We start from the raw sequence: 104,261 nt of genomic DNA, 5'->3' as shown, positions 1-104,261 counted from the left end.
TCGCAATCACGACACCTCATCGCCCGCGCAGTGATCCCGTGCGCGTAACTCGTCGCACCGGTGGCCCCGCCAGTGCTCGGGGACGACCAAGAACGAACATCCGCCCAGCGGCCGGGTTCCTACCGCAGCGGGAGCCACTAATTTCGCGCAATCGGTCATGATTGGCGCCATGACAGTCATCATCGCGGGCGCCATCGTCCTGGCCGCGGTCCTCGCCGCGGTTTTCCTGGTCCCGGTGGGGGCCGCCACGTCGTGCTACGAGGCCCCGACCGCGTCGACGGCCGACCGCGCCTGCGAGACCACGTGGCAACCCTTGGCGGGTATCGCCCTGGGCTACGGGTACTGACTGAGCCAGCCCGCGCATCGGCCCTGCTGACGCCGGGACCAATGACCCGCGAATCCCGCCTGGTGCGCACCTAGCCTGGCCCAAGACTGTCCATACCGGACACCCCGGACCCAGGAGCGCCCATGCACGCATCCTTCACGCGTACCCAACGCGTGCTCGCTGGCCTGTGTGGGGCCGTCCTGGCTCTGCTGCTGCTCCTGGCGAGCGGCGGCAATGCGATCAGCGCCATCGTGGCTGCCGACTCCGGCGACAACGCCGTAGGCGCATCCGCTGCCGGAGCCCTGGCTTCAGGAGCCCTGGCAGCGCCGGCTGACACCACCTCCGACACGGACGCGGCCACGACCGCGGCGACCACCGCATCGGCCCTCGACGAGGACGCCGACCTGGTGCTGTTCTGGGGCGACGGCTGCCCCAACTGCGCCAAGGAGAAGGAGTGGCTGGAAACCGTCCAGGAGCAGTACCCCGACCTCACCATCGTGCAGTACGAGGTGTGGAACGACGAGGCCAACGCGGCGTTGTTCGAGCAAGAGGCCGAGCGACTGGGCTTTGAGGCAGGCGCCGTACCCACGACCATCGTCGACGAGCGCGTGTGGGTGGGCTGGACGGACCAGATCCGCCAGGACATGGCCGGCGCGATCGCGACGGTCGACGCGGGCGGTGCGCCCATCCCCGGCATCTTCGGCACCGCCGGTGCCGGTACCTGCTCCGTCGACGAGGGCGCGTGCTCTGCCGAGCCACCCCAGACGGTCGTGGACGTCCCCCTCTTTGGCGAGGTGACCCTGTCCGCAGACTCGTTGCTGGTCTCGACGATCGTCATTGGCTTTGTCGACGGCATCAACCCGTGCTCGCTATGGGTGCTGTCGGTGCTGCTCGCAATCGTCCTGCGCGCCAACTCCCGCCGACGCGTGATCGCGATCGGCACCACCTTCCTCTTCATTACTGCGGTGATGTACGGCCTGTACATGGCGGCGTTCTACTCGGCGCTCGCCGTGGTGGGATTCATGGGCTGGATCCAACTGGCGGTCGCCGCCATCGCTGGCATCTTCGGCATCGTGTCCGTCAAGGACTACTTCGCGTTCGGCAAGGGCGTGTCCTTCACCATCCGCAAGGAAGACAAGCCCGGCATCTACCGCCGCATGCGGGAGGCGGCGGGCAAGGAGCGGCTGCTTCCCGCCCTCGGAGCGACCATCGCGTTGGCGGTGGGCGTGTCCCTGCTCGAGACGCCGTGCACGGCGGGCTTCCCCGTGCTGTGGACCGGAATGCTGCACGCCAACGGCGTCGGCCCCGCCGAAACCGCAGGGCTCTTCATCGCCTACATGGTGCCGTTCCTGCTCGACGAACTCATCATCTTTGGCATCGCCGTGGCCACCATGAAGGCCACCAAGATGCAGGACAAGCACGGCGAACTCCTCAAGCTGTTCGCGGGTGTCACCATGCTCGTCCTCGCCGCGGTCATGCTGATCGACCCCACGCTCATGGAAAGCCCCGCGCTCGCGCTCGGCTTGTTCGCGGGGGCGTTCGCGCTCGCGGCGGTCATCCACCTGGTGACGACGCGGATTCGTCGTTCGCGGGACGAGTCGGGCGGCTCGGGTGGTAGCGGCGGGTCGGGCGGCTCGGGCGGCTCGGGCGGCTCGGGTGGCTCGGGCGGCTCGGGTGGCTCGGGCGGCTCGGGCGGGTCTGGGCCTTCCGACCCCGCCAGTGCGGCCGATGCGCTGGCACCCTTGGGCGGCGACTCACCTTCCTAAGGCTTCCGGGCTGCCATCGGTTTTTGCGCTCTGAACGGGCAGGCATACTGGCGGCGTTCTCAGCGTTGCGCTGAAGCACCCTGATCCCCGCCTGCGCTTGGAGTTCCATGTCTGTCCCGTTGTCCGTCCTCGATCTCGCCCCGATCGCCCTCGGCGAGCGCCCCCGGGACGCCTTCCGGCACTCCGTCGCGCTCGCACAGGCCGCGGAGCAGGCGGGGTACGAGCGCGTCTGGTACGCCGAACATCACAACATCGACCGCATCGCCTCGTCAGCGACGAGCGTGCTGATCGCGCACGTCGCAGCGCACACCGAGCGCATCCGGTTGGGCGCTGGCGGCGTCATGCTGCCCAACCACTCGCCGCTCGCGATCGCGGAGCAGTTTGGCACCCTCGCCGAGCTCCACCCGGGGCGGATCGACCTGGGGCTCGGACGCGCACCAGGAGGCGACCGCGCGGTGTTTGCCGCGCTGCGACGTACCCCGCAGGACGCCGATGCCTTCCCCCGCGACGTCGTCGAACTTCAGGGCTACCTGGGCGACGAGACTCGCGTCCACGGCGTCGAGGCCACTCCGGGCAAGGGCACCCAGGTGCCGCTGTACATCCTGGGCTCCTCGCTATTCGGAGCGCAGCTGGCGGCGCAGCTGGGACTGCCCTATGCGTTCGCCTCGCACTTCGCCCCCGCGGCGCTGCACCAGGCAGCGGCGACCTACCTCGACACCTTCCAGCCCAGCGAGCAGCTCGCCGAGCCGTACTTCATCGTCGCCGCGAACGTGGCCGCCGCCTCCGATGCCGATGAGGCCCGGGAGCAGTTCCTCGCCGCGAGGCGCTGGCGGGTGCGGGGCATGCTCAAGCGCGGCCCGGCCACACCCGAGCACTCCGACGCTGAGATCGACGCCTTCCTCGCCTCCGCTCAGGGCGCCGCGATGGCCGACATGATGCGCTGCACCGCGGTGGGCACGGGGGCCGATGCGCGGGCATGGCTCGACGACTTTGCCGCCTCGGTGGGGGCGCACGAGGTCATCACGGCTCACGTGGCGATCGAGGCCGACGCCCGCGTCGAGTCCGTGCGGCTGACCGCTGCCGGCTAGCCCCCTGGAGTCCTCCGGTGCGCGCCGGTGGGACATGAGTGCTCATTTGACCCCCGTGGGTGACACTCATGTCCCACGTTCGGCGGCGGGGCGTGCATGGGGGCAAGGTGGCGCTGGGGCCGCTATCAGGCCGCGCGGTCCGCGAGGATCTTGATCCCCAGCCGCATCTCGTCTGGCGGCAAATAAAACGGCAGCCGGAAGTACTCGGTGCCGCCGCCGGGAATGACCTCGAAGGCCGTCCCCGGCGCGACGGGCACCCCGGCGTCGCTCGCGCGCGCAGCGAAGCGCTCCGCGTTGCCACCGGGAATGCGCACCCACAGGCTCGGGCCGCCGTCGGGCGTGCGGAACTCCCAATCCAGCCCGTGCTCGACGATCGCGTCCACCGTCGCGGCGAGGGACTCGCGCAACGCCTCGAGCCGCCACGCGACGGTCGCGTCGTAGTCCTCGGTGAGGAACTTGGTCGCCAAGACCTGGAAGAAGGCGGGGCTGCCCAGGTCCATGGCCGCCTTGCGGTTGCGAAGTTGGGTGGCGAGGGTCGCGTTGGCATGCAACCAGCCAATGCGCAGGCCACCCCAGAAGACCTTCGACAGTCCCCCGACGGTCACCACGGACGCGCCCGTGCCGAGTGCCGCGAACGGGGTGCGGGGACGCCCGGTGAGAGCGAGGTCGGCCGTGATGCGGTCGTCGATGATGGTCGTCCCGGCGTCCTTGGCCGCTGCAAGGAGCCGATGCGCATCCTCCTCGGCGAGCACCGTGCCGGTGGGGTTCTGGAAGCTGGTGAGGTAGGCGACGTCCGGTTGCGCGGCGCGCATCAGTTTGATGGAGGCGGCCACGTCCAGCCCGTCGGGCCGCATGGGCAAGGCCAGCGGTCGCGAACCGGCCGAGCCGATCGCGTCGAACACGCCTGGGTAGGCGACGGCCTCCATCGCCACGGGGCATGACGGGCCCGCGAGCGCGGTCACGGCCAGCCACAGAGCCTGCTGCCCGCCGGCGGTGACCACAATCTCGTCCGGTTGCGCGGGGATTCCGCGAGCACGCAGGTGAGCCACGATCGCCCGGACCAGGTCAGGGTCCCCGAGCGCCGCATACCCCGTGCCCTGCGCCAGGGCCCCGTCGAGGAGCGCGCCCGGGTCGCGCAATGCACGGGTGACCACGGGCGCCGGGGGCGGGCACGCCGAGCTGAGCCCCACCAACGGTGCCTGGGTGCCCGGCAGGATCTTGGCGAATCGGTCCTGGTACGACATGCCGTCGAGGCCACGGGCACGGGCACCGAGCGTGGGCGCCGCGCCGGGCCGGACCTCAAGCCATTCGTCGTCGCGCAGTCGCTGGTACGCGGCCGTGACCGTGTTGCGCGACAGGTGCAACGCCTCGGCGAGCGCACGCTCCGACGGCAGGCGCGTGCCGTGGTCGAGCGAGCCTGCCTCCGCGAGCGAGACGATCGCATCGGCGAGCTGGGAGTACAGCGGTCCCGTGCCCGACTGCCAGTGGTCGAGGACGTCGCGGAGTTGGTCGGCGGTGGTGCGCATGGGGCCATCACACCAAAACTGGCACCGAACGACAAGGGCCACCCGCTCGCCGTCTGGCCCTTTTCCTGGGGTGCCAGTGGCCGTCAGGCTGTCGCCATGGACACCACCGCGCTCGACCGGACCCGCACCAACCCCACCTCGATCTCGCACACCCGAGAGCGCATCGGCCTGATCACGGAAGCCGCTCGCCGGGCCGGCTCGTACGTGGCGAACGCCCCGCATCGGCCCGTCTACCCGCCACGCGACGCGGTGGAGGCCCTCGCCGCGTTCGACACCCCCCTGCCCACGCGCGGACGCCACGCCCGCGAGGTACTCGCCGAACTCGACGCGTTCGGCTCCGCCGCGACGACCGTCGTCAATGCGGGCCGCTACTTTGGGTTCGTCACGGGCGGCACCGATCCGGCCGCGCAGGCCGCCGCGATCCTCGCGGGCGCCTGGGACCAGAACGCCGGTGCAGGATCCCCCGTCGCGGAGGCCATCGACGCGGTCGCGTGCCGTTGGGTTATCCAGGCACTGGGGCTGCCCTCCACCGCCGCGGCGGCCTTCAACGGCGGGGCGACGGTCGCCAACCTCACCGGGATCATCGCGGGGCGCGACGCCCTGCTCGCACGCGCGGGCTGGTCGGTTGCCCGCGATGGACTCCAGGGCGCGCCGCGACTGCGGGTCGTCGTGGGCGACGAGGTCCACGCCTCGGCGCTCAAGGCACTGCGCCTGGCGGGCCTGGGCGAGTCGCAGATCGAGCGCGTGCCCACGGACGCCAAGGGAGCGGTCGACGCGGACCACTTCCCGCAGGACACCGATGCCCTCACCCTCGTGCTGCTGCAGGCCGGCAACGTCAATACCGGCGCCTCGGACCCGTTCGCGCAGATCATCCCCGGCGTCCGCGAGCGCGGTGGATGGGTGCACGTCGACGGCGCCTTTGGCCTGTGGGCGGCCGCGAGCCCGGCGATGGCGGCTCAGGTGCGCGGTGTCGACCTCGCCGACTCCTGGGCGACGGACGGCCACAAGTGGTTGTCACTTCCCTACGACAGCGGCATCGTGATCGTGCGCGAGGCAGAGGACCTCCACCGCGCCTGCGCCGCGCACGCTCCCTACATCCCCTTCGCGGGCAACTCGCCGATGAACAAGGGAATCCAGATCTCGCAGCGCGCCCGCGCCGTGGAGGCCTGGGCGATGCTCGCCAGCCACGGCGCCGAGGGACTCGCGGCGCTCATCGAGCGCACGTGCACCCATGCACGACGCCTGGCCGATGCGCTGGCGGCCGGGGGCGCACAGGTGCTCGCCCCCGTGCAGCTCAACCAGGTCCTGGTCGCCTTCGACGACGACGTCACGACCGATGCGGTGCTGGCCGCGGTCGAGGAGGACGGCACGTGCTGGGCGGGCGGCACCACCTGGCACGGGCGCAGGGCCATGCGGCTGTCCGTGTCGGACGCGGCGACCACTGCCGACGACGTTGATGCCTCCGCTCACGCGATTCTCGAGTGCTGGCGACGCGTGCGAGGGTGAACCGCGCGGCACCGCTGGAGCGCGCGGCTGCGCCGTTAGGCTGAGCGCATGAGCCAGCCCGTGGAGCGCGTCTACGTCGCACGCCTCGCCGGCACCACCGTCTTCGACCCCATCGGCGACGCCGTGGGCCGGGTGCGTGACGTCGTGATTCTGATGCGCCGCGGCTCCGCCCCCGTCGCGGTGGGCCTGGTCGTCGAGGTTCCTGGCAGGAGACGCGTGTTCCTGCCGCTGACCCGCGTCACCTCGATCGCCCCGGGCCAGGTGATTTGCACCGGCGTGCTGAACCTGCGCCGCTTCAAGGCCCGCGCCTCCGAAACCCTTGCGATCGCGGAACTGCTCGAACGCTCGGTGACCATCAAGGCGGGCCGCGAGCGGGCGTACATCGAGGACATCGCCATTGAGCCGATGCGCGGCGGCACTTGGGCGGTTTCCAAGTTGTACGTGCGCAAGGCCGAGCGCCGCAAGGGCGTGCTGGGCTTCTCGCGCCGCGGCGAGGCCGTCGTGGTGGGCCTCGACGACGTCACGGGGCTGATGAAGCGCGACGAGGTGCAGGGTGCGCAGCTCGTGATCCAACGCTTCGCCGACCACAAGCCTGCTGACCTCGCGGCGGCGCTCATGGAGATGTCCCCTGCGCGCTCGGCTGAGATCGCGGCGGCGCTGGACGACGAGCGCCTGGCGGACGTCCTCGAGGAGCTTCCTGAAGAGGACCAGATCTCCCTGCTTGGCACGTTGCGCTCGGACCGCGCGGCCGACGTGCTCGAAGCCATGGAGCCGGACGACGCGGCCGACTTGCTGGGTGACCTGCCGGCGGACGAGGCGGCGGCGCTGCTCGAACTGATGGAGCCAGAGGACGCCGAGCAGGTGCGCCAGCTGATGAGCTACGAGGACGACACCGCTGGCGGACTGATGACTACCGAGCCGGTGATCGTCAGCCCTGAGGCTTCCGTCGCCAGTTGCTTGGCGCTGGTGCGCAAGCAAGAACTGCCCCCCGCCCTCGCGTCGATGGTGTTCGTGGTACGCCCGCCGCTGGAGGCACCGACGGGCCGATTCATCGGTTTGGTTCACCTGCAGCGCCTGTTGCGCGAGGCGCCCCACGAGTCGATCGGCAACTTCTGCGATGCGGCGATCGAGCCGCTCGCGCCGCACGACTCTCTCGCGGAGGTGTCACGCCGCATGGCCGCGTACGACATCCTCGCGCTGCCAGTGACCGACGACGACCACCGCCTGCTGGGCGCCATCTCGATCGATGACGTGCTCGACCACCTGCTTCCCCGTGACTGGCGCGACCACCTCGATGACGATCAGCCGGAGGTCACCCGGTGAGCGGGCGGCTCGATCGCCCCAAGGCCGAGCAGGGGCGGTTCTGGCAGCGGCGGCGCAAAGGCTCCGACCGCTTTGGTGCGGTGTCGGAGGGCATTGCTCGGTTCCTGGGCACCCCCCGCTTTCTGGTCTACCTCACCGTGTTTTGTGCCGCGTGGCTCGCGTGGAACACCTGGGCTCCGGCGAGCCTGCGCTTTGACGATGCCGCGCTGGGCTTCACGGCCCTGACGCTCGTGCTGTCGCTCCAGGCCTCCTACGCCGCGCCGCTGATCCTGCTCGCGCAGAACCGGCAAGATGACCGCGACCGCGTGGCTGCGGAGCAGGACCGCCAGCGTGCGGAGCGCTCGCTCGCGGACACCGAGTACCTTGCCCGCGAGGTGGCCTCGTTGCGTCAGGCCGTCAACGAGACGGCGACGCGTGACTTTGTACGCTCGGAACTGCGGGCGCTGCTTGAGGAGCTTCAGCGTCAGGACGACGAAGACGACAGGGCTTCGCGCACGCACGACGAACGCGAGCGCGGATAGCGTTCACCACACGCCGGGCTCGCGTCGCCTGCCGCGCGTGAAGGTGGCCGTCGACACGATCGCGCCACAGATCACGAGGCCCACCGCGATCACGACCAGAAGCGGTTCCTGCAGTTGACGCTCGATCGCTGCCAGAGGCGACTGCGCATCGGTCAGCAGGGCCTCTTGCAAGGTCAGTTGCGCCCCCACCGTGTCCAGGAGCGCCGTGCCGAGCACGGCTGCCACGCACCAGGCCGCGGAGCCGATCGCCCCTGCGACGAAGGCGATCGACCAACGGTCCTGCGCGCCTCCCAGCCTGATCCCTGCCCCTGCGAGCAATCCGATCATGATGGCCGCAGCCAAAATCTCCTGGCCGACGAGCACGTAGAGCGAGGCATAGAACACCACGCCCACTCCCGCGAGCGCGCCCGACAGCAGCGGCGCCAAGGCCCAGCGCCGTAGGTGGCGGGGTTGCGCGACGGGGCCGGCAGCGGCGGGACGAGCCGGGTGAATGCGGGAGGCCGGGTCGTGCGGACGCCTGGCCGATGCACGGGCGGGCTGGGCAGCGAGCGAGACACCGGGGCTGCCTGCACCGGGAGCAACCCCCACGGGCAGTTCGAGCGATACCGGTGCGCTCGGATCGTCGGAGGCAGCCTCGTCAGGCTCGGGCTCCGGAGGCCACGGATCACGCTCAGGGTAGAACGTATGGGACGACGACACCCGCCACCTCCTCCCCCGACTCGGCGTGCGTTCGCCTGAATCGTGCCACGCAAAGTCCCTGGCAGCAATGGAATCCGGCGCGTCGTGTGGCGCATTTCACATCATGAGCCAAGCGAGGACGGCCGCGTGGCAAGGGGCCAGTCGGCACGAGGTCGGCACCCCGCGAGCGGCCCAACTCGACGAGCCCAGCGCCTACGATTGAGCACATGCCTACCGTCGATCAGCTCCGCGGCGCCCTCAGTACCGTCATTGACCCCGAGATCCGCCGCCCCATCACCGATATCGGCATGGTGCGCTCCATCGAGGTCGACGGCGCGCTGGCCACCATCGGTATCGATCTGACGACCGCGGGCTGTCCCATGAGGGACCGCATTACGGACGACGTCAAGGCTGCGGCGCTGAAAGTCTCCGGTGTCGAGGAGGTCCGCATCGAGTTGGGCGCGATGGACGAGGAGCAGCGGCTCGCGCTGCGCTCCAAGCTTCGTGGCGGCAAGCCCGAGCCCATCATCCAGTTCACTCAGCCCGGCAACATGACCCGTGTCTATGCGATCGCGTCCGGCAAGGGCGGCGTGGGCAAGTCCACCGTGACGGCCAACCTCGCGGCCGCGATGGCCGCCGACGGCCTCAAGGTGGGCGTGCTCGACGCCGACATCTTTGGGTTCTCCATCCCCGGCATGCTCGGCGTGAAGGGCCAGCCCACGCGCCTGGACGACATGCTCCTGCCGCCCATCGCCCACGAGGTCAAGGCCGTCAGCATCGGCATGTTTGTGCCCGAGGGCCAGCCCGTGGTGTGGCGTGGCCCCATGCTGCACCGCGCCATCGAGCAGTTCCTCGCCGACGTCTATTGGGGCGACCTCGACGTGCTGCTTCTTGACCTTCCGCCCGGCACCGGCGACATCGCCATCTCCGTGGCTCAGTTGCTTCCCCACGCGGAACTCGTGGTGGTGACCACACCGCAGTCGGCCGCCGCAGGGGTCGCCGAGCGCGCGGGCTCCATCGCCACCCAGACGTCACAGAACGTCGTCGGCGTGGTCGAGAACATGGCATGGCTGGAGCAGGCCGACGGCTCGCGCCTCCATGTGTTCGGCGAGGGCGGTGGCCAGGTCGTGGCAGACCGGCTGTCGAAGACGCTCGGCACCCCCGTGCCCGTCTTGGGTCAGATTCCCCTCGACATCCGCGCACGCCAGGCGGGCGACGACGGCACCCCCGTGGTGGTCAGCGACCCTGACACCGCCGCCGCCCAAGCGCTACAGGCCATCGCCAGGTCGCTCACGTCACGCCAGCGCGGCCTCGCCGGTCGCTCCTTGGGAGTGACTCCCGTCAAGCGCTGAGGACCGCTTGCGGTCGACCGTCAGTGACCGTGGTGCGCGGCATGATCGCGGCTGCGCTCGCCCCAGCCCACGACGATCGCGGCCGCAAGCCCCGCGAGGAGCACGCCTGACGACACGGGCGGTGCCGTCAAGGCCGCGAGCAATGAGTCACCAAAGCCGGGTCCCTCCGCGCCAATGAGGTCAAGGAGCGCGTTGCCGCCCCCCACCGAGCCGGTCACGGCCATGAGGTGAACGCCCAATGCTGCGGCAATGAAGGCGTCGATCTGACGGCGTAGCCCCTTGCACACGGACACCGCACGCACCGTGGCGCCGACAGCCGCGACCACGAGCGCCGCGAGGATCGTCAGCGGCAGCACCGTCGGGTCCTCGGGCACGAGCACCGACAGCAGCAGCCCCACCGTGATGGCAACCACCAGACCGGCGGTCAGCGGACCCATCCGGTTGCGGCGGATGGATTCCAGCACCGAGCGTCGTTCCTGCACGGCCGATGCGGGTGCTGGCTCGGGCGCTGGCGTCACCTCAGCAGTGGACTCGGGCTCGGTGAGGGCAGGCTCGGCGATGGCAGGCTCGGCGACAAGCGGTTCTTCGACAAGGGGTTCTTCGACAAGGGGTTCCGCGGCGGACGTCTGGGCCGCGGCCTTCTTCGCGGCTGGCTTCCTCGCGGCCGGCTTCTTGGGAGCCGAGCGCCTGGCTATTGGCTTCTTGGGAGCGGCCCCCTCAGCCACGGGTTCGGCGTTGACGGGATCGGTGTTCACGGGCTCGGGCGTGCCGTCGGACATCGAAAGACCTCCTCGTAGAAGCAATGGCACCATCGTACGCCCGCCCTTCTCACGCATCGGCCCTGCTGGCACAATGGCGCCCATGGGGAGTGAACCGGATCGCACACATCCGGAATGGCTCGACGCGTGGACTCGCGGTCAAGGCGAGATGCGGGCGCGGGCCCTGTTCAAAGCGACCTGGGAGGGCGATCCCGAGGGCGCGTGGTCAGCGCCAGGGCGCGTGACCGTCATCGGCGAGCACACGGACTACAACGGCGGGCTCACCTTGCCCACCGTCACCGCGCATCGGACCTACGTCGCGGCGCGCGTCCGGGACGACGACCTGCTGCGGGTGGTGTCCGAGGGCGCCCAAGCCTTCGCGGGTCCCGGCGATCGTTGGCAGGCACGGCTTTCAGAGATCTCCCCCGACACCGCACGGGGCTGGCCCGCCTACGTGGCGTCAGTCGTGTGGGCGCTCATGGAGCGCGGCTACGAGGGACCGGGCCTCGACCTCGCCGTCGCCTCATGCATCCCAGCCGATGCGGGCCTGGCATCGTCGGGCGCGCTCGAGTGCGCGACCGCACTTGCGGTAAACGCGCTGTGGCGCCTGGCGCTGGACTCGGACGAATCACACGCCGAACTCGCCGAAGCCTGCGTCCATGGGGAAGAGGCCATTGCGCTGTCGCCGACGGGCGGGCTGGACCAGCACACGCAACTGCGCTGCCGCGAGGGTGAGGCGCTCGAGATGGACTTCGCCTCGCGACCTCCTGCGTCCCGCCACTGCCCGCTGTATTTTCCCGACTACGGACTGGGCCTGCTCGTGGTCGATGTGCGCTCCAGCGCGCGCCAACGCACCCCCGGTTTTCGCGAGCGACAACGTCAGTGCGAGGCCGCCGCGCACGCCTTGGGCGTCGCGAAGCTGGGGCACCTTGCGGGCACCCCCGACGCGCTCGAGCGTGTGGCCGCACTGCCCGATCCACTCTTGCGCTCGCGCGCCCGCCATGTGGTCACCGAGAGCGAGCGCGTCGCCGACGTCGCAGCGTTGCTCGCCGACACGGGCCCCGCACAGGAGAGGTTCGTGGAGATCGGCAGGCAGCTGTTCCGCTCGCATGCCTCGCTCGAGGTGGATTACGGGGTGTCCTCGCCGGAACTCAACCTTGCCGTGGACGCCGCCTATCGCGCGGGAGTGCTCGGCGCGCGGCTCGTGGGCGCAGGCTTTGGTGGCTCCGTCATCGCCCTGGTACGCCGCTCGGCCGCCGACGAGGTGGCCCTGCGCATCGACCAGGCGTTTATCGACGCCGGCGCCCCGCGGCCCCGCTTCCTGATGGTGTGAGGCGGCCTACAGCGCGTAGTCGACGATCAGCGGGGCGTGGTCCGACCAGCGAGTGTCGTACGACGGCGCACGGCCCACACTGACCTCGGTCACGGCACCCGCGAGTGCGGGGCTTGCGAGCTGGTAGTCGATACGCCAGCCCGCGTCGTTGTCGAACGCCTTGCCGCGCTGCGACCACCACGTGTACGGGCCGGGCACATCGCCCGAGTGAATGCGGTGGACGTCAACCCAGCCCGCCTCAATCCAGCGGTCGATGTAGGCGCGCTCCTCGGGCAGGAACCCCGCTGACTTGAGGTTGCCCTTCCAGTTCTTGATGTCGTTGTTGGTGTGGGCGATGTTGATGTCGCCCATCACCACCACGCGCTCATACTGCTCGTCCAGCTGAGCGAGGCGGGCCGTCATGAGCTCCAGGAAGGCGTACTTGTCATCCATCTTGGGGGTGCCGGCCTCGCCGGAGTGCACGTACACCGACACCACGCGGACGGGCCCAGCGGGAGAGCCGACGGTGCCTTCCACCCACCGACCCGTGTGGGTGGCGGCCGAGGCGCTGTCACCCAGCACCTCGGCGCCAGCGCGCACGTCGGTCAGGTCGCCCCGGGACAGAATCGCCACCCCGCTGCGTCCCTTCTGCTCGCTGATGTGGTCGGCCACCTGCCACGTGTCGCCCAACTGGGCGGCGAGCAGGTCCTGGGGTGCGCGCACCTCTTGGAGGCACACCACGTCCGCGCCGACTTCCTCAAGCCACTCGAGCATGCCCTTGCGCAGCGCGGCACGCACGCCATTGACGTTGACCGACACAATCCTCATCAGCGAATCCCTGCCTTCCTCTCACTTGCCTCAACCACGTTCGCCAGCAGCATCGCGCGGGTCATCGGGCCCACTCCCCCAGGATTGGGCGAGTACCACGCGGAGGTCGCGACCGCATCGGCCGAAATGTCCCCGGCCACCTTGGACTTGCCCGTTGCCGGGTCGGTCACGCGAGACACGCCCACGTCGATGAGCACGGCGCCCGCCTTGACCATGTCAGCGGTGATGATGCCGGGCACTCCCGCGGCGGCAACAATGACGTCGGCCACGCGGGTATGCGAGGCGAGGTCCACCGTGCCGGTGTGGCACGCGGTCACCGTCGCATTGACGTCCTTGCGGGTCAGCAGCAGGCCAATCGACCGGCCCACCGTGGTGCCACGTCCCACGACCACCACGTGCTTGCCGCGCAGCGACACCCCGTGACGCTCGATGAGTTCGATGATGCCCTTGGGAGTGCACGGCAGGCTCGACTCGACGGGCTCCGAGGTGCGCAGCACCAGGCGACCCAGGTTGGTCGGGTGCAGGCCGTCGGCGTCCTTGTCGGGGTCGATCAGCTCGAGCACCCGGTTGGTGTCGATGCCAGCAGGCAGCGGCAACTGAACGATGAAGCCCGTGCACTGAGGGTCCTCGTTGAGGCGGCGCACCGCAGCCTCAATCTCGTCCTGCGTCGCACTGGCAGGCAGGTCCTCACGGATCGAGGCGATACCCACCTCCGCGCAGTCACGGTGCTTGCCAGCGACGTACCAGGTCGAGCCCGGGTCCTCGCCCACCAAGAGGGTGCCGAGCCCGGGAGTGACGCCGTGCTCAGCGAGCACGGCGACCCTCTCGGTCAGCTCCGCCTTGATGGCCGCGGCCGTGGCCGTGCCATCCAGCTTCTGCGGTGCCATCGAAGCCACCACTACTGCTGCAGGCCCTCGTACAGCGGGAAGTTGTCCGCGAGCTTCTTGATGCGAGCGCGCAGTCCTTCGATGTCAGCGCCCTTGCCGCCGATGAGCGCGCCTGCGATCACGTCAGCAACCTCGGTGAACTCTTCGGCACCAAAGCCGCGGCTCGCCAGGGCAGGCGTGCCGATACGCAGGCCGGAGGTGACCATCGGCGGGCGGGGGTCGAACGGCACCGCGTTGCGGTTCACCGTGATGCCCACCTCGTGCAGCAGGTCCTCGGCGTCCTGGCCGGTCAGCGGCGAGTGACGCAGGTCCGCGAGCACCAGGTGCACGTCCGTGCCACCGGTGACGACATTGACGCCAGCCTCCACCGCATCGGCGGCCGTGAGGCGCTCGGCAATGATGCGCGCGCCCTCGAGCACGCGCTCCTGACGTTCCTTGAACTCCGGAGCCGCGGCGGCCTTGAGGGCCACGGCCTTGGCGGCGATCACGTGCATGAGCGGGCCACCCTGCTGGCCCGGGAACACTGCGGAGTTGAGCTTCTTGGCCAGCGCGGTGTCGCGCGAGACGATCATGCCCGAGCGGGGGCCACCGATGGTCTTGTGGATGGTCGTGGAGACCACGTCCGAGTGCGGAACGGGGCTCGGGTGCAGACCCGCAGCGACCAGGCCAGCGAAGTGGGCCATGTCGGTCCACAGCTTGGCGCCCACCTCGTCGGCGATCTCGCGGAAGGCCGCAAAGTCGAGGTGACGGGGGTACGCCGACCAGCCGGCGATGATGACGTCGGGGCGCTCGGCGAGCGCGAGCTCGCGCACCTTGTCCATCTCGATACGGTGCGTGGTCTCGTCGAGGCCGTACGCAGCCACGTCGTAGAGCTTGCCCGAGAAGTTGAGCTTCATGCCGTGGGTGAGGTGTCCACCGTGAGCCAGCGACAGACCCATGATCTTGTCGCCCGCGTTGATGAGGGCGTGCAGCACGGCGGCGTTGGCCGTGGCGCCCGAGTGGGGCTGGACGTTGGCGTACTCGGCGCCAAACAGGCTCTTGGCGCGCTCGATCGCGATCGACTCGGCGACGTCAACCTCTTCACAACCGCCGTAGTAGCGACGGCCGGGGTAGCCCTCGGCGTACTTGTTGGTCAGCACCGAGCCCTGCGCCTGGAGCACCGCGCGGGGAACAAAGTTCTCCGAGGCGATCATCTCGAGGTAGGTGCGCTGGCGGCCGAGCTCGCGCTCGAGAACCTGGGCGATCTCGGGGTCGAAGTCCTGCAGCGAGGCGTTCATCACCTCGTGCGTGGCGCTGGAGTCAGTGGTCATGCCATTCCTTTGGTGTAGCGGCAGCGAGTGGGCCGCCGGGTGTCCGGTGACCTTGGCCCAGGCGTACGACCAACAGTCTTTGAATGAGTGCCGCTCCCTCGTGGTAACCCACTGCGCCAGTCGCGACGCGCGCCAGTCTAGCAACGGCCGATGCGCGGGTCACCCTCGCGTTCGCCGTCGCCTCATGCCGTCGCCTAGCCGCGCAGCGGGAGCGCCCTTCCGGCCGCGCGACGGCCGGTCACGAGCGCCTGGAGGGCAAGGTCGCGGCCGGTCTCGACGCCGCGCGCGCTGGTCTCTTCCGCCACCGCAGCGGTGTAGGCGTTGACCACGTCGTTCAACGGAGTCGCGTAGGGCATCTCCCCGTCCCAGGTGCGCGAGTAACGGGCCGTCTTCTCTGCCGGGTCGGGCCGATCGATCGCCTTGGACAGCGACACGCGCGGCACGCCTGCGGAGGCAGCGATAATGCGGCCGTGCAGCGACGTGCCGATCCAGATGCGCGAGCCGGCCACCTCCTTGGCGAGGTCCATGGGGTCGCGTGACCCGCTGATGCGCACGCCCACCCGCGGGTGCTTGGCGGCGAGGTAGCGCACCACTTCCTGGTAGCGCTCGACGGAATCGTGGCCGAACGCGGTGCCGGCGACAAACAGCAGCACGTCCGTGTCCGCTGCGGCCGCGAGCGCCGCGAGCGCCTCGCCTACGCGCTCGGTGCCGGCACGCTGCATGCAGGTGGCGGCGGCGTGGAAGCAGATCGAGTCGTGGCGGTCCTCGAGAACGTGGGGGAACAGCAGTGGCAGCGCGTGCACCACGTCAGGCGACACATCCGCTGTGATGCCGCGCTCCGCGAGCACCGCGCCGCTCTCGTTGTCGCGCACCGTGATGCTCGCCGCGCGGCTCAGGCGGGCGACGATCCGTTCCTGCTGCTCGGGGCGCAGGGTGGAGATTCCGGACAACCCCGCCGAGTGGATCACCTGGCGCGCACCGCTGTTGAGGGAGAACTGGGTCAGATCCGGCACGTACACCAGGTCCTGGTGCGGCATGCCGGTCAGCTGCTCCACCAACGGTCGACGGGCCGTCTCATCGAGACTCGTCAGGCTGGCGAACGCCGCAGGCGGGAGTGAGTACTTGAGCGCAGCGGACGTATTGACCCTGCCGAGTTCACCGCCGACACTCCACACCACGTCAAACGTGTGCGCACGGAGTTCGTGGGCGTATGTCGTAATGGCGCGGCCGAACTCACGCGTCATGTCAGCGGCGATGACAGAACTGGCGGTGACGGAGGCGCCCGCACACAGCGCCTCGGTGACCTCGAGGAAGAGCAAGTCCCCAAAGTTGTCGCGTTCATAGGCACCGACGGCGAGCACCCGGTGGCCCGGGATCGCAGCCCGCTCGCGGTGGGCACGGTTCCGAGGCGTCGCGTCGGCGGAGCCCCTTCGCTCAAGCCAGCGCATCACACACCACCTCTCCCGTGACGAGGGTGCGGCTGCGGCGACCGCCGCACCGCGCCCGAAGCACGTCCGTCGCCATTGTCTCGGTGCGTCAGCGGTTTGTGACCGTCAATTGTCGCCGCGGACGGCGTTCTCGTCGAGGGAGTCGTCGACAATCGCGCCGGATTCGAGGACCTTGCGCAGGTAGGCGTAGGTGAGGTCGCCCGCAACCTGGTCGAACTGGTGCTCGTACCCGGCCTTGTTGTACAGCGCAATGTTGTGCTTGGAGTTCTGGCCCGTGAACACCCACACCTCACGCGTGGACTCGGGAAGGTGCCCCAGCACCGCGAACAACAGCTGCGTGCCAATGCCGCGACCCTGCTTGTCGGGCGTCACCGCGAGACGGCCGATCGTGGCCTTGTCGCCGTCGATCCCCACTCGAATAGATCCCACGAGACGGTGGCCTTCCCACGCGCCAAGCGTCACCACGTCGTCAGACTCGAGGTCGACCTCAAGTTCCTCAAGCGTCTGGGTGAGGGCGGGGATGTTGGGGTCGTTGTACAACTGCGCCTCGACCACGAACGCCGCACGGCGCACCGTCAGCAGTTCACCGGCATCGTCCGCGGTAACAATGTCGATCCGCACCTGACCTTCGCTCATGGCACCATCTTGCCAGGATGCGCCCCTGTCGGCGTGAGCCTGGCGGCGTGGCCCGCCGACTAAGATTCGACCCATGTCGCCAGAGAACTCGTCGGCTTGGATCCTGAGCCTGTCTTGCCCCGACCGCCCCGGCATTGTCCATGCCGTCTCCGGGCTGCTTGCCGAGCACGACGGGAATATCACCGAGAGTCAGCAGTTCGGCGACCCCGACACGGGGCTGTTCTTCATGCGCGTGCAGTTCACCAGTCGCGGCGACCAGGAGTCCTTGTCGACCGCAGTCGCTGGCCTGGCCGCTCGTTTCGAGATGACGTGGAGCCTCGACGAGGCTGGCCGCCGTATGCGCACCATCGTGATGGTGTCGAAGGCAGCCCACTGCGTCAACGACCTGTTGTTCCGCGAGCGTGCGGGCACCCTGCCCATCGACATTGCGGCGGTCGTGGGCAACCACCCCACGCTCGAGAAGCTCGCCACCTTCTACGGCAAGCCGTTCCACCACGTGCCCGTCACCACCGACACCAAGCCGCAAGCCGAGCGCCGTCTGCTTGACCTGGTCGACGAATTGGATGTCGAACTGGTGGTGCTCGCGCGCTACATGCAGATTCTGTCTCCCGAACTGTCGAGGGCTTTGCACGGCAAGGCCATCAACATTCACCACTCATTCCTGCCCAGCTTCAAGGGCGCCCGGCCCTACTTCCAGGCCCACGACCGCGGCGTCAAGCTCATTGGCGCGACCGCTCACTATGTGACGGCCGACCTCGACGAGGGGCCCATCATCGAGCAGGACGTTGACCGTGTGGACCACACGGCCACACCCGAGACGCTCACCGCGATCGGTGCCGACGTCGAACGGCGGGCGCTGGCGCGGGCAGTCGGCTGGCACGCGGAGCACCGCGTGCTGCTCGACGGACACCGCACCATCGTCTTTAGCTAAGGGCTTCTCAGACATTTCTGAGGTGGGGCCAGTAGCCTGGCCGGACCCCCGTACTCGCACGGCACCGGCACGGTCCCATGCACGCGTGCGTGACAATCCGCGCCAAGAAATGGTCCACATGACACCCGAACCCTCACCGTTGCCCGGTCCTACCCCTCCTTCAGCTGCCCCGGTCTCATGGCGCTCTGCAGTCCGCCGCACCGGAGGGCGCATCCTGCGCCGTGTGGGCGTGAACCCGTCCCGCATTCGCGCGCAACGGGCGGCCGACGCGCGCGTCAAGGCCCGACAGGCGCCACTTGTCGACCAGGTTCTCTACGAGAGCTACTACGGCGCGGGCGTCTTGTGCTCCCCTGAGGCGATCTTCCGCGAGGTTGTCGACGCTCCTGACCTCGCACATCTCCACCACGTGTGGGTGCTGAGAGACAAAGACGTCGCTCCCCGCACCGTCGCCGAGTTCGCGCTCCACCCACGCGTGCGCTTCATCACCTACCGGTCCGACGAGTACACCCGGGAGCTGAGCCGCTCGCGCTACGTCGTGAACAACTCGACCTGGCCCCGGTGGTTCGTCAAGCGCGAGGGTCAGGTGTCGGTGAACACGTGGCACGGCACGCCCCTCAAGCGCATGGGTTTCGACCAGCCTGAGGGAGTGCGAGGCGCCTCCAACACCCTGCGAGCCTTCCTCCAAGCGGACTACCTCATCGCCCCCAACCGCTTTACCGCTGACACGATGTTCCGTGGCGCCTACCGCCTGGATGGCATCTACGGTGGCGCCATCCTCGAAACGGGCTACCCGCGAGCAGACATCCAAACGCGACTGGCTCACGACCCTGCAGCCGCACGTCAGTGGTTGAGCGAGCGAGGCGTCACGGCCCCGGCTGGCGCGCGGACGGTACTGATCGCCCCCACCTGGAAGGGCGAGACCTTCCAGCGGCCCGTGGACGATGCAGACGACTGGGCCACGCTCGTCGCGCAGCTGCAAGAGCGACTTGGCGACGGATACTTCGTGATGGTCAAGCTTCACCAGGCCGTCGCTGGGCCTGCTCGTCACATCCCATCGCTCCGAGGACGGCTCGTGGGCACGGAGGTCAGTACGAACGGTGTGCTGGCCGCGACGGACCTACTCGTCACCGACTTCTCCAGCTTGTTCTTCGACTACTTGTCGTTGCGCCGCCCGATCGTGTTCCACATGCCCGATCAGGCCGACTACACGGCCTCACGTGGCACGTACCTGGACCCGGAGGACCTTCCTGGGCCGCGCACCACCACGCTCGACGAACTCGCGGCGGCACTCGTCGCTGCGGCCACCGCCGACCCAGTCGCGCTCGAGTGGTCTCAGCGCGTGGACCAGGCAGCCGATCTCTACGCCGCCCACGACGATGGCGCCGCGTCCGCCCGCGTCGCAGACGTGGTGTTCCGAGACGCTGACCCCACGTCTCACCAGGTCCCCTGTATTGCGGCCGACCAGCGCCCCCGGCTGCTGATCCACGTGGGCGGGCTGCTGTCCAATGGCATCACCACCTCAGCAATGAACCTCCTCAGCGGGCTCGACTACGACCGCTTCGACGTGAGTCTGACGTATCGAGCCCCGACCAACGCGGCACGCTGGGCCGAGCTCGCCAAGGCGGACCCCCGCGCCCGTCCTATCGAGATCGGCTTGAACATCGCCGAGGACGGCTGGCAGCCACGACGCAAGCGCGCTGGGCGCGCGCTACCCCCGGAGTCCACCCACACCCTCGAGTCCATTCGCACCACCTTTGGCACCGAGTGGCGGCGCACTTTTGGCACGGCCCAGTTCGACCACATCGTGGACTTCTCGGGCTACTCGCCCCTGACGGCAGCGCTCATGCTGTGCGGGAACGCAAAGTCCCACTCGATCTGGCTGCACAACGATCTCGTGGCCGATCGCGAGCGCATGGTCGACGGCCACATGCCGCACTGGGACTCGCTAGGCCAGACCTTTGAGTTGTATCCGCTGTACGACCATCTCGTCTCGGTGTCCCCCGCGCTGCGGGACATCAACCGTGAACGGCTCGCGCGGTACGCGCCTGCGGAGGCGTTCACCGCATCGGTCAACACCATCGACTTCGAGCGCGTGATGTCGCTGCGCAGTCAGGTGGAGGCCGAGCGTGAGGCGCTGTCCATGGCGGAATCCCCCGCCGACGCCGAGCACGCGGCCGCTCGTCGAGCGATGCTCGCGACCCACGACGGCATGACCACCTTCGCGACCGTCGGCCGTGTGAGCCCCGAGAAGAACCACGAGCGGCTCATCCGCGCCTTCGCACAGGTGGCGCACGAGCGCGCGGACGTGCGGCTCGCGCTGCTGGGAAACGGCGCGCTGGTGCCGCATCTTCAGGAAGTCGCGCAGGACAGCGGCATCGCGGACCGGGTGTTGTTCCTTGGACACACATCCAATCCGTTCGTTTACCTCGACCGCGCCGACTGCTTTGTGCTGTCGTCGGATTACGAGGGCCAACCGATGGTCATCCTCGAGGCGCGCACCCTGGGCCTGCCCATCATCTCGACGCGTTTTGGCTCCGTCGATAGTGCGCTGCCCGAACGCACAGGACTCGTGGTCGAACGCAGCGTCGATGACCTCGCCGACGGGATGCGCGCCTTCCTCGAAGGCAAGGTCCCCACCGAGCCGTTTGATCCAGTGAGCTACAACCGCGCCGCGATCGAGCAGTTCTACTCAGCGATCGGCGCCGCCTAGAACGGCGACCCAGGGTGCAGGCGGCGTCACCCGACGCGAATCGCCGCCTGCACCCGTCGCAGGGTCGTCAAAGATCAGTCAAGCCCGAGCGCCGCTCGCGCCACGGTGGTGGCCGCTGCACGCGCATCCGCCTGGTCGACACCAGCGCCCACACATACCTCGATGGCGCGGGTGAGGGTGAGCGTCGAGCCAGCGATCGTGTCGGTACCGGCGAGAACGGCCTTGCCGCCACGCACCTCGACATCGAGCGAGCCCAGGCGGTAGTCACCGTCGCCCGAGGCGGCAGCAGCCATCGCATCGGTCACGAGCACCACCCGGCCGGGCGTTGCCCTAAACAGGGCGGCGATGAGCTGAGGATCGACGTGGATGCCGTCGGCCACCACTTCGATGAAGACGCGGTCATCAGCGAGGGCCGCCCCTGCGGGACCGACCTCTCGCGCCACGATGCCCCGCATCGCGTTGAACGCGTGCGTGATGAGCCGCGCGCCGGCGTCGAAGGCCTCACGCGCGAGCGCGGCGTCGGCCTCCGTGTGGCCCACGGCGACCGTGACGCCAGCCTTCGCATAGGCCTCAATTGCCTCCAGGGCTCCAGGGAGCTCAGGAGCGATCGTGATTTGCCTCAGCGTGCCGTCGGTGATCTCCAAGGTCTGCTCGACCATGTCAGCCGTGGGCACAGCGAGCGCCGCAGGATCGTGAGCACCCTTGCGCGCGGGGGCAAGGAACGGCCCTTCGAGGTGGATACCGATCAACGAGGGATCGAGACTCATCACCTCGCGCAGCACCCCCACCTGGGCACGCATCTGGTCCAGGGGCAGGGACACCAGCGAGGCGACGATCTCCTGGGTCCCTGTGGCACGGTGGGCCGCGAGGGCAGCGAGCGTCCCTTCGACGGTGTCGCCAAAGGCGTGTCCGCCGCCTCCGTGGCAGTGGATGTCCGTCAGGATTGCCATGACAGCCCCTAGATTCCCTGCCAAGCGGGCTTGTGGTCCTGCGCCCACTGGTAGTAGTCACGGTGAGCGAGGCCTGCCGCCGCGGCGGGGTCGAGGACGACCGTCACACGCGGGTGCAGCTGAATCGCCGATCCGGGCATCGAGGCCGACACGGGGCCCTCGACGGCGGCCGCAATCGCCTCTGCCTTGCCCTCTCCGAAGGCGAGCAGCACCAGGTGACGCGCCCTCAGAATGGTGCCGAGCCCCTGCGTCACGCAGTGCATGGGCACGTCATCCAGCGAGTCGAAGAACCGGGCGTTGTCACGACGGGTCTGCTCGGTCAGCGTCTTGACGCGGGTCAGCGAGGCAAAGCTCGAGCCCGGCTCGTTGAAGCCCAGGTGGCCGGTCGAGCCGATTCCCAAGAGCTGGATGTCCACGCCGCCGTGCTGCGTGAGCGCCTGCTCGTACCGTGCGCCAGCGGTCTCGATGCCCTCGACCGAGCCGTCAGGCACGTGCACGCGCTGCGGGTCGAGTCCGAGCCTGCGCGTCACCTCGGTGTCGACCACAGCGCGGTAGGACTCCGGGTGCCCTTCAGGCAGGCCCACGTACTCGTCCAGGGCAAAGGCCGATGCGCCGGTGAAGTCCGTACCGGACGCGGCGTGCTCACCGAGCGCCTGGTAGACCGGCAGCGGGGTCGAGCCCGTAGCGACACCGAGCGTCGCGGTAGGACGCTCGCGCACCAGGCGCGCGATGTGGTCGGCGACGAGCGCTGCGCCCGCCTCCTTCGAGTCAAGAACGAGAACTTCAGCCATGGTTGGCCTCCAGCATGGCCGCACCCATGGCGGCGACAGGTTGGTCCGCAGGGACGATGCTCATACGCTCGTTCATGCGGAGGGAGGCGAGGAACGGCGACGCCGCCTCCCACTCGTCGATGACGGCCCGGGCGCCGCCGGTCAGTTCCTCACCAAGGGCGGTCAACCCGCCGCCGAGGAAGATGTGGTCGGGGTCCAAGCTCAGCACGAGCACACGCACGGCGCTCGCGAGGCCGAACATCAAGTTGTCGCGCAGCACCGCTGCTTCGGGGTCGCCTGCGCGCGCGCGGTCCATGACCGTCTCACCGGTCTCGCCATCGCGGCCCCACTGAAGCGCAAGCCCGGAACCGGAGGCGTAGGTTTCCAGCCCGCCGGGCAAGCCGTCCGGGCCGATCGGACCGTGGGGGTCGACCGAGATGTACCCGATCTCGCCCGCCACGCCACCCGCGCCGCGCCATACTCTGCCGTCCAAGACGATGCCGGCCGCAAGACCGGTGCCCAGGTTGAGGTAGGCCGCAGACGCGTGCCCGCCGCCCAGCAGGTGCCACGCGCCAAGCGCTGCGGCGTTGACGTCGTTCTCGACATACACCGGCACGGACCACCGGGTCCCCAGCGCGCCCGCGAGGTCCAGTTCGGTGACGCCTAGGTTGAACGCGTGCCGCACCACACCCGATGACACCGATCCTGGGATGCCGATACCGATGCTCGCTGCGTCGCCTACCGAGATCCCCGCGTCAGCGCAGGCGGATTCGACGGCCTCGACCGTGGTCGCCACGACACCGTGCTCGCCCTTGCCCACCGCGAGGCGGTGACGGGCCAAGACGGCGCCAGAGCCATCCAGCACGACTGCGTCGATCTTGGTACCGCCAACGTCGACTCCGATGCGTACGCCGCTCATTCGACGAGCTCCTTTAGTGCAGTGCCGACGGCGCGCGACGCGCCATACGTGGCGATGTCCACGTACGGCTCCGCCGGCTCGGGCCAGCCCATGTCGACCACCACGGGGCTCCAAGGCCTGATCGCGTCAATGGCCTCGCGAATCCACTCGTGGCGGTGGTTGTCTTTACCGACGGCGACGATCAGAGCATCGCTAGGCAAGGCCGAGACATCGAGGACGTCTCCTTGCCTCACCACCGTCTGCGCCTCACTGCCTGCCGCAAATGGTCCCCACGCCCCCTCGCCCACGGCGATGTTCGGTGTGGACTCAAACTTGATCCAATGGACGGGTGCGCCAGAGGCGGCGCGTGCGCTCAACCTGGCCCGCGCATCGGCGCTCACGGCGAAGGTCTCGCGCAGGGCCACTGTCTCGAGCCCTTGGACAGTCCCCAGCGGGCGCTCGTCGGGCGTCACGTGTGCCGCCAGCTGTGCCAGCTGGGCGGCCAGTTGGCTGTTGCGCCGTGCGGCGTCGGCAACACGAGCCTGGTCCAGCTCCCCGGCCTCAAGCGCATCGTCGATGGCCTGGACGATCTCGTCGAGTTCGTCTTCCGTCACCGAAGGACCGATGCACAAGAGGTCGCAGCCCCCGACCAACGACTTCACTGCTGCCGCCGGGATCCCGATTGCACCCGATGCGCCCGCCATGTTCAGAGCGTCAGTGATGACCACGCCGTCGAAGCCCATCTGCTCGCGCAGCAGGTCTACCAGGATGGGGCGCGAGAACGTCGCCACGTTGTCGGGGTCGAGCACGGGCACCAACGAGTGCGACGTCATGATGGTGAGGACCCCGGCGTCAATCGCGGCGGCGAAGGGCGCAAGCTCACGCTCGCGCAAGGTCGCGAGATCGGCGTTCACGAGTGCCTCGACGTGATGCGAGTCGTGAATGGTGTCGCCGTGACCGGGGAAGTGCTTCGCGTTGGCAGCGACTGCCTGGCTCTGCACCCCCTCCGTCCAGGCGACGCCGTGCTTGCTCACCAGATCGGCGTGGGCCCCAAAGGAGCGCACTCCGATGATGGGGTTGCGCGGATTGCAGTTGATGTCGACCGAGGGTGCGAGAGTCACGTTGATGCCGGCAAGAGCGAGCTCGCGACCCACCTGTTCGCCCACTGCGCGGGTGACCTCGGGGTCATCCAATCGCCCCAGGACGGCGTTGCCGGGGAACGGCGACCCCTCGCGCTGATACAGCCGCGAGACGTCACCTCCCTCTTCATCGATCGAGATAATCGCTTGCGGGTTCGCTTCGCGGATCTGATCCGTGAGCCTTCTGAGCTGCTCCACGGACTCCACGTTGCTGACGAAGAGGCAGACCCCGCCCATGCCGTCGCGAAGACGCTGCTCAACCCACTCAGGAAGCTCAGTGCCATCGAAACCCGGCATGAGCGTGGCCAGCACACTCATCCCTTAACTGCTCCACCCACGAGGCCCTGCGTCATGCGGCCCTGCACGATGAGGAAGAACACGACGACAGGGATGGCCACGAGCACGGAGCCGGCCATGACCTGACCCCACGCGACCGGACCGAACGCGGACGGCTGCGAGAAGTCACGCAGCCACAGCGGCAGCGTCTCGGAGTCGTCAGAGGTCAGCAACACAGACGCCAACGCGAATTCGTTCCACACCTGGATGAAGGCGTACACACCCGAGGCCACCAGACCGGGGGCAAGCAACGGGAACGTCACCTTGAGGAAGGCCTGGAAGCGGGTGCAGCCGTCAACCATGGCGGCCTCTTCGAGGTCGGCAGGGACACCGGCGACAAAGCCGCGCAGCATCCAGGCCGTGAACGGAATCACCGTCGCGATGTAGATGATGGACGCACCCAACACCGAGTTGAGCAGGTTCATGCCAGCGACCATCTTGTACTGGGCAATGAACATGGCCTCAGCGGGCAGCATCTGGATCAGGATGATCGCCAGGACGAACGACTTGCGTCCGCGGAACTTGAAGCGCGAGATGGCGAGCGCCGCAAGGAAGGCGAACACGATGCACACGGTCAGCGACAGTCCGGTGACCATGAGCGACATCTTGAGCGACGAGCCAAAGCCGTTGTTGCCGGTCAGCACCGCGGTGTAGTTGCTCAAGGTGCCGTGCCCGAAGGGCTGGAACGTGGGCTCGAGCGCGTTGATCGTGCTCGTGTTGAGGAAGGACGAGTTGACCATCCAGTAGACCGGGAACACCCAAATGAGTGCCAGGAGGATCGCGAAGCCGCTCCAAATGATGCGGCCGGTGGAACGAGTCTTCATCAGGAGTCCTCCTTGAGGAGCTCACGCACGTAGTACGCGCTCAGCGCGATCGTGACGAACATGACCAACATGGCAGCGGCGGCAGCCATACCGAACTGGCTCTGACCGATACCCAGGCCGTAGATGTACGTGCCGAGGAGGTCGTACTGGTCGCCAGCCGAGCCGAAGCCCTGCAGAAGTTCGATCTGCGCGAACACGCGAAGGTCCCAGATCATCTGCAGCAGAATCAGGATGGTCAGGATGGGCCGAATGATGGGCAGCGTGATGCGGCGCAGCATCTGGAAGCCGCTGGCACCGTCCAGTGCCGCCGCTTCCTTGACCTCGTTCGAGACCTGGGTCAGTCCGGCGTACACCGACAGCGCGACGAACGGCACGGAGGCCCACACGATGATCGTCGAGGCGATCGCGAAGAAGCTGAGCGGGCTCTCGAGCCAGTTGTGACCGATGTAGTCCACACCCGGCAGCTTCGACAGCAGGTAGTTGAACACGCCGTTGCGGTCTTCAATCAGCCAGTTCCACACCGTCATCTGAGCAACGATGGGCATGGCCCACGCGAGCAACATCGCGACCTGAAGGCACACACGGGCGGTGTTGTTGACTGCCTTCATCAGCAGTGCCATGCCGATGCCGAGCAGGACGGTCATGCCTGCGGTGACGACCATGAACACCAGCGACCTGACCAACACGGTCCAGAAGAAGCCGTCGGTCAGCAGGGTGAGGTAGTTGTCGAACCACACGAAGGTGGGCTCCGCACCGAACTGCTGCAGGAGTCCGTATTCGCGGAAGGAGTTGTAGATCTGCCACACGAGCGGGTAGCCCATGCCCACAAGCAGGGCGACGACCGCGGGAAGGACAAGGAGATACGGGAGCAGCTTGATCTTGCGGCCGCTCGACCGCTTTGGTGCGGTCGCGTCGAGCGTCGAGCGCTCTGGCGCATGAATGGTCATGGCGATACCTCGGAAGATAAGGGAGGGGTGAGGCGGGCGGCGCGACTTGGCGCGCCCATGCCCTGCGGCGGCGCCGTGCGCCAGCCTGGAAGAGATAGCGGGTCCGGCCGCCCTCCGGGGCGGGCGGCCGGACCGGCCAAAGAGAGGACTTAGCCGTTGATCTTGGCGTTGATCTTCTCGTCGTACTCAGCGGCGAGCGTGGTCACGTCGCCACCCTCGGCCACAGCCTGGAAGTACTGCTCCAGGGTCTGGTCAGCCTCGATCGCGGCCCAGCCGGGAGCGGCGGGGGTCAGCTTCGCGGCCTGAGCGGTCGCGAGGGCGACCTCGTTCTGCGGGGCGAGTCCGGCGTAGATGTCACCGAAGTCGGAGTTGGCGGGACCGAAGCCGAGCTCGGCCAGCAGCGTCTGGTACTCATCCGAGAAGATGATGCGCAGGAGCTGCTTGGACTGCTCAACGTTGGGGGTCGCAGCCGAGATGGCGATGTTCGAGCCACCAGCGAACACGGGGGCGATGCCACCGTCGACACCAGGCAGCGCGTAGAAGCCGTTGACGGCGTCATCCCACGCGAGGATGGCGTTGCCGTCTGCGTCCTCTTCACCGGTCGGCACACCGATGCAGCAGCCGGCCCAGTTCGGGGCCATCTGTGCAGCGGCGGGCAGGCCGCTCAGCATGTCATCGTTCACCGCGTTGTAGACCTCGTCAGTGTCGGTGGTCTGCGCAACACCAGCGGTGGTGAACAGCTCCTGCCACTGCTCCATTCCGGCGATCGACTCGGCCGACGACAGCGCCGACGTCCAGGTCGAACCGTCGTAGGTGGCGAGCTCTCCACCGTTGGCGAAGATCCAGGACACGCCGTTGCGCCAGTCCTGACCACCGATGTAGAAGCCGCCCAGGTCCTGCTCCTTGAGGGCAGCGTGGACCTCGGTCACCTCAGCGAGGGTGGTGGGAACCGACTGGCCACCGGCCTCGTAGATGTCCTTGCGGTACCAGCCAAAGCGCGAGCCAAAGTAGTAAGGAACGGCGAAGACGTTCTCGCCGACCGAACCGGCCTCAACGAAACCGGGCAGCAGCTTGTCGCCACCGAGCTCCTCGTACATGTCCGTGATGTCGAGGAACGCGCCCACCGTGGTGAACGTCGCGGCCTGGGTGTTGCCCACCTCGGTGAGGTCGGGGGTGTTGGCGGCGTCCGGCAGAGCGGTCGTCAGAGCGGCAATAGCGTCGCCCCAGCCCACGTACTCAATGGTGAGGTCGCCACCGTTGACCTCGGTGTACTCCGCCTCAAGGAACTCACGCAGCTGTGCGGTGTTGTCGTCCTCCTGACCCATCCACCACATGGTGAGGTCCGCCTCGGCCACCTCAACGGGGGTCTCGGTGTCCGTGTTGGTGGGGTCGGTCGTGGGGTCGTCTGCGGGGTCGGACGAGCATCCCGCGAGGACGATGGCGGAAGCGGCGGCGAATGCCACGGCTCCGCTTGTCATCTTCTTCATTGAGCTACTTCTTTCTGTTGTGTGTGTGCCGTCCGTGACCCAGGGGCCACGTCGTTGTGGTGCGGAGAGTCAGGAGACCCCCAGCTGGCCCGTGAGGACCATGACCACGGCTCCGAGCACGACGATGTCGCGCCCGAGCGTGGTCATCCGCAGCGTCAGATCGCCGTGTAGCTCGGCCATCGTGCGGTTGCGGAGCGTCTCGGCTGTTCCCTCAAGGAGGGCCCCTCCGAGCACATTTTGTGGACCGGCGAGGACGACCTCGCCAAGATTGAGCGCGCCGACGACGGGGCCGAGCGAGATACCCAGCCGCTCCCCCGCCTCGCGCAACACCGCTTCGCGGGCTTCGGCGTCCGGCGCTGCAGCGAGTCGCGCTTCGATGCGGGGCGAGGCGAGCCACGTTTCCAGGCAGCCTTCCTTGCCGCAGGCGCACAGCTCGCCGCCGTCGGTGCCGACGATCACGTGACCGATCTCGCCTGCGGCGAAGCCCGAGCCGTAGACGACCTGGCCTCCCACGACGATGCCGGAACCCACACCGCGACCCACGCGAATCAGCATCATGTCGGCGCGAGCGCCGCCGAACGAACGCTCACCGACGGCTGCCATGTTCGCGTCGTTGGCGACCTGCACGGGGAGGTCGTAGCGCTCAGCGATCACGCGCTGCAGGGGAAGGTCGTGCCAGTCCAGGTTGGGCGCGCTCACGACGGTGCCATCGAGATCGACAAGGCCAGGGGTGCCGATTCCGATGCCGATCACCGGGGTGGTGGTGCGGGCGAGCAGGTCGTCGAGAAGAGTGCAGACGGCGTCGAGTGCGGCCTGGCCCGACACATTTCCGACGGCCACTTCACCGCGGACCAGCACAGCCCCATCGAGGTTGGCGACTACACCGCGGAAGGCGGCGTCGTGGGAAAGGTCGAGGCCGACGATCGAGAAGCCGGATCGGTTGATGTCCAGGAGGGTGGCGGGCTTGCCGGGACGCGAGTCAGGGCGGATGCCTAGCTCGATCACGAGGTTCTCGCTGATGAGGTCCGCGACCAAGTCCGAGATCGTGACGCGGGTGAGACCCACCTCGCGAGCGATGTCTGCGCGGCTCATGCCCTCGCCCCGGTACAGGGCCTGCAGGACGAGTGCGCGGTTGTGACGACGGGCGTGCTCGGGACGCACCCGAGAGTCGGGGCGCACTGCGGCAGCGTGTGCACGGGGCCGGCCCGTGCGCACCTTGCCGGACACCGGGGCCCGGTTCGGTGCGGTCGCTCGACGCGCCTCATCAGTCGTCATAGTTAGTTAGTAAAGGTTACTAACCAACATCGCGCAAGGCCTCGTATCGTTTCGAATTGGATAGTTATCGATCCGTGATCATCGCGCTCGGGATCGCTCGCAGACTCCCCCACCACGCGCTGAACGTAGAATGGGAGCGGACCTGGGGGAGTGAGAGGACTGCCCTATGCCCATCATGCGCAAGGACGGCACGGCACTGCTGTTCGTCCACGTCCCCAAGACTGGCGGGAGCTCAATCGAGGCCGCGTTCCGCTCAGCGGGGTGGCGAGTGAACTATCTCGATGGCAACTTTGACGAGGGCTCCCTCAACCAACTGCGCCGTTGTTCACCGCAGCACGTCGATGCCGCTGACCTGGCCGCGACCTTTGCGATTGACCGCTTCGATGCGGTCTTTGGTTTTGTGCGCGAGCCCCTGCCCCGCATGGTCTCCGAATACTTGTGGCGCCATCGCAAGCGCGACTCCGTCGACACTTCCGGCCGCGCCTTCGAGGAGTGGCTCAGCTCGACGTTCCGCAAGGCCAAGGCCGACCCTTGGCTCCACGACAACCACATTCGACCTCAGGTGGACTTCATCCTGCCTCAAGCGACCATGATGCGCTTTGAAGACGGCCTCGAGGCAGGGATGGCCCGGATCGCCCGCGACACGGGCCTCGACGTCCCCGTCACCCTGCCTCGCAAATACTCGGCGGCGGCCGTCACTGGCGTGCGCTCAAGCGACGTCAACGTGACCGACAAGGCCAAGCGATTGGTCGCCAAGTTCTACGCGCAGGACTACCGCCGCCTGGGATACGCCAAGCCGCAGCCGTCACGCTGACGCGTCACGGCTGCGCGCCGTCGGTCCAGACAGACGACTCAAAGTTGCGAGACAACAGTGATACCTGGTTGTGCATGGTGACCACCGCATCGGGCCCGATCTGGGCGAAGAAGTCGCCGAGGGCCGCACCACCGTAGTGACGCTCATCGATCACGTAGAGGTCTGTCACACGTTCAGCGAGATAGGGCGCGAGCGCGTTGCCATACGAGTCCTTGATGAGCACCACGGTCCCCTCAGCGGCCGTATCGTCGTTGTGGAGGTGCACCAGGCCATCGTCCCCGCCAATCCACGCGTTATAGCGGTTGGCGTAGGGGTCAGGGTCCTCCAGGTACTCGGCGACGATCGGCACTTGGCTGCAATCGTCACCATCGCAGATGCGTGACCGCCAGCCGTCCGCCGGCACCAAGTACTCGAATGGCTCAGCGTCGGTGGCACCCAGTGTCACCTCGCGCCCGAGCGTCCCGACGAAGGCGAGGGGCGATCGCTCGCGCACATACTCACGCTCATCCGTGCCTGTCACGACGCCCGAGTCGTCGAGCGCCTGCACGATCGCTTCCGCGGCCGTGACGGCACCATCCACCGTCCAGTGGTGATCTGTGGCGAAGAAGTAGCGGTCGCGGACATCGTCAGCTGCAAGCGCCGCGGTCAGGTCCAAAGTCTGCTCGCCAGTGGACTCGAACGCCTCGACCACGGAGTAACGCCGCTCCGGATATTGGTTGTCCCAGGCCTCGGGGAGCAAGTCTGCATAGACCTCTTCCCTACGCGGAACATAGACCCAGAGCATCTCGGCTCCTGCCGCTCGGACCGTCTGCGCAAGCGTCGCGGCCTCACTCGGTAGCTCCTCGCGGTAAGGCTGGTTCATCGGCTTCTGCAACAGGCGCCCATCAGCGTCGCCCACGTAGACGCCATTCAACACTGGATCGCGCAGCACGTCCGTGGTGATGGCCGCGTGAGCCTCCAGGAGTTTTTCGCGCGCGGGCACTCGTTCATCGACGTACGTGTCAAAGCCGTTCATCCATTCCTTGGACACCATCGTGGACCACGAGGGGTACTCGAACTCCGCGAGGTAGCGGTAATCAAGGGCAGAGAACGCCTGGTCGTGGTTCCACAGCGCCCACGTACCGCCCACTGTGGCAAATCCCAGCAGAAAATAGCCCGGGAGCGCCCGCAAGCGGTCGGGGCGTTGGCGACGAGGGTGATGGGTCATCAGAACCTAAAGTAGATGAAGGGCGAGTAAGAGACCGCGACCAGGAAAGCCGTCGCGACGAACAAGCAGACCACGGTGGTCACGACCATGAATGTCGACGTGCGCAGTGTGATCGCTACTGGCGGCGTTCCGGTCGCGTCAAACTCGCCGCCCTGATCGAACGTGTCCGGCGGCATCGTTTGCGCACGGATACGGTCCATCAGCGGTCGCGCTACCCCCGCCGCGAGCGCTACAGCGATCGCAAAGAGCACCCATCCGCGTTGAACGGCGAGCGTGGCCGTCGGGTCCCACCAAGACACGTCCGCGAGGCCAAACATGGTCCGGTAGTACGACGCTGCCTGGCTCACGTCAACGGCACGGAAGAGAACCCATCCACACACCGCTACCAGCACGCCATACCCGTGCTGAACGACACGAGGAGACCGCTCAAGATAGCGGCCGAGGACATACCTCTCCAAGCCAATCAGCACGCCAAAGTACAGTCCCCAGAGCACGAAGGTCCACGCCGCGCCATGCCACAGTCCGGTCAGGCCCCACACCACAAGGAGGTTGCGCCACACGACCACCGGGCGGGCCCTCGAACCTCCCATCGGAATGTAGACGTAATCACGGAACCACGAGCCGAGTGAGATATGCCAACGCTGCCAGAACTCGCGAGCCGATCGCGCCACGTAGGGATAGCGGAAGTTCTCGTGAAAGTGAATCCCCATCATCGCTGCCAACCCGATGGCGATGTCCGAATAGGCGCTGAAGTCGAGGTAGATCTGAGCCGAATACAGCAGCACGGCGATCCATGCCGACCCCACGGAACTCGGCTCACCCGAGGCCCACAGGTCGTCGGCAAGGGGGGCAATCGAGTCCGCCACAACCGCCTTCTTGACCAGCCCGGTCGCTACCCTGAATGCTCCATATCCGAACATCCCGGGGTTGAACTTGGGTGCTGCGAGTTGCGGCCCGATGTGGCTCCACCGCACGATGGGGCCGGCCACCAGGTGCGGGTACATCGCGAGAAAGCCCGAGAAGTCGAGCAACCGGGGCGCGCCGTCGTCGCGCCGCCGGTAGATGTCCACGAGGTACCCGATCGCCATGAACGTGTAGAACGACACACCGATGGGGAGCGGGAACTCCACTGAGGCGGCCCAACTCGAGAACCCCAGGCTCGTGGCAATGAAGACGGCGTACTTGAAAACGGCCAGTGGAATACAGGTGACCACAATCGCGACGACCAGCACCGTGCGCCGATGCCGTGCTGGAGTACGCAGGAGGAGTTTGCCAAAGTAGTAGGTGGCAACTCCAGTGCCCAGAATCAGGAGCACGAGCACGGGCTCACCCCAGGCATAGAACACCGCGCTCGCCAACAGCAGGGGCCACGCGCGCCACCGTGGCGGCACCGCGAAGAAGGCCGCCATCGCCAGCGGCATGAAGACGAAGACGAAGACTGTGCTCGTAAAGACCATGGGCTAGTCCTGTCGTCCGGCGCCGAACACCTCGGTGACTATTCGCTGCGCGGCATGGCCGTCGTCGTGCGGACAGTACATCGCGGCGAATCTGTCCAGGTCGTACCCCTCAAAGCGACCGGCGCCCAGTGCTTCCCGAATGAGCGCACGCGCCCGGGCTGGTTCTTCTGCTACGGGGCCTGGCAGGTCTGTGGCGTAGTCCAGATAGAACCCTCGCAGCACATCCCTGTAATCGGCCAGGTCGGGAGCGAAGAAGACGATGGGGCGCCGCGTGTTGAGGTAATCGAAGTACACGGAGGAGTAGTCGGTCACGAGCACATCGGCGAGCGCCAGCAGGTCCTGCATGTCTGGGTAGGAGGTGACGTCAATGACCCGTGAACCAGTGTGTTCTGGGATCTGCGCAGCCGACTTGTCGAGGACGTGACGCCTCAACAGCAACGTGGTGTCATCGTCGAACTCATTGAGCCACGCGGTAAGCCCGAGTGCTGCGGTCGGGGCTTCCTCGGGCGCGCCCGACAGGCTTCGGTCACGAAAGGTGGGCGCGAACAGCACCACACGCTGGCCCGGCTCGATGCCCACCACGCTGCGCGCGCGTTCTGCGGCGGCATCACGCCGTTGGCCATGGAGAACGTCATTGCGCGGATACCCGAGTTCGAGCGCCTTGCCCTCAAACCCAAAGGCCGAGCGCATGATCGCCGTGGTGTAGGCGTTGGGTGATGTCAGCACGCTCCACTGCCGAGCGCCCGTGGTCGCACGCGTGAGGTAGCCGTCATCACGCCCGTGAACCTCGTCGAGATCAAGCGCCATGCGCTTGAGAGGAGTGCCATGCCACGTCTGCACGAAGGTCTGCGAGCCGCGCCGGCGAACATAATGCGGGAAGCTCTGGTTATTGACCCAGTATTGGGCACGGGCGAGCGCATAGAAGTAGCGCAGCGAGAGCCGCGGCACCGCATCGACCAAGCCGTGCTGCCGGATCACAGCGTCAGTAGCGGACCAGATCACGCGTAGATCGGGCCGCATCTCCTTGAGGGCATCGGCGATGGCCAAGGGCGAGTCGCCCAAGCGCTGGCCCAGGCCGCTCTCGACCACCACCCAGTTGCTCCTGAGCGGTAGGCGGCGCCAAAGTCGGAACAGTGCCTTCGCCACAGGGAAGTAGAAGCGACTCCTGCGAAACTTGCGGAACGCCGCACTGCCCACCGTTGCCACGCGCGACTTCCATGCCCGTGACCGGGTAGGGCGCGTGGCTTGGACGGCGGAATAAACCCTCGCGCACGATTCACGGTTCATGGCCGGGAAGAACGCGGTTGCCCGCTCGAACGTCGCGTCGTCAACCCCGCAACCGCCCTCGACCACGGATGTCAGCTGTAGTGCAGCTTCCTTTGCCGTGAACGCCACGGACCCCGGCAACACCGCATCGAGGTCGAGGTGGGACCCTTGGGGTCCAAGGAACCGTGACCGATCGAACTGGAAATAGATGACAGGCCTTCGCAACAGCGCAAAGTCGAAGCCCACACTCGAATAGTCAGTCACGAGCACTGCACTCTGGCGCATGAGAGCCTGGACCGACCAGTCGCCCTGCCGGATGACTTCGACGCCCGCGTCCTCGAGAACACCAGCAAAGTGGCGGAAGTTGGGATGAAGGATGAACCGGATACGCCAGTTGCCCGACGACACGAGGTCGCGCACCGCTGGTGAGCGAACGAATGCGAGCCAGTTCTCAAGAAACTCGCTCGAGTGGAACGAGGCTTGGTCGGTGATCCAATCCCGCCAGGTGGGGATGATGAGGATCTGACGTTCTGGCGTCGACGGAGCGAGCAGGGCGTCAAAGCGCGACAACCCCGTCACCACGACGCGGTCTGGCGGGTATCCAAAGTCGCGTTCGATCATGCGCTTCTCGCTCGGAGAGCTCACGAGGAACATGTCGGTCTCGAAGCCGCCCCGACCGAAGCCATAGAGGCCAGCCATCCACTTGGTCCCCATCACACCGTGCTGCAGGAAGACCCGTGGCGCCCGCACCGCTCGCTTGAAGTCGTTGGTGCGTACGGGGAATAGGTACTCGGGGTGGTGCGAGCCGATGATCCTGTCGGCAAGAAGCACCGCTCGCGCGTGTTCGGGCGAACCGTGGAGAAGCACCGGGCCTACCGCCTCGGCCTCGGCCAAGTCGGGCGAGTCAGCGTCGATCACAAACCGCGCGTCAATGTGAGGATGGTGGTCCATCAAGTAACGGAAGAAGTGCAGCCCAGTGTCCTGGGCCTTGTAGCCAGTCTCTCCAATGACCCACAGCGGCCTGCGCGTGCGCCGCGCGATCCAGCGCCTCAGCGCCAGGCCCCGCTTCGTCTCGCGGATGGCTCGCGCCGTGTCGGCCGGCACGCTGGACACATGTGCCGCAAGGCGGCGGCCCTTGAACGTGTAGAAGGGGCCGATGTACCGCACGGTGTCTCCGGCGCTGACCTGCGCCGACCGCACCCGGTTCACGAGCCGCCTCATAAAGCGAGGGCGAGGAATCCCGACCCTGATGTCGTCGAGCCCCTCCTGGGACACCACGAGGTACGGGTCGAGCCAGTCAGAGATGTGTGCGGGGGTGATGTCACCCCACGCCAGCGAGAAGTCCACGTCCGCGGTCACGACGGGCCCGGAGGACGATCCATGCCTGCGCACGTCGATCGTCAACGGATGCTCCACGCCGCTGGTCCGCTCCACCACGATGCCCCGGAGTTGGGTGGCGCCACGGTGAGGAATCCGAAGCCGGCCAGTCCAGTGAACCCGGTTGCCGTACGTCAATCGTCGGGTTGCGACTCTGACGGGTGCCACAGCCGATGCGCCAGTCTTGAGGGTAAACGACTCTGGACCGGTCGGGTCCAGAAATGCGCGTTCCTGACCGGCCTGAACGGGCGTGATTCCCTCCAGCACGGACTCCTCGTCAAAGCGAACGCGAACGTAGTCGCCTGGCGAGGTTTCCCACCACAGTGTCCACGTCGCCGTCAGTGCGCTGGCCCAGTCTCCGAGGTCCTCGGTGATCACCCCCAGTCGGGTTGCCGACAGGGTTGCCGGACGAGTCTCCCCGAGCGCGAGCGCGCGCCACACGAGACGGCCCTGGCCGTCGGCCCCAAAAAAGGCAATCTCCAAGCGAATGACGGTGCCCCGCTGCTTGACCAACTTTGCGATGGCAGCACGAGGTTCAGCAGTGTTCGGCATGGAGATTCGGACATTCCCATCAGTTTCGGACGCGGTGCGCTCGGACACTTTACCTGGGCCACGCGCGCCCAAGGCATGCCCCGAGCCCACGACGTGCAAGCCGCTAGGCTTATCGCGGCCAACGGAAGGAAGACCATGGAGCTCACCCCCCTGTCGATTGAGGGCGCTTGGAGCGTCTCCACCAAGCATTTTGGTGACGACCGCGGGATCTTCCTCGAGTGGTTCAAGGACGGGCCATTCTCCGACGCGACTGGCCATGGCCTGAATCTGGCGCAGGCGAACTGTTCGGTGTCGGCCGCAGGAGTACTGCGTGGCATCCACTATGCAGACGTTCCCCCTGGTCAGGCTAAGTACGTGACCTGTGCGCGTGGCGCGGTGCTGGATGTGGTGGTGGACTTGCGGGTGGGCTCCCCCACGTACGGTCAGTGGGACAGCGTGCTGCTCGATGACGTGGACCGTCGCGGGATCTACCTTTCCGAGGGCCTGGGCCACGGCTTTGTGTCGCTCGAGGACAACTCCACCGTGATGTACCTGTGCTCGACGCCCTACGCCCCTGAGCGTGAGCACGAGGTCAACCCGCTCGATCCGGCGATCGGGATCGACTGGCCGACCGTGGGCCGTGATGGCACGCCCCTGACGTTTGAACTGTCGGCCAAGGACCAGGCCGCTCCCACCTTGGAGCAGGCCCGTGCCGCTGGCGCCCTTCCCACGCTTGAGCAGACCGAGGCCTGGAGGTCTTCCCTGTGAATGTTCTGGTCACCGGCGGTGCCGGTTTCATTGGCGCCAACTTTGTGCGCCGCACCCTGGCCACGCGGGCCGATGCGCGGGTCACCGTGCTCGACGCCCTCACCTATGCGGGCAACGCGGCTTCGCTGCCCGAGGACGAGCGGCTGACGCTGGTCAAGGGCGACATCGCCGACATGGACACGGTGTCCGACCTGGTGGGTGCCGCCGATGTGGTGGTGCACTTCGCCGCCGAGTCGCACAACGACAACTCCTTGCATGACCCGTGGCCGTTTGTGCACACCAACGTGATCGGCACCTACACGATCCTTGAGGCGTGCCGCCGTCACGGCACCCGCCTGCACCACATCTCCACCGACGAGGTCTACGGCGACCTGGAGTTGGACGACCCGGCCAAGTTCACCCCGGACACCCCCTACAACCCCTCATCGCCGTACTCCTCGACCAAGGCGTCCTCCGACCTTCTGGTGCGCGCCTGGGCACGCTCCTTCGGTCTTGAGGCCACGATCTCGAACTGCTCCAACAACTACGGGCCCTACCAGCACGTGGAGAAGTTCATCCCCCGCCAGATCACCAACATCATCGATGGTGTTCGCCCCAAGCTCTACGGCGCAGGACTGAACGTGCGTGACTGGATCCACGTTGACGACCACAACGATGCCGTGTGGGCCATCATCGATGGCGGGCGCATCGGCGCTACCTACCTCATCGGTGCCGACGGTGAGGTCGATAACAAGACTGTTGTCGAGACCATCCTGACGGAAATGGGCCTGGACGCGAACGCGTACGACCACGTCGCCGACCGCCCCGGTCACGACATGCGCTACGCCATCGACGCCTCGCTCACCCACGACGAGCTTGGCTGGCAGCCCGCCTACACCGACTTCGCTTCCGGACTGCGCGCCACCATCGCCTGGTACCGCGACAACGAGGCCTGGTGGAGGCCACAAAAGCAGGAGACCGAACTCAAGTACGAGCAGCTGGGACGGTAGACGCTGATGAAGGGCATCATCCTGGCCGGAGGATCCGGCACCCGACTGCACCCCATCACCATGGGAGTGTCCAAGCAGCTCGTGCCGGTCTACGACAAGCCGATGATCTACTACCCCCTGTCCACGCTCATGCTCGCGGGCATCAACGAGGTCCTCGTCATCACCACCCCGCACGACGCACCTCACTTCGAGCGTCTGCTGGGTGACGGTAGCCAGTTCGGCATCACGATCAGCTATGCCGTCCAGGCGGAGCCCAACGGCCTCGCGCAAGCGTTCGTGATCGGTGCGGACTTCATTGGCGACGACTCCGTCGCGCTGGTGCTGGGCGACAACATCTTCTACGGCCCCGGCCTCGGCACCCGCCTTCGCCGCTTCGAGAACATTCAGGGCGCTGCAGTGTTCGCCTACCAGGTGGCCGACCCCACCGCCTATGGCGTGGTCGAGTTCGACGCCACCGGAAAGGCCCTCAGCCTCGAAGAAAAGCCCGCGCAGCCCCGCTCGGACTACGCCATCCCCGGCCTGTACTTCTACGACAACGACGTGGTCGCGATCGCCCGGGATCTCGCCCCGTCGGCACGCGGTGAATACGAGATCACCGACGTCAACCGTGCCTACCTCGAGGCCGGCACGCTCCAGGTCGAGATCTTGCCTCGCGGGACCGCCTGGCTCGACACCGGCACGTTCGATTCCCTCATCGAGGCTGGCAACTTTGTCCAGTCCGTCCAGCACCGCCAGGGCCTGTCCGTGGGCGCTCCCGAGGAGATCGCCTGGCGCAACGGTTGGCTTACCGACGACGAACTTCTCGAGCGGGCCGATGCGCTGGCCAAGTCAGGCTATGGCGTGTACCTCGCTGACCTGCCGCGCCACGGGCGCTAGTTCAGGCCAGCACCTCTGACGCGGCGAGCTGCCATCGGTCACGCCAGTGACCGATGCTCTCGACGCCAGCAGCCGCTGCGGCGTCGTGGCCGAGCACTGACCACGCGGGCCGCGGCGCGGGACGAGGGAACGCCTCGGTGGTGGTGGGGTTCACCTGTGCGTCGATGCCCGCAGCCATGACCACGGCCGACGCAAACTCAAACCACGTGCACTGCCCTGAAGACGTGCCGTGATAGATGCCCGCCGGAGCCTGTGCGTCGACGAGGCCGACAATGAACGCCGCGAGGTCCCGGGTCCACGTGGGCTGACCGTGTTGGTCGTCCACGACGGCAATGTCTCCGCGTTCCTGCGCAACCCGCGCGATGGTCTTGGGGAAGCACTGACCATGCGCGCCGTAAAGCCACGCGGTGCGCACCACCAGTGCGTCGGCCTGCGCAGCGAGCACGAGCCGCTCACCCTCTGCCTTGGTGCGCCCGTACGCGCTGCGGGGCGCGACCGGCGCTTGTTCAGCGTACGGGGTGTCTGCATCGCCGGCGAAGACGTAGTCGGTCGAGATGTGAATCAGGCGAGCCCCGGATTGAGCACAGGCCTGCGCCACGAGCCCGGCTGCCGTGCCGTTGAGCACGAGCGCGGCGGGTTCATCCGTCTCCGCGGCGTCGACGGCGGTGTAGGCGGCACAGTTCACGACCACGTCGGCCTGTGCCACGGCCTGATGCACGGCCCCTGGATCCGTGATGTCCACGTCGTCGCGCGTCGCGGCCGTGAACTCGCGGCCCTGCTCAGCGAGGAGCAGTTCCATGTCCGTGGCGAGCATGCCGCCCGCGCCCAGTACCAACCAACGCTCGGGAGATCTCACGCGCCCAAGGCTAGTGGCAATCGGCGGCTAGCCCGCACGCGTACCGCTCGCCCATGCGCCGTCTTCGACACGCGGAGCGGACGTGCGCGCCTGTGCCAACGTGTCGAGAGCGAGAAAGCCCTGCGTGGTGGCGTACACGTTGAACTCACGTTCGGCGTCGACGATGAGGACGTCCTCAACGTCATTGGCCCTGACTCGGGATGTGGGTACAAACCCGAGCTTGTCCACCCGGTGGAACACGTCGTAGATACCGGGTGCGAGTGGACCGTCGAACGGAGTCAACGACGGGTCGAACGTGGCCTCGATGCGCACCACGAGCACGGGCACGCCGTCCTCCTCGCGCACCTCGACGTCGGAGACGGACGGCAACGACCAGTCCACATTGCTGTCACGGTGACGGATGGCGAACTCGGGCACCAGGCGGGCCACGTCGTCCCCAAGCGCAAGCCTGTCCTGACCGACGACCTGTGCCATCACTGGCGGCAGCAGGAACGCGGGACCGTCCTCGTCTACGACGAGCGCCAGGCCCCGCCCGTTCTCCGTCCGGACCGTCGCCTCGCAGCCCAGGGTCAGGCGCCCCTCCGCCCAGGACGCCCACGTGTGCCGCGCGATCAGTTTGAAGTCCATGGAGGCGTGTGCCAGGTCGAGCAGCGCGGGCACAGACCGATACCGTAGCGCGAGCGCGCGAGCGCGGTCGAGAGGAGACATGCGGGTATCCACCGACTCCGGGAACGCGCCGAGCCGCTCGTCGAGGATCGTGATCAGGTCGGCCCTGCCCTGGGCCGAGCGGTTGAACATCAGGGGCCCGACCCGATCGAGGACGAGCGTGCGAAACCAGCGCGCCAGCAGAGTGTCGCGGTCGTGCTGATCGGCGACCTCGCGTACGGCCTCGAGCGACTGGTCGAAGGACTTCCAGTACTCGTCAACGTCGTACTTTCCGGTGTGGGCGTTGCCCCCGTGGAGTTCCCACCGATACACCGGGCGCTCAGCGAACACACCGGCGCGGGCACCCGCGGCAAGCACCTGTCCGTTGAGGTTGAAGTCCTCTAGGCGCTTGATGTTCTCGGGGAAACGCACATCGTTGTCGAGCAAGAACTGACGTCGATACAACTTATGTGGGGTCACGCACTGAAGCGTTTCCTCCCGCACGCCGTCGGCGAGCGTGATGTTCTCGCGGAAGCACGACCACCCCGGGGCGGACCACCCGGCGACGACCTCTTTGGGAGCGAGGTAGTCGAGCGCATGCTCGCGGGCATAGGCCACCGCGGCCGGCATCCCATCGGGGAACACGTAGTCGTCATGGTCCATAAAGAACACGAACTCCCCGCGAGCCCTGTCCAGACCCACATTGCGGGGGCGACTGGGCCAACCCGAGTTGGGGATGCGCTCGGCATGAAAGTGACGTCGCTGTCGGCACGCCGTCTTAAGCGTCGCAAACGTGTCGTCAGTCGAACCGTCGTCGACAAAGATCACCTCGAGGTCGCCCGGCTCCATCTCGAGCGCGTCGAGAGCGTCGATCACCGGCCCCAGTCGCTCACCGGTGTTGTACGTGGCGATGATGATCGAGACGTCCGGGCCGGGCCGCCTCGCGAACGGGTTAACCACCGATGACTGCCTCTCTTGTTCGTTCCAGCCGCCGGGGACGCCACGCGGGACGTGTGCCACCAGCGCCATGACCGGTGCAGGCCCACCCATCGTATGGGCGCTCGGGTCATCGCACCTAACGGCGAGTGGTGCGAGCACTCGCCAGTGACGCCACCGGGCCGCCCTCGACCAAAGAGCACCGGGCCTGCCTCAAGCTAGGCCTCGCGTCACCACCGATTCACAGCCGGTGGGCCGGACCGTCGGGATCCGTCGTACCGCGGGTGTCGAAGAAGAGCGGAGCGGCGGCAGCAAGCGCGTTGGGGTCATACGCACGGTGGTTCTGGACCAGGATCACCAAATCCGCGTGACGCACGGCCTCATCGAGGTCGTCCACTCGCGAGTAGACGCAGTCGCTGTCAACATTCCACCTCTCCACGTGCGGATCGTGGAAGCAGACGTCTGCGCCCTTGTTGCGCAGCAAGCGCGCAAGAGGAACAGCTGGCGACTCTCGCTGATCAGCGATGTCGGGCTTGTACGTCACGCCAAGGAGCAGCACCCTCGCGCCGCGAGTGGCCTTGCCTTCATCGTTCAAGAGGTCCTGTGCGCGCTGCGCGACGTATGCCGGCATGGTGATGTTGACCTCTTGGGCCAACTCTACGAACCTGAACGGGTACCCCAGTTCCTCCTTGACCCTGTGGCTCAAGTAGTTGGGGTCGATCGGAATGCAATGTCCTCCCACTCCTGGTCCGGGATAGAAGGCTTGGAAGCCGAACGGCTTGGTCTTGGCGAGGTCGATCACGTTCCACAAGTCAATGTCGAGCTCGTGACAGAACCGGGCCATCTCGTTGACGAGCGCAATGTTGACATGTCGATAGGTGTTCTCCAGGAGCTTTGCGGTCTCCGCCTCACGAGTGCCGGCGGCCCGCACCACGGTGTCGACAAAGCGCTCATAGAACTCGGCGGCCATGTCGGTCGATGCGCCGTTGATTCCGCCGACCACCTTGGGGGTGTTCTTCATGCCGAACTGAGCGTTGCCTGGATCAATGCGCTCCGGGGAAAACGCGAGGAAAAAGTCCTCACCTGCGACAAGACCACCGGCTTCGAGGATGCCACGCACGGGGCCGTCGGTGGTTCCGGGGTAGGTCGTCGACTCCAGCACGACCAACATGCCAGGTTCGAGGATCTGGGCCACCGAGCGCGAGGCGGCGAAGACCGCGCCCAAGTCGGGCCCGCCATCGGCACTCAACGGGGTCGGCACACAGATCACTGCCGTGCGCGCCCCTGCCAATGACGAGATGTCGGAGGTTGCGCGGAAGCCGCCAGCGAGCATCTGTCCAATTTCGTCGTCGCTCAGGTCATCAACGTGTGACTTTCCACCGTTAAGGCCTTCCACCACGGCACTGCTGGGGTCGAAACCCCTGACCTGTATGCCGGCGCGGGCGGCCTCCTGTGCGAGCGGAAGTCCCACGTAGCCGAGACCAAAGACGACAAGTTCTACTGACAACAGTTGCTCCGAAAGACAGGGCCCGATGGTGCTGACGACGTCGCCTCCGCCGCCAAACGTGTCCGCGGCCGCCTCATCGCACGCCGAACGGCGTGCAGAGGGTCGCGGCCGCGGATTCGCGCCAGAGCCAAAAGTCAACGATACAGGGACTCGGCTCGCCAGAGGCGGGACCCGTCGTGCGTGCGTGAGAAGCGACAAACACGAAGAATCCACGCACCGCGTGCCCGCTCCAAGGGCGGGCACACGGATCACCGCTAGATGAGGCCAAGCTCCTTCACGGCGTCGCGCTCTTCGACAAGCTCGGCGACGGAAACGTCAATCCCGGCCCGCGCATCGGCCGCGATGTCGAGGCCCTGGACGATCTCCCACTTGCCGTTGCGGGAAATGGCGGGGAACGACGACACGAGCCCCTCGGGCACGCCGTACGAGCCGTCCGAAGGCAACGCCACCGAGGTCCAGTCACCCTCGGGGGTGCCGTGCACCCAGTCGCGCACGTGGTCGATCGCGGCGTTGGCCGCAGAGGCAGCGGACGATGCGCCGCGCGCTTCGATGATCGCGGCGCCGCGCTTGGCCACAGTGGGCACGAAGGTGTCGGCCACCCACGCGTCGTCGCCGATCGCCTCAAGAGCCGGGCGGCCCGCGATGGTGGCGTGGGCGACGTCCGGGTACTGCTTGGCGGAGTGGTTGCCCCAGATCGCCACCCGCTTCACGTCGGCGACCGTGGTGCCGGTCTTGCCCGCGAGCTGTGCGAGGGCGCGGTTGTGGTCCAGGCGCATCATGGCGTTGAAGCGCTCGGCGGGTACGTCGGGCGCGTGGGCGGAAGCGATCAGCGCGTTGGTGTTCGCGGGGTTACCCACCACGAGGATGCGCACGTCGTCGGCCGCGCCTGCGTTGATGGCCTCACCCTGGGGGCCAAAGATGCCGCCGTTGGCGGCGAGAAGGTCACCGCGCTCCATGCCGGCGCCACGGGGGCGTGCGCCCACCAGCAGGCCCACATTGACGCCGTCGAAGGCCGCCTTGGCGTCGTCGAAGATGTCGATCCCTGCGAGGAGCGGGAAGGCGCAGTCGTCGAGCTCCATGGCGGTGCCCTCGGCGGCCTTGAGGCCCTGCGGGATCTCGAGAAGGTTGAGCTTGACGGGCGTGTCTGCGCCCAGCATCTGGCCGGAGGCGATGCGGAACAAGAGCGCGTAGCCGATCTGGCCTGCAGCTCCGGTGACGGTGACGGTGACGGGGGTGGTGCTCACAGCGTCGTGGCTCCTTGTCGGGGGTGGTGGGGATTCGGGGATATGTAGTGGTGGTGTGTCAGTGAGAGCTGAAACGGCCCGCAGGCGAAGTGCCTGCGGGCCGTGTCAATCAGCCCAGTCGGGCCTGAAGGTTCTCGTCGAGCGTGGCGAGGAACGTCTCGGTGGTCTGCCACTCCTGGTCGGGGCCGACCAGCAGTGCGAGGTCCTTGGTCATGGCGCCGGACTCGACCGACTTGATGACCACGTCCTCGAGGGTCTCGGCGAAGCCGGTGACCTCGGGGGTGCCATCGAGCTTGCCGCGGTGCTTGAGCCCGCCGGTCCACGCGAAGATCGACGCGATCGGGTTGGTCGAGGTCTCCTTACCGGCCTGGTGCTGGCGGTAGTGACGCGTCACGGTGCCGTGTGCGGCCTCCGCCTCGACCGTCTGGCCGTCCGGGGTCATCAGCACGGAGGTCATCAGGCCCAGCGAGCCGAAGCCCTGCGCCACGGTGTCCGACTGGACGTCACCGTCGTAGTTCTTGCACGCCCAGACGTAGCCGCCCTCCCACTTCATGGCAGAGGCGACCATGTCGTCGATCAGACGGTGCTCGTAGATCAGGCCCTTGGACTCGAAGTCGGCCTTGAACTCGCGCTCGAAGACGTCCTGGAAGATGTCCTTGAAGGCGCCGTCGTAGGCCTTGAGGATCGTGTTCTTGGTCGACATGTACACGGGGTACTCGCGCTGCAGGCCGTAGGCGAACGATGCGCGGGCAAAGTCCTCGATGGACTTGTTGAAGTTGTACATGCCCATGGCCACGCCGCCGTCGGGACCGTAGTTGGCCACCACGTGCTCAATGGGCTCGGAGCCGTCTTCCGGCGTGAACGTCACGGTGAGCTGGCCAGCGCCGGGCACCTTGAAGTTCGTGGCCTTGTACTGGTCGCCGTGAGCGTGACGGCCGATGATGATCGGCTTGGTCCAGCCCGGCACCAGGCGCGGGATGTTGGAGATGATGATCGGCTCGCGGAAGACCACGCCGCCCAGGATGTTGCGAATGGTGCCGTTGGGGCTCACCCACATCTTCTTGAGGCCGAACTCCTCGACGCGCGCCTCGTCGGGCGTGATGGTCGCGCACTTGACGCCCACGTGGTGCTTCTTAATCGCGTTGGCGGCGTCGATGGTGATCTGGTCGTCGGTCGCGTCGCGCGACTCGATTCCCAGGTCGTAGTACTCGAGGTCTACATCGAGGTAGGGGTGGATCAGGCGATCCTTGATGAACTGCCAGATGATGCGCGTCATCTCGTCGCCGTCGAGCTCGACAACCGTACCTTCGACCTTGATCTTCGCCATGCGTGTGCCTCACGTCTGTGTAGGGGACCGGGATCGGTGACGAGCCTAGTCCACTCTTGACGCACTCGTCTGCGGCCCTCGAGCGGTCACCGCGCTCGCAAGCGCTTCAGTTCACAGGCGGCGTGCCCACCGGCTGCGGTGCCGCCCTCGCGACGTCGCGCGAGATCGCGCGATGGCGCCGGACGTCGTCGAGCAACACCTGAGCCCGAGCCGCGAAAGAATGCGCCGAGCGGATGTGGTCCGACACCAAGGGAAGTACCTCGTCGGCGTAGAACGCCTGCGCACCCGACTCAAGTGTCGACGCGAGACTGATCGGCGACGCAAACGTGGCGAGACCGCGCGGCAGAAGACCCTCAGGGAGCAGACCGTCGAGTCCGCCAACGTCGTCAGTGATCAGCCTCCCGCCCGACGCGAGTACGTCGAAGACTCGGTTCGAGATGAAGCCGTGGTCACGCATGTCTGACCAGTGGTCGTTCAGCACCCACTCCGCGCTCCGGTAGTAGCGCCGAAGCTCCTCATTCGGCACGTACGTACCGAGAATGACCTGCTCGTCGACAAAGCCATCCCAACCAGCGCCATAGACCGCAACTGGATAGCCCGCACGCGCAGCTTCGCATGCTGCCATGCGGTAGTGATTGCGAGTGTTGCCGACCATCAGGGCCTTGCCCCGGACCTCGTCCACCACGGTGTCGTCGAGGTAGAACCGGTCGGGATCCGTGCACTGGAGCAGCGGTGTGATGTCGACGCCCCACTGCTCCTTCATCACCACCGGCCAAGTGGAACTCGCTGCGTAGCGCAAATCGTAGGCGGCAAGTTCCTGAGCGGTGATGTCATCGGGGTGACTGATCACCCAGATGATGCTCGTAGCTCCGGCCGGAATGGGCGGGTGCTTCAGCCCACGCAGCGTCAGGACAACATCGTCAGACCGTCCGTCTGCCGCACGCAGATTCGCAGCGAAGTCGACAGCCACGCGTTGCCCGAGAGACCTGAGAGCAGACGCCATCGAATGGGCAAAGTGGTAGTCGCCCCATGAAAGTGCACGGTCATCCGCCGGAGCGCCCATCACGATGGTCCACTGGAGTGGGCCGTCAGGTCGATCCGTGACGACGAGCGAAGAGTCGAGGGGGGCCGGGCGCCACAGCGCACGGCTCCAGCGGTCGGGGTCCTTGGGAAGAGACACCGAGGTGAAGCCCGTGTAGGACGCAGCCGCACCGGCTGCCGATATCGCACCCTGTGAACCCACGGGTGCTTGGGGCCACAGCGACGCAAACATCCTGGCGTCCTGTTCCGATCCTTCACCAGGAGCAAACGGTGAGGCCTGCGACAGCCGTACCACGGTGTCGGTGCGCACCACAATCGGCTTCGCCTCATACGAGGCCGCCGACTGGGCCGTATCGATGTCGGCCCACAGTTGCTTGAGTTTGGTACTCACGCCTTTAATGCCCCGCACCGTCGATGCCCGAAGGAGCAATGGGAGCGTCGCACCAGGTACCTCAATGTCGCGCGAGGTCCACGTCGCCCAATCACTCGGCAATCCGGACAGCAGGCCGATCGGGTCGCGGCCACCTGGCGCGTACACCACGCCGGCGTCGGACACCAGGCGCTTGCGGTCGAGGACGACGGGGTGGGTCACCGCTGCGTCGAGGTCGATCAGGGAGGCGAGAAGCTGCCCGATAGTGCCTTCTTGGAATCGGTGAAGCGACGTAGTGACGTAGACAAACTCGCCGCGGGCCATGCGCAACGCGTGATTGATGCGCAGTGGCAGCACACTCGCGTCCGCCACCGCCACCACGCGCACGTCAAGGGTCGAGAACTCGGCGAGGGTGATGTCCCGTAGCGTCGCCCATGAGTTGGTTCCAGCGATCAGGATGACCTCGATCGGCAGGCCCCCAGCGTGTTCCCGGATGTTGGTGAGGACAATCTCCGCTTCGTCAGCAGACTTGACCCCATCGATCACCACCGTGACGAGGTCGGGCTCCACCGGTGCAAGTTCCGCGCGATCCCACAAGTGCCGATCTCTGACGTAGAAGTTCCACGCGATGGACTGGGCTTCGCTGATCCGGTTGGGGTCCTGGTCGCCCTCGCTGTAGCGCACGCCGACGAACGGCACGAGCGCAAACTCAGTGTGGTCCGTCAAAGAGAGAATGAGGTCGTAGTCCACCGCACGCGGAAGAGACTCGTCGTAGCCCCCCGCGAGCTCGATCATGGCGCGACTCACGACCAAGGCCGGCTGCGGAATCGAGTTGCCAATTCTCAGCGACTGTGTGGTCGCAGCACCGGCCCGGTAGAAGTACGTGCCGTTGAGTTCGACCTCACTCATGCAGTAGCCCGCATCGTGTCCGTTCACCTCGAGGAACGCGACCATCGACACCAGGAAGTGAGGCTCCCATGCATTGTCAGAGTCAAGGAATGCGACGTACTTGCCCTGCGAACGACTCAGCGCTACGTTCCGTGCTGCGCTGACACCACGGTGTGGCATCTGGATCGGCACGACACGGCGGTCTTTCGCCGCTGCAGATTCAAGCACTGACGCAGTGTCGTCAATGGATCCGTCGTCCACGACGATCAGTTCCCACTGGGCATACGACTGGGCGGTCACCGAGTCGATGGCGTGCCTGAGCTTCTCCGCCCGATTCCAGGTGGGAAGAATGATGGACACCAGGGGCGGCGTCGCACCGGCTTGCTCGAAGCGCCGCACCGCCTGCGCAACCTCCGGCGAGTCCTCTGGCTCGACCCGCGACATGCGCACGAGCGCGGCCTGCCTCTCCCGCGCTCGCTGCTCCTTGCAGCGCGCAAGGAGAGCCGAGCGGACGTCATCGAGGGTCAGTCCCTCGCGCACGAACGCTGCGTCCCTGTTGTAGGGCAAGGGAGCATCCGCACCACGATTGCGGAGGAAAGAAGAGAGCGGCCCGAACTCATCTTCAGGGAGCCTGTCATCGAGCATCGCGGGGTCGAACAAGGGCGATGTTGCTGAGTTCCAGCGATCGCCGCTGTTCCTGAGGTAACTCATCAGCGGGGCATCGCTGGTCTTGGACCGTCCAGTCCAAGCCGACCCAAGAGGGATGAAGAGCGGGTGCGGGGAGTGCCCCAACCGAGCCCCGTGCTCGAGATAGTCGTCAATAGCACTATCGACCGAGTCAAACGTCGTGTCGGCCTGCGTCTCGTACCACTCTTGATCGAAAATGAGCGAAGCGCGGATCATCCGGATCTGGCGCAACCGCTCCTTGTGCCGCTGCGCAACGGTGAGGGGAGGGCTCGCGACGAGTCCCCGTCCGCGCGCGCGATCAACGCGCGCCATCAGTCGCCGACTCATCCGGGAGTTCCCTGTACGGAACGCCTGTCCCCTGATCGCAATGCGCCGTCGTGCCGAACGCGCACCACGTTGTACCGCCGTCAAGATAGTCCGCTGTCGGTCAACGAGCAGCAAGAGGATGCCGACCTGGAGCACCGCCATCAAGAAGAATGCGACCTTGAGCGACGTCAGCGTCGCCAAGCCCATTCCTGCCAATAGCACTACGGCAACCGTCGACACGACGAACATCCGCTTCTTTCGCGTCCTCACTGCGTTGGTCCTTCTGGTCGTAGTTTCAGGTACTCCGCGTCCATGCAGTAGCCGACGCCCAAACCACGTAACTCGGCGACGTCGATGAGCGTGTTGCGCTCTCGCGGCCGGTACGGATAGCTCGGCCGCGTATCCCGCAGGAATTCTCGCACGCCACCCATGTGGTCCGGATACTGAGCTTCCGCTTCACGCAAGAGCCGACCCGCATCGAGGCCATAGGGGTCAAATCTCAACGTGTCGAACTTGAGTAATGGAAAGCGAGCGTCGAGCAGAAAGCGATCCGCGTATGCGACAGCGGGATTGAAAATGAGGTTGCTCGAGGGCTGTGCGCCGTAGTTCTTGCGAACCAACCCGGACTTGCCGTCGATAATCCGGACCGCACCCTGGTGCACAAAGCGACGTTGCGCAAGTTCGAGTTCGGCATCGGTGGGCTGGAAGTAGCCCCCGACCGAGAACCCCGACTCGCGGACGAACCCAGTGAGCCCAACCTCGTACTTTCGGATCACATCGGTGCGTCCCGACACCGGCACCATGTCTCGCCAGAATCGCTGAAAGCCCTGGGACCGCGCGACCGCACCCGTCACTGTGACGAAGAAGCTCTGCGCATGTCCGCCGTGGTGCCGAGACCACGTCATCCCCATCAGGTCGTACTCGGCGGCCTGTTGGCTCTCAACGATGGTGTCCAACGGCACGATCGGGCCAACGAAGGAGTCGTTGGAGATCACGATGCGGTCGTATGCCCCATAGTCTCCGACCGTATCGAGCGCCCACTTATAGCTGTAGAAGTCGTAGCCAAAGTTGGCTCTCGTGACGAACTCGACGTTGGGCGGTAAGACGTCCGTCTCACCCTCGCGAACGCCAGAGGTCGACACCACGACCACTCGCTCCGCACTGCGGGCGTAGTTGGTGATTGTCGCGATGACGTGACGCCGCAGTCGTTGGTCCACATCGAAATGTGCCATGACCACGAGTAGCGCCATCTAGAGTTCCCTTTCGCCAGGCGCAATTCGGACAAACCGCCTTTGCCCGCAACACCCCCGCAAGCGTACCCGAGCGGCCAGGGGACCCCAGGTCGCCATGGCACGTCGCCCTCCCCGGCCGTGCAACCGGGGCCGGCAGCGGTTACCGCCTCCAGCGCGGTTGCGCCGGCGCGGCCCCCGTGCCAGGGACGTCATAGCCAAACTGGCGATAGTCCTCACGGTAGAACGCGGTGATCTGTTCAGCGGCGAGTTCGGTCACGTCGACGTCGGCTGCCGTGATGCCGGTCGCGCGCGACGCCTCTTGGGCGCGTGGCATGTCGGTCGGCACGTCGACACCGGTCAATTCCGCGAGCCGTGCCATCCCTGCCTCAAGGGAATCCTCGAGCCGGAACACGTGCGTGGTGGGCAGGACGAACTCGACCTGGGGCCGAATGTGATTGTCACCTGTATACGGATCCGCAGCAGATTCACGGAACACCTTGGTGGTCCACGCTTCAAACGCGTGTGAGTGCGTGTCGATCGTTTCGGAGGTGCGGTGTCGCCACACGTACTCCGAGATCAGGCGGCGACGCGGCTCGCGCACAAAGCAGAACGACGCGTCAATGCGCTCGAGCCGCAGGGTATCTGCGAGATCAGCAGCGTGAAGGTGCTGTGGGCTACAGCGCCGGTACCAGTTCTCGGTACCCCGAGCGGCTCGCCTACTGAGCATGTCGACGTCCCATCCCGCGTCGCGAAAGGCGTTTTCCACCGAGGTGCCACCCGTCTTGGGCACATGCACGAACAGCAGGGCGACTCCGTTCTTGCGAAGCAGCGGCATGGCTGGACCTCCTGGTCACGCGGGATTGCCGGGGTACTAGCGAGACTAAGGATCAATCCTGAGAATGCCCTGAGAATGGCCGTGGCGCTAGCCCAAGGGCGCGCAGACCTGCCAAGATCGAACGTGGGTGCGTCGACGCACCGACCTAGATCATGAAGGAGTGCTGACCATGAGCGAGCGCGAGAACAATCCGGTGGACCCCGTCGAGGAACCACTCGCCGCCACCGACGAAGCAGAGGTGGACACGACTGTCCCGGAACCTGCAGCGGTGGAGGACGTCGACCATGCCTCGTTTGAGGAGGACCTCGACGACGACGTCTGGGCGGATGACGAGCCTGCCGGCCCCAGCATTGTGGGACGCATGGGCGCCGAGGCCGCCGGTACCTTCATCCTGGTCTTCATGGGTGTGGGGGCCGCGCTGTACAACAGCATCCTCGGTTGGGGCACGCTCGGCGTGGCCTTCGGCTTCGCGCTCGGTGTCATCATCGCGGCCATCGTCTTTGGCGGCATCTCCGGCGCCCACCTCAACCCCGCAGTGACCATCGGCGTGTGGCTCGGCGGTCGCTTCCCGGGACGCGACGTCGCACCCTACGTGCTCGCGCAGGTCGTGGGTGCTGCCGCCGCTGGTGGCGTGCTGTACGGCCTTCGCCTCACCAACCCGCTGTACGACAACCTCGGCACCGCGACGGAGTTCATGGCGACCGGAGCCAACGGCTACGGCGAGTTCTCGCCTACCAACTTTGACTGGCTCGCGGGCGGAATCGTCGAGATCATCATCGCCGCACTGCTGGTCGCGGTCGTCCTGTCGGTGACCTCGGTCGTCAACAAGGCTGGCGCCATCGCGGCCCCGTACGCCATCGGTCTCACCGTCGGCTTCCTCGTGATGATCGCGATCCCGTTCACCAACGGTGCCCTCAACCCCGCCCGCGCCACCGGTATCGCGCTGTACTCGGGAATCGACGCGATTCAGCAGCTGTGGCTGTTCTGGCTCGCGCCCATCATCGGTGCTGCCATCGCGGGTCTGCTGTTCCGCGCCTTTGGCCCCGAAGAGGACCTCATCATCATCGAGCGCGTCGAGACCATCGAAGTGATGGAGAAGTAACACCTCACCACGCAACGAGGGGCGGGCACCGACCGGTGCCCGCCCCTCCTGCATGTCACGCCAAGCGCGCGTCAGGTCAGCGCTGCTGTCAGCCCCAAGTAGGCGAGCGCGAGCCCAAACGCGACCATGATGATGACGTCCACCGCCCTGCGTCGCACAGAGAACACGCGTGTGGCGGGCAGCCATAGACGCGCTGCCGCACCCGCGAACGCCATGCCGGCGAGCACCAGTACCGCAGCCTTGACACTCACGAGCGCCCCCAAGGCCACCGCTGCGGCCACGGCCGCCAACGAACCCACAGCGACCGCGAGGGTTGTCTGAGGGGTGGGACGGGAGGGCTCGCTCAAGGGATCCGACCTAGTGGAAGAAGTGGCGGGTGCCGGTGAAGTACAGCGTCACGCCGGCCTCCTGGGCCGCCGCAATCACCTCGGCGTCGCGCACGGACCCTCCAGGCGAGACCACGGCCTTGACGCCGGCATCCAGCAGCACCTGAAGTCCATCCGCAAACGGGAAGAACGCGTCCGATGCGGCCACCGAGCCGCGCGCGCGCTCCTGACCCGCGCGTGTCACCGCGAGGCCGCACGAGTCCACGCGGTTGACCTGCCCCATACCGATACCGACGGCGGCGCCGTCCTTGGCCAACAGGATTGCGTTCGACTTCACCGCACGGCACGCGCGCCACGCGAAGTCCAGGTCGGCCAGGGTCGCCTCGTCTGCGGCCTCGCCCGCGACAAGCTGCCACGTGGGCGCCGGGTCGCCTGGCGCGTCGATCGCGTCGGCGGCCTGCACGAGCAGCCCGCCGGTGATGCGGCGCCACTCGGTCACCTGCGGCTGCGGCTCGACTTCGAGCAGGCGAATGTTCTTCTTGGCCTGCAGCACCTCGGCCGCACCATCCTCGAAGCCGGGAGCCACGACCACCTCGGTGAAGATGTCCTTGATCTGGTGGGCGGCCTCGACCGAGATCGGCCGGTTCGCCGCGATCACGCCGCCGAACGCGGACACGGGGTCGGTTGCGTGCGCCTTCGCGTGGGCCTGCGCGATCGTCTCGGCCACCGCGATGCCACACGGGTTGGCGTGCTTGATCACGGCCACGGCGGGGGCGTCGAAGTCGTACGCGGCACGCAGTGCGGCGTCGGCGTCAACGTAGTTGTTGAAACTCATCTCCTTGCCGTGCAACTGGCGCGCCTGGGCCAGGCCACCGGCAACCGTCGCATCGGTGTACACCGCGGCGGCCTGGTGCGGGTTCTCGCCGTAGCGCAGCGAGGCCTCGCGCTCGAACGACGCGGCGACCCAGCGCGGCAACGCGGCCTCAGCCCCGGGCGCGACCACCGTGGTCATCCACGTCGCAACAGCGATGTCGTAGTCGGCGGTGTGGCGGAACGCCGCAGCGGCGAGCGCCTGACGCTCGACAAGCGTGAAGCCGCCCTCACGCACTGCCGCGAGCGCATCGGCATAGCCGGACGGGTCAACGAGGACCGCGACCGAGGGGTGGTTCTTGGCGGCGGCGCGCACCATGGACGGCCCGCCAATGTCGATCTGCTCGATCACGTCGTCCTGACCCGCGCCGGACGCGACCGTCGCGGCAAAGGGGTACAGGTTCACGACCACGAGGTCGAACGGCGCGATGTCCAACTCGGCCAACTGCGCGCGGTGTGACTCGAACCGACGGTCGGCCAGAATCCCCGCGTGCACGCGCGGGTGCAACGTCTTGACGCGCCCGTCGAGGCACTCGGGGAAGCCCGTGACGGACTCGACGCCGGTGACCGGAACGCCAGCCGCGGCGATGCGTGACGCGGTGGAGCCGGTCGAGACAATCTCAACCCCCGCATCGGCCAGGCCGCGAGCGAGCTCCTCGATACCCGTCTTGTCGTATACCGAGATCAGTGCGCGCCGCACCGCCTGCCGTTCGCTCACGCGTGGTCCTCCTGCTTGCCTAGGGTCACTCGCCGTCCGTCGACGGCCCATCCATTGCGCGCCATGACGCCCACCGTGTCGGTGAGCAGTCCGCGCTCGATCAGTTTGATCCGCTCGTGGAGCGAAGCCTCGTCATCAGTGTCCCAGACCTCGAGCGCCGCCTGGGCGATGATCGGGCCCGTATCGACACCCTCGTCGACCAGCATGACGGTGCAGCCGGTGACCTTCGCCCCGCCCGCGAGCGCGTCTCTCACGCCATGGGCACCGGGGTAGGCGGGCAGCAGCGCAGGGTGGGTATTGACGATGCGCCCACCCCACCCCTGCAAGGTCGGAGCACCAAGCAGGCGCATAAATCCTGCGCACACCACCAGGTCCGGCTCGTGCGCGGCGATCTGGGCGGCGAGCGCCTGGTCCCACGCTGCGCGGTCCGCGAAATCTGCGACGGCGACCACAGCGGTCGGCACGCCCGCAGCGGCCGCGATCTCCAGCGCGCGCACACCCGGCCGGTCCGAAATGACCGCCACGACCCGCGCGCCGTAGCCCTCATGGGCCTGGGCCTCAAGGAGCGCCTGAAGGTTGGAACCGGTGCCGGAGACGAGCACGACGATGCGTCGCAATTCGGGCGGGTTTGTCACGGGCCCGAGCCTATAGGCATGCTGGTCCCCACACCTACCGTGAGGAGACCCGTGGCTGAGCCAGAACGGCCCACCAGTCCCGTGCCCGCGATCGCGCGCCGAGACACCTCGATTTTTCTAGGGCTCCTTGGGGTGACCGCATTGTTGTACCTGCTATCGACGCCCTTGGCGTTCGGCATGGCGCTGACCGGGCCCGCTGCTGCGGTGTTCGGGGCGAGGGCCCTGTGGAAGTCGCGGCAAGAGCCAGGGCTGACCGGCTTCAGGCTGTCCATGGCGATGGGCATCCTCATGGGGATGTTCTCCCTGCTCATGGCCATATCGCTGACGCTCTTTCACGGCGTCCTCAACGACTACCGGGACTGCTCGGCCCGCGCCGTCACCAGCAGTGCCCAGGCCGCGTGCGACGAGGGCTACAACGCCGGGATTCAGGACCGCGTCACCGAGCTGCTCGAGCAGCTCGGCCTCAGCGTTCCTCAGTAGTGCGCACCGCGCCCGTCACGGGCGCCGCCGACGGCGCGCTGTCGGGTTTGCTCACGGGCCTGCTGACGGGCCTGCTGACGGCCGATGCGGGAGCTGGCTTGCGTACGGGGGTTACCCTCGCATCGGCCGGCTGGTGCTGAAGTCGCCGCGCGAGTGAGTCGGGGAGCTGGTCCACCGCCGTGCGCCAGATCAGCAGTCCACCGGTGCCGAGCGCGAGGCCCAGAGCTGTCAGCCCCATGAGGGCGACGGTCACGGGCAGCGGGTCGGGGCCTACGGTCGCGAGTCTGCCGGGGCCGATGGCTCCCGTGGCGAGCGCGCACGCAAGGCTTCCCGCGACCCCGATGAGGCCGACGGCGATCAGGTCCGCGCCCGCGTCGCGCTCCCAGCCGAGCGAGCCTCGTCGCAGCCACACGCGCACCACGACGGCGACGACCACCAGTGCGACCGGCGCCCACACCAGCCAGCCGCCCGCCGCCGACGGCAGGGCGCCAAGAATCGGGAAGCCCGGTTCGGCGCCGGCGGTGAGCGTGTCAGGCGCGAAGGCCGTGCCGGTGCCCACCGCGAAACCAGGCCCGGCGAGCCACGCGAGCGACCAGATCACCATCGTGGGCACGTACGCGAGCTCGCCTACGGCCAGCACTGTCGCGCCCACGGGGTCAAGGTCGAGTGCCGTCGCAGCATCGCCGATGGCGCCCGCGCCCAAGGCGGCCCACACGATTTGCGCCGCCGCGGCAATGGCCACGCCAAGCGCGGCCAACGCGCCCGCCCTGCGCACGCCGACCCGCACGAACTCCGGCACACGCGGAACCCAGCCAAACACTGCGCCATGCGCCCGCCAGATCCCCGCGGCGACAGCGACACTCGCGAGAGCCGCCGCGATCACCACCGGCAGGACGATGGCGTGCCGGTCAGGGGGGTCGAGCACCCACCACGCGGCGGCGCCCACCAATCCCGCGTAGGTGGCCACGGCAAGCGCCCAACTCCCCCAGCTGCGCGCCGCAAACCTGCGCGCTACACCGGCGAGGATGAACCCGAACAGCAGGGTCAACCCCAGCGGGATCAAGGAGAACGCGACACCGTCGATGGACACCGCGAGCCCGTGACCCAGCAGCCACACCCGTAGGGCGAAGTCTGCGGGCGCACTCCAGTCGACTCCGGTGGTCAGCGAGGAATCGGGGGAAGCGGCCACCACGGCCATCGCCGGAGCGAGCAGCAACAGGTAGCCAAGGACCGCGCCCTGCACGCCCGTGAGGATCCCGCCAAGCCACGCGGGCGCGGCCATGACAGCGGCGAGTGCCCGGCGGCCGAGCGCACGCGCATCGGAGGCCAGAGAGCGGGTGGACATGTCTCCATGGTCACCCGAGACAAGCGCCTTGCCCGGGACCGCCGCGCGGCATCCAGTTCCGGGCGTTCCTCACTGACGCTGGCGGGATCGTCAGTGCTGGCCGCACATGGGTGTCGTCGCGACCCACCGATGCGGGAAACGCCAGTGAGGACGTCACACGCACGCCCGAACAGCGCGACGGCCCGGCCCCGCGAACGCGGAACCGGGCCGTGGCGTGGCGTGGGTGGTGCTTAGGCGGTGAGGATCTGGCGCATGAGTTCCGCGGTCTCGCTCGGCGTCTTGCCGACCTTGACGCCCGCGGCCTCAAGGGCCTCCTTCTTGGCCTGCGCGGTGCCCGCGGAGCCGGACACGATGGCGCCAGCGTGGCCCATGGTCTTGCCCTCGGGAGCCTCGAAGCCCGCGACGTAGCCCACGACGGGCTTGGAGACGTGCTCCTTGATGTACGCGGCCGCACGCTCCTCGGCGTCGCCACCGATCTCGCCGATCATGACGATCGCCGCGGTGTCGGGGTCGTTCTCGAACGCCTCAAGGCAGTCGATGTGCGTGGTGCCGATGATCGGGTCACCGCCAATGCCCACCGCGGTCGAGAAGCCGATGTCGCGCAGCTCGAACATCATCTGGTAGGTCAGCGTGCCCGACTTCGACACCAGGCCGATCTTGCCGGGACCAGTGATGTTGGCGGGCGTAATGCCCACGTTCGACTGGCCGGGCGTGATGAGGCCGGGGCAGTTGGGGCCAATCAGGCGAACGCCCTTGGACTGCGCGTACGCGAAGAACTCGGCGGTGTCGGCCACCGGCACGCCCTCGGTGATGATCACCGCGAGGCCAATGCCGGCGTCGACGGCCTCGATGACCGCGGCCTTGGTGAAGGCAGGCGGCACAAAGAGGACGGTGACGTCGGCGCCCGTGGCGGCCATCGCATCGGCCACCGTGCCGAACACCGGAATGGACTGACCGTCGAAGTCGACGGAGGTCCCGGCCTTACGGGGGTTGACGCCGCCGACGATGTTGGTGCCGGAGGCGAGCATGCGCGCCGTGTGCTTGGAGCCCTCGGAGCCGGTCATGCCCTGGACGATGACCTTGGAGTCGGAGTTGATGAAGATCGACATGTGTGGCCCCTTACGCGTTGGCCAGCTCGGCGGCCTTGGCCGCTGCGCCGTCCATGGTCTCGACGATGGTCACGAGCGGGTGGTTGGCTGCGGCAAGGATCTCGCGACCCTCCTCGACGGCGTTGCCGTCCAAGCGCACCACGAGCGGCTTGGTGGCCGCGTCGCCCAGCGTCTCGAGTGCGCCGACGATGCCGTTGGCCACCTCAACGCATGACGTGATGCCGCCGAACACGTTGACGAACACAGACTTGACCTGGGGGTCATTGAGGATGACATCGAGGCCGTTGGCCATGACGGCGGCCGATGCTCCACCGCCGATGTCGAGGAAGTTGGCGGGCTTGACACCACCGTGCGACTCACCGGCGTAGGCGACCACGTCGAGCGTGGACATGACCAGGCCGGCGCCGTTACCGATGATGCCGACAGCGCCATCGAGCTTCACGTAGTTGAGGTCGAGCGCCTTGGCCCTGGCCTCGAGCGGGTCCGCCGCGGCCTTGTCTTCGAGCGCCTCGTGGTCCTCGTGGCGGAAGCCAGCGTTCTCGTCGAGCGTCACCTTGCCGTCCAGCGCGATGATCGAGCCATCCTCGGTGCGCACCAACGGGTTCACCTCGACGAGCGTGGCATCCTCGTTCTTGTAGACGCCCCACAGCTTGATGATCACGTCGGCGACGGCGGCCTTGAGGTCCTCGGGGAAGTTCGCCGCGTCGACGATCTCCTTGGCCTTGGCCTCGTCGATGCCCACGAGCGGGTCAACGGCGACGCGCGCGAGGGCCTCGGGACGCTCGACGGCGAGCTGTTCGATCTCCATGCCGCCCTCGACGGAGCACATGGCCAGGTACTGGCGCTGCGCGCGGTCCAGCAGCACCGAGAAGTAGAACTCCTCGGCGATGGCGGCACCCGCGGCGATCATCACGCGGTGCACCGTGTGGCCCTTGATGTCCATGCCGAGGATCTGCTCGGCTGCGGCCTGGGCCTCTTCGGGCGAGCGGGCGAGCTTGACGCCGCCGGCCTTGCCTCGTCCTCCAGTCTTCACCTGGGCCTTGACGACGACAACGCCGCCTCCCAGCTTCTCGGCGGCGGCGAAGGCCTCCGCGGGGGTCTCGGCGACGATGCCGGGCAGCACGGGAACACCGTGCTTCTCGAACATGTCCCGAGCTTGGTACTCGTACAGGTCCATGTGCGTCCTTGCTGTGGGGAAGAGCAACGCGGGTCTCGCGCTGAAGTACGTGGGGGTCACGATACCGGTTCCCCGTGGCCGGCCCATGACACACCCCTCCCCCCACCCGTCAAATGGATCCATTTGCACGGTTGGAGGCGCCCCGCCGAGCAGCAAATGGATCCATTTGCACGGTTGGAGGCGCCCCGCCGAGCAGCAAATGGATCCATTTGACGGGAAAGGGGGGTGGGAGGCTGCGCGGATCAGAGGTCGGCAGAGTCTCCTGGGCGCACAAAGCCAGACTCGTACGCCACGATCACCGCCTGGGTGCGGTCCCGCACTCCCAGCTTGGTAAGGATCGACGCCACATGAGACTTCACCGTCTCGACGGACACGAACAGCCCCGTAGAAATCTCCTGGTTCGAACGTCCGCGGGCCAGTTGCCGCAGCACGTCTTGCTCCCGCTCGGTGAGCTCTGGCATGGCGCGCTCGGCGGGCGTGGCAAACCGCTCGATGACAGAGCGCGTGGACGACGGGAAGAGCAAGGACTCCCCCGACGCCACGATCCGCACCGCCTCGATGAGTTCGGTCGGGGGCACTCGCTTGAGCACAAAGCCCGATGCTCCCGCTCGCATGGCCTCGAACACGTACTCGTCGACCTCGAACGTGGTCAGTACCAGCACCTTCGCGTCACAGCCTTCGGCGAGGATGCGCCGAGTCGCCGCCAGCCCATCGAGTCCTGGCATGCGCACGTCCATGAGCACCACATCGGGAAGGTGCTCGAAGGCGCGCGCAATCGCCTCCTCGCCGTCGCCGGCCTCGGCGACCACCTCCCAGCCCTCGACAGAGCTCAGGATCGCGCGCAAACCCATCCGCACCAGCGGGTCGTCATCGACAATCTGGATTCTCACGCGTCTACCTTCGCCTTCAAGATGTCCCAGGGTTGCACGAACGACTCTGGTGCGAGCGCAGCGCCCAGCGGCAACAGTGCCAGCACCTCGAAGCCGCCCGCGGCGGTCCGCCCCGTACGGCTCGCCCCGCCCAGGAGTGCAGCCCGGTCACGAATGCCCGCGAGCCCATGGCCCGCCGTCAACCGCCGCGGGTCACCGTCTGGCGACGCGACGGTGCCGACCGCCCCCGGTCCGTTGACCACCCTGATACCTACCGCATCGGGCGTGGGGGCGACATGAACCTCGATGGCCGCCCCCGAGGCATGCTTGGCCGCGTTGGTGACGGCTTCGCGCACGATGGCGTAGGCCGTACGCGAGACGGGCCGCGGCGCATCGTCCATCCGTAGTTGTGCCTCCACCGTGAGCCCTGCGGCACGCGCCGCCGCCACCAGGTCAGGCAATTGCGCGAGCCCCGGCAGGGGCGCCCGCGGCTCGGGGTCGTCACCACGCAGCGCGGCGATGATCCGGTCGAGCTCGCCCATCGCCGCACGCCCGCGCTCTTCGATGTTGCGCAGCGCCTGGCGTGCGAACTCAGGGTCCGTGTCGAACACGTGAGCGCCCGCCCCCGCCTGGACGATGTTCATGGTGATCATGTGGCCGATGGAGTCGTGAAGTTCCTGGTCGATGCGCACCTGGGTTTCAGCGAGTTCCGCTCGAGCGGTCGCGCGCGCGATCAGTTCCGCGTCGCACGGACCCAGAGCCCAGCGGCCAAGAGGCTTGTGCAGGCACGCATAGTGATGCGAAATCCACGCGAACATCGGCACTGCCAGGGCGATCACCGGCGTGCCCACGAGGACCCACAACGTCACGGTGTCGACAATCGCCTGGGCCTGCGGCTCACTCGCTGGTGCTCCCGGCACCATCCCCAGCCGGTAGCCGGCCGCGAGCAGCCATGCCGCCACCAGTGTCACGGGCACCACCACCGTGCACAGCGCAAGCGCGAACCCCACCGGCCCGAGCACCACGCGCATGAAGATCCACGCGAGCGCGCGCCACGAGGTGCCGTCGTGCATCAGTGCATGACCCCAGCGCCCGGCGCCCGATGCGGTGAGCGGCTCACCAGGCGCGTGCAGCTGGTAGCCCCGCGGCTCGGGCTCATCGATGCCAGCGTCAAAGGTGACGTTGGCGACCTTGCGCTCGATCGCGCCAATGGGCCTCAGCGACCATTGGGCAAACCCCAGCACTGCCACGCCGAGCCACACGATCAGGAGCGCGAGACCGACCGCATACATGGTCACGATGTAGCTGAACCACAGGATCCCGAGCGGCAGGCCGGCGAGCAGATACGCCACCTCGCGGAACGTCCGCAGCGACCACGTGGCCGCGAAGTAGGTCCTGAGCGCTCTCATGCACCCATCGTGCCCGGTATCGCTGCGATCCGCCCACGCTCTCGCGGATGGATCGCACCTCCCCCACACGAGGGAGGTCGCTCAGGCTCACTCCCCCCAAGCGGGCCGATGCGAATCCCTCCCCTGGCCGCCCGATTGGCTCGCGAGCGGGCTGACCGGGGCACGCGTGCCTTTCTAGCGTCGGAGTGTCCCCACCGACAAGGAGGAATCATGAGTCCCCAGGGGTTGACCGGGCGCATCGCCCACTCCGCGGCAGCACGGCCGTGGCTCACCATCGCTGTGTGGCTCGTGGCGCTCGCCGCTGCGGGCTATGCCGCCACCGGCCTGGGAGATTCTCTGACCCAGGACGACTCGATCCAGGTCGCCACCGAGTCCGACACGGCCGCAGACCTGATCGCCGCGCACGAGGACGCCACCGACGCCTCGTCGGCCGCGGCAGGCACGATCGAGACCATCGTGGTCTCGTCAGACCGCCACTCGTTCGGCAGTGCCGAGTTCGACACTGCGCTGAGCGATCTCACGGCAACCCTGGGCACCCTTGAAGGGGTCGATGCGGTCACGGCTCCCACCGCATCGGAGCCCTTCCCCGTGGCACAGGACGGCGCGAGCGCACTGGTCACCGCGCAACTCACGGCCGACGACGACGGCCACGTGGTCGAGACCTATCTCGCAGCCCTTGAGCAGGCCCCGCCGGGCTTCACGTTCCTGCCCGTGGGCGACGCCTCGGGCGAGGCGGCCTTCGACACCCTCGCCGAGGAGGGCCTCATTCGGGGCGAAGCGATCGGCATTTCCGTGGCGCTGGTCATCCTCCTGGCGGTCTTTGGCGCTCTCGTGGCCGCGGGACTGCCCCTGGTGATCGCCATTGCCGCCATCACCTTGGCGGTCGGCGCGACCGCCCTGGTCGGCCAGGTCTTTGACCTGTCGTTCTTTGTGGTGAACATGATCACGATGATGGGACTCGCGCTCGGCATCGACTACTCGCTGGTCATGGTGCAGCGGTTCCGCGAAGAGCTGTCGCACGGACACTCCGTCATGGACGCGGTCACGGTCGCAGGCTCGACGGCGAACCGGGCGGTGCTGTTTTCCGGCATCACGGTGGTGATCTCGCTCGTGGGACTGTTGCTGGTTCCGTCGACGATCATGCGCTCGCTCGGCGCGGGCGCGATCGTGGTGGCCGTCATGGCCGTCGCCGCGTCGCTGACCTTGCTACCCGCGCTCCTGCGCTTGCTCGGACACCGCGTCAATGCAGGGCGTTTGCCGCTGCGTCACCCCGACGCCGAGCCACGGGCATGGCGTGCGATCGCCGCCACCGTGTCCGCTCGCCCCCTGGCCTGGGCCGTCGCCGGGTTCGCGCTGCTCGCGACGCTCGCGGTCCCCGCGCTGTCCATGCGACTGGCGTTCCCTGGCGTCGAATCTCTGCCCGAGGGGCATGACCTGCGCGTCGCCGTCGAGACCCTCACCGATGACTACGGCGTGGGGCAGGCCGTGACGGCTGTCGCCGTCGAGGGTGGGGCCGATGCGCGGGTTGCCATCGAGGCTCTCGCCACCCAGGTGAGTGCCGACCCTGCGTTCGGAGAGACATCGGTGGCCTACCTGGGCTCGGATGCGGTGCTCACCACGACCGATCTGTTCGATGGCGCGGACATCGAGGCAGACCGGGCCATCCAACGCCTGCGGGACCAGATCGTCCCCGCCGCGCTCGACGGGTCCGACGTCACCGCCCACGTGGGTGGCGACCAAGCGGAGGCCGTTGACTTCACCGCCGTGATCGAAGACGCGGCACCCTGGGTCCTGCTCGCGGTCCTGGGAGCGAGCTTTGTGCTGCTGCTGGTCTCGTTCCGGTCCGTGGTGGTTCCGGCCGTGGCGATCGTGCTCAACTTGCTGTCCACTGCCGCGGCCTTTGGCCTACTCGTCGCGGTGTTCCAGTGGGGCTGGGGCGCGAGCCTGCTGGGGTTCCCGCAGGTAGATGGCATCGCGCCCTGGATCCCGCTGTTCCTGTTCGCCGTGTTGTTCGGGCTGTCGATGGACTATCACGTGTTCTTGCTCAGCCGCATCAAGGAGCGTCACGACTCCGGCGCCGACACCAAGGAGGCGGTCGCCTACGGCCTGTCGCGCACGGGCTCGCTCATCACCGGTGCGGCACTAATCATGGTCGCGGTGTTTGCGGGCTTCGCCCTGGGCGACCTCGCCGAGTTCGCCCAGATGGGGTTTGGACTGGCGGCCGCGGTCATCATTGACGCGACGGTGGTGCGGTCGATCCTGGTTCCCGCGGTGATGACCATGCTCGGCGAGCGCAACTGGTACCTCCCGGGCTGGCTCCAGTGGCTGCCCGAGGTGAACCTCGAGGCGTCTGCCGACCCGCGCATCGGCCCGAACGGTGTGAGCCAGGACCGCCCCAAGGAGCCGGCGCTCGTCTAACCCCTCCCCCTCACGAGTCAAATGGATCCATTTGCTGGGTTTGACCGCTCCCCTCTCCCGTCAAATGGATCCATTTGACGGGAGAGGGGGCATAGCGGGACCAGCAAATGGATCCATTTGATCGGAAACCGGGGTTAGTGCACGTCGAACTTGTCGGCCGTCGCGCGGATCGAGCGGGCGGACTCGAGCAGAGCGGCCCGTTCGGCGTCATCCATCGGCACCGTCGCGTGGTGCTCGATGCCGTTGCGGCCAATCACGGCGGGCAGCGACATGCACACCTCGCCCACGCCCTCGTAGTCGATGAGCGTCGACACGGGCATGATGCGACGCTGATCGCCCAGCACAGCCTCGACGATACGCGCGCCGGCGGCGCCGACCGCATAGTTGGTCGCGCCCTTGCCTTCGATGATCGTGTACGCCGAGCGCATCACGTCGTGATGCATCTGCTCACGTACCTCGGGGGTCATCACGATGTTGCCGTCGCGGTCACGCCATTGCGTGAGCGGCTGCCCGCCTATGGTCGCCGAGGACCACAGCGCCACCTCGGAATCGCCGTGCTCGCCCGCGATGTAGGCGTGGACGTTACCCACTGCCACGTCGCACCTGGCCGCCACCTGATGACGCAGACGCGACGTGTCCAGGGCCGTGCCGGAGCCGAACATCTGCGCCGGGTCCATCCCCGACTTCTTGATCGCGGCAAGCGTCACCACGTCGACGGGGTTGGTCACCAGAATGTAGATCGCGTCGGGCGCGACCTTCAGGAGCGGCGGCAGCACCTTGTCCATCAGCGAGATGGTCGCGCCCGCCAGATCCATGCGGGACTGCCCGGGCTGCTGCTTGGCGCCGGCCGTGATGACGACCACGTCGGAGCCCTCGACCACGTCCACCTCGTTGGACCCGAGCACGGTCGCCTCGGGCATGAACTGGATGCCCTGAGCGAGGTCGAGCGCCTCCGCTTCAACCTTGGCCTTGTTGATGTCGTACAGCGCGACGGTGCGCGCGAATCCACGCATCAGTCCTGCATAGGCGAGGGTTGAACCCACCGCGCCTGCGCCAACAATCGATACCTTCGAGGTCTTGCTTTCCACGGTTCCTCCACTGGCTGATGGTCCACCGTCAGCCTAGCCGTACGTCCAGGTGGGCGTGCCCCACCCGGTCGGCGCCTAAAGCTTGTCGAGGTTGTTGAAGCGCAGCACGAGCCGCTTGACGCCGCCGTCCCCAAAGTCGACCACGGCCACTGCGTTGCGGCCTGCACCCTCGGTGCCCACAACCTTGCCCATGCCGAACTTGTCGTGGATCACGCGCTCGCCCGCTTCGAAGCCCACGTCCCCCGCGCCACCAGGCGGCGACGGCGGCACGTAGCGGGTGCGCACCGCACCGGCGCGCGCATACGAGTTGCCGTCCTCGCGGTCCTGCGAACCGCCGTACGAGCTGGAACCGCCGTAGGAACCAGAGCCGCCATAGGAACCAGAGCCGTAACCCTGGGACGACCACGAGCCCGACCCGCGCCGCTCCGAACGCCCGCGCAGCGAGGACATCGACGTCTCGGACACGGTCCACTCGACCAGCTCGGCCGGGATCTCCTCGCAGAACCGCGACACGGGGAAGTGCTGCGGCGCACCCCAGCTCGCCCGCACCTGAGCGCGCGTGAGGTAGAGCCGCTCGCGGGCGCGGGTGAGGCCCACGTATGCCAGGCGCCGCTCCTCTTCCATGTCCTTGGCCGAGCCGGACTCGATCGAGCGCATGTGAGGGAAGGTGCCGTCTTCCATGCCCGTGAGGAACACGACGGGGAACTCAAGGCCCTTGGCGGTGTGAAGCGTCATGAGCGTCACCACACCACCGGACCCGTCGGCGTCGGGCAGCTGGTCCGCGTCGGCCACCAGTGCGACCTTCTCCAGGAAGTCCGCGAGCGTGCCGTCGGGGTTCTCTTCGGAGAACTCGCGGCCCACCGCGACGAGCTCCATGATGTTCTCAACCCGCGAGGAGTCCTGGGGGTCGTCCGATGCGCGATAGGCCGCAAGCATCCCCGACCGGTCCGCGATGGCGTCGAGCACTCCCGCAGGTCCGTTGTCCCGCGCCAGCGCGCGCAGGTCGTCCATCATCGCCACAAACGCCTCGATGGCCCGCACCGCGCGTGCCTGCAGGTCGCTGTCCGCCGCGTGCCTGAGTGCGGCACCGAAACTCGAGGGAGCATCGGCCGTGGTGAGCGAGCGACGCATGCGGTCGATCGCCTCCACCGAGGTGTCACCGATGGCACGCTTGGGCGTGTTAATGATGCGCCTGGTCGCGATGTCGTCGTCCTCGTTCACGACGGCAGCGAGATAGGCGAGCATGTCCTTGATCTCTTTGCGCTCGTAGAAGCGCGTGCCGCCCACGACCTTGTACGGGATGTCGGCGCGCATGAAGCGCTCTTCGATCACTCGCGACTGGGCGTTGGCGCGGTACATGACGGCCACGTCGGCCGGCGCCACCTCGGACTCGCGCATGAGCCGGGCGACCTCGTCCGCGATGAACTTGGCCTCCTCCTGCTCGGTGTCGCCCGCGTAGCCGCGGATCTTCTCGCCGGCACCGGAGTCGGTCCACAGGTTCTTGGGCAGGCGCCCGTCGTTGTTGGAGATGACCGCGTTGGCCGCGGACAGGATGTTCTGGGTCGAGCGGTAGTTCTGCTCGAGCCGCACGGTGTGGGCGCGCGGGTAGTCCTTCTCGAACTCTAGGATGTTGCGAATGGTCGCGCCGCGGAACGCGTAGATGGACTGATCGGAGTCACCCACGACGGTCAGTTCGCCAGCGGGCAGTGAGGCGTCATCGGCGGGCCCCACCAGCTCACGTACCAGCACATACTGTGCGTGGTTAGTGTCCTGGTACTCGTCGACCAGGATGTGGCGGAACCGCTCGCGATAGGCGTGCGCAATCTGCGGGTTGTTCTGCAACAGGCGCACGGTCTTGACGATGATGTCGTCAAAGTCGACCGCGTTGGCCGCTTCGAGACGGCGCTGGTACTCGCCATAGGCACGCCCTGCGGCGTGCTCGATCGAGAACCGCGAGGCCATCTCGGAGGCCGCGAGCGCGGTCTGCGGGTCAATCAGCTCGTCTTTGAACGTGCCGATCTTGTTCAGCAGCGCCTTCGCCGTGAACTTCTTGGGATCGATGTCCAGTTCCTTCATGACGAGCTTCATGAGGTTCTGGGAGTCGGACGAGTCGTAGATGGAGAACGAGGACTTCAGCCCCGCCGCCTCGTAGTCCGCGCGCAGCATGCGCACGCAAGCGCTGTGGAACGTGGCGACCCACATGCGCCGGGCCTCGGGACCCACCAGGTGCTCGACGCGCTCGCGCATCTCACCTGCGGCCTTGTTGGTGAAGGTGATCGCGAGGATCTGGTGCGGCCGCGCCCGTCCGGATTCAAGCAGGTGGGCGATCCGGTGCGTGAGCACACGGGTCTTGCCGGAGCCGGCCCCCGCGATGATCAGCAGGGCATCGCCCTCGTGCAAGACGGCCTCCGCTTGGGAGGGGTTCAGACCCTCCACCAGGGGCGAGTGGGGACTGTCGGCGAGATCGAAGAGCGCATCCATGACCCGCATGAGTCTAGGCGGTGGCACCGACACTGGGCGACGGCTCCGTCACCCCTGTGGACACACTCGCCCCTTCTTCAGGGCCGATGCGCTAGCTGGCTTTTGCGGCGACGGTCCCGTGCCGTTCGAGCGCCACGAGCGCCGCCTCAGCGCTGGCGCGCACAGCAGGGTCGGCGTCGTACTTGGACAGCCCCAGCAGGATGCGCCAGATCTCGCGGTCGGCCACCAATTGCCGCGCGGTCGCGAGAATCGCGAAGCACCGTGCGACGGTGGCGCGCACCTGGGGGCGGGGGTCGTCGGCCATCTTCTTGAGTTCGGGCACCATGCGCGCGAGTTCGCCGATCCGTGCGACGCGCGCCTCATCGCGCGCGGCCTGCTCTGCGGCGATCACCGGCGCGAGCCGCGGCGCGGGTTGGTGAGCCTGATGGTGTCCCGTCCAGAACGCGAGAGCGCGCAGCCGAGCATCGTCCTGCTGAGGGCGCACAGCGGCGCCAGCCATCGTTGTCATGTCTCTCGGGCGGCTCCATCGCGCCCGCTCCTGGGGCGTTAATGTACTCCGATTTGCCCGTTTTGCAAGGGGTCCTGACAAACCCGGCCAGCCCGCGCATCGGCCCTGTGTCCCGGCCCTGTGCCCACTCAGCGTCAGCTCGCCAGGCGCGGCACCTCTGAGCGTCCCGCGAAGGCCGGTAGTACGCGGCGTTCGATCATCGACAGCACCTCGGCCGCAGTCGCACTGGGGTCCTCGCTGGCGTGGACGGCGAACCGGCGGTCGGCAGAGCCGCCGTCCAGTTCCCGCAACCGCGCACTCAACCCGCCCACGGCGTGCACATCCTGGGCGCAGTACACGGCGGGGTCGGGGCTGACGGGCAGGGCCGGCTCCGTCTCGCGCCACTGCCGCCACGCCTCTCGCGGGACGGCGAGCACGTGGACGTCGAAACGCAGCGCCCCGACCGTGCCCCACGACAGGGGAGCAAAGCCCAGTCCCAGGTGCCACACCTCACTCGGGTAGTGGAAGCGATCGCCGTCTCCCACGAGCCCCCAACCGCTCAGCACGGGCACGATCTGCTGGTCGACCATCAGGCGAAAGGTGCGCTTGGCGCTGGGCACAGGCTCGACGGGCGGCAGGGATGCACGCAGTCGGCGGGAGCGGCTCCGCTCCCCCAAAGGAACGCTCATACCTCCTGTTCTACACAGAAAGGACGTATGCGTCGCGTTCAGAAGGTCACGTTCACATACCGTTCAGGCGGTCGGGAGGGCCGATGCGGGGGTTGGCTCCGCTGCGAAGGCGTCAGACGATGCGGCGCTGGGCGGCCCAGTGGGCAAGCTCGTGACGGTTGGTGAGCTGCAACTTGTGCAGCACCTTGCCCACGTGCGTCTCGACCGTCTTGATGGAGATGAAGAGCTTCTCCCCCACCTCGCGGTAGGTGTAGCCACGAGCAATCAGGCGCATGACCTCTTGCTCCCGTGCGGTGAGCTTGTCGAGGTCCTCATCTGCCGCGGCGACCTCTCCGCCAGCCGCGCCAAAGGCGTCGAGCACAAAGCCCGCCAGGCGTGGGGAGAACACGGCGTCGCCGGAGGCCACCCGGCGCACCGCATCGGACAGGTCCGGGCCGGAGATGGACTTGGTGACGTAGCCGCGCGCCCCCGCGCGGATGACGGACACGACATCCTCTGCCGCGTCCGAGACCGACAGTGCCAGCACGCGGGTGCCGTCGACCTTGCCCTTAATGTCGGCGAGCACGTCGAGCGCGCCACCGCCCTCACCGCCAGGAAGGTGGACGTCGAGGATCACGACCTGGGGCCGCGCGGAGAGGATCTCGGCGACCGCCGACTCGACGTCGCGGGCCTCGCCCACCACCTCGATGTCCGCGTCGAGCGACTGGCGCACGCCCACCCTGATCACATCGTGATCGTCGACGATCACCACTGTCACACTCATCTCGAGCCTCCTGTCGGCATGTGGATGGATACCTCGGTACGGGTCCCGATGGAACTGCGAATCTCTGCACTGCCGCCATGACGCGCGACGCGCCCCATGATGGACTGCCGGATGCCCAGGCGGTCCTCCGGCACGGTGTCGGGGTCAAAACCCGGGCCTGCATCACGCACGAACACCTCGTACTCGCGGGCAGTGAGCTCCGCGTAGACGGTGATGGGCCCCTCGCCGTGGCGGGCCGCATTGGCGACGGCCTCGCGCGAGGCCTGCACGACGGCGTGAAGGCGCTCGTCGGTAGGCCTATCCCCCACGCACACCACCTCGATGGCCACCCCGCTCGAGTCCTCGACCTCCGCGACAGCATCCTTCAGCGCCTGTGCAACGGACTCGTCCACCGTGGCCCGGTCCTGGTACAGGTAGGCGCGCAGATCTCGCTCCTGGGCCCGCGCGAGCCGGGCGACGGTGTCGGCCTCGTGGGCGCGGGCGCGAATCAGCGTGAGCGTCTGCAGCACCGAGTCGTGAAGGTGCGCGGCGATCTCCGCCCGCTCGTGGTCACGGATGCGCTCCTCGCGTTCGATGCCCACCTGGCGAATGAGTCGCAGCCACCACGGCGCAAGCAGCAAGGCCCCGCCCACCGCCACCACGATGGGCGTCACGATCGAGCGTGCCACCATGTTGTCGGTGTATTTCCACGCGGCGAACCACCACAGCGCCCCCACTCCGAGCGTGAGGCCTACAAGCAAACGGATCCACGCGTCGCGCCGGAAGATCCCTGCGACATCGAGCCGGCGCGCATCCTGGCCAAAGGCGCCGTCGAGGGGGCTCCACACCAGGCCCAAACCGGCGAAGTACACCACGAGCGGGATGATCCAGGGAGCGAGTTCCTGCGTTCCCCAGCGGTCGACAGCGAGGACCGCCGCGACCGCGAGCAGCGCCGCTCCCGCCAGCACACGCCACACCACCGGCACCCCCCGTCGCCGCGCAAGCGGGCGCGCGACAGGCAGGCTCGGGTGGCTGGTCATGGAGCCATCGTCACACAGGGCGCGTGCGGCGGGAACAAGGCTGAGCAGATGTCAGGGGCGCCGCCCCTCAAAGTTCAGGGGCGGATCAGGGTGTCACCTCATAGCCGAGCAGCTCGTGGCACGCGGACACTGGTGGAAGCATCGCCGTCATCACGGCGCACGAAACATCGCAAGGAGCATCATGACCGACATCCCGCCGCCTCCCAAGGAGGCCGCGTTCTTCACCAGCATCCGTCAATGGGGGCTGATGCGCGGCGACAACGGCGTCATTGGAGGCGTGGTCGAGGGACTGGGCCTGCGCGTGGGCATGGCGCGGGTGCCGGCCCGCCTCATCGTCGTGCTGATGTTGATCGCGCTACCCGGGGTGACCATGCTCGCCTACGCCGCCGCCTGGGGCCTGCTGCCCGACCGCCGCGGCAACATCATCATCCAGAACTTCGGTCGCGGCGTCACCAATGTGGGGGCCCTCCTGGGCATCGCGGCACTGAGCCTCATCGGCTTGGCGACGCTCGACAACGTCCCGGTACTCAACTTCTTTGGCTGGGGCGCCGTGGGTGCGCTGAACGAGTACGGCCACATCAGCGGTCCGTTCGACGCCATCGTGACGCTCGTGCGCGTCGCGATCCCGCTCACCCTGCTCGCCGGCGTCGTCGTCGCCATCGTCTTCGCGGTGCGACGTGGACGTCGCACCCCGCCGCCTGGCACGGGCCCGCACGTGCCACCGCCGCCGCCGGCGACCCCCGGCACGCCGACCGACGCAGCACCCCACTCTGAGCAGGGCCCCGTGAACGACGAGTCCGGCGACAGCGCTCGCGCGGGTGCCACGCCACCCCCGCCGCCGAGCGGAGATGCCGCTGGTGCAGCCGCGGCTGGTGCCGCGGCTGCGATGGCCACAGGCGCATCGGCCGTCAGCACGCACGGTGCGCCTGCACCCTGGGAGCCGGCGCTGCTGCCGGGCGACCCCCGTGCAGGCGTGGCGCCGTCACGTGGGGTCGCATCCCCGCCCCCCACCACCCACACGTACGACTACGGCACGGCCGCACCACAGCCGGGCGCACAGCGCTACGGATACTCCTACGACCCTGCGCTCGGCGGGCCTCGTGTCGCCGCTTCGCAGGCACCGCCTGCCCCTCCCGCTCCGCTCGCCGCTCCGGCGCGCGCCCCCAAGCGCCGTGTGCCCGGCCCTGGCAAGGGCGCGTGGCTCGCCTTCTTGGGTGTGCTGATCCTGTCAGCGGCAGTCGTGCTCGCGGTCGAGAGCAACGACCGGCTCGCGGTCAGCCCTGCCCTTGCATGGGGTGCCTGCGTGACCGTGGGACTCGGCGCCATCCTTGTCGTCGTCGCCTTGGCTGGCCGCCGCCTGGGGTTCTTGGGCTTCATGTCCATAGGCGCGGTGCTGCTGTCCGTAGCATTCGCGGGCAACGCGAACGAGATCCGCGACAACTACGACAATGGCTGGGGCTGGTGGGACGAGCCCAACCCGTGGTCCGAGGGCGTCATCACCGAGGAGTACGTCGAAGAAGTGCCCGAGATCGAGACCACGCCCGTCGACCTCACTTCCGAGGTAGGCGACGGGTTCTCCACCACCTACATCGCAGGCGCCTGTACCACCCCCGTCACGTACGACGCCTGGGAGGAGGCCTCGCTGTGGGGTGAGGACTCGGCAAGCATGCGGCTCGGCGAGATCACTGCCGACACCGAGATCGACCTCAACGCCACGCACACCCGTGTCACGGTGCCATCCGGAACCTCGCTCGTGATCGAAGGCGCTGGCGATACCACGGTGGTGTGGGCGGGACTCGACATCGAATGCCACAACTGGACCGAACCCGAATGGGATGAGTACGGACAACCCGACTACTCCCAGCCCAGCACGATATTCGAGGCCACCAACCCCGACGCCCCCGTGCTGACCCTCACCGCCGCCGACGGAGCCGTCATCTACCTCGAGGAGGTCACCCCGTGATCACCACCGACATTCGCCGCGGAGCGGGCCAGCGTGTGTCCGCCGCCGTGTGGGGCCTGCTGGTCATCGGCGCGGGCGTCACGTCCATGCTGGCCTATTCGGGCTACGAGATCGACCTCGAGCTTGCCGCCATCATCCTGCTCGCGAGTGTGGGCGGCTGGCTGCTCCTGACCTCCGCCATCTCCGGGCTGGGCCGTCGGCGCGAGGTCGCCGCCGCGACCGCTCCCGTGGTCGAGGAGCCCAGCGACGCCGTCGACCCGGGAGCCGATGAGGCCGTCGAGGAGCCTGCCGTGGCAGACGAGCACGCGGCCGACGAACCCGCCGTGGCAGAGGAGCCCGCGGCCGACGAACCCGCCGTGGCAGGCGAGCACGCGGTCGACGACGACGCCGTCGAGCAGGAGCCTGAGCCCACTAGTGACGAGTCCGAAGAACCCCAGCGCTAGCGAGAAGCCAGCACGCGCATCGGCCCTCCGAGGGTGCGATGAGCAAACGACGATGGCGGGACCCAACAGGGTCCCGCCATCGTCGTTTCACGGCCGCCGAGCGGACGTGAGTGCCTGCCAGGGTGCATGAGAGTCGCGAAGACCGACCACCACGTCCTGCTAGGGCGCTAGGACAGGGAGACCCTTACTCCCACTCGATGGTGCCCGGGGGCTTGCTCGTGACGTCGAGCACCACGCGGTTGACCTCCGACACCTCGTTGGTGATGCGGTTGGAGATGTGGGCGAGCACGTCGTAGGGAAGCCGCGACCAGTCGGCCGTCATAGCGTCCTCGGAGGACACGGGACGCAGCACGATCGGGTGGCCGTAGGTGCGGCCGTCGCCCTGCACTCCCACCGAGCGCACATCGGCGAGCAGCACCACGGGGCACTGCCAGATTTCCTGGTCGAGGCCGGCCTTCGACAGCTCCTCGCGGGCGATCGCGTCCGCGCGGCGCAGAATCTCCAAGCGCTCCCAGGTGACTTCGCCAATAATGCGGATGCCCAGGCCGGGGCCGGGGAACGGCTGGCGTCCCACGATCTCCTCGGGGATGCCGAGCTCGCGACCGACGGCGCGCACCTCGTCTTTGAACAGGGCGCGCAGCGGCTCGACGAGCGAGAACTGCAGGTCCTCGGGCAGTCCACCCACGTTGTGGTGGCTCTTGATGTTGGCTGCACCCTCGCCGCCGCCGGACTCGACGACGTCGGGGTACAACGTGCCCTGCACCAGGAACTCGACCTGCTCGCCGTGCGAGCCGGCCTCCTCGACCACCTGACGCGCGGCGTCCTCGAACACACGAATGAACTCGCGGCCAATGATCTTGCGCTTGGTCTCGGGGTCCGTGACACCGGCGAGGGCGGTGAGGAACCGCTCCTTCTCGTCACGGATGATGAGCCGCACCCCGGTGGAGGCGACAAAGTCCTTCTCGATCTGCTCGACCTCGCCGGCACGCATCAGGCCGTGGTCCACGTGGATGCACGTGAGCTGGTCGCCCACGGCCTTCTGCACGATCGCGGCAGCGACAGCGGAGTCGACTCCGCCGGACAGCGCGCAGATCACGCGCTTGTCACCCACCTGCTCGCGGATGATCGCGACCTGCTCGTCGATGATCGAGGCATTGGTCCAGTCGGGCGTGAGACCCGCGACGTTGTACAGGAAGTTCTCGATCGAGGCCTGACCCAGCGGCGAGTGCTTGACCTCGGGGTGCCACTGCACGCCGCACATCTTGAGCTCGAGGTTCTCGAAGGCCGCCACAGGCGCGCCCTCGGTGGTCGCGAGCACCTCGAAGCCGGGGGGCGCCTCTTGCACGGAGTCGCCGTGGCTCATCCACACCTCTTGGACGGCGGGACTACCCGCGAGGGCGGTGCCTGCCGTGTCGACCGACGCCTGAGTGCGGCCGTACTCCCGCAGTCCGGTCTTCGCGACGGTGCCGCCCATGGCCTGCGCCATCGCCTGGAAGCCGTAGCAAATGCCCATCACGGGGATGCCTGCCTCGAACAACGCGGGGTCCACCGACGGGGCGCCGTCCTCGTACACCGAGGAGGGCCCGCCGGACAGGATGACGGCCTGCGGGTTCTTGGCGAGCATGTCGGCCGCACTCATCGAGTGCGGCACCACCTCGGAGTAGATGCTCGCCTCGCGCACGCGGCGAGCGATCAGCTGCGCGTACTGCGCACCAAAGTCGACGACCAGGACGGGACGGTGCTGGGTGGTGACGGTCATGAGGCCTCCTTGGCGCCACGCAGCTCGCGCGCGACCCGGTGCTCGATGAAGAAGGACAGCAGCGGCACAACGCCGCCGAGGAACATGGTCGCGAGACGGCCGTAGCCCCAGCGCGCCTGCATCCACAGCTGCAGGACGGTCGCGACGTAGACGATGTAAACGAAGCCGTGGACCTGGGCGAGGATGCCCAGCCACTCCTCCATCGAATCCGAGGCAGTGAACACTCCCACGTAGCGCAGCATCCCTGCGAATACCAGGATCAGCATGAGTCCCGTGATGATCGCCATGACGCGGTAGCGCGTCAGGGCGCCGCTCGTGACGGCCGATGCGGGTGCTGGGCGAGGCGCGGCAGTCGCCGCGGTCTCGGGTTCAGTCACGGGGTCCTCCCTGGGAGTGGTCCTGCGCGGGGGCGGTGTCACCCTCCGGCGCTGCGCGTCCATTGTCCCGTATCCAGCGCCCACCCACGAACACGAAGAACGCCCCAAACAACCACCATTCGATCGCGTACGTGAGCGACCGGAAGTTCAGGGACCGCTCCGGCTCGACGATGGGCAGCGCACGCAGCCCGTCCTCGGGGGTCTGGGCGTTCATGAGCGTCGAGTACAGCGGCGAATCCCAGTACTGGGCCAGCACCGCGGGCGACAATCCCGGCACCCACATGGTGCCTACGGGTGGGTCCTCCCCGGGAGGTGCCGTGGGCGCCGCACCCTCGGCCGAGCGCAAGTGGCCGTCGACGCGGGAAGCTACTGGCGCATCGGCCATATACCCGGCGACCTCGTCCGGCGCGAGCCAGCCCACCACCACCGGCAGGGTGGCCTCTTCTCCTGTCCCGGTCGCGTCAGCGTCGACAGTGAAGGCGCGCACCACGAGCACGGCCTCCTGGCCGTCCACCTCGCGGTCGGGCACCAATGCGACGGGCGCGTCCGCCCATGAACCGTCCGCCCACACGTCGCGGCCCATGGCGGTGTCAGCATTGGTGGCGGGCGCGAGCAGATCGGCAATCGGCACGGCGGGATCGCTGAGGATCACCTCGCCCTGCGCAGAGGCGCGGGTCCACTGCCACCAGCCAAGGGAGCCGCAGAAGATCAGTGCGCCGAGCGCGACCACACTGACGAGACTGACGGGCACCCACCGTATGGGTCCGCGCGTGGTCATCGAGAAGATCGCTTGGTGCGGGTGGTGGTGCCACCCGATGCCGACGACTCGCCGCGGATGGTGCACACCCGGTCACGGCCATCAGCCTTGGCGGTGTACAGCGCCTGATCGGCGCGCATGATGGCGTGGTGGGGGCTGCCCGACTGGTCGCCGTAGGTCAGGCCAATCGACACCGTGATGGAGTGGTCGTGGTCGCCACAGGTCACGGGAGCCGCACCCACGCGAGAGCGCACTCGTTCCATCATGATGGTCGCGTCCGAGATGGTCGCTTCTGGCAGCACGAAGATGAACTCCTCACCGCCCCAGCGTCCCACAGAATCGGAGACCCTCAGCGCCCCCCTGAGACGCGCTCCCACGGCGGCGAGGACCTTGTCTCCGCAGGCGTGACCCCACTCGTCGTTCACGGCTTTGAAGTGGTCAAGGTCGGCCACAGCGAGGCAGAACTCCTCGCCCCCCGGCAGGCTCAGGTGCTCGAGCCGCTCCATCACCGGACGACGGGTCGCCAGCCCGGTGAGCGCATCGGTGTTGGCCAAATACTCGGCGCGGGCCGCACTCTCGGCGGCCTCCGAGCGGGCCTGCTCGGCGCGAAAATGCGTCAGGGCGGCGAGCACAAAGAGCGTGCTGCCCACCAGCAGGGCGTTCACGGAGAACATCGTGGCGAGCACGACCTCGGGCATCTCGACGCGCGCCGCCTCGACGGGGAAAGCAAACTGCGCCGTGAGGAAGGCCGCGAGCGCGGCGGCGGCGAAGAGCCAGCGCAGCGCCTGCTGGCGTTCGGTGAACACCAGAAACACGAGCTGTCCCGCGAGCAGCAGATGCAGGTGCAGCCCTGCCTCCCAGCCCACCCACACCGACACGGCCAGCAGCTGAACGACCGCACACGTCATGAACAGCAGCGCGGCGGCGAGTTGGCGGCCCAGCCTCGCGAGCAGGATCGCAGCGACGAACGCGAGAGAGAAGCCGATGTTGAGCGTGATCAGGCCGCTGAAGGCCTGAAAGTCAAAGGTCATGAAGAAGGCCGTGTACGACAGCGTGACGATCAGCCCGAACACCGCGACGGCATGGATGGTCGACACGGCACGTCCCTCTGCCCCGCCCAGGCGTCCCACCTTGCGGTCCAGCAGTCTGCCGACCACGTCACTGATCTGGTTCGCGCGTGCGCGATCCCCCCGACCGGCCCCCATGTTCTCCCTCCAAGCGGCCATCCGCGGCGGCCCCTCGTGTCCGCACGCGGCCCCCGGCCGTCTGCTCACCTTACTTGCCAGGACCCACACTCACCAGGGGTGTCACGGGCGCCTCACGGCTGGGCCGGTGGCCCAGCAAGCGCATCGGCTCGCACCACGTTGCGGCCGGCAGCCTTCGCTCGGTACAGCTGAGCGTCGGCAAACCCCAGGACTTGGTCGATGTGCGCCCCAGGCGTGGCCGCCGCGAGTCCGATGGAAACGGTCACGTGCGCGACCGCCTGGGGCGGGGCGTGCTCGGCCTGGATGGCTGCACGGGCGCTCTCCATGAGGGCGAGCCCTTGCGCGAGGTCCGCGCCGGGAACCACCACTAAGAATTCCTCGCCTCCCCACCGCGCCACGGTGCCGCGACCACCCACAGCGCTGACCAGCGTGCGGGCCACGTGCGCGAGCACCACGTCGCCAGCGCCGTGACCCAGACGGTCATTGACCTTCTTGAAGCGGTCGAGGTCGACCTGCGCCACACAGAACTGGCCGTGATGCGCAGCGTCGGCGAGCACGGGCGCCATCCCGCGGCGGTTCAGCACGCCCGTGAGGGCATCGGTACGGGCCGCGACCTGAGCCTCGTCGAGCAGACGCTGATTGTGGCGGCGCTGGCGCACAAAGAAGTAGTTGTTGAACCACGCGAGCATCGACACCACGATCACCACCACCATGACGTTGCCCGTCGCAAACCCGCGGATCTGCACCTCGGTCAGGGCGACTCTGCCCTGCGCAAAGGGCTCACCCGCATAGGTCCACACCAGCGCTGCCGTCGCCACCGCCGTGAGCGCGAGAGCGCCACGCCACTGCTGAGGTGTCAGCACTACAAAGGCCAACGCCCCGACCGTCAGGAGCGGCAACTGGAAGCCGGCATCGACGGAGAAAACTGAGGCGAGGTACACGAACTGCGCGATGGGAGCGGCAAGCCCCACGATGGCGGCGGCCAGGTGCCACTGACGTCGGTTGAGCACCAGGCACCCGCACCACACCCCCACGAGCAACAAGTGGGTGAGCGCGGGAGGGAGCGTGGCGGGCGGGTCCATCACAGCGATGGCAAGCACCCACGGCGCAGAGACCACCGCGGCGAGCAGAAAGAACCGATTGCTGGCCATGACGGAGCGCGCGAGCATCTGATCCATGGACGGCACGCCCATGTTGACGAACCTCAGAAAGGCTCGGGTGAGCGGACCGCGGGCCCGCGTGCTCGTCATGACGCCGCCTTGTTCCAGTGGGGACCGGAACCGGGGTCGCCAACGCCATCGCTCCCCCGGATGCCGCACCCGCGCCAAAGGTGCGGGTGTGGCGAGTGTAGGCTCGTTGGTCGATCAGCGGGAATGCGATGTGGCGCGATGCACACGCCTTCGCGCTCGCCACGCATCCCGCAGCGCGCGCCGCTCGGGACCTCCGTCGCAGGCGCGACGAACACTCCCGTGAAAGGATGTTGGACGTGGCACGGAGCATCTATATCGCTTCAGCAGAAGGCGACAGCGGCAAATCCACCATCGCGCTCGGAATCGTCAACCAGCTGGCCCGCACCGTGGGCCGCGTGGGCGTCTTCCGGCCAGTGGCGCGGGTCGCCGACGGTTCGGACTACGTCCTTGACCTCCTGCTGGGACACGACGCAATCGATCTGACCTACGACGAGGCCGTGGGCGTGACCTACGAGGACGTCCACCAGGACCCCGAGAAGGCCATCTCGACCATCATCTCCCGCTATCACGCGGTCGATCGCAAGTGCGATGCCGTCGTGATTGTCGGCACCGACTACACCGATATCACCGGTGCGGCTGAGTTCGAATTCAACGCGCGCATCGCCGCCAACCTGGGCTCCCCCGTGGCGCTCGTGGTGCACGGCCGCGACCGCACCCCTGAGGAGATCGCACGCGTGGTCGAACAGACCCGCGCCGAGCTCGAAGACAGCCATGCCCGCGTGGCCGCCGTCTTCGCCAACCGCTGCGATCCCGACCAGCTTGAGCAGATCCGCGCCGTCCTGCCCGCAGACATCGGCATGGGCGCCCTGCCCGAGGACCCCGTCCTCATTGCACCGCTGTTGTCGGCGCTCATGCAGTCTGTCGACGGCAGGCTCGTGTCCGGCGACGAGTCGCTCCTGTCGCGCGAAGTGCGCGCGGTGCTGATCGGCGCGATGACCCCCGAGCACCTGCTCGAGCACCTGGTCGACGGCGCCGTCGTCATTACCCCCGGCGACCGGTCTGATGCGCTCGTCACGCTGCTGTCCGCCCACGCCGCCGAGGGCTTCCCGTCGCTGGCCGGCGTCATCCTCAACGGTGGCTTTGCCACGCCCAGTCCCGTGGGCCGCTTGGTCGAAGGTCTGGGCTCGTCTCTGCCCATCATCACGACCGAGCACGGCACGTACGGCACCGCCCGCCGCGCCTGGAACACGCGCGGACGCCTGTCGCGCGAGTCGCAACTGAAGGTGGACCTCGCGCTGTCGATGTTCGACCGCCACGTTGACACCGACGCGCTCGGCGCCCTGCTCGACGTGGCACGCACCGACGTCATCACTCCGCTGATGTTCGAGTACGACCTTCTGGACCGTGCGCGCGCCACCCGCCAGCGCATCGTCCTTCCTGAAGGCGAAGACGACCGCATTCTGCGTGCCGCCTCGACGCTGCTCACCCGCGACGTGTGCGACCTGATCATCCTCGGCAACGAGGCCTCGATCCGTGCCCGCGCCGGCGAGCTCGGCCTCGAGATCGACGCTGCCCAGATCGTCTCGCCCCACGACGAGGAACTCGTCGAGCGTTTTGCGGCCGAGTACTACGAGCTGCGCAAGCACAAGGGCGCCACCATCGAGGCCGCGCGCGACCGTGTCCAGGACGTGAGCTACTTCGGCACCATGATGGTCCAGATGGGCTACGCGGACGGCATGGTGTCCGGCGCCGCGCACACCACGGCCCACACGATCATGCCGTCGTTCCAGATCATCAAGACGGTGCCCGGCACGTCCATCGTGTCCTCGGTGTTCCTGATGTGTCTGGCCGACCGCGTGCTGGTCTACGGCGACTGCGCCGTGAACCCTGACCCCACCGCCGAACAGCTCGCCGACATCGCCATCTCGTCCGCCGAGACCGCGCTGCAGTTCCACATCGAGCCGCGCGTGGCGATGCTGTCGTACTCGACCGGCGAGTCCGGCACTGGCTCCGACGTGGACAAGGTGCGCGAGGCCACCCGCCTGGTGCGCGAGCGCCGCCCCGACCTGTTGGTCGACGGGCCGATGCAGTACGACGCCGCCGTCGAGCCTTCCGTGGCCGCTGCTAAGGCTCCCGATTCTCCCGTGGCAGGCCAGGCCACCGTGCTGGTGTTCCCCGACCTCAACACCGGTAACAACACGTACAAGGCCGTCCAGCGCTCCGCAGGCGCGGTCGCGGTCGGCCCCGTTCTTCAGGGGCTCAACAAGCCCGTCAACGACCTGTCCCGCGGCGCGCTCGTCCAGGACATCGTCAACACCGTCGCCATCACGGCAATCCAGGCTCAGGGCCTGGACACCCAGGAGGGATAGTCCATGACTGTCAATTACGAAGGCCTCGCTCTGGTCCTGAACTGCGGCTCGAGCTCCGTGAAGTATCAGGTCGTGGACACCACGCAGGACGAGCCCCTGGCCTCCGGCCTGGTCGAGCGCGTCACCCAGCACACCGAGGCGATCCGCGAGATCATCGCCTCGCTGTCCGAGCCGGACTCCGGAGTGGACCTCAGCAAGCTCACCGTCGTTGGCCACCGCGTGGTCCAGGGCGGCGCGGAGTTCTCCGCCCCCACCATCGTCGACGATGAGGTGGAAAAGAAGATCGCCGTGCTGGCGACCCTCGCGCCTTTGCACAACCCGGCCAACCTGGCGGGCATCACCGCCGCTCGCGCAGCCTTCCCCGAGCTGCCGCACGTCGTGATCTTCGACACCGCGTTCCACTCGACCCTTCCCGAGGCGGCGTACACCTACGCGATCGACCGTCGGGTGGCGCAGGAGCACGGCGTGCGTCGCTACGGCTTCCACGGCACCTCGCACAGCTACGTCTCGCGCGAAACTGCCGCACTGATGGACCGCGACCCGGCTGACCTGTCGATGATCGTGCTGCACCTGGGCAACGGCGCATCGGCGACCGCAGTCCAGGGCGGCCACTCGGTCGACACCTCGATGGGCCTGACGCCGCTCGAGGGGCTCGTCATGGGAACGCGTTCCGGTGACATCGACCCTGCCGTCTCGCTGCACCTCGCTCGCACGGCCGGCATGACCATCGACGAGGTCGACGCGCTGCTGAACCGCCAGTCCGGCATGCTCGGCATGACCGGATACTCGGACATGCGCGACGTGTGGAAGGCGGCCGACGAGGGCTCGCGCGAGGCGCAGCTCGGACTCGAGGTCTATTGCCGTCGCATTCGCGGCTACGTGGGCCAGTACTTTGCCCAGATGGGTGCGCTCGACGCGATCACCTTCACCGCGGGCGTGGGCGAGAACGACGACCTGGTGCGTCTGCACTCGCTGCAGGGCCTCGAGGCGCTTGGCATCGTCATCGACCCCGAGCGCAATGCGGGTCGCAAGAAGACCGCGACGCTCATCAGCACTGATGACTCTCCCGTGCAGATCTGGGTGGTGCCCACCAACGAGGAGCGCGAGATCGCGTTGCAGTCCATCGCAGCGGTGTCCTAGTACGCGTACATTCTCCCGCTATGGGAGGAACATCCCATAGGTGTGACAAACGCCACATTGCGGTTTTCCAAGTGTTGCGAATGGTCGCGGTACAGTTGCGCAGATGGCCCTGAGACCTGGGGCGATGAGCAATGAGGACCCCCCAGTGATCGATGTCACCACCTGGACCGTGCACGCCACGCGCGAGCCATCACCGCACTTCATCGCGGCCATGGACCGGCGGTGGCGCGATGGCCTCCAGTGCGCCCAAGAGCACAAGGATGGACCCGCTCACACGGCAAGCCCTTGCGCCTGGCGCCAGTGCCCGCTGCATGCGCTCGCGTTGCTTCACGTGGACCGCGCGGCCCACAAGCGACGACTGCGCACCCAGTACTTTGGCTCGGGAGACTGCACGGCTACTGGCCACGGCTTCACGCCCATGTCTGACCTCATTCCGGGCGACATGTACGGGCCCGAGTCTCTTGAGGTTGCCCACACGGGCTCGCGCTCGCCGCTGGCTGCGGCCATCGAGGCGGCCAAGAGCGACCCCGGCCTGCTCGCCGTGACGGTCATCACCGAATCTCAGTTTGTCGACATCGACACGTTTGACGAGCACTCCGGGCAGTTGCTGCGCCCCGCGATGCACGGAGCGGTCCTGCCCTTTGTCTATGCCAGCGCGGACGAGACGGAAGACGACGCCTGGGAGCGTGAGGACCTGCTGCGGGCCAACGGCTACTCGACCTACACGCTCGACGCGACCGTGATGGGCGAGGACCCCCACGCGGCCCACAGCAACCTCGCGATCCTCATGGAGGACGTGCTCGACGAGATCGCGCATCTCAAGGTCGACGCCTCTGCGCGGATCGTCTCGCACGCCTCGTTGTGGCCGCTCATCGTGGTGCGTGCGCCGGAGACGTGGAACCCGGCGCGGGTCGCCACCCGATCGCAGTCTCACCACTGACCCCTCCCAGGTTGGTCACTTCTACCGCGCTCCGGGCTCCTGGCCGCGTTGCTTGGTCAGTTGGTGCACGGCTCGTGCCCAGCACGAGCGAGCACCAACTGACCAAGCAACGGCGCAGTTCGCTCGTGAGCCCGGAGAAGTGACCAAGTCGGGGCTAGGGGCGCAGCGCTCGCAGCCATTCACGGATCAACAGCACGCCAGCGACGGCAGAGTCATCGGCCAGCCGCGCGGTGCGCTCTCGCAGCGCTGGGACGGAGACGCCCCTCGCAGCAAGCTCGACCGAGTGCCCCATGAGCCACTGCTCGATGCGTTCGCCGTCAACCTCCGGGTGAAACTGCAACCCCAGGGCCGGCCCGCAACTGAACGCCTGGCACGGAGTTGCCGCTGTGGAGGCCAGCACCGTCGCCCCGGGAGGCGGCGTGATGGCATCGCCGTGCCAGTGCAGCACCGGCACACCCTCAAGGTGACGTAGCGGGCCGTCGTCTCCCTCGGGTGACAGGTCGACCTCTCCCCAGCCGATCTCGGGTGTGCCGGGCGCCACCGATCCGCCAAGGGCGTGGGCGAGCAATTGTGCTCCCAGGCACACCCCGATGGTGGGCAGCCCTGCCTCGACCCGCGCGCGCAGCAACGCCGCCTCCTGCGCCAGCACCGGGTAGGTCTCCAGGTCCGCGACCCCGATGGGTCCGCCGAGCACCACAAGCACCTCCGCGCGGGCCGCCTGGGCGAGGTCGTCGACGCCCGCGTCCAGATAGGTGACCTCGTACCCGTGCGCAGCGATCTCCGCCTCCCACACGCCCAGGTCTTCAAATGCGACGTGACGGATGACCGCGCACGTGCTCACCGGGGTCTCCGTCACGGCTTGAGGCCGCGGCGCTTGGCGAGGGCGCCTGAGATCACGCGCCAGCCCATCAGGAAGGCCGCCAGCACCAGGCTCGCCACCACCACAAACGACACCTGCACGCCCTGATCGCTCACGACCCGCAGCGCCATCCCGCCCGCGACGGTGCAGGCCCACACGACCACCCCCGTGGGCACGAGCGAACACGGGGCACGCCAGCCGCGCACCAGAAGCCAGCCCAGCGCGGCACCCACGAGGAACGGCCACGCCGTCGTCGCGAGCCCCAGACCGTTGTCACCCAGGATGCCCTCGTCGTGACTTGCCCGCCCCACGGCCGCGAACACAATCACGGCGGCCGCGTCGATGCCTGCAGCACCCAGGGCTGCTTGCTTGATGTTCATGTGACGCCCTCTCTGTCCCGCCCAGTGTGCCGCACCGGCCTGCATCGACACGCGCAGGCACGACTACCCTTGTCGGGTGGCTCACCTCCTTGGCGCGCAGGCGCTTCATCTTGACTTCGGCACCGGCACTGTCCTCGACTCGGTGACGGTGGGCCTCGACGACGGCGACCGCATCGGCATCGTGGGCGCCAACGGCGCGGGCAAGTCCTCCCTTCTCAAGGTGCTTGCTGGCCGGCTCGAGCCCCACGGCGGCCAGGTCACCATCGCCAGGGGAACGCGCATCGGCGTGTTGGACCAGTCCGACCACGTCGACGAATCACTCACGGTGCGCGAGGCGATCGTCGGCAATGCCGACGACCACGAATGGGCCTCCGACCCGCGCATTCGCGACGTCATGTCGGGGCTGGTGCCCGACCTCCCGGCCGATGCCGTGGTGGGCTCCCTCTCGGGAGGCCAGCAGCGCAGGGTCGCCCTTGCGCACGTGCTGGTCGAGGACCACGATGCGATCTTCCTCGATGAGCCCACCAACCACCTCGACGTCGAGGGCGTGGCGTGGCTCGCCGATCACCTGACGCGCCGCTGGGCGCGCGGGCGCGGCGCACTCGCTGTGGTCACTCACGACCGCTGGTTCCTCGACGCTGTCACGACTCACACCTGGGAGGTCGTCAACGGCAGCGTCGAGCAGTACGAGGGCGGCTACGCGGCCTACGTCCTCCAGCGCGTCGAGCGCGACCGGATCGCCGCGGCCACCGAGTCCAAGCGACAGAACCTCATGCGCAAGGAGCTCGCGTGGCTGCGCCGCGGAGCCCCCGCGCGCACCTCCAAGCCCAAGTTCCGCATCGACGCCGCGAACGCCCTGATCGCCGACGTCCCGCCCGTGCGCGACCAGGTCCAGCTCACCCGCATGGCCACCGCCCGGCTGGGCAAGGACGTCGTCGAGCTGATCCGCGCGAGCGTCCAGTACCCCGGCATGGAACGGCCCGTGCTCGACGGCGTGGACTGGAACATCGGCCCCGGCGACCGGTTCGGCATTCTGGGCGAGAACGGCGCGGGCAAGTCCACGCTGCTGCGCCTGATCACCGGCGAGCAGGAGCCCACCAGCGGGCGGGTCAAGACCGGTATGACCGTGCGCGTCGCGCAGCTGAGCCAGCAACTCGCCGAGCTCGATGAGCACGCCGAGGAGCGAGTGTCGGGCGTCGTGAAGCGGTTCCGGTCCATCGAGCTCGCCGACGGCTCCGAGATGACGCCCACCCAGCTGCTCGAGCGCCTGGGCTTTACGAGCGCCCAGCTCAAGACCCAGGTGGGACGCCTGTCCGGCGGCCAGCGCCGCCGCCTGCAACTGCTGCTGGTGCTGCTCAGCGAGCCCAATGTGCTGGTGCTCGACGAGCCCACGAACGACCTCGACACGGACATCCTGGCCGCGATGGAGGACCTGCTGGACTCGTGGCCCGGCACGCTCATTGTGGTCAGCCACGACCGCTACCTCATGGAGCGCGTCACCGACCAGCAGTTCGCCGTCGTGGATGGCGGCGTGCGTCACCTGCCCGGCGGAGTCGACGAGTACGTCGCGCTGTCCCGCGAGCGCCGCACCCGAGTGGGAGGCGTGGGGACGTTCGGCGCTGGCTCAGCCGGCGCATCGGCCCCTGGCGCTGCGTCTCGTGACAGTTTCGAACCTCGGCACTCCGACTCGCCGGGCGACACCCCCGCTACCGAGGTAGCCACCGGCGTGGCGTCCGCCAAGATGTTCGGAACTGTCAGCACGGCCGATTCGCCCGCGAGTGCCGCACCCGCCGCCCCTGCCCTGTCGGGGGCCGAGCGACGCGCGCTCGAGAAGGAGCTCACGAGCGTCGAGCGGCGCATGCAGCGCATCGAGCTCGACACGGCCAAGATCCACGAGGACATGGCGACCCACGACCAGTCGGACTACGCGGGACTCGCGTCCCTGAACGACCGCCTGCGTGCGATGAGCACGGAGACCGCCGAGCTCGAAGAACGCTGGCTCGAGCTCGGCGATCAACTCAGTTGAGTTCTACCCGCGCTTGAACGCGTCGCCGAGCTTCATGCGCCCGCCGGTGTTGAGCACGGCACCCGCGTAGACGCGACCCGCGACCCAGGTGAGCGCGGGGATCGTGATCAGGCACAGCACGATCGCGAGCCCCACTTCCCACGGCTCGATCGCACCGAAGGCGGAGCGCATGGGCACCATGAACGGAGCGAAGAACGGGATCTGGGTGAGCACCTTGGTGATGGTGCCGTCGGGGTTGGCCGGCACCAAGTAGATCGCAAGGTACAGCGGTCCCATGAGCAGCAGCATCATGGGGGTGGTGACCGCACCAATGTCCTCCTGGCGAGACACGAGCGCCGCGAGGCCGCCGAAGAACACCACGAAGACCGCAAAGCCCAGCACGAACCAGACGCAGAAGTTCATGAGCAGCGGGCCCGGCTCCAGTGGCAACAGCCCGAACAGGTCGAGGTACCACGCCGCGAAGATCAGCGGCAACACGATCACCGCTGCCTGCACGAGCGCGTAGAGCCCCACGCCCAGCACCTTGCCTCCGAGCAGGGTCGCGGGCCGCACGGTGGCGAGCAGAATCTCGACCACACGCGAGGACTTCTCCTCGACCACGCCCATCATGATCACGGACGCACTCTGGATGAGGATCACGAACAGCACGATGATCACGACCAGGCCCGCGGCGAACGCAGCGCCATCAAACTCGCCGGTGTCGCCGACGATCGTTACGGCGGGTACCGCCTGCGCGAGCGATGCCGAGACGTCCGCGGGGTCGCCGCCGAGGTCGGTGACTGCGTGGTCGAGCACGATCGCCTGCGTGGCACCCTGGACGAGCGCGCTCAGCGTCTGGTCGCCGCCGCCGAGGTAGACCTCCGGGGTCTCGGGCGCGCCAGTAATGATGGCGTGCACACCCTCGGGCATCTCGCCGTCAGTCGCAGGTGCGTCGACGTCCGCCTGCTCGAAGTCGTAGTCGACCTCCTGAGCCGCAGCGGCGCCCTCGAGGTAAGGGATCAGTTCTGCTGCGGAGCCGTTGACCTCGACCACCGCGGGTTCGCCGTCGTCCTGAAGGAACGGCTTGGCGATCACGGCACCGGCCACGACGATCACGACCATGATGGCCATCGAGATGAGGTTCGCCTTGGACAGCGTGCGGGTGCGGAACTCGCGCTTGGCGATCAGCCACATCATGCGGCCACCTCCTCGGTCTCGGAGACCACGTCTCGGAACAGGTCGGTCAGGCTGGGGCGCACGGGAGCAAACTCCGTCACCGTGCCGCCCGCGACGGCCGATGCGAGGACGGCCTGAGCGGCCTCGCTCGACTCGGTCTCGATCAGGTAGCGGCCGGGGCCGTCCGAGGTCACCGTCACCCCGGTGGTGGCGACGGGCGCCGCACCGGAGGTCGCGAGAGACCAGCGCAGGGTGTCGGTAGTGCGCAGTTCGTCGATGGTGCCGTTGGCAACCAGCCGCCCCGACTTCACGATGCCGACCCGGTCGCACAGCCGCTCGACGAGTTCGAGCTGGTGCGAGGAGAAGATGACGGGCACGCCGCGGTCGGCCTGCGAGCGCAGCACGTCGCTCATCACGGCGACGGCCACGGGGTCCAGGCCAGAGAACGGCTCGTCGAGCACGAGGATGTCGGGCGAGTGCACCAGCGCAGAGGCGAGCTGGACGCGCTGCTGGTTACCCAGCGACAGCTTCTCCACGTCGTCCCCGCGCCGCTCGGCAACCCCGAGCACCTCGGTCCAGTGCTCCATGGCGGCGGTCGCGGCGGCGGCGTCCAGGCCGTGCAGGCGAGCCAGGTACGTGAGCTGCTCGCCCACCTTCATGCGCGGGTAGAGCCCGCGCTCCTCGGGCATGTAGCCAATGCGCCTGCGGACGTCGAGGCCGACTGGCTTGCCATCCCAGGTGACGGCTCCCGCATCGGCCTTGAGAACGCCGAGCACAATGCGCATGGTGGTGGTCTTGCCTGCTCCGTTGGAGCCGACGAAGCCGAACAACTCGCCGGCGGCGACGCTGAACGACACGTCGTTCAGCGCACGCACCTCTCCGTAGGACTTGCTGAGGCCTTGGATGTCAAGCGTCGTCACTCGTGATCCTCCTGGTTGTGGGCACCGCACCACCCTATGGGACACCCCCGCCGCGCGCCCTCGGCCACGAGGCCGACCTTGGACCCTTGCAGTCTCCTACCCGACTGGAGACACTCACGGCATGACCTACCTCGTCAACGCAGCCAAGGCCGCTGCCGCGAGCATCGGCGTGAACGACCCGCTCGCGCACGCAGTTCGCATCCAAGCCGTCAATGAGCAAGATGTCCGAGCCATCGAGGCATGCCAAGACGTGTCGGCGCTCGAGGCGCTACGAGCGGGCCTCACCGAACGCACTCGTGGTGATCTCAGCGGCCACGCGGTCAGCGTCGCCGTCCTCGCGGTCTTCGCCGGTGTTGTCACCGCGCTGTGGCCACCGCCCGCGTCGCTCATCGGCCAACTGGCGGCCCTAGGGGTGCTCATCCTCTTGCTCACGGCGATGTTCACGGTGTCACGCGCAGCAGCGCCGCGCGCCGAGGCCTGGATCTACCTGCTCGACCGCCAGCTCAGCAAACTCAACCTTCCGGCAGGCACCGACATCAACACCTTCGCGCCCCACGGAGTATTTAAGCCGTCCTTCGCCCCGTCACTGATCACGATTGTGCGCCCGACCGTCGACGCTGACAAAGGCTGCGCGCCCGAGCCTAAGTGAACGCACGGTGACGCCCGAGCGGCACCCCGTGCGCATCGGCCCGTCCGGTGCGATGCTGGGGGAAACCAGCGAGGACACGGAGGTCACCATGACGGCACAGGCGTGGAGCAACCGGACGGCGGATGCTGCCAGCGAGCAGGAGATTGGCGCGATCGACAGGTGGTGGCGGGCGTCCAACTATCTGAGCGTGGGACAGATCTACCTGCTCGACAACCCGTTGCTGCGCGAGCAACTGCACCGCGACCACGTGAAGCCGCGCCTGGTGGGCCACTGGGGCACCACGCCCGGCCTGAACTTCCTCTACGCCCACCTCAACCGCATGATTCGGGCGCGTCAGCAGCCCACGATGTACATCATCGGCCCTGGACACGGGGGGCCCGGCCTGGTGGCTGCGAGCTTCCTCGAGGGCACCTACACGGACACGTACCCGGACGTCTCGCGCGACGAACGGGGCCTCAAGCGCCTGTTCAAGCAGTTCTCGTTCCCCGGCGGCATCCCCTCGCACGTGGCGCCCGAGACCCCCGGCTCCATTCACGAGGGCGGCGAGTTGGGCTACGCGCTGAGCCACGCGTACGGGGCGGCGTTCGACAACCCGGACCTGCTGGTTGCGGCGATCGTCGGCGACGGCGAGGCGGAGACCGGACCGCTCGCGACGTCGTGGCACTCCAACAAGTTCATCAACCCCGCGACCGACGGCGTGGTGTTGCCCATCCTGCACCTCAACGGCTACAAGATTGCCAACCCCACGGTGCTCGCGCGCATCTCCGACGACGAACTCGAGTCGCTTATGCGCGGCTACGGCCACAAGCCGCACGTGTTCGTTGCGGGCTTTGACGACGAAAGCCACGAGTCCATCCATGCCCGGTTTGCCGCGCTGGTGGACGACGTGATGGACGAGATCGCGGCGATCAAGGCCGAGGCCCGCGACAACCCCACCATGGACCGCCCGCAGTGGCCCATGATCGTGCTGCGCACCCCCAAGGGCTGGACCTGCCCCGACGAGATCGACGGCCACCGCACCGAGGGCTCGTGGCGCGCTCACCAGGTGCCGCTGTCGAGCGCCCGCGACACCGACGAACACCTCCACACCCTCGAGGGATGGCTGCAGTCCTACCGACCCGACGAGTTGTTTGACGATGCGGGTGCACCCAAGGGCGAGACGGTCGAGATTGCGCCCGACGGCGAGCTGCGCATGTCCGCCCGGCCCGAGGCCAACGGCGGCGTACTGCTGCGCGACCTACGCATGCCCGACTTCCGCGACTTTGCCGTGGACGTGCCCTCACCCGGCGCGGGGCCCGAGCAGGGCACCAAGCAACTGGGCTCCTTCCTGCGCGAGGTGATGCGCGCCAACCCCGACAACTTCCGCATCTTCGCGCCGGACGAGCTGGCCTCGAACCGCCTGCAAGACGTGCTCGAGGTCACCGACAAGGTGTGGCAGGCCGAGCGCGAAGACGACGGCGCCCACACCGGCCCCTCCGGCCGCGTGATCGAGATGCTCTCCGAGCACCAGTGCCAAGGCTGGCTCGAGGGCTACCTGCTGACCGGCCGCCACGGCCTGTTCACGTCGTACGAGGCCTTCATCCACATTGTCGATTCGATGGTCAACCAGCACGCCAAGTGGCTCAAGGTCTCGCGCGAACTCCCGTGGCGTCAGCCCATCGCGTCACTGAACTACCTGCTATCGAGTCACGTGTGGCGGCAGGACCACAACGGCTTCTCGCATCAGGACCCCGGGTTCATCGACCACGTGGTGAACAAGAAGGCCGAGATCGTGCGCGTGTACCTGCCCGCCGACGCCAACACCCTGCTGTCGACCTACGACCACTGCCTGCGCTCGCGTGACTACGTCAACGTGGTGATCGCCGGCAAGCAGCCCCAGGCCCAGTGGCTCACCATGGACCAGGCCATCGACCACTGCACGCGCGGCCTGGGCATCTGGGACTTCGCCTCCAACGTGCCGCTGGGCGAGGAGCCCGACGTGGTGCTCGCGGCGGCTGGCGACGTGCCGACCATCGAGATTCTCGCGGCCGTCGACATCATCCGTCGGGAGCTGCCTGACCTCAAGGTGCGCATGATCAACATCGTCGATCTCATGCGCCTGCAGCCCGAGGAGGAACACCCCCACGGCCTGTCCGACCGCGAGTTCGACCACCTGTTCACCACCGACAAGCCGGTGATCTTCAACTACCACGGCTACCCGTGGCTCATCCACCGCCTCACCTACCGCCGCAACGGCCACGACAACATCCACGTGCGCGGCTACAAGGAGGAGGGCACCACCACCACGCCGTTCGACATGGCGATGCTCAACGACATCGACCGCTACCACCTGGTGATGGACGTGATCGATCGGGTGCCCGGACTCGGCACTCGCGCCGCGGCGCTACGCCAGGACCTGTTCGACCGGCGCCTCGCGGCCCGACGCTACGCCCGCGAGCACGGTGCGGACATCCCCGTGGTGGCCGACTGGGTGTGGCCCGACGCCGAGGGTGGCGACTTCGAGAAGGCACAGGGCGCCCTCGCGACGGGCGGTGACAACGAGTAGCGGCTCGCCGCACCCTCCCTCCCCCGGTTCGCGTAGACCTGGCCCACTTGTGCGCGGGCCGTGCGCGCTACGCGTAGGTGAGGGTCGGATGGAGGGCCGATGCGGGCGCTGGGGTTGGGCTCCGAGGGCACGGCAAGGTGCCCTTCGTAACGCGCTGTCTCCCCGAGACGGCGCCACCATCGCGTTCTCGGGCCCTGGCGCGGCCGAGTACGCCACGGCGACCGCGCACCGCCACCCGAGCGTCGAGGCCGTCGTGGTCGGGCCCCAGTCGCGCCCGTCCCGCACCGTCGACACGTACGTCATTGCCGAGGGCGTGCCCGAAATGAAGGACGATGCGCTCATCGCCGAGCTGCGCAGGGCACGCCAATGGACGGCCGGGCGCGGACATGTCGCGATGGTGTGCGATGTGCTGAGGCCCCACGAGGCCGACGACCACGACCACTGGGACAACGTGCAGGCGCGCGTGCTGTTTGGCGGTGGCATCCGCACCAAAGCCGAGATCCTCGACGTGCTGTGGGAAGCGGGCCTCGCCCTCGACGACGTCACGACAGTCGGGTGGGGCTACAGCCTGTGGCGGTGCACCGCAGTCGCGACGCTCGCCACACGCTGATGCCCAGCGCCCTCGCTACTCCGGGTAGGTCTGGCTCCAGATCTCGGAGCCGTCGGGGTTGAGGTAGGTGTACGTCACCTGCTTCTCACCGGTGACGCCCTGGGCCTCCATCGCGGGGAACACCACCGAGTTGACGAGCTCTTCGAGCGCGGAACCCTGCGACTCGAGGCCCTCGACGGCCGCGTCGGGGTCCAGTTCCATCGAGTACGTGTAGATGTACTCGATGGATGCTGGCGGCGTGGTCTCGATGGTGACGTCCGCGTACAGGGCGTCGAGACTGTCGGCGAACTGCTCGAGCGCGTCGCGCTCCAACTGGGCGTACTGCTCGAGCGCGCTGGCGTTCGGGTCGACGTCCCCGGAGCTGTCGGCTTCGGCCGTGTTCGTGGGCTCAGCATCGTCAGTGGGCGCGGCGGAATCCGTCACCTCGGGCTCGACGGTCTGCTCGACGCCCGTCTCATCGGTCGTGGGCTCGACGACCTCCGGGTCAGACGAGCACCCCGCGAGGAACGCGGCCAGCGCGAGCACCGAGACAGAACGAACAAGGGCAGTGCGCGGCGCACCACAAGACGTCATGTTTCCCCCTAAAGAAACCGGAACGCCGCCAACCTAGCATTGCCAGGCTGGCGGCGCATCGGCCCTTTGCAGGGAAAACTCACGCGGGGTGATACGGCGAGACCACCACGTCGACGCGCTGGAACTCCTTGAGGTCCGAGTACCCGGTGGTCGCCATCGAGCGACGCAGGGCACCCATGATGTTGGTGGTGCCGTCGGCGCGGTGCCCGGGGCCCACGAGGATCTCCTCGAGGGTGCCGGCCGTGCCGACCTCCACGCGCTCGCCGCGGGGCAGTTCGCCGTGGTACGCCTCCTGGCCCCAGTGGAAGCCGTGGCCGGGGGCCTCGGACGACCGCGCCAGAGCGGCGCCCAGCATGACGGCGTCGGCGCCGCACGCGAAGGCCTTGATGAGGTCACCGGAACGACCCAGGCCGCCGTCGGCGATCACGTGCACGTAGCGGCCGCCGGATTCGTCGAGGTAGTCGCGGCGCGCCGCGGCCACATCGGACACTGCTGTCGCCATGGGGGCGTGAATGCCCAGCGTCGCGCGGGTGCGCTGCGCCGAACCGCCGCCGAAGCCCACGAGCACACCAGCCGCGCCCGTGCGCATCAGGTGCAGGGCGGCCTGGTAGGTGGACGCGCCGCCGACGATGACGGGCACGTCGAGGTCGTAGATGAACTTCTTGAGGTTCAGCGCCTCGGCATCGCTCGAGACGTGCTCGGCGCTGACGGTCGTGCCACGAATGACGAACAGGTCCACGCCAGCCTTGAGAACCGTCTGGTAGTGCTCCTGCGTACGCTGCGGGCTGAGCGCACCGGCGACGGGCACGCCAGCGGCGCGGATCTCCTGCAGGCGGGCAGCGATCAGCTCGTCCTTGATGGGCTCCTTGTACATCTCCTGCATGCGCGCGGTCGCGTCAGCGGGATCGAAGCCGGCGATCTGCTTGAGCAGCGGCTCCGGGTCCTCGTAACGCGTCCACAGCCCCTCGAGGTCCAGCACGCCAAGGCCGCCGAACTTGCCCAGCGCAATCGCGGTCGCGGGGCTCATGACGGAGTCCATCGGAGCGGCAATCACCGGGATGTCGAACTGGAAGGCGTCGATCTGCCAGGAAAGACTCACCTTGCCCGGCGCCCGCGTGCGCCGCGAGGGCACCACCGCGATGTCGTCGAAGGAGTATGCGCGGCGGCCACGCTTGCCGCGCCCGATCTCGATCTCGTTGCTCACGGGCCCAGCCTATCGGCCCGTCGCGGCGCACAGCAGTGTCGGTGGTCCGTGCCACAGTGTTCTCATGAGCTGGCTAGAAGAGACCATGGTGGGGTTCGACACCGAGACCACGGGTGTCTCCACGGATCATGATCGGATCGTGACCGCGGCGGTCATCACGCGCACGGGCGGCGACGTCTCGACACGCACGTGGCTGATCGACCCAGGCGTCGAGATTCCCGCGAGCGCCACCGCCGTGCACGGCATCACCACCGAGCAGGCCCGTGCGGAAGGCAAGCAACCGGCCGATGCGCTCGAAGAGATCGCGTCCGTGCTCGCTTCCGCTCTCACGGCGGGCTTCCCCGTGGTCGCGTTCAACGCTCAGTTCGATCTGTCGCTGCTCGAGTCCGAGCTCGCCAGGCACGGCCTGGCCTCCCTCGCCTCCCGCATCCCTGGCGGCGTGGTCGCCCCTGTGGTCGACCCGCTCGTGCTCGACCGTCACCTCGACCGCTATCGCAAGGGCAAGCGCAAGCTCATCGACCTGTGCACCATCTACGCGGTGCCGGTGGTCGCGGATGACCTTCACGCCGCTGATGCCGACGTCCTCGCGACCCTCGAGCTGGTCCAGGCGCTTGGCGCAGCGCACCCCGCCATGCGCGAGTCTCACCTCACGGACCTGCACACGCAGCAGATCGAGGCGCACCGCGCGTGGGCGACCAGCTTCTCCGCGTTTCTCAAGTCCAAGGGCGTCACCGACGACCTGCCGCGCACGGCGTGGCCCGTCGCCGTCGCCGAAACCCGTAGTGAGCCCGCCGAACTGGGCGCTGACTCCCTGTTCTGACCTCACTGGCGCGCGGCTGTCCGACGCGGGGCTAACGTGGAGGGCATGACAACGACGTCACCTCGCGCCGACCTGTCCGGCGGCCCACTCGACGATGCTCGCGCCCAGCTCGCGGCGGCGATCGCCCACCTGGGAGTCAGCGACGGCATCCACCAGATGCTCGCGACCAGCAGGCGCGAGATGGCGGTGTCGGTGCCGCTGCGCCGCGACGACGGCTCGATCGCGACGTACGCCGGGTTCCGCGTGCAACACAACTTCTCACGCGGCCCCGCCAAGGGTGGTCTGCGGTTCTCGACCGCCGTCGACCTCGACGAGGTGCGCGCGCTGGCCATGTGGATGAGCTGGAAGTGTGCGCTGGTGGACGTGCCCTACGGCGGCGCCAAGGGCGGCGTCGCGATCGAACCGCGTGACCACTCGATGGCCGAGCTGGAACGGGTGACGCGCCGCTACACCTCCGAAATCCTGCCTATCATCGGCCCCGAGGTCGACATTCCCGCACCCGACATCGGCACCGACGAGCGCACCATGGCCTGGATCATGGACACCTACTCCGCCTCCGTGGGCCATACCGTCCCCGGCGTGGTGACGGGCAAGCCCGTGAGCCTTGGTGGCTCCCTAGGCCGTTCGATGGCGACGTCGCGGGGTGTGGCACACGTCGCGCTCATGGCGATGGCTAGTCGCGGGATCGAGCCGGCAGGCGCCACCGCCGCCGTGCAGGGCTTCGGAAAGGTCGGCCGCGGTGCGGCCCGCCTGCTCGCCGAGGCGGGCGTGCGCGTGCAGGCCATCAGCGACGTGGACGGTGCCGTGTGGAGTGAGGCAGGCATCGACGTCGCGCGCCTAGGTGACCACGTCGACGAACACGGCTCCGTGGTGGGCTTCGAGGCAGCGCAGGTACTCGATCCCGCTGCGCTGGTCACGCTCGACGTCGACGTCCTGGTGCCTGCCGCCGTGGAAGGCGTCATCACCGGGGCGAATGCGGCGGACGTCAAGGCCCGCATCATCGTCGAAGGCGCTAACGGCCCCACCACCAACGAGGCGGACGCAATCCTGGCGGACACGGACGTGATGATCGTGCCGGACATCCTCGCGAACGCGGGCGGCGTGATCGTGTCCTACTTCGAGTGGGTGCAGGCCAACCAGGCGTACCAATGGACGGAGCGCGAGGTCAACGAGCGGCTCGAGGAGAAGATGACGCGCGCCTGGCACGACGTGGTCGACTACGCGGGAGTGCACGGGTTGTCCTACCGCGAGGCGGCGACAGCGCTTGCGGTGCGCAGGGTGATCGAGGCCCACGAGCTGCGGGGCCTCTACCCCTAAGCCAGGTTGGTCACTTTGACGGCTCAGGGGCCGATCGGGCGCAAGGGTTGGTCACTTGGTGCTTACTCACGAAGCCGGGCATGGCGCGGCAAGGCGAGCACCAAGTGACCAACCTTCGCCGAGATAGGCCCGCAGGGCCGCAGAAGTGACCAACTTTGGCTAGGTGGTGAGGACGCGCACGAGCATGGTGAGCGAGACGACCACAATCAGCACCCGTAGCACGAGCGGATTCACGCGCAACAGTATGTGCGAGCCGATGTAGGCACCCACCAGCTGGCCGCAGACCATCGCGCCGCCGATGATCCAGATCACCTTCCCCGCGAAGGCGAACACGATCAGCGAGGCGATATTGGTCGCAAAGTTCAGCGTCTTAGCGATCGCGGTGGAGCGGCGCAGAGGCAGCGCACGCAGGGCCACACCTGACAGTGCAAACAGCGAGCCAGTACCCGGGCCGAACGCCCCGTCGTACGCGCCGATGGCGGGCACCACGGTCGACTCGTAGGTGGGATCGGACATGCGCGGCTTGGCCGGCGGCTCGTGCGACTTGGGCACCAGCAAAAAGTACGCGGCAATGAGCGCGAGCACGATGGGGATCACGATCTCGAGCGCATCGGGAGAAACGAACAGGATGGCGATCGACCCCGCGGCCGATCCCAAGAACGCCCACAGCATGGGTACGCGCACGTCACGCCATCGCACCCCGTGCTTGCGGATCACCTGGAAGGTAGCCATCCCCGTCCCCGCTGGTGCCTGCACCTTGTTGGTACCGAGCGCCTGCAACGGCGGGACGCCAGCGAGCAGCAGCGCGGGCACGGTGATGAGCCCTCCCCCGCCGGCGAGCGTGTCGAGGCAGCCCGCGACGAGCGCTGTCAGAGCGAGAATGACGAGCAGTTGCCAGGTGACCTCCACGGATCAGCGCCGGGGTGCGCCGGTCACGTCAGCGACCCGAGTAGTTGGGCGCCTCGACGGTCATCTGGATGTCGTGGGGGTGCGACTCCTTGAGGCCAGCAGGCGTGATGCGCACAAACTTGCCCTTGGCGCGCAGTTCGTCGATGGTGCGGGCGCCCACATAGAACATGGACTGCCCCAGACCGCCGACCAACTGGCGCGAGACATCGTGGAGCGAACCCTTGAACGGCACCCGACCCTCGATACCCTCGGGGATGATGTCGTCGTCGGAGGGCGCATCGGACTGGAAGTAGCGGTCCTTCGAGTAGGACACGCGGCCGCGCGAGGCCATCGCTCCCAGCGAGCCCATGCCGCGGTAGAGCTTGAACTGCTTGCCACCCACGAGCACCAGGTCACCAGGTGCTTCAGCACAACCGGCGAACAGCGAGCCGAGCATCACCGACTCGGCGCCCGCGACGAGCGCCTTGGCGATGTCGCCCGAGAACTGAAGACCGCCGTCGGCGATCACGGGAACGCCCGCGGGGCCCGCCGCCTTGTAGGCCTCGTAGACCGCCGTGACCTGGGGCACGCCCACGCCCGCGACCACGCGCGTGGTACAGATCGAACCGGGGCCCACACCCACCTTGACGGCGTCCACGCCGGCGTCGACGAGTGCCTGCGCGCCCTCACGGGTGGCGACGTTCCCGCCAATCACCTGCACGTGCGACGTCGCGGGGTCGGACTTGAGACGGCGGATCATGTCGATCATCGCCTGAGCGTGGCCGTGCGCGGTGTCGACCACCAGCGCATCGACGCCAGCCTCAACGAGCGCACGCGCCCGCTCAAAGGCGTCACCGAAGAAGCCGACGGCCGCAGCGACACGCAAACGGCCCTGATCGTCCTTGGTGGCCTTGGGGTACTGCTCGGACTTCACAATGTCCTTGACGGTAATGAGCCCCGTGAGGCGCCCGTGATCGTCGACGAGCGGCAGCTTCTCGATCTTGTGCTGGCCCAGGAGCGCGGCGGCCTCGTCGTTGGACATGCCCTCGCGCCCGGTGATGAGCGGCATGGGGGTCATGGCCTCGCGCACCTTGCGCGACGCGAAGTCACGGTGGTCGATAAAGCGCAGGTCGCGGTTGGTGATGATGCCCAGCAGCGTGCCGTCCTCGTCCACCACAGGCAGTCCGGAGACGCGGTACTTGCCGCACAGTGCATCGAGCTCGGCGAGCGTGGCATCGGGCCCCACGGTGACGGGGTCGGAGATCATGCCCGACTCGGAACGCTTCACGATCTGCACCTGGTGAGCCTGGTCCTCAATGGACAGGTTGCGGTGCAGCACGCCAATGCCACCCTGGCGAGCCATGGCGATCGCCATCGTCGCCTCGGTCACGGTGTCCATCGCCGCGCTCAGCAGCGGAATCGACAGTCGGATCTCGCGCGTGAGGCGGGTCGAAGTGTCCACCTCAGAGGGAATCACGTCGCTCTGACCGGGCAGGAGCAGGACGTCGTCGTAGGTCAAGCCGGTGAAGGCAAAGGGATCGTTCTCGGTGGGCGCCATTCGACGATTCTACGGAACCGCCCGCCCCCACAGGAACTCGCCGGGGGAATGCCTGCGAGCCCGTGACCGTTCCCAGTCCCACCACCGAAAATGACGAGACAGTGAAGGCTTCCTTTGGGACTTCCCATCCCGCGAACTTCCAGGTATGAATGAGGTAGTGCACAAACCGTACCTAGGTTGTTTCCCGGTTTGGAGAGGCCGGGCCGCAGCGTGAAGACGGGGAGATGCACCCGTGCGGGTCCGGCTCAATGGCGAGCCGGATCCGTTTCCCAACACTATGAGATGGGGGAGCGATGGACTCGGTAGCGAAGCTTCCGGCACCGACGCAGGATCAGTGGGAGTGGCAGTACGAAGGGGCGTGCAGGGAGGCCGACCCGGACCTGTTCTTCCATCCCGAGGGCGAGCGCGGCGCCGCTCGCCGCCGAAGGGCAGAGGCGGCCAAGCAGTATTGCGAGCGATGCCCCGTCTTGGAGACGTGCCGCGACCGATCGCTGATGGCACGTGAGCCCTTCGGGGTGTGGGGCGGAATGAGCGAAGACGAGCGCCACGCGGTGCTCGCGGGAAGGCTCAAGAAGGCCAGCTGACGCGATCGACGTGGATCGCGCCAAACGAAAGGCCCCGGAAGATTGCTCTTCCGGGGCCTTTCGGCTGTGGGGGGACGGCTTAGCCGACCACGCCCAGCAGGTCACGAGCGGACAGGATCAGCAGGTCCTGGCCGCCGTACTTGACCTCAGTGCCGCCGTACTTGCTGTAGATGACCTTGTCACCCACCGCGACGTCGAGCGGGATGCGGTTGCCGTTGTCGTCAACGCGACCCGGGCCCACCGCGAGGACCTCGCCCTCCTGGGGCTTCTCCTTGGCGGTGTCCGGGATCACGAGGCCGGAAGCGGTGGTCTGCTCGGCGGCTGCCGGCTTGACCACGACCTTGTCCTCAAGAGGCTTGATAGAGACCGACACTGCGGACCTCACCTTCCATTTATCCAAGTTCTTCACGTGGATCGTGGCCCGCATCGCATCCCGCCGTCGCGGGGGTCAGGACTCGGCGCGGGCGCCACGCGCTCCATGGTGGAGCAACGCCCAATTTAGCACTCGTGCCAGTCGAGTGCTAACCCTGGAGGACGGGGTTCGCCCACCGTGAAATGGTGCCGTGAAAGGATTCCGGCATGGACGTCGCCCTGGCCCGCTTGCTCACCTCTGCCCAAGGGCTCGCTCTGCTCGATGCCCTCCCGCCGTACTCCCCCACGGACGCCGAGCGCATCGGCCGGGAACTGCGTGCCGGCGGCATCGCCGGCGATCTGGTGGCCGCCGTGCTCACCCAGTCGCGGTTGCGGGCGGCCGCGAGCGCCAAGTTTGGTGACTTCGCCGCCGGAATGCTGCTCACCCAGGACGGACTCGAGCAGGCCACGCGCCTTCCCGTTGCTGCGCTGCATGCACAGCGCTTTCGGGGTGCGGGCATCACCACCGTCGCGGACCTCACATGCGGGATCGGTGCCGACGCCATGGCAGCGGCCGCCCTGGGACTCGACGTGACCGCCATCGAGATCGACGAGCCGACCGCGGTGTTCGCCGACCACAACCTCCGCCACTGGGATCACGCCCGCGTGGTGCATGCGGACGCGCTTGACGTGGCCGCGCACCTCGAGGTCGAGGGAGTCTTTGCCGATCCCGCCCGGCGCACCGCCCGCGGGCGCCGCCACGACCCGCGCGACTACTCCCCCGCACTCGACGCCGTCCTTGACCTGTTCCCTCGCGTGGGTGCGCTGGGCGTCAAGGTGGGCCCCGCGATCCCGCATGAGGCGATCCCCGAAGGCGCCGAGGCCGAGTGGGTCAGCGTTGACGGCTCCGTCGTGGAGGCCGGCATTTGGCTCGGCTCCGTCGCCACCACGCCGGGCCATGGGGCGCTCGTGATCGACGGGCAAGGCGCGCACCGTCTCACCGGTTCGACGCATCGCGCGGACGCGGGAGAGCTCAGCGACTACCTCTACGAGCCCGACGGCGCGGTGATCCGGGCGGGGCTCATCGGCGAACTCGCCACGACCATGGGCGCGCACTTGGTCGACCCGTCGATCGCGTACCTGACCACCGACACTCCCGTCGCGACTCCATTTGCTCGCGGCTACCGGATTGCGGAAGCCCTGCCGTTCAAGGTCAAGCCGCTGGCCGCCGCTCTTCGCGCGCGCGGCATCGGTACGGTCGACATTAAGAAACGTGGCGTCGACGTGACCCCGGAGCAGCTGCGTCCACAACTGAAGCTCAAGGGAAGCGAGCGGGCGACGGTGATCCTCACGCGCATCGGCGACCGGCGAGTGGCCCTGCTCGCGGACCCCCTCTAGCCCCCTCCCCTCCCCCACGAGGCAAGTGATGCTCACGCATCGAGCGTGATTTGCCCCACGAGGCAAGAGACGCTCACACGCCGGCCAAGAGAGACGCCGCGAGGCAAGCCATGATCACGGCGATCACCGCGTCGAGCACCCGCCACGCGCCTGGCCTCGCGAGCACCCCCGACAGCAGTCGCGAGCCGTAGCCAAGGCCCACGAACCACGCCACCGACCCGGTCATCGCGCCAGCGGCGAACATCCAGGGCGCGACCTGCGTCGCCGCGACGGAACCCAGCAGTAGCACCGTGTCCAGGGAGACATGCGGATTGAGGGCTCTTCACAGATGAGGGTGTAGCGCGGGTCTGAATCCGCCGGTCTCGAGGAGTGTTCGGGTGATGTAGTGCTCGAGGTTTCGGAAACCGAGTGCGGAGCCTCGGAGGTGTTCGAGCCGGCCGTTGATGGCCTCGGTGGGGCCGTTGGAGGTGCCGGGGTGCTCGAAGAAGGCCAGGACGTCGCCCTTGCGGCGGTTCAGGGTCCTGCCGAGTTTCTTCAGTTCCACGAGGCAGGCGGGCACTCCAGTGCGTAGCGACTCGATGAGTTCGGTGAGGATCTGCTTGCCCTGGGAGCGCTTCGTGGAGCGGTAGGCCGTGATGAGCTGCTGGTAGATCGTCCAGGTGACCTCGACCTCGACGTGCTCGTTTGCGGCGAACAGAGCTTCGAGTCGGTCCCATTGGCGGTCGGTGAGGAGTTTGGCACCGGTGTGCAGGATGCGGCGGGACATGTAGAGCGGGTCGCCGGTCATGCCGCGGCGGCCGTGAATGGACTGTTGGGTACGGCGACGACACTGGTCGAGGGCGTCGCCGGCGAGCCTCACGACATGGAACGGGTCCATCACAGCAACCGCGTGAGGCACTTCCTCGGTGGCGGCGGACTTGAAGCCGGTGAAGCCGTCCATCGCGATGACCTCGATGTCGTCGCGGAAGTGTCGTGGCTGATCGCTCAGCCACGTCTTGAACGTCTGCTTCGATCGCCCGGGGAACATGTCGAGTAGCCGAGACGGTCCGGTCCCGTCACGCACGGGGGTGAGGTCGATGACGACGGTCACGTACTTCTCACCCCAGCGGGTGTGTCGCCATACATGCTCATCGACGCCGATCACGGCGACACCGTTGAAGCGGGCCGGATCGTTGATCAGCCGTCGGTGGCCTTCGGTGAGGATCGCGTCGTTGGCGGTGTTCCACGCGACCCCGAGGTTCGCGGCGATCCGGGAGATGGACATGTGGTCGACCACCAGGGCCTTGAGCGCCCAGGCCAGCCCGCCGCGCGAGAGCTTCGAACGCGGCTCGGCCACTGCAGTGAGGTCTTCGAGCCAGAACCTGTCGCACGGCTCGCACCGGTAGCGGCGCACCCTGACCAGCAGCGTGGTCGGGCGGTCGCCGAACGGGTCGTGTGCCAGCTCGCGAGTGACCGTCCCTCGCGATCGCGCAGACTCCTGGCAGCCGCGGCAGATGTCATCTATGACGCTGACGCGACACTCGAGCACGGCGTGGCGGGCATCAACATGCTGACGCGTGACCGTCAAGCCGAGTTCGTCAAGGCTGCAAAAGGTGGTCAGGTCCGCAGGGCCAAAGGTAACGTGAGACAAGTCGAGGTCTTTCAGATGGGCTGTGTCAGAACTTCCATCATGGAGGACCTCGACGTCTCTCCAGACACCTCTCAGGCGAACAGGCCTACACCCTCATCTGTGAAGAGCCACATTGATCTAACACCTACCCCTGGAGGAACCATATCTGCGGGCAATGCGATCGAGCGGCGCCCTGGAGGCCGACCTCCATCCCGCGGGCCGCAGACAACTCCAGTGGGCACGCCCCTCAAAGGTCCACCTTCCAGGTGAGGGGCTTGTTGGTGAAGTACTGTTCTCTGCCCTCTGACCCGGACAGGAAGAACACCAGCCTCCCACCGGGCTGGCAAGTGAGGTGGTAGAGATGGGGGTCGCCTCCCAGGACGGGATCGTCGCGCTTGGCTCGGAAGGCGACATGTGCCTCGTTGGTCGCCGGGTCCCAAGTCCAGAGGCGTACATTGCCATAGGCCTCGGTCCAATAGAGTTGCCCGCCGCACCACTGAGGGCTACCCGTCTCGGCGGTACCCATCGGCTGGGTTGACGTGCCTCGCGAAATGAAGAACTCAGTCTTGTAGTAATCAAGGCTGGCGTCTGGTGGCCCCTCGGTCCACGCGAGGTACTCCCCCGAGGCGGTTGCCTGGAGCAGACAGTCGTCTACCGGATGGTCAACGACCGCTTCTTGGTCCGTGACCGAGTGCGCGTCGTAACACATGGAGTCCTCATCGCGGGTAAGGAATGTCAACGTCGAGTAGTCAGTCTCGAACCACCCCAGTTCGGGCGAACCCGAAAAACACGCAACCTCGTGGTCCCCGCTGGGGCGCGTAGGGTCGCTTACGTCCATGGCCCTCAGACAGGGATTACCTGGTTCGAGGTCGGCATAGAAGAGCGTCTCGCCAAGAACGGCGTACTCAATGTAGTGATCGCCACTCCACAGCACGCTGCTCTCACCGGATTGGGGTGTCCACCTCACGAACGAGTAGTCGGTGCCCCCGTCACGGCTGTAGCCGAAGAACACCGTGTCGCCCACGATGAAGACCTGTTGGGCGATCATCAAGGACCCAAGGGGGTAGAAATACGTCGCGTCAGGCGTGTAGGCCACGATGCGAGGCACATTGACCTGATCGTTGACGATCATCTCATCACTGACGGCTTTGATGTACTGACCCCGCCGATCAAGTTCCCACAAGGGCGTCAACGGCAACACCGTCATGTACAGGTCCGCGGACGTGGGCCCAGGCAACGGCTGACGCCCCGTTGAGGAGTCACCGAACTCCCCCTCAGCGCCAGAGCTACCGATCACAGCCGAAGGGTCAGGCTCGGCAGACGTGGTGTTCCCAGGCGGTGGGCTGGGCACTGAACCGTCGTCCGCATCGCAGCCGCCCACACTCAGCGTCAGTGCCATCGCCACTGCCACACACGCCGCACTGGCCAACGATCGCGCCGCCGATGCTCGCCACCTCATCATGCACCAAAGTTCTGCTGGGGGTGCTTGACGGTTGCCGCATAGAGTTCCCGGTAGCCAACGGTACGAGACCCCGAAGTGTGGTTGCCGTCGGCCCGATAGTCACGTTCGTCATACGGTTCAAAGATGACGATGGAGTTCCCGCCGTCGGTGTAACCGCGACCCACCTGGTAATGGCCGCCGTGATCGAACGCAAGGTACTTGAAGTATGCCTGCTCTAGCAACACATGCTCGATAATGGGAGCTTCGTGGTGGAACAGTTGTGTGACGTGCATGGACCGGAACCAACCGGCGGTGCGGCCCGCGAGCGATATCACCGCATACTTGCCCGCTCGGCCATCCCACGTGGTGCTGGCGTTGACCTGCGCGACCATGTTCGCTATCGACGTCCCCGCCGTGGTGGTGTGAAGTAGGTTTGCCCAGGTCTGTTGTGAGTCCTTCCCATCCGTGTCACCTGGGTCTGCCCAGTCGATCATCTGCAGCACCGCTGGCCCGCACCAATATGACCGCTCCTGCTCGACATTCTTACCCGACATTATGAACGCTGACTTCGCAGGCACTCCCACATTCCTCAAGACCAGATCCCCCGACGTGGCGCCGGCAGCCACCTCGTCAAAAGCCTCAACCTTGCCAACCGCGAGGCGCGCATCCATTATCTGCGCATTCTGCCTCGCCTCCAACTTATCTGGGGACAGCGACTCAAGGTACTGAGCCAGTGCGTGGAACTCTGGGTCGCGGGGAATGCCACCCTCGACGCCGAGTAGCCCATCAATGTAGTCAGACCACTCGATACTTCCTGGCGTCAAAGCCACGAAGCCAACTTCGGTGCAGAAGTTGTGCCCGTCAATGCTCGTGCACTGAATGATGTCTGACCACAGCGGGTCGGTACTTGCCGTTGCCGATGTGCCCAGCAATGTCGAGATAACGCCGACTGCACCGATCAACGGCACAAGTCCCGGTCGAAGCGCTTCTTTCATCATTCCCGTCCCCTCATGCGGCGCATTCGTCATTGTTCAAGGGGACTTCCCGCGCCACGGTACAAGGATCCACCCCATCCCACCGGGACCAAGGTCCCTCGACAATGAATGCACTGAGGCGCGGCACAAGCCCTCATTTTCGCGCCACTTGCCTTGCTTTTTCCAAATGGCGACACACGACGCACGAGCATCATTTGCGACAACTATATTCGGGCGACGGAAGGGCAAGGGGTGGGCCCAGTCTCGCCGTCGACCAGCGCCCCAGAGAGCCTCAGTCGAACGGAGGAGCCGCCCTAGCCGCGCAGCAGCCTCGACACCATTTGCTGACTGGTGCCCACCTCGCGAGCGATCGCAGTCTGCGACATTCCTGACTGAGCAAGCGCCCTGATCTGCGCGATCTGCTCAGAGGTAAGCGTCCCCGCGCGGCGGGATGGCCCGCCTCGGCGACCGGTCATGATCGAGTCGACGCTTGCCCGCGAGATCCCGACAGCGGCCGCCACGTCCACGCGCGGCTCCCCGGCCTCAACGCGTCGCCGTACCTCCGCCACCTGGGCCTCCGTG

Annotated in this window: 89 protein-coding genes, 1 pseudogene and 1 riboswitch; of the genes and pseudogenes, 30 read left to right on the top strand and 60 right to left on the bottom strand. The window is 67.4% G+C overall.

The features are described 5' to 3' along the window. Nucleotides 1-169: 169 nt before the first annotated feature. The 3 genes from ACK5NO_RS10055 (at nucleotide 170) to ACK5NO_RS10045 (ending at nucleotide 3,179) form a co-directional block, all read left to right on the top strand. Entirely contained in the window at nucleotides 170-346 is a 177-nt protein-coding gene (locus ACK5NO_RS10055) for a hypothetical protein (protein ID WP_416812540.1), read from the top strand. A 122-nt stretch (nucleotides 347-468) separates the two neighbouring features. Continuing rightward, nucleotides 469-2,091, top strand: coding sequence for a hypothetical protein (locus ACK5NO_RS10050; protein ID WP_416812539.1), 1,623 nt, complete (start codon nucleotides 469-471; stop codon nucleotides 2,089-2,091). A gap of 107 nt (nucleotides 2,092-2,198) precedes the next feature. Continuing rightward, complete coding sequence (locus ACK5NO_RS10045) at nucleotides 2,199-3,179, top strand: LLM class flavin-dependent oxidoreductase (protein WP_416812538.1); 981 nt, start codon at nucleotides 2,199-2,201, stop codon at nucleotides 3,177-3,179. Nucleotides 3,180-3,304: 125 nt separating this feature from the next. Here the strand turns inward: ACK5NO_RS10045 and ACK5NO_RS10040 are convergent, their stop codons facing one another. Then, nucleotides 3,305-4,705 (bottom strand): PLP-dependent aminotransferase family protein, encoded by a 1,401-nt coding sequence (locus ACK5NO_RS10040; protein WP_416812537.1) that lies wholly within the window; start codon nucleotides 4,703-4,705, stop codon nucleotides 3,305-3,307. A gap of 96 nt (nucleotides 4,706-4,801) precedes the next feature. Between ACK5NO_RS10040 and ACK5NO_RS10035 the strand changes: the two genes are divergently transcribed. The 3 genes from ACK5NO_RS10035 to ACK5NO_RS10025 are packed head-to-tail and all read left to right on the top strand — an operon-like array spanning nucleotide 4,802 to nucleotide 8,055. Further along, nucleotides 4,802-6,211, top strand: a complete 1,410-nt coding sequence (locus ACK5NO_RS10035) for a pyridoxal phosphate-dependent decarboxylase family protein (RefSeq protein ID WP_416812536.1) — start codon at nucleotides 4,802-4,804, stop codon at nucleotides 6,209-6,211. Between the two features lie 48 nt (nucleotides 6,212-6,259). Beyond that, nucleotides 6,260-7,534: a magnesium transporter MgtE N-terminal domain-containing protein gene (locus tag ACK5NO_RS10030; RefSeq protein ID WP_416812535.1), complete on the top strand. Its 1,275-nt coding sequence runs from the start codon at nucleotides 6,260-6,262 to the stop codon at nucleotides 7,532-7,534. Then, nucleotides 7,531-8,055, top strand: coding sequence for a DUF1003 domain-containing protein (locus ACK5NO_RS10025; protein WP_416812534.1), 525 nt, complete (start codon nucleotides 7,531-7,533; stop codon nucleotides 8,053-8,055). Before ACK5NO_RS10030 ends, ACK5NO_RS10025 begins: the two co-directional genes overlap by 4 nt. Before the next feature lie 3 nt (nucleotides 8,056-8,058). Here ACK5NO_RS10025 and ACK5NO_RS10020 read toward each other — a convergent pair whose 3' ends face one another. Beyond that, nucleotides 8,059-8,754 (bottom strand): hypothetical protein, encoded by a 696-nt coding sequence (locus ACK5NO_RS10020; RefSeq protein ID WP_416812533.1) that lies wholly within the window; start codon nucleotides 8,752-8,754, stop codon nucleotides 8,059-8,061. A gap of 206 nt (nucleotides 8,755-8,960) precedes the next feature. On the opposite strand from ACK5NO_RS10020, the gene ACK5NO_RS10015 reads away from it, so the two are divergent. Further along, nucleotides 8,961-10,085, top strand: a complete 1,125-nt coding sequence (locus ACK5NO_RS10015) for a P-loop NTPase (protein WP_416812532.1) — start codon at nucleotides 8,961-8,963, stop codon at nucleotides 10,083-10,085. Nucleotides 10,086-10,105: 20 nt separating this feature from the next. On the opposite strand, the gene ACK5NO_RS10010 is transcribed toward ACK5NO_RS10015, so the two are convergent. Continuing rightward, nucleotides 10,106-10,864 carry a hypothetical protein gene (locus ACK5NO_RS10010; RefSeq protein WP_416812531.1) on the bottom strand — a complete coding sequence of 253 codons (759 nt, stop codon included), beginning with the start codon at nucleotides 10,862-10,864 and terminating at the stop codon, nucleotides 10,106-10,108. Between the two features lie 82 nt (nucleotides 10,865-10,946). On the opposite strand from ACK5NO_RS10010, the gene ACK5NO_RS10005 reads away from it, so the two are divergent. Continuing rightward, nucleotides 10,947-12,176 carry a galactokinase gene (locus tag ACK5NO_RS10005; protein ID WP_416812530.1) on the top strand — a complete coding sequence of 410 codons (1,230 nt, stop codon included), beginning with the start codon at nucleotides 10,947-10,949 and terminating at the stop codon, nucleotides 12,174-12,176. 6 nt (nucleotides 12,177-12,182) lie between these two features. Here the strand turns inward: ACK5NO_RS10005 and ACK5NO_RS10000 are convergent, their stop codons facing one another. From ACK5NO_RS10000 to ACK5NO_RS09980, 5 genes are all read right to left on the bottom strand, one after another. Then, complete coding sequence (locus ACK5NO_RS10000) at nucleotides 12,183-12,983, bottom strand: exodeoxyribonuclease III (RefSeq protein WP_416812529.1); 801 nt, start codon at nucleotides 12,981-12,983, stop codon at nucleotides 12,183-12,185. After that, nucleotides 12,983-13,870 (bottom strand): bifunctional methylenetetrahydrofolate dehydrogenase/methenyltetrahydrofolate cyclohydrolase, encoded by an 888-nt coding sequence (locus tag ACK5NO_RS09995; RefSeq protein WP_416812528.1) that lies wholly within the window; start codon nucleotides 13,868-13,870, stop codon nucleotides 12,983-12,985. The genes ACK5NO_RS10000 and ACK5NO_RS09995 overlap by 1 nt, the downstream gene beginning before the upstream one ends. Nucleotides 13,871-13,881: 11 nt before the next feature. Beyond that, the gene (gene glyA, locus ACK5NO_RS09990) at nucleotides 13,882-15,180 is read right to left on the bottom strand and encodes a serine hydroxymethyltransferase (RefSeq protein ID WP_416812527.1); all 1,299 of its coding nucleotides are present in this window, start codon (nucleotides 15,178-15,180) and stop codon (nucleotides 13,882-13,884) included. Between the two features lie 48 nt (nucleotides 15,181-15,228). Further along, nucleotides 15,229-15,314, bottom strand: a riboswitch (ZMP/ZTP riboswitch). 60 nt (nucleotides 15,315-15,374) lie between these two features. Continuing rightward, on the bottom strand, nucleotides 15,375-16,628 hold the full coding sequence (locus tag ACK5NO_RS09985; protein WP_416812526.1) for a polysaccharide pyruvyl transferase family protein: 1,254 nt from the start codon (nucleotides 16,626-16,628) through the stop codon (nucleotides 15,375-15,377). Nucleotides 16,629-16,733: 105 nt separating this feature from the next. Next, nucleotides 16,734-17,264, bottom strand: a complete 531-nt coding sequence (locus ACK5NO_RS09980; protein WP_416812525.1) for a GNAT family N-acetyltransferase — start codon at nucleotides 17,262-17,264, stop codon at nucleotides 16,734-16,736. A gap of 73 nt (nucleotides 17,265-17,337) precedes the next feature. Between ACK5NO_RS09980 and purU the strand changes: the two genes are divergently transcribed. Both purU and ACK5NO_RS09970 read left to right on the top strand, forming a co-directional pair. Then, nucleotides 17,338-18,195 carry a formyltetrahydrofolate deformylase gene (purU, locus tag ACK5NO_RS09975; RefSeq protein WP_416812524.1) on the top strand — a complete coding sequence of 286 codons (858 nt, stop codon included), beginning with the start codon at nucleotides 17,338-17,340 and terminating at the stop codon, nucleotides 18,193-18,195. A gap of 223 nt (nucleotides 18,196-18,418) precedes the next feature. Then, nucleotides 18,419-20,905, top strand: a complete 2,487-nt coding sequence (locus ACK5NO_RS09970) for a CDP-glycerol glycerophosphotransferase family protein (protein ID WP_416812523.1) — start codon at nucleotides 18,419-18,421, stop codon at nucleotides 20,903-20,905. A 74-nt stretch (nucleotides 20,906-20,979) separates the two neighbouring features. Here ACK5NO_RS09970 and ACK5NO_RS09965 read toward each other — a convergent pair whose 3' ends face one another. The 8 genes from ACK5NO_RS09965 to ACK5NO_RS09930 form a co-directional block, all read right to left on the bottom strand. Further along, on the bottom strand, nucleotides 20,980-21,855 hold the full coding sequence (locus ACK5NO_RS09965) for an N-acetylglucosamine-6-phosphate deacetylase (RefSeq protein WP_416812522.1): 876 nt from the start codon (nucleotides 21,853-21,855) through the stop codon (nucleotides 20,980-20,982). A gap of 8 nt (nucleotides 21,856-21,863) precedes the next feature. Further along, nucleotides 21,864-22,646, bottom strand: a complete 783-nt coding sequence (locus ACK5NO_RS09960; RefSeq protein WP_416812521.1) for a glucosamine-6-phosphate deaminase — start codon at nucleotides 22,644-22,646, stop codon at nucleotides 21,864-21,866. Continuing rightward, nucleotides 22,639-23,544, bottom strand: coding sequence for an ROK family protein (locus ACK5NO_RS09955; protein ID WP_416812520.1), 906 nt, complete (start codon nucleotides 23,542-23,544; stop codon nucleotides 22,639-22,641). Before ACK5NO_RS09955 ends, ACK5NO_RS09960 begins: the two co-directional genes overlap by 8 nt. After that, on the bottom strand, nucleotides 23,541-24,980 hold the full coding sequence (locus tag ACK5NO_RS09950) for a glycoside hydrolase family 3 protein (protein ID WP_416812519.1): 1,440 nt from the start codon (nucleotides 24,978-24,980) through the stop codon (nucleotides 23,541-23,543). Before ACK5NO_RS09950 ends, ACK5NO_RS09955 begins: the two co-directional genes overlap by 4 nt. After that, entirely contained in the window at nucleotides 24,977-25,822 is an 846-nt protein-coding gene (locus ACK5NO_RS09945) for a carbohydrate ABC transporter permease (RefSeq protein ID WP_416812518.1), read from the bottom strand. The genes ACK5NO_RS09950 and ACK5NO_RS09945 overlap by 4 nt, the downstream gene beginning before the upstream one ends. Beyond that, on the bottom strand, nucleotides 25,822-26,769 hold the full coding sequence (locus ACK5NO_RS09940) for a carbohydrate ABC transporter permease (RefSeq protein WP_416812517.1): 948 nt from the start codon (nucleotides 26,767-26,769) through the stop codon (nucleotides 25,822-25,824). Before ACK5NO_RS09940 ends, ACK5NO_RS09945 begins: the two co-directional genes overlap by 1 nt. A 149-nt stretch (nucleotides 26,770-26,918) precedes the next feature. Continuing rightward, nucleotides 26,919-28,256, bottom strand: a complete 1,338-nt coding sequence (locus ACK5NO_RS09935; protein WP_416812516.1) for an extracellular solute-binding protein — start codon at nucleotides 28,254-28,256, stop codon at nucleotides 26,919-26,921. A 69-nt stretch (nucleotides 28,257-28,325) separates the two neighbouring features. Further along, complete coding sequence (locus tag ACK5NO_RS09930) at nucleotides 28,326-29,531, bottom strand: ROK family transcriptional regulator (protein WP_416812515.1); 1,206 nt, start codon at nucleotides 29,529-29,531, stop codon at nucleotides 28,326-28,328. Between the two features lie 166 nt (nucleotides 29,532-29,697). Here ACK5NO_RS09930 and ACK5NO_RS09925 point away from each other — a divergent pair, with 166 nt between their 5' ends. After that, nucleotides 29,698-30,345 carry a sulfotransferase family 2 domain-containing protein gene (locus ACK5NO_RS09925; protein WP_416812514.1) on the top strand — a complete coding sequence of 216 codons (648 nt, stop codon included), beginning with the start codon at nucleotides 29,698-29,700 and terminating at the stop codon, nucleotides 30,343-30,345. 4 nt (nucleotides 30,346-30,349) lie between these two features. Here ACK5NO_RS09925 and ACK5NO_RS09920 read toward each other — a convergent pair whose 3' ends face one another. From ACK5NO_RS09920 to ACK5NO_RS09910, 3 genes are read right to left on the bottom strand one after another with little or no spacing between them, the layout of a single operon-like run. After that, nucleotides 30,350-31,552, bottom strand: a complete 1,203-nt coding sequence (locus ACK5NO_RS09920) for a DHHW family protein (RefSeq protein ID WP_416812513.1) — start codon at nucleotides 31,550-31,552, stop codon at nucleotides 30,350-30,352. Next, nucleotides 31,552-33,009, bottom strand: coding sequence for an MBOAT family O-acyltransferase (locus ACK5NO_RS09915; RefSeq protein WP_416812512.1), 1,458 nt, complete (start codon nucleotides 33,007-33,009; stop codon nucleotides 31,552-31,554). Before ACK5NO_RS09915 ends, ACK5NO_RS09920 begins: the two co-directional genes overlap by 1 nt. A 3-nt stretch (nucleotides 33,010-33,012) precedes the next feature. Further along, on the bottom strand, nucleotides 33,013-36,135 hold the full coding sequence (locus tag ACK5NO_RS09910) for a CDP-glycerol glycerophosphotransferase family protein (RefSeq protein ID WP_416812511.1): 3,123 nt from the start codon (nucleotides 36,133-36,135) through the stop codon (nucleotides 33,013-33,015). Between the two features lie 204 nt (nucleotides 36,136-36,339). Between ACK5NO_RS09910 and ACK5NO_RS09905 the strand changes: the two genes are divergently transcribed. Genes ACK5NO_RS09905 through rfbA form a run of 3 tightly spaced genes read left to right on the top strand, consistent with a single transcriptional unit; the run spans nucleotide 36,340 to nucleotide 38,816 of the window. Beyond that, the gene (locus tag ACK5NO_RS09905; RefSeq protein WP_416812510.1) at nucleotides 36,340-36,951 is read left to right on the top strand and encodes a dTDP-4-dehydrorhamnose 3,5-epimerase family protein; all 612 of its coding nucleotides are present in this window, start codon (nucleotides 36,340-36,342) and stop codon (nucleotides 36,949-36,951) included. After that, a complete protein-coding gene (gene rfbB, locus ACK5NO_RS09900; RefSeq protein ID WP_416812509.1) occupies nucleotides 36,948-37,940 on the top strand; it encodes a dTDP-glucose 4,6-dehydratase in 993 nt (330 codons plus the stop codon). Before ACK5NO_RS09905 ends, rfbB begins: the two co-directional genes overlap by 4 nt. Nucleotides 37,941-37,946: 6 nt before the next feature. Next, nucleotides 37,947-38,816, top strand: coding sequence for a glucose-1-phosphate thymidylyltransferase RfbA (rfbA, locus tag ACK5NO_RS09895; RefSeq protein WP_416812508.1), 870 nt, complete (start codon nucleotides 37,947-37,949; stop codon nucleotides 38,814-38,816). A gap of 1 nt (nucleotide 38,817) precedes the next feature. Here the strand turns inward: rfbA and rfbD are convergent, their stop codons facing one another. From rfbD to ACK5NO_RS09855, 8 genes are all read right to left on the bottom strand, one after another. Further along, nucleotides 38,818-39,672 carry a dTDP-4-dehydrorhamnose reductase gene (gene rfbD / locus ACK5NO_RS09890; protein WP_416812507.1) on the bottom strand — a complete coding sequence of 285 codons (855 nt, stop codon included), beginning with the start codon at nucleotides 39,670-39,672 and terminating at the stop codon, nucleotides 38,818-38,820. Between the two features lie 27 nt (nucleotides 39,673-39,699). Further along, nucleotides 39,700-41,337: a glycosyltransferase family 2 protein gene (locus tag ACK5NO_RS09885; RefSeq protein WP_416812506.1), complete on the bottom strand. Its 1,638-nt coding sequence runs from the start codon at nucleotides 41,335-41,337 to the stop codon at nucleotides 39,700-39,702. 157 nt (nucleotides 41,338-41,494) lie between these two features. Continuing rightward, the gene (locus ACK5NO_RS09880; protein ID WP_416812505.1) at nucleotides 41,495-42,760 is read right to left on the bottom strand and encodes a nucleotide sugar dehydrogenase; all 1,266 of its coding nucleotides are present in this window, start codon (nucleotides 42,758-42,760) and stop codon (nucleotides 41,495-41,497) included. A gap of 254 nt (nucleotides 42,761-43,014) precedes the next feature. After that, nucleotides 43,015-44,004: a malate dehydrogenase gene (locus ACK5NO_RS09875; protein ID WP_416812504.1), complete on the bottom strand. Its 990-nt coding sequence runs from the start codon at nucleotides 44,002-44,004 to the stop codon at nucleotides 43,015-43,017. A 109-nt stretch (nucleotides 44,005-44,113) separates the two neighbouring features. After that, the gene (locus tag ACK5NO_RS09870; RefSeq protein ID WP_416812503.1) at nucleotides 44,114-45,331 is read right to left on the bottom strand and encodes an NADP-dependent isocitrate dehydrogenase; all 1,218 of its coding nucleotides are present in this window, start codon (nucleotides 45,329-45,331) and stop codon (nucleotides 44,114-44,116) included. 106 nt (nucleotides 45,332-45,437) lie between these two features. Beyond that, a complete protein-coding gene (locus ACK5NO_RS09865; RefSeq protein WP_416812502.1) occupies nucleotides 45,438-48,644 on the bottom strand; it encodes a glycosyltransferase in 3,207 nt (1,068 codons plus the stop codon). 245 nt (nucleotides 48,645-48,889) lie between these two features. Continuing rightward, nucleotides 48,890-49,873 (bottom strand): rhamnan synthesis F family protein, encoded by a 984-nt coding sequence (locus ACK5NO_RS09860; protein WP_416812501.1) that lies wholly within the window; start codon nucleotides 49,871-49,873, stop codon nucleotides 48,890-48,892. Between the two features lie 142 nt (nucleotides 49,874-50,015). Next, complete coding sequence (locus tag ACK5NO_RS09855) at nucleotides 50,016-50,690, bottom strand: sulfotransferase family 2 domain-containing protein (protein ID WP_416812500.1); 675 nt, start codon at nucleotides 50,688-50,690, stop codon at nucleotides 50,016-50,018. A gap of 169 nt (nucleotides 50,691-50,859) precedes the next feature. Between ACK5NO_RS09855 and ACK5NO_RS09850 the strand changes: the two genes are divergently transcribed. Then, complete coding sequence (locus ACK5NO_RS09850) at nucleotides 50,860-51,792, top strand: aquaporin (protein ID WP_416812499.1); 933 nt, start codon at nucleotides 50,860-50,862, stop codon at nucleotides 51,790-51,792. 71 nt (nucleotides 51,793-51,863) lie between these two features. Here ACK5NO_RS09850 and ACK5NO_RS09845 read toward each other — a convergent pair whose 3' ends face one another. From ACK5NO_RS09845 to purN, 3 genes are read right to left on the bottom strand one after another with little or no spacing between them, the layout of a single operon-like run. Further along, on the bottom strand, nucleotides 51,864-52,139 hold the full coding sequence (locus ACK5NO_RS09845) for a hypothetical protein (protein ID WP_416812498.1): 276 nt from the start codon (nucleotides 52,137-52,139) through the stop codon (nucleotides 51,864-51,866). Nucleotides 52,140-52,149: 10 nt separating this feature from the next. Further along, the gene (gene purH / locus ACK5NO_RS09840; RefSeq protein WP_416812497.1) at nucleotides 52,150-53,757 is read right to left on the bottom strand and encodes a bifunctional phosphoribosylaminoimidazolecarboxamide formyltransferase/IMP cyclohydrolase; all 1,608 of its coding nucleotides are present in this window, start codon (nucleotides 53,755-53,757) and stop codon (nucleotides 52,150-52,152) included. Continuing rightward, nucleotides 53,703-54,341: a phosphoribosylglycinamide formyltransferase gene (purN, locus tag ACK5NO_RS09835; RefSeq protein WP_416812496.1), complete on the bottom strand. Its 639-nt coding sequence runs from the start codon at nucleotides 54,339-54,341 to the stop codon at nucleotides 53,703-53,705. Before purN ends, purH begins: the two co-directional genes overlap by 55 nt. Before the next feature lie 51 nt (nucleotides 54,342-54,392). On the opposite strand from purN, the gene ACK5NO_RS09830 reads away from it, so the two are divergent. Then, on the top strand, nucleotides 54,393-54,821 hold the full coding sequence (locus ACK5NO_RS09830; protein ID WP_416812495.1) for a hypothetical protein: 429 nt from the start codon (nucleotides 54,393-54,395) through the stop codon (nucleotides 54,819-54,821). On the opposite strand, the gene ACK5NO_RS09825 is transcribed toward ACK5NO_RS09830, so the two are convergent. From ACK5NO_RS09825 to ACK5NO_RS09805, 5 genes are all read right to left on the bottom strand, one after another. Then, a complete protein-coding gene (locus ACK5NO_RS09825) occupies nucleotides 54,805-56,166 on the bottom strand; it encodes a DUF6350 family protein (RefSeq protein WP_416812494.1) in 1,362 nt (453 codons plus the stop codon). The two genes, ACK5NO_RS09830 and ACK5NO_RS09825, sit on opposite strands and share 17 nt — an antisense overlap. Nucleotides 56,167-56,396: 230 nt before the next feature. Next, nucleotides 56,397-57,275 carry a succinate--CoA ligase subunit alpha gene (gene sucD, locus ACK5NO_RS09820; RefSeq protein ID WP_416812493.1) on the bottom strand — a complete coding sequence of 293 codons (879 nt, stop codon included), beginning with the start codon at nucleotides 57,273-57,275 and terminating at the stop codon, nucleotides 56,397-56,399. Between the two features lie 10 nt (nucleotides 57,276-57,285). Further along, nucleotides 57,286-58,452, bottom strand: a complete 1,167-nt coding sequence (gene sucC / locus ACK5NO_RS09815; RefSeq protein WP_416812492.1) for an ADP-forming succinate--CoA ligase subunit beta — start codon at nucleotides 58,450-58,452, stop codon at nucleotides 57,286-57,288. Between the two features lie 242 nt (nucleotides 58,453-58,694). Continuing rightward, entirely contained in the window at nucleotides 58,695-59,342 is a 648-nt protein-coding gene (locus tag ACK5NO_RS09810) for a response regulator (RefSeq protein WP_416812491.1), read from the bottom strand. After that, entirely contained in the window at nucleotides 59,339-60,730 is a 1,392-nt protein-coding gene (locus ACK5NO_RS09805) for a sensor histidine kinase (RefSeq protein WP_416812490.1), read from the bottom strand. Before ACK5NO_RS09805 ends, ACK5NO_RS09810 begins: the two co-directional genes overlap by 4 nt. A gap of 210 nt (nucleotides 60,731-60,940) precedes the next feature. On the opposite strand from ACK5NO_RS09805, the gene ACK5NO_RS09800 reads away from it, so the two are divergent. Next, on the top strand, nucleotides 60,941-63,148 hold the full coding sequence (locus ACK5NO_RS09800) for an MMPL family transporter (protein ID WP_416812489.1): 2,208 nt from the start codon (nucleotides 60,941-60,943) through the stop codon (nucleotides 63,146-63,148). A gap of 134 nt (nucleotides 63,149-63,282) precedes the next feature. On the opposite strand, the gene ACK5NO_RS09795 is transcribed toward ACK5NO_RS09800, so the two are convergent. The 6 genes from ACK5NO_RS09795 to ACK5NO_RS09770 form a co-directional block, all read right to left on the bottom strand. Then, entirely contained in the window at nucleotides 63,283-64,236 is a 954-nt protein-coding gene (locus ACK5NO_RS09795; protein ID WP_416812488.1) for an L-lactate dehydrogenase, read from the bottom strand. A gap of 75 nt (nucleotides 64,237-64,311) precedes the next feature. Next, nucleotides 64,312-66,717: a UvrD-helicase domain-containing protein gene (locus ACK5NO_RS09790; protein WP_416812487.1), complete on the bottom strand. Its 2,406-nt coding sequence runs from the start codon at nucleotides 66,715-66,717 to the stop codon at nucleotides 64,312-64,314. Nucleotides 66,718-66,808: 91 nt separating this feature from the next. After that, nucleotides 66,809-67,225: a hypothetical protein gene (locus tag ACK5NO_RS09785; RefSeq protein ID WP_416812486.1), complete on the bottom strand. Its 417-nt coding sequence runs from the start codon at nucleotides 67,223-67,225 to the stop codon at nucleotides 66,809-66,811. A 134-nt stretch (nucleotides 67,226-67,359) separates the two neighbouring features. Continuing rightward, nucleotides 67,360-67,893: a hypothetical protein gene (locus tag ACK5NO_RS09780; RefSeq protein ID WP_416812485.1), complete on the bottom strand. Its 534-nt coding sequence runs from the start codon at nucleotides 67,891-67,893 to the stop codon at nucleotides 67,360-67,362. A gap of 112 nt (nucleotides 67,894-68,005) precedes the next feature. Then, on the bottom strand, nucleotides 68,006-68,656 hold the full coding sequence (locus ACK5NO_RS09775) for a response regulator (RefSeq protein ID WP_416812484.1): 651 nt from the start codon (nucleotides 68,654-68,656) through the stop codon (nucleotides 68,006-68,008). After that, nucleotides 68,653-69,675 carry a sensor histidine kinase gene (locus tag ACK5NO_RS09770; protein ID WP_416812483.1) on the bottom strand — a complete coding sequence of 341 codons (1,023 nt, stop codon included), beginning with the start codon at nucleotides 69,673-69,675 and terminating at the stop codon, nucleotides 68,653-68,655. Before ACK5NO_RS09770 ends, ACK5NO_RS09775 begins: the two co-directional genes overlap by 4 nt. A 181-nt stretch (nucleotides 69,676-69,856) precedes the next feature. Here ACK5NO_RS09770 and ACK5NO_RS09765 point away from each other — a divergent pair, with 181 nt between their 5' ends. Both ACK5NO_RS09765 and ACK5NO_RS09760 read left to right on the top strand, forming a co-directional pair. Beyond that, nucleotides 69,857-71,638: a PspC domain-containing protein gene (locus ACK5NO_RS09765; protein WP_416812482.1), complete on the top strand. Its 1,782-nt coding sequence runs from the start codon at nucleotides 69,857-69,859 to the stop codon at nucleotides 71,636-71,638. Further along, the gene (locus tag ACK5NO_RS09760) at nucleotides 71,635-72,081 is read left to right on the top strand and encodes a hypothetical protein (protein ID WP_416812481.1); all 447 of its coding nucleotides are present in this window, start codon (nucleotides 71,635-71,637) and stop codon (nucleotides 72,079-72,081) included. The genes ACK5NO_RS09765 and ACK5NO_RS09760 overlap by 4 nt, the downstream gene beginning before the upstream one ends. A 184-nt stretch (nucleotides 72,082-72,265) precedes the next feature. Here the strand turns inward: ACK5NO_RS09760 and guaA are convergent, their stop codons facing one another. The 5 genes from guaA to ACK5NO_RS09735 all read right to left on the bottom strand — a co-directional run bounded on the left by guaA (nucleotide 72,266) and on the right by ACK5NO_RS09735 (nucleotide 77,429). Further along, complete coding sequence (gene guaA / locus ACK5NO_RS09755; RefSeq protein ID WP_416812480.1) at nucleotides 72,266-73,840, bottom strand: glutamine-hydrolyzing GMP synthase; 1,575 nt, start codon at nucleotides 73,838-73,840, stop codon at nucleotides 72,266-72,268. Further along, nucleotides 73,837-74,217, bottom strand: coding sequence for a DUF3817 domain-containing protein (locus ACK5NO_RS09750; protein ID WP_416812479.1), 381 nt, complete (start codon nucleotides 74,215-74,217; stop codon nucleotides 73,837-73,839). The genes guaA and ACK5NO_RS09750 overlap by 4 nt, the downstream gene beginning before the upstream one ends. Further along, a complete protein-coding gene (locus tag ACK5NO_RS09745; protein ID WP_416812478.1) occupies nucleotides 74,210-74,995 on the bottom strand; it encodes an SURF1 family protein in 786 nt (261 codons plus the stop codon). Before ACK5NO_RS09745 ends, ACK5NO_RS09750 begins: the two co-directional genes overlap by 8 nt. Then, nucleotides 74,992-76,179 carry a diguanylate cyclase gene (locus tag ACK5NO_RS09740; protein WP_416812477.1) on the bottom strand — a complete coding sequence of 396 codons (1,188 nt, stop codon included), beginning with the start codon at nucleotides 76,177-76,179 and terminating at the stop codon, nucleotides 74,992-74,994. Before ACK5NO_RS09740 ends, ACK5NO_RS09745 begins: the two co-directional genes overlap by 4 nt. A 113-nt stretch (nucleotides 76,180-76,292) precedes the next feature. Beyond that, nucleotides 76,293-77,429, bottom strand: coding sequence for a diguanylate cyclase (locus ACK5NO_RS09735; RefSeq protein ID WP_416812476.1), 1,137 nt, complete (start codon nucleotides 77,427-77,429; stop codon nucleotides 76,293-76,295). Nucleotides 77,430-77,656: 227 nt separating this feature from the next. Here ACK5NO_RS09735 and pta point away from each other — a divergent pair, with 227 nt between their 5' ends. The 3 genes from pta (at nucleotide 77,657) to ACK5NO_RS09720 (ending at nucleotide 81,818) form a co-directional block, all read left to right on the top strand. Then, nucleotides 77,657-79,738: a phosphate acetyltransferase gene (gene pta, locus ACK5NO_RS09730; RefSeq protein ID WP_416812542.1), complete on the top strand. Its 2,082-nt coding sequence runs from the start codon at nucleotides 77,657-77,659 to the stop codon at nucleotides 79,736-79,738. A 3-nt stretch (nucleotides 79,739-79,741) separates the two neighbouring features. Next, the gene (locus ACK5NO_RS09725; protein ID WP_416812475.1) at nucleotides 79,742-80,878 is read left to right on the top strand and encodes an acetate/propionate family kinase; all 1,137 of its coding nucleotides are present in this window, start codon (nucleotides 79,742-79,744) and stop codon (nucleotides 80,876-80,878) included. A 145-nt stretch (nucleotides 80,879-81,023) separates the two neighbouring features. Next, a complete protein-coding gene (locus tag ACK5NO_RS09720) occupies nucleotides 81,024-81,818 on the top strand; it encodes a hypothetical protein (protein ID WP_416812474.1) in 795 nt (264 codons plus the stop codon). A gap of 154 nt (nucleotides 81,819-81,972) precedes the next feature. On the opposite strand, the gene ACK5NO_RS09715 is transcribed toward ACK5NO_RS09720, so the two are convergent. Further along, a complete protein-coding gene (locus ACK5NO_RS09715; protein ID WP_416812473.1) occupies nucleotides 81,973-82,674 on the bottom strand; it encodes a glutamine amidotransferase in 702 nt (233 codons plus the stop codon). Continuing rightward, nucleotides 82,671-83,057, bottom strand: coding sequence for a DUF3054 domain-containing protein (locus ACK5NO_RS09710; RefSeq protein WP_416812472.1), 387 nt, complete (start codon nucleotides 83,055-83,057; stop codon nucleotides 82,671-82,673). The genes ACK5NO_RS09715 and ACK5NO_RS09710 overlap by 4 nt, the downstream gene beginning before the upstream one ends. 76 nt (nucleotides 83,058-83,133) lie before the next feature. On the opposite strand from ACK5NO_RS09710, the gene ACK5NO_RS09705 reads away from it, so the two are divergent. Further along, nucleotides 83,134-85,083: an ABC-F family ATP-binding cassette domain-containing protein gene (locus ACK5NO_RS09705; protein ID WP_416812471.1), complete on the top strand. Its 1,950-nt coding sequence runs from the start codon at nucleotides 83,134-83,136 to the stop codon at nucleotides 85,081-85,083. Nucleotides 85,084-85,086: 3 nt separating this feature from the next. Here the strand turns inward: ACK5NO_RS09705 and ACK5NO_RS09700 are convergent, their stop codons facing one another. Continuing rightward, nucleotides 85,087-86,259: an ABC transporter permease gene (locus ACK5NO_RS09700; RefSeq protein WP_416812470.1), complete on the bottom strand. Its 1,173-nt coding sequence runs from the start codon at nucleotides 86,257-86,259 to the stop codon at nucleotides 85,087-85,089. After that, entirely contained in the window at nucleotides 86,256-87,158 is a 903-nt protein-coding gene (locus ACK5NO_RS09695; RefSeq protein ID WP_416812469.1) for an ABC transporter ATP-binding protein, read from the bottom strand. The genes ACK5NO_RS09700 and ACK5NO_RS09695 overlap by 4 nt, the downstream gene beginning before the upstream one ends. A gap of 121 nt (nucleotides 87,159-87,279) precedes the next feature. Here ACK5NO_RS09695 and ACK5NO_RS09690 point away from each other — a divergent pair, with 121 nt between their 5' ends. The 3 genes from ACK5NO_RS09690 (at nucleotide 87,280) to ACK5NO_RS09680 (ending at nucleotide 90,962) form a co-directional block, all read left to right on the top strand. Then, nucleotides 87,280-87,807 carry a hypothetical protein gene (locus ACK5NO_RS09690; protein ID WP_416812468.1) on the top strand — a complete coding sequence of 176 codons (528 nt, stop codon included), beginning with the start codon at nucleotides 87,280-87,282 and terminating at the stop codon, nucleotides 87,805-87,807. Nucleotides 87,808-87,859: 52 nt separating this feature from the next. Continuing rightward, nucleotides 87,860-90,352 (top strand): phosphoketolase, encoded by a 2,493-nt coding sequence (locus ACK5NO_RS09685; RefSeq protein ID WP_416812541.1) that lies wholly within the window; start codon nucleotides 87,860-87,862, stop codon nucleotides 90,350-90,352. Nucleotides 90,353-90,440: 88 nt separating this feature from the next. Beyond that, the gene (locus ACK5NO_RS09680) at nucleotides 90,441-90,962 is read left to right on the top strand and encodes a hypothetical protein (RefSeq protein WP_416812467.1); all 522 of its coding nucleotides are present in this window, start codon (nucleotides 90,441-90,443) and stop codon (nucleotides 90,960-90,962) included. A gap of 15 nt (nucleotides 90,963-90,977) precedes the next feature. Here the strand turns inward: ACK5NO_RS09680 and ACK5NO_RS09675 are convergent, their stop codons facing one another. After that, on the bottom strand, nucleotides 90,978-91,535 hold the full coding sequence (locus tag ACK5NO_RS09675; RefSeq protein ID WP_416812466.1) for a hypothetical protein: 558 nt from the start codon (nucleotides 91,533-91,535) through the stop codon (nucleotides 90,978-90,980). Nucleotides 91,536-91,614: 79 nt separating this feature from the next. Then, on the bottom strand, nucleotides 91,615-92,739 hold the full coding sequence (locus tag ACK5NO_RS09670; RefSeq protein WP_416812465.1) for a GuaB3 family IMP dehydrogenase-related protein: 1,125 nt from the start codon (nucleotides 92,737-92,739) through the stop codon (nucleotides 91,615-91,617). Between the two features lie 64 nt (nucleotides 92,740-92,803). On the opposite strand from ACK5NO_RS09670, the gene ACK5NO_RS09665 reads away from it, so the two are divergent. Together ACK5NO_RS09665 and ACK5NO_RS09660 are read left to right on the top strand one after the other, a co-directional pair. After that, nucleotides 92,804-93,559, top strand: a complete 756-nt coding sequence (locus ACK5NO_RS09665) for an exonuclease domain-containing protein (RefSeq protein ID WP_416812464.1) — start codon at nucleotides 92,804-92,806, stop codon at nucleotides 93,557-93,559. A 45-nt stretch (nucleotides 93,560-93,604) separates the two neighbouring features. Beyond that, nucleotides 93,605-94,876: a Glu/Leu/Phe/Val family dehydrogenase gene (locus tag ACK5NO_RS09660; RefSeq protein WP_416812463.1), complete on the top strand. Its 1,272-nt coding sequence runs from the start codon at nucleotides 93,605-93,607 to the stop codon at nucleotides 94,874-94,876. Between the two features lie 159 nt (nucleotides 94,877-95,035). Here the strand turns inward: ACK5NO_RS09660 and ACK5NO_RS09655 are convergent, their stop codons facing one another. Further along, nucleotides 95,036-95,785 carry a TSUP family transporter gene (locus tag ACK5NO_RS09655; protein WP_416812462.1) on the bottom strand — a complete coding sequence of 250 codons (750 nt, stop codon included), beginning with the start codon at nucleotides 95,783-95,785 and terminating at the stop codon, nucleotides 95,036-95,038. Nucleotides 95,786-95,813: 28 nt separating this feature from the next. Continuing rightward, the gene (gene guaB / locus ACK5NO_RS09650; protein ID WP_416812461.1) at nucleotides 95,814-97,322 is read right to left on the bottom strand and encodes an IMP dehydrogenase; all 1,509 of its coding nucleotides are present in this window, start codon (nucleotides 97,320-97,322) and stop codon (nucleotides 95,814-95,816) included. Nucleotides 97,323-97,615: 293 nt separating this feature from the next. On the opposite strand from guaB, the gene ACK5NO_RS09645 reads away from it, so the two are divergent. Next, a complete protein-coding gene (locus tag ACK5NO_RS09645; protein WP_416812460.1) occupies nucleotides 97,616-97,906 on the top strand; it encodes a WhiB family transcriptional regulator in 291 nt (96 codons plus the stop codon). Nucleotides 97,907-97,985: 79 nt separating this feature from the next. Here the strand turns inward: ACK5NO_RS09645 and groES are convergent, their stop codons facing one another. Continuing rightward, a complete protein-coding gene (groES, locus tag ACK5NO_RS09640) occupies nucleotides 97,986-98,279 on the bottom strand; it encodes a co-chaperone GroES (protein WP_416812459.1) in 294 nt (97 codons plus the stop codon). A gap of 206 nt (nucleotides 98,280-98,485) precedes the next feature. Between groES and ACK5NO_RS09635 the strand changes: the two genes are divergently transcribed. Further along, nucleotides 98,486-99,655, top strand: coding sequence for a THUMP-like domain-containing protein (locus tag ACK5NO_RS09635; protein ID WP_416812458.1), 1,170 nt, complete (start codon nucleotides 98,486-98,488; stop codon nucleotides 99,653-99,655). 73 nt (nucleotides 99,656-99,728) lie between these two features. On the opposite strand, the pseudogene ACK5NO_RS09630 reads toward ACK5NO_RS09635, so the two are convergent. From ACK5NO_RS09630 to ACK5NO_RS09610, 5 genes and pseudogenes are all read right to left on the bottom strand, one after another. Next, nucleotides 99,729-99,971, bottom strand: a pseudogene (locus ACK5NO_RS09630) (LysE/ArgO family amino acid transporter); the annotation flags it as partial. Between the two features lie 6 nt (nucleotides 99,972-99,977). Beyond that, nucleotides 99,978-101,285, bottom strand: coding sequence for an ISL3 family transposase (locus tag ACK5NO_RS09625; RefSeq protein WP_416812457.1), 1,308 nt, complete (start codon nucleotides 101,283-101,285; stop codon nucleotides 99,978-99,980). A 226-nt stretch (nucleotides 101,286-101,511) separates the two neighbouring features. Further along, nucleotides 101,512-102,726, bottom strand: coding sequence for a hypothetical protein (locus ACK5NO_RS09620; RefSeq protein ID WP_416812456.1), 1,215 nt, complete (start codon nucleotides 102,724-102,726; stop codon nucleotides 101,512-101,514). After that, complete coding sequence (locus ACK5NO_RS09615; RefSeq protein ID WP_416812455.1) at nucleotides 102,723-103,733, bottom strand: C39 family peptidase; 1,011 nt, start codon at nucleotides 103,731-103,733, stop codon at nucleotides 102,723-102,725. The genes ACK5NO_RS09620 and ACK5NO_RS09615 overlap by 4 nt, the downstream gene beginning before the upstream one ends. Nucleotides 103,734-103,993: 260 nt before the next feature. Next, on the bottom strand, nucleotides 103,994-104,261 hold a 268-nt coding region (locus ACK5NO_RS09610), incomplete at its 5' end, for a helix-turn-helix domain-containing protein (RefSeq protein WP_416812454.1).

Origin of the sequence: Demequina sp. (assembly GCF_047975725.1) — a bacterium.
GTDB lineage: Bacteria > Actinomycetota > Actinomycetes > Actinomycetales > Demequinaceae > Demequina.
Note: the sequence above shows the minus strand (reverse complement) of the source record. Positions and strands in the feature narration are given on the sequence as shown.

Excerpts from the sequence above, each read along its gene's own strand:
- ACK5NO_RS10030 (WP_416812535.1), top strand. The coding sequence starts at position 6,260 with ATGAGCCAGCCCGTGGAGCGCGTCTACGTCGCACGCCTCGCCGGCACC.
- ACK5NO_RS09825 (WP_416812494.1), bottom strand. The coding sequence starts at position 56,166 with ATGTCCACCCGCTCTCTGGCCTCCGATGCGCGTGCGCTCGGCCGCCGG.
- ACK5NO_RS09955 (WP_416812520.1), bottom strand. The coding sequence starts at position 23,544 with ATGAGCGGCGTACGCATCGGAGTCGACGTTGGCGGTACCAAGATCGAC.
- ACK5NO_RS09745 (WP_416812478.1), bottom strand. The coding sequence starts at position 74,995 with ATGACCACGCGCGGACCCATACGGTGGGTGCCCGTCAGTCTCGTCAGT.
- ACK5NO_RS09930 (WP_416812515.1), bottom strand. The coding sequence starts at position 29,531 with ATGACGACTGATGAGGCGCGTCGAGCGACCGCACCGAACCGGGCCCCG.
- ACK5NO_RS09635 (WP_416812458.1), top strand. The coding sequence starts at position 98,486 with ATGGACGTCGCCCTGGCCCGCTTGCTCACCTCTGCCCAAGGGCTCGCT.
- ACK5NO_RS09800 (WP_416812489.1), top strand. The coding sequence starts at position 60,941 with ATGAGTCCCCAGGGGTTGACCGGGCGCATCGCCCACTCCGCGGCAGCA.
- ACK5NO_RS10010 (WP_416812531.1), bottom strand. The coding sequence starts at position 10,864 with ATGTCCGACGGCACGCCCGAGCCCGTGAACACCGATCCCGTCAACGCC.
- ACK5NO_RS09980 (WP_416812525.1), bottom strand. The coding sequence starts at position 17,264 with ATGAGCGAAGGTCAGGTGCGGATCGACATTGTTACCGCGGACGATGCC.
- ACK5NO_RS09765 (WP_416812482.1), top strand. The coding sequence starts at position 69,857 with ATGACCGACATCCCGCCGCCTCCCAAGGAGGCCGCGTTCTTCACCAGC.
- ACK5NO_RS09925 (WP_416812514.1), top strand. The coding sequence starts at position 29,698 with ATGCCCATCATGCGCAAGGACGGCACGGCACTGCTGTTCGTCCACGTC.
- ACK5NO_RS09735 (WP_416812476.1), bottom strand. The coding sequence starts at position 77,429 with ATGACGAGCACGCGGGCCCGCGGTCCGCTCACCCGAGCCTTTCTGAGG.
- ACK5NO_RS09680 (WP_416812467.1), top strand. The coding sequence starts at position 90,441 with ATGGAGGGCCGATGCGGGCGCTGGGGTTGGGCTCCGAGGGCACGGCAA.
- ACK5NO_RS09620 (WP_416812456.1), bottom strand. The coding sequence starts at position 102,726 with ATGATGAGGTGGCGAGCATCGGCGGCGCGATCGTTGGCCAGTGCGGCG.
- rfbA (WP_416812508.1), top strand. The coding sequence starts at position 37,947 with ATGAAGGGCATCATCCTGGCCGGAGGATCCGGCACCCGACTGCACCCC.
- ACK5NO_RS09710 (WP_416812472.1), bottom strand. The coding sequence starts at position 83,057 with ATGAACATCAAGCAAGCAGCCCTGGGTGCTGCAGGCATCGACGCGGCC.
- ACK5NO_RS09690 (WP_416812468.1), top strand. The coding sequence starts at position 87,280 with ATGACCTACCTCGTCAACGCAGCCAAGGCCGCTGCCGCGAGCATCGGC.
- ACK5NO_RS09645 (WP_416812460.1), top strand. The coding sequence starts at position 97,616 with ATGGACTCGGTAGCGAAGCTTCCGGCACCGACGCAGGATCAGTGGGAG.
- guaB (WP_416812461.1), bottom strand. The coding sequence starts at position 97,322 with ATGGCGCCCACCGAGAACGATCCCTTTGCCTTCACCGGCTTGACCTAC.
- ACK5NO_RS10040 (WP_416812537.1), bottom strand. The coding sequence starts at position 4,705 with ATGCGCACCACCGCCGACCAACTCCGCGACGTCCTCGACCACTGGCAG.
- ACK5NO_RS09615 (WP_416812455.1), bottom strand. The coding sequence starts at position 103,733 with ATGACGAATGCGCCGCATGAGGGGACGGGAATGATGAAAGAAGCGCTT.
- ACK5NO_RS09675 (WP_416812466.1), bottom strand. The coding sequence starts at position 91,535 with ATGACGTCTTGTGGTGCGCCGCGCACTGCCCTTGTTCGTTCTGTCTCG.
- ACK5NO_RS09945 (WP_416812518.1), bottom strand. The coding sequence starts at position 25,822 with ATGAAGACTCGTTCCACCGGCCGCATCATTTGGAGCGGCTTCGCGATC.
- ACK5NO_RS09665 (WP_416812464.1), top strand. The coding sequence starts at position 92,804 with ATGAGCTGGCTAGAAGAGACCATGGTGGGGTTCGACACCGAGACCACG.
- ACK5NO_RS09700 (WP_416812470.1), bottom strand. The coding sequence starts at position 86,259 with ATGATGTGGCTGATCGCCAAGCGCGAGTTCCGCACCCGCACGCTGTCC.
- ACK5NO_RS10000 (WP_416812529.1), bottom strand. The coding sequence starts at position 12,983 with ATGAGGATTGTGTCGGTCAACGTCAATGGCGTGCGTGCCGCGCTGCGC.
- ACK5NO_RS09995 (WP_416812528.1), bottom strand. The coding sequence starts at position 13,870 with ATGGCACCGCAGAAGCTGGATGGCACGGCCACGGCCGCGGCCATCAAG.
- ACK5NO_RS09855 (WP_416812500.1), bottom strand. The coding sequence starts at position 50,690 with ATGCCGCTGCTTCGCAAGAACGGAGTCGCCCTGCTGTTCGTGCATGTG.
- ACK5NO_RS09660 (WP_416812463.1), top strand. The coding sequence starts at position 93,605 with ATGACAACGACGTCACCTCGCGCCGACCTGTCCGGCGGCCCACTCGAC.
- ACK5NO_RS09860 (WP_416812501.1), bottom strand. The coding sequence starts at position 49,873 with ATGGCGCTACTCGTGGTCATGGCACATTTCGATGTGGACCAACGACTG.
- ACK5NO_RS09790 (WP_416812487.1), bottom strand. The coding sequence starts at position 66,717 with ATGGATGCGCTCTTCGATCTCGCCGACAGTCCCCACTCGCCCCTGGTG.
- ACK5NO_RS10035 (WP_416812536.1), top strand. The coding sequence starts at position 4,802 with ATGGACACCACCGCGCTCGACCGGACCCGCACCAACCCCACCTCGATC.
- ACK5NO_RS10050 (WP_416812539.1), top strand. The coding sequence starts at position 469 with ATGCACGCATCCTTCACGCGTACCCAACGCGTGCTCGCTGGCCTGTGT.
- ACK5NO_RS09960 (WP_416812521.1), bottom strand. The coding sequence starts at position 22,646 with ATGGCTGAAGTTCTCGTTCTTGACTCGAAGGAGGCGGGCGCAGCGCTC.
- pta (WP_416812542.1), top strand. The coding sequence starts at position 77,657 with ATGTTGGACGTGGCACGGAGCATCTATATCGCTTCAGCAGAAGGCGAC.
- sucC (WP_416812492.1), bottom strand. The coding sequence starts at position 58,452 with ATGGACCTGTACGAGTACCAAGCTCGGGACATGTTCGAGAAGCACGGT.
- ACK5NO_RS09770 (WP_416812483.1), bottom strand. The coding sequence starts at position 69,675 with ATGACCAGCCACCCGAGCCTGCCTGTCGCGCGCCCGCTTGCGCGGCGA.
- ACK5NO_RS09920 (WP_416812513.1), bottom strand. The coding sequence starts at position 31,552 with ATGACCCATCACCCTCGTCGCCAACGCCCCGACCGCTTGCGGGCGCTC.
- ACK5NO_RS09775 (WP_416812484.1), bottom strand. The coding sequence starts at position 68,656 with ATGAGTGTGACAGTGGTGATCGTCGACGATCACGATGTGATCAGGGTG.
- sucD (WP_416812493.1), bottom strand. The coding sequence starts at position 57,275 with ATGTCGATCTTCATCAACTCCGACTCCAAGGTCATCGTCCAGGGCATG.
- ACK5NO_RS09785 (WP_416812486.1), bottom strand. The coding sequence starts at position 67,225 with ATGACAACGATGGCTGGCGCCGCTGTGCGCCCTCAGCAGGACGATGCT.
- ACK5NO_RS09915 (WP_416812512.1), bottom strand. The coding sequence starts at position 33,009 with ATGGTCTTTACGAGCACAGTCTTCGTCTTCGTCTTCATGCCGCTGGCG.
- ACK5NO_RS09725 (WP_416812475.1), top strand. The coding sequence starts at position 79,742 with ATGACTGTCAATTACGAAGGCCTCGCTCTGGTCCTGAACTGCGGCTCG.
- ACK5NO_RS09805 (WP_416812490.1), bottom strand. The coding sequence starts at position 60,730 with ATGAGAGCGCTCAGGACCTACTTCGCGGCCACGTGGTCGCTGCGGACG.
- ACK5NO_RS09965 (WP_416812522.1), bottom strand. The coding sequence starts at position 21,855 with ATGGCAATCCTGACGGACATCCACTGCCACGGAGGCGGCGGACACGCC.
- ACK5NO_RS09685 (WP_416812541.1), top strand. The coding sequence starts at position 87,860 with ATGCTGGGGGAAACCAGCGAGGACACGGAGGTCACCATGACGGCACAG.
- purH (WP_416812497.1), bottom strand. The coding sequence starts at position 53,757 with ATGGGCCGTCGACGGACGGCGAGTGACCCTAGGCAAGCAGGAGGACCA.
- ACK5NO_RS09850 (WP_416812499.1), top strand. The coding sequence starts at position 50,860 with ATGAGCGAGCGCGAGAACAATCCGGTGGACCCCGTCGAGGAACCACTC.
- ACK5NO_RS09865 (WP_416812502.1), bottom strand. The coding sequence starts at position 48,644 with ATGAGTCGGCGACTGATGGCGCGCGTTGATCGCGCGCGCGGACGGGGA.
- guaA (WP_416812480.1), bottom strand. The coding sequence starts at position 73,840 with ATGACCGTCACCACCCAGCACCGTCCCGTCCTGGTCGTCGACTTTGGT.
- ACK5NO_RS10055 (WP_416812540.1), top strand. The coding sequence starts at position 170 with ATGACAGTCATCATCGCGGGCGCCATCGTCCTGGCCGCGGTCCTCGCC.
- purU (WP_416812524.1), top strand. The coding sequence starts at position 17,338 with ATGTCGCCAGAGAACTCGTCGGCTTGGATCCTGAGCCTGTCTTGCCCC.
- ACK5NO_RS09940 (WP_416812517.1), bottom strand. The coding sequence starts at position 26,769 with ATGACCATTCATGCGCCAGAGCGCTCGACGCTCGACGCGACCGCACCA.
- ACK5NO_RS09935 (WP_416812516.1), bottom strand. The coding sequence starts at position 28,256 with ATGAAGAAGATGACAAGCGGAGCCGTGGCATTCGCCGCCGCTTCCGCC.
- ACK5NO_RS09905 (WP_416812510.1), top strand. The coding sequence starts at position 36,340 with ATGGAGCTCACCCCCCTGTCGATTGAGGGCGCTTGGAGCGTCTCCACC.
- ACK5NO_RS09740 (WP_416812477.1), bottom strand. The coding sequence starts at position 76,179 with ATGGGGGCCGGTCGGGGGGATCGCGCACGCGCGAACCAGATCAGTGAC.
- ACK5NO_RS09780 (WP_416812485.1), bottom strand. The coding sequence starts at position 67,893 with ATGAGCGTTCCTTTGGGGGAGCGGAGCCGCTCCCGCCGACTGCGTGCA.
- ACK5NO_RS09870 (WP_416812503.1), bottom strand. The coding sequence starts at position 45,331 with ATGGCGAAGATCAAGGTCGAAGGTACGGTTGTCGAGCTCGACGGCGAC.
- ACK5NO_RS09950 (WP_416812519.1), bottom strand. The coding sequence starts at position 24,980 with ATGAGTGTGCTGGCCACGCTCATGCCGGGTTTCGATGGCACTGAGCTT.
- ACK5NO_RS09985 (WP_416812526.1), bottom strand. The coding sequence starts at position 16,628 with ATGCGCTGGCTTGAGCGAAGGGGCTCCGCCGACGCGACGCCTCGGAAC.
- ACK5NO_RS10045 (WP_416812538.1), top strand. The coding sequence starts at position 2,199 with ATGTCTGTCCCGTTGTCCGTCCTCGATCTCGCCCCGATCGCCCTCGGC.
- glyA (WP_416812527.1), bottom strand. The coding sequence starts at position 15,180 with ATGACCACTGACTCCAGCGCCACGCACGAGGTGATGAACGCCTCGCTG.
- ACK5NO_RS10005 (WP_416812530.1), top strand. The coding sequence starts at position 10,947 with ATGGGGAGTGAACCGGATCGCACACATCCGGAATGGCTCGACGCGTGG.
- ACK5NO_RS10015 (WP_416812532.1), top strand. The coding sequence starts at position 8,961 with ATGCCTACCGTCGATCAGCTCCGCGGCGCCCTCAGTACCGTCATTGAC.